Annotated in this window: 107 protein-coding genes and 1 tRNA gene (1 of these 108 running past the window's edge); 38 read left to right on the top strand and 70 right to left on the bottom strand. The window is 49.0% G+C overall.

The features are described 5' to 3' along the window. On the top strand, positions 1-1,948 hold the 3' portion of the coding sequence (locus P1P86_08665; GenBank protein MDF1575245.1) for a 2-oxoglutarate dehydrogenase E1 component. 878 nt of this gene lie to the left of the window's left edge; the window shows 1,948 of its 2,826 coding nt (coding positions 879-2,826); the start codon falls outside the window, past its left edge; the stop codon is at positions 1,946-1,948. Between the two features lies 1 nt (position 1,949). Continuing rightward, positions 1,950-3,197 carry a 2-oxoglutarate dehydrogenase complex dihydrolipoyllysine-residue succinyltransferase gene (odhB, locus tag P1P86_08660; protein MDF1575244.1) on the top strand — a complete coding sequence of 416 codons (1,248 nt, stop codon included), beginning with the start codon at positions 1,950-1,952 and terminating at the stop codon, positions 3,195-3,197. 6 nt (positions 3,198-3,203) lie between these two features. Here the strand turns inward: odhB and P1P86_08655 are convergent, their stop codons facing one another. From P1P86_08655 to P1P86_08640, 4 genes are all read right to left on the bottom strand, one after another. Then, complete coding sequence (locus P1P86_08655) at positions 3,204-3,905, bottom strand: hypothetical protein (protein ID MDF1575243.1); 702 nt, start codon at positions 3,903-3,905, stop codon at positions 3,204-3,206. Between the two features lie 64 nt (positions 3,906-3,969). After that, entirely contained in the window at positions 3,970-5,169 is a 1,200-nt protein-coding gene (locus tag P1P86_08650; GenBank protein MDF1575242.1) for a thioredoxin family protein, read from the bottom strand. Positions 5,170-5,215: 46 nt separating this feature from the next. After that, positions 5,216-6,331 (bottom strand): glycosyltransferase, encoded by a 1,116-nt coding sequence (locus P1P86_08645; protein MDF1575241.1) that lies wholly within the window; start codon positions 6,329-6,331, stop codon positions 5,216-5,218. 256 nt (positions 6,332-6,587) lie between these two features. Further along, positions 6,588-7,793 (bottom strand): IS110 family transposase, encoded by a 1,206-nt coding sequence (locus tag P1P86_08640; protein ID MDF1575240.1) that lies wholly within the window; start codon positions 7,791-7,793, stop codon positions 6,588-6,590. 151 nt (positions 7,794-7,944) lie between these two features. On the opposite strand from P1P86_08640, the gene murB reads away from it, so the two are divergent. Next, the gene (murB, locus tag P1P86_08635) at positions 7,945-8,958 is read left to right on the top strand and encodes a UDP-N-acetylmuramate dehydrogenase (GenBank protein MDF1575239.1); all 1,014 of its coding nucleotides are present in this window, start codon (positions 7,945-7,947) and stop codon (positions 8,956-8,958) included. A gap of 11 nt (positions 8,959-8,969) precedes the next feature. Here the strand turns inward: murB and mltG are convergent, their stop codons facing one another. Beyond that, positions 8,970-10,040: an endolytic transglycosylase MltG gene (gene mltG, locus P1P86_08630; protein MDF1575238.1), complete on the bottom strand. Its 1,071-nt coding sequence runs from the start codon at positions 10,038-10,040 to the stop codon at positions 8,970-8,972. A gap of 64 nt (positions 10,041-10,104) precedes the next feature. Here mltG and P1P86_08625 point away from each other — a divergent pair, with 64 nt between their 5' ends. Then, entirely contained in the window at positions 10,105-10,566 is a 462-nt protein-coding gene (locus P1P86_08625; GenBank protein ID MDF1575237.1) for a methylglyoxal synthase, read from the top strand. Positions 10,567-10,569: 3 nt separating this feature from the next. Here P1P86_08625 and P1P86_08620 read toward each other — a convergent pair whose 3' ends face one another. Next, the gene (locus tag P1P86_08620) at positions 10,570-11,763 is read right to left on the bottom strand and encodes a pyridoxal phosphate-dependent aminotransferase (protein MDF1575236.1); all 1,194 of its coding nucleotides are present in this window, start codon (positions 11,761-11,763) and stop codon (positions 10,570-10,572) included. Positions 11,764-11,872: 109 nt separating this feature from the next. On the opposite strand from P1P86_08620, the gene P1P86_08615 reads away from it, so the two are divergent. After that, positions 11,873-12,397, top strand: coding sequence for a hypothetical protein (locus P1P86_08615; protein ID MDF1575235.1), 525 nt, complete (start codon positions 11,873-11,875; stop codon positions 12,395-12,397). Positions 12,398-12,399: 2 nt separating this feature from the next. On the opposite strand, the gene htpG is transcribed toward P1P86_08615, so the two are convergent. The 6 genes from htpG to P1P86_08585 all read right to left on the bottom strand — a co-directional run bounded on the left by htpG (position 12,400) and on the right by P1P86_08585 (position 18,433). Beyond that, positions 12,400-14,451 (bottom strand): molecular chaperone HtpG, encoded by a 2,052-nt coding sequence (htpG, locus tag P1P86_08610; protein ID MDF1575234.1) that lies wholly within the window; start codon positions 14,449-14,451, stop codon positions 12,400-12,402. Between the two features lie 77 nt (positions 14,452-14,528). Further along, on the bottom strand, positions 14,529-15,356 hold the full coding sequence (locus tag P1P86_08605; protein ID MDF1575233.1) for a hypothetical protein: 828 nt from the start codon (positions 15,354-15,356) through the stop codon (positions 14,529-14,531). Positions 15,357-15,409: 53 nt separating this feature from the next. Then, a complete protein-coding gene (locus tag P1P86_08600; GenBank protein ID MDF1575232.1) occupies positions 15,410-16,597 on the bottom strand; it encodes an aspartate aminotransferase family protein in 1,188 nt (395 codons plus the stop codon). Positions 16,598-16,600: 3 nt separating this feature from the next. After that, positions 16,601-17,308, bottom strand: coding sequence for a LytTR family DNA-binding domain-containing protein (locus tag P1P86_08595; GenBank protein MDF1575231.1), 708 nt, complete (start codon positions 17,306-17,308; stop codon positions 16,601-16,603). A 98-nt stretch (positions 17,309-17,406) separates the two neighbouring features. Next, positions 17,407-18,096: an RNA methyltransferase gene (locus P1P86_08590; protein ID MDF1575230.1), complete on the bottom strand. Its 690-nt coding sequence runs from the start codon at positions 18,094-18,096 to the stop codon at positions 17,407-17,409. A 64-nt stretch (positions 18,097-18,160) separates the two neighbouring features. Beyond that, the gene (locus P1P86_08585) at positions 18,161-18,433 is read right to left on the bottom strand and encodes an HU family DNA-binding protein (protein MDF1575229.1); all 273 of its coding nucleotides are present in this window, start codon (positions 18,431-18,433) and stop codon (positions 18,161-18,163) included. A gap of 337 nt (positions 18,434-18,770) precedes the next feature. Between P1P86_08585 and P1P86_08580 the strand changes: the two genes are divergently transcribed. The 4 genes from P1P86_08580 to P1P86_08565 all read left to right on the top strand — a co-directional run bounded on the left by P1P86_08580 (position 18,771) and on the right by P1P86_08565 (position 23,310). Then, positions 18,771-18,855: transfer RNA gene (locus tag P1P86_08580), tRNA-Ser, on the top strand. Between the two features lie 383 nt (positions 18,856-19,238). Then, entirely contained in the window at positions 19,239-20,423 is a 1,185-nt protein-coding gene (locus P1P86_08575) for a S8 family serine peptidase (protein ID MDF1575228.1), read from the top strand. A 188-nt stretch (positions 20,424-20,611) separates the two neighbouring features. After that, positions 20,612-21,856, top strand: coding sequence for a serpin family protein (locus P1P86_08570; protein MDF1575227.1), 1,245 nt, complete (start codon positions 20,612-20,614; stop codon positions 21,854-21,856). A gap of 98 nt (positions 21,857-21,954) precedes the next feature. Then, positions 21,955-23,310 (top strand): alpha-L-fucosidase, encoded by a 1,356-nt coding sequence (locus P1P86_08565; protein MDF1575226.1) that lies wholly within the window; start codon positions 21,955-21,957, stop codon positions 23,308-23,310. Here the strand turns inward: P1P86_08565 and P1P86_08560 are convergent. The 4 genes from P1P86_08560 to P1P86_08545 all read right to left on the bottom strand — a co-directional run bounded on the left by P1P86_08560 (position 23,195) and on the right by P1P86_08545 (position 27,279). Further along, positions 23,195-24,433 (bottom strand): DNA alkylation repair protein, encoded by a 1,239-nt coding sequence (locus P1P86_08560; GenBank protein ID MDF1575225.1) that lies wholly within the window; start codon positions 24,431-24,433, stop codon positions 23,195-23,197. The genes P1P86_08565 and P1P86_08560 overlap by 116 nt on opposite strands. Positions 24,434-24,475: 42 nt before the next feature. Then, complete coding sequence (locus tag P1P86_08555) at positions 24,476-24,574, bottom strand: DUF4256 domain-containing protein (protein MDF1575224.1); 99 nt, start codon at positions 24,572-24,574, stop codon at positions 24,476-24,478. After that, complete coding sequence (locus tag P1P86_08550) at positions 24,552-25,037, bottom strand: DUF4256 domain-containing protein (GenBank protein ID MDF1575223.1); 486 nt, start codon at positions 25,035-25,037, stop codon at positions 24,552-24,554. The genes P1P86_08555 and P1P86_08550 overlap by 23 nt, the downstream gene beginning before the upstream one ends. A gap of 874 nt (positions 25,038-25,911) precedes the next feature. After that, positions 25,912-27,279 carry an MFS transporter gene (locus tag P1P86_08545; GenBank protein MDF1575222.1) on the bottom strand — a complete coding sequence of 456 codons (1,368 nt, stop codon included), beginning with the start codon at positions 27,277-27,279 and terminating at the stop codon, positions 25,912-25,914. Positions 27,280-27,345: 66 nt separating this feature from the next. Between P1P86_08545 and P1P86_08540 the strand changes: the two genes are divergently transcribed. Continuing rightward, positions 27,346-28,419, top strand: a complete 1,074-nt coding sequence (locus P1P86_08540) for a nitronate monooxygenase (GenBank protein MDF1575221.1) — start codon at positions 27,346-27,348, stop codon at positions 28,417-28,419. Here P1P86_08540 and P1P86_08535 read toward each other — a convergent pair. Continuing rightward, positions 28,416-29,186, bottom strand: coding sequence for an SGNH/GDSL hydrolase family protein (locus P1P86_08535; protein MDF1575220.1), 771 nt, complete (start codon positions 29,184-29,186; stop codon positions 28,416-28,418). The two genes, P1P86_08540 and P1P86_08535, sit on opposite strands and share 4 nt — an antisense overlap. 96 nt (positions 29,187-29,282) lie before the next feature. Here P1P86_08535 and P1P86_08530 point away from each other — a divergent pair, with 96 nt between their 5' ends. Next, the gene (locus tag P1P86_08530) at positions 29,283-30,257 is read left to right on the top strand and encodes an aldo/keto reductase (GenBank protein MDF1575219.1); all 975 of its coding nucleotides are present in this window, start codon (positions 29,283-29,285) and stop codon (positions 30,255-30,257) included. A 16-nt stretch (positions 30,258-30,273) separates the two neighbouring features. Here the strand turns inward: P1P86_08530 and P1P86_08525 are convergent, their stop codons facing one another. From P1P86_08525 to P1P86_08485, 9 genes are read right to left on the bottom strand one after another with little or no spacing between them, the layout of a single operon-like run. Then, the gene (locus P1P86_08525; GenBank protein MDF1575218.1) at positions 30,274-31,533 is read right to left on the bottom strand and encodes a hypothetical protein; all 1,260 of its coding nucleotides are present in this window, start codon (positions 31,531-31,533) and stop codon (positions 30,274-30,276) included. Positions 31,534-31,561: 28 nt separating this feature from the next. Then, complete coding sequence (locus tag P1P86_08520) at positions 31,562-31,759, bottom strand: hypothetical protein (GenBank protein MDF1575217.1); 198 nt, start codon at positions 31,757-31,759, stop codon at positions 31,562-31,564. A gap of 30 nt (positions 31,760-31,789) precedes the next feature. Continuing rightward, positions 31,790-32,659, bottom strand: a complete 870-nt coding sequence (locus P1P86_08515; GenBank protein ID MDF1575216.1) for an alpha/beta fold hydrolase — start codon at positions 32,657-32,659, stop codon at positions 31,790-31,792. Positions 32,660-32,673: 14 nt separating this feature from the next. Continuing rightward, a complete protein-coding gene (locus tag P1P86_08510) occupies positions 32,674-33,459 on the bottom strand; it encodes a PhzF family phenazine biosynthesis protein (GenBank protein MDF1575215.1) in 786 nt (261 codons plus the stop codon). A gap of 9 nt (positions 33,460-33,468) precedes the next feature. After that, positions 33,469-33,585, bottom strand: a complete 117-nt coding sequence (locus P1P86_08505) for a DUF1287 domain-containing protein (GenBank protein MDF1575214.1) — start codon at positions 33,583-33,585, stop codon at positions 33,469-33,471. Positions 33,586-33,627: 42 nt separating this feature from the next. Continuing rightward, positions 33,628-34,188, bottom strand: coding sequence for a rhodanese-like domain-containing protein (locus P1P86_08500; protein MDF1575213.1), 561 nt, complete (start codon positions 34,186-34,188; stop codon positions 33,628-33,630). Beyond that, a complete protein-coding gene (locus P1P86_08495; protein ID MDF1575212.1) occupies positions 34,185-34,793 on the bottom strand; it encodes a YeeE/YedE thiosulfate transporter family protein in 609 nt (202 codons plus the stop codon). The genes P1P86_08500 and P1P86_08495 overlap by 4 nt, the downstream gene beginning before the upstream one ends. Continuing rightward, complete coding sequence (locus P1P86_08490) at positions 34,784-35,305, bottom strand: YeeE/YedE thiosulfate transporter family protein (GenBank protein MDF1575211.1); 522 nt, start codon at positions 35,303-35,305, stop codon at positions 34,784-34,786. The genes P1P86_08495 and P1P86_08490 overlap by 10 nt, the downstream gene beginning before the upstream one ends. Positions 35,306-35,316: 11 nt before the next feature. After that, positions 35,317-36,252: a rhodanese-like domain-containing protein gene (locus P1P86_08485; protein ID MDF1575210.1), complete on the bottom strand. Its 936-nt coding sequence runs from the start codon at positions 36,250-36,252 to the stop codon at positions 35,317-35,319. A gap of 82 nt (positions 36,253-36,334) precedes the next feature. On the opposite strand from P1P86_08485, the gene P1P86_08480 reads away from it, so the two are divergent. Continuing rightward, positions 36,335-37,363: a 2-hydroxyacid dehydrogenase gene (locus P1P86_08480; GenBank protein MDF1575209.1), complete on the top strand. Its 1,029-nt coding sequence runs from the start codon at positions 36,335-36,337 to the stop codon at positions 37,361-37,363. On the opposite strand, the gene P1P86_08475 is transcribed toward P1P86_08480, so the two are convergent. Then, positions 37,353-37,712: a hypothetical protein gene (locus P1P86_08475; GenBank protein MDF1575208.1), complete on the bottom strand. Its 360-nt coding sequence runs from the start codon at positions 37,710-37,712 to the stop codon at positions 37,353-37,355. The two genes, P1P86_08480 and P1P86_08475, sit on opposite strands and share 11 nt — an antisense overlap. Before the next feature lie 196 nt (positions 37,713-37,908). Between P1P86_08475 and P1P86_08470 the strand changes: the two genes are divergently transcribed. Next, entirely contained in the window at positions 37,909-38,358 is a 450-nt protein-coding gene (locus tag P1P86_08470; protein ID MDF1575207.1) for a hypothetical protein, read from the top strand. Here the strand turns inward: P1P86_08470 and P1P86_08465 are convergent, their stop codons facing one another. From P1P86_08465 to purB, 3 genes are read right to left on the bottom strand one after another with little or no spacing between them, the layout of a single operon-like run. Further along, entirely contained in the window at positions 38,359-39,318 is a 960-nt protein-coding gene (locus tag P1P86_08465; GenBank protein MDF1575206.1) for a hypothetical protein, read from the bottom strand. 6 nt (positions 39,319-39,324) lie between these two features. Beyond that, entirely contained in the window at positions 39,325-41,148 is a 1,824-nt protein-coding gene (locus tag P1P86_08460) for an ABC transporter ATP-binding protein (protein MDF1575205.1), read from the bottom strand. Beyond that, a complete protein-coding gene (gene purB / locus P1P86_08455) occupies positions 41,145-42,494 on the bottom strand; it encodes an adenylosuccinate lyase (protein ID MDF1575204.1) in 1,350 nt (449 codons plus the stop codon). Before purB ends, P1P86_08460 begins: the two co-directional genes overlap by 4 nt. 69 nt (positions 42,495-42,563) lie before the next feature. On the opposite strand from purB, the gene P1P86_08450 reads away from it, so the two are divergent. The 3 genes from P1P86_08450 to P1P86_08440 are packed head-to-tail and all read left to right on the top strand — an operon-like array spanning position 42,564 to position 45,090. Then, entirely contained in the window at positions 42,564-44,024 is a 1,461-nt protein-coding gene (locus tag P1P86_08450; GenBank protein MDF1575203.1) for an NfeD family protein, read from the top strand. A gap of 6 nt (positions 44,025-44,030) precedes the next feature. Continuing rightward, on the top strand, positions 44,031-44,450 hold the full coding sequence (locus P1P86_08445) for a GNAT family N-acetyltransferase (GenBank protein ID MDF1575202.1): 420 nt from the start codon (positions 44,031-44,033) through the stop codon (positions 44,448-44,450). After that, the gene (locus tag P1P86_08440) at positions 44,440-45,090 is read left to right on the top strand and encodes a CAP domain-containing protein (protein MDF1575201.1); all 651 of its coding nucleotides are present in this window, start codon (positions 44,440-44,442) and stop codon (positions 45,088-45,090) included. The genes P1P86_08445 and P1P86_08440 overlap by 11 nt, the downstream gene beginning before the upstream one ends. Here the strand turns inward: P1P86_08440 and ccsA are convergent. Genes ccsA through P1P86_08425 form a run of 3 tightly spaced genes read right to left on the bottom strand, consistent with a single transcriptional unit; the run spans position 45,084 to position 51,918 of the window. Further along, positions 45,084-48,149, bottom strand: a complete 3,066-nt coding sequence (gene ccsA / locus P1P86_08435) for a cytochrome c biogenesis protein CcsA (GenBank protein MDF1575200.1) — start codon at positions 48,147-48,149, stop codon at positions 45,084-45,086. The two genes, P1P86_08440 and ccsA, sit on opposite strands and share 7 nt — an antisense overlap. Before the next feature lie 37 nt (positions 48,150-48,186). Beyond that, the gene (feoB, locus tag P1P86_08430; GenBank protein ID MDF1575199.1) at positions 48,187-50,658 is read right to left on the bottom strand and encodes a ferrous iron transport protein B; all 2,472 of its coding nucleotides are present in this window, start codon (positions 50,656-50,658) and stop codon (positions 48,187-48,189) included. Between the two features lie 3 nt (positions 50,659-50,661). After that, positions 50,662-51,918 carry a permease gene (locus tag P1P86_08425; GenBank protein ID MDF1575198.1) on the bottom strand — a complete coding sequence of 419 codons (1,257 nt, stop codon included), beginning with the start codon at positions 51,916-51,918 and terminating at the stop codon, positions 50,662-50,664. Between the two features lie 418 nt (positions 51,919-52,336). On the opposite strand from P1P86_08425, the gene P1P86_08420 reads away from it, so the two are divergent. Then, complete coding sequence (locus P1P86_08420; GenBank protein MDF1575197.1) at positions 52,337-53,713, top strand: tryptophanase; 1,377 nt, start codon at positions 52,337-52,339, stop codon at positions 53,711-53,713. Positions 53,714-53,732: 19 nt separating this feature from the next. Here the strand turns inward: P1P86_08420 and P1P86_08415 are convergent, their stop codons facing one another. The 12 genes from P1P86_08415 to P1P86_08360 all read right to left on the bottom strand — a co-directional run bounded on the left by P1P86_08415 (position 53,733) and on the right by P1P86_08360 (position 61,153). Next, positions 53,733-54,386 (bottom strand): cytochrome c3 family protein, encoded by a 654-nt coding sequence (locus P1P86_08415; GenBank protein MDF1575196.1) that lies wholly within the window; start codon positions 54,384-54,386, stop codon positions 53,733-53,735. A gap of 66 nt (positions 54,387-54,452) precedes the next feature. Continuing rightward, positions 54,453-55,208 (bottom strand): cytochrome c3 family protein, encoded by a 756-nt coding sequence (locus P1P86_08410; protein MDF1575195.1) that lies wholly within the window; start codon positions 55,206-55,208, stop codon positions 54,453-54,455. A 1-nt stretch (position 55,209) separates the two neighbouring features. Beyond that, entirely contained in the window at positions 55,210-56,226 is a 1,017-nt protein-coding gene (locus P1P86_08405; protein MDF1575194.1) for a 6-bladed beta-propeller, read from the bottom strand. A gap of 12 nt (positions 56,227-56,238) precedes the next feature. Further along, positions 56,239-57,114 carry a cytochrome c3 family protein gene (locus P1P86_08400; protein ID MDF1575193.1) on the bottom strand — a complete coding sequence of 292 codons (876 nt, stop codon included), beginning with the start codon at positions 57,112-57,114 and terminating at the stop codon, positions 56,239-56,241. A gap of 10 nt (positions 57,115-57,124) precedes the next feature. Beyond that, positions 57,125-58,003: a hypothetical protein gene (locus tag P1P86_08395; GenBank protein MDF1575192.1), complete on the bottom strand. Its 879-nt coding sequence runs from the start codon at positions 58,001-58,003 to the stop codon at positions 57,125-57,127. 66 nt (positions 58,004-58,069) lie between these two features. Next, positions 58,070-58,630: a hypothetical protein gene (locus P1P86_08390; GenBank protein MDF1575191.1), complete on the bottom strand. Its 561-nt coding sequence runs from the start codon at positions 58,628-58,630 to the stop codon at positions 58,070-58,072. A gap of 48 nt (positions 58,631-58,678) precedes the next feature. After that, entirely contained in the window at positions 58,679-58,969 is a 291-nt protein-coding gene (locus tag P1P86_08385; protein ID MDF1575190.1) for a hypothetical protein, read from the bottom strand. Between the two features lie 18 nt (positions 58,970-58,987). Next, positions 58,988-59,203, bottom strand: a complete 216-nt coding sequence (locus tag P1P86_08380) for a cytochrome c3 family protein (GenBank protein ID MDF1575189.1) — start codon at positions 59,201-59,203, stop codon at positions 58,988-58,990. Beyond that, positions 59,154-59,561 (bottom strand): cytochrome c3 family protein, encoded by a 408-nt coding sequence (locus P1P86_08375; GenBank protein ID MDF1575188.1) that lies wholly within the window; start codon positions 59,559-59,561, stop codon positions 59,154-59,156. The genes P1P86_08380 and P1P86_08375 overlap by 50 nt, the downstream gene beginning before the upstream one ends. Before the next feature lie 9 nt (positions 59,562-59,570). After that, positions 59,571-60,359 carry a hypothetical protein gene (locus P1P86_08370; GenBank protein MDF1575187.1) on the bottom strand — a complete coding sequence of 263 codons (789 nt, stop codon included), beginning with the start codon at positions 60,357-60,359 and terminating at the stop codon, positions 59,571-59,573. Positions 60,360-60,386: 27 nt separating this feature from the next. Beyond that, entirely contained in the window at positions 60,387-60,653 is a 267-nt protein-coding gene (locus P1P86_08365; protein ID MDF1575186.1) for a hypothetical protein, read from the bottom strand. Between the two features lie 41 nt (positions 60,654-60,694). Continuing rightward, positions 60,695-61,153 (bottom strand): cytochrome c3 family protein, encoded by a 459-nt coding sequence (locus P1P86_08360; GenBank protein ID MDF1575185.1) that lies wholly within the window; start codon positions 61,151-61,153, stop codon positions 60,695-60,697. Positions 61,154-61,552: 399 nt separating this feature from the next. Between P1P86_08360 and P1P86_08355 the strand changes: the two genes are divergently transcribed. The 5 genes from P1P86_08355 (at position 61,553) to nadD (ending at position 68,443) form a co-directional block, all read left to right on the top strand. Then, positions 61,553-62,953 carry an MATE family efflux transporter gene (locus P1P86_08355; protein MDF1575184.1) on the top strand — a complete coding sequence of 467 codons (1,401 nt, stop codon included), beginning with the start codon at positions 61,553-61,555 and terminating at the stop codon, positions 62,951-62,953. 109 nt (positions 62,954-63,062) lie between these two features. After that, a complete protein-coding gene (locus P1P86_08350; GenBank protein ID MDF1575183.1) occupies positions 63,063-66,371 on the top strand; it encodes a two-component regulator propeller domain-containing protein in 3,309 nt (1,102 codons plus the stop codon). A 58-nt stretch (positions 66,372-66,429) separates the two neighbouring features. Then, positions 66,430-67,305, top strand: a complete 876-nt coding sequence (locus tag P1P86_08345; protein ID MDF1575182.1) for a YicC family protein — start codon at positions 66,430-66,432, stop codon at positions 67,303-67,305. After that, on the top strand, positions 67,305-67,871 hold the full coding sequence (gene gmk, locus P1P86_08340) for a guanylate kinase (GenBank protein MDF1575181.1): 567 nt from the start codon (positions 67,305-67,307) through the stop codon (positions 67,869-67,871). The genes P1P86_08345 and gmk overlap by 1 nt, the downstream gene beginning before the upstream one ends. Next, positions 67,868-68,443: a nicotinate (nicotinamide) nucleotide adenylyltransferase gene (gene nadD / locus P1P86_08335; GenBank protein MDF1575180.1), complete on the top strand. Its 576-nt coding sequence runs from the start codon at positions 67,868-67,870 to the stop codon at positions 68,441-68,443. Before gmk ends, nadD begins: the two co-directional genes overlap by 4 nt. A gap of 107 nt (positions 68,444-68,550) precedes the next feature. On the opposite strand, the gene P1P86_08330 is transcribed toward nadD, so the two are convergent. The 15 genes from P1P86_08330 to P1P86_08260 all read right to left on the bottom strand — a co-directional run bounded on the left by P1P86_08330 (position 68,551) and on the right by P1P86_08260 (position 84,509). Then, positions 68,551-69,111, bottom strand: coding sequence for a 2-oxoacid:acceptor oxidoreductase family protein (locus P1P86_08330; protein MDF1575179.1), 561 nt, complete (start codon positions 69,109-69,111; stop codon positions 68,551-68,553). 15 nt (positions 69,112-69,126) lie between these two features. Then, a complete protein-coding gene (locus P1P86_08325) occupies positions 69,127-69,909 on the bottom strand; it encodes a thiamine pyrophosphate-dependent enzyme (protein MDF1575178.1) in 783 nt (260 codons plus the stop codon). After that, positions 69,910-70,980, bottom strand: coding sequence for a 3-methyl-2-oxobutanoate dehydrogenase subunit VorB (locus P1P86_08320; protein ID MDF1575177.1), 1,071 nt, complete (start codon positions 70,978-70,980; stop codon positions 69,910-69,912). It abuts the gene before it with no gap. An 11-nt stretch (positions 70,981-70,991) separates the two neighbouring features. Beyond that, a complete protein-coding gene (locus P1P86_08315) occupies positions 70,992-71,219 on the bottom strand; it encodes a 4Fe-4S binding protein (protein MDF1575176.1) in 228 nt (75 codons plus the stop codon). 106 nt (positions 71,220-71,325) lie between these two features. After that, positions 71,326-72,648 carry a pyridoxal phosphate-dependent aminotransferase gene (locus P1P86_08310; protein MDF1575175.1) on the bottom strand — a complete coding sequence of 441 codons (1,323 nt, stop codon included), beginning with the start codon at positions 72,646-72,648 and terminating at the stop codon, positions 71,326-71,328. Positions 72,649-72,652: 4 nt separating this feature from the next. Next, positions 72,653-74,713 (bottom strand): acetate--CoA ligase family protein, encoded by a 2,061-nt coding sequence (locus P1P86_08305; protein ID MDF1575174.1) that lies wholly within the window; start codon positions 74,711-74,713, stop codon positions 72,653-72,655. 264 nt (positions 74,714-74,977) lie between these two features. Then, positions 74,978-75,220, bottom strand: coding sequence for a hypothetical protein (locus P1P86_08300; protein MDF1575173.1), 243 nt, complete (start codon positions 75,218-75,220; stop codon positions 74,978-74,980). Positions 75,221-75,232: 12 nt separating this feature from the next. Beyond that, on the bottom strand, positions 75,233-76,099 hold the full coding sequence (locus tag P1P86_08295) for an FAD synthetase (protein MDF1575172.1): 867 nt from the start codon (positions 76,097-76,099) through the stop codon (positions 75,233-75,235). A 19-nt stretch (positions 76,100-76,118) separates the two neighbouring features. After that, positions 76,119-76,742: a redox-sensing transcriptional repressor Rex gene (locus P1P86_08290; protein MDF1575171.1), complete on the bottom strand. Its 624-nt coding sequence runs from the start codon at positions 76,740-76,742 to the stop codon at positions 76,119-76,121. An 89-nt stretch (positions 76,743-76,831) separates the two neighbouring features. Next, positions 76,832-77,950 (bottom strand): hybrid sensor histidine kinase/response regulator, encoded by a 1,119-nt coding sequence (locus tag P1P86_08285; GenBank protein ID MDF1575170.1) that lies wholly within the window; start codon positions 77,948-77,950, stop codon positions 76,832-76,834. Between the two features lie 4 nt (positions 77,951-77,954). After that, the gene (locus tag P1P86_08280) at positions 77,955-78,341 is read right to left on the bottom strand and encodes a response regulator (protein ID MDF1575169.1); all 387 of its coding nucleotides are present in this window, start codon (positions 78,339-78,341) and stop codon (positions 77,955-77,957) included. Positions 78,342-78,394: 53 nt separating this feature from the next. Continuing rightward, positions 78,395-80,383: a [Fe-Fe] hydrogenase large subunit C-terminal domain-containing protein gene (locus P1P86_08275; protein ID MDF1575168.1), complete on the bottom strand. Its 1,989-nt coding sequence runs from the start codon at positions 80,381-80,383 to the stop codon at positions 78,395-78,397. After that, on the bottom strand, positions 80,384-82,108 hold the full coding sequence (locus P1P86_08270) for a [Fe-Fe] hydrogenase large subunit C-terminal domain-containing protein (protein ID MDF1575167.1): 1,725 nt from the start codon (positions 82,106-82,108) through the stop codon (positions 80,384-80,386). 6 nt (positions 82,109-82,114) lie between these two features. Continuing rightward, the gene (locus tag P1P86_08265) at positions 82,115-84,046 is read right to left on the bottom strand and encodes an NADH-ubiquinone oxidoreductase-F iron-sulfur binding region domain-containing protein (protein MDF1575166.1); all 1,932 of its coding nucleotides are present in this window, start codon (positions 84,044-84,046) and stop codon (positions 82,115-82,117) included. Continuing rightward, the gene (locus P1P86_08260; GenBank protein MDF1575165.1) at positions 84,033-84,509 is read right to left on the bottom strand and encodes an NAD(P)H-dependent oxidoreductase subunit E; all 477 of its coding nucleotides are present in this window, start codon (positions 84,507-84,509) and stop codon (positions 84,033-84,035) included. Before P1P86_08260 ends, P1P86_08265 begins: the two co-directional genes overlap by 14 nt. Before the next feature lie 163 nt (positions 84,510-84,672). Here P1P86_08260 and P1P86_08255 point away from each other — a divergent pair, with 163 nt between their 5' ends. The 4 genes from P1P86_08255 to lon all read left to right on the top strand — a co-directional run bounded on the left by P1P86_08255 (position 84,673) and on the right by lon (position 90,535). Then, the gene (locus P1P86_08255; GenBank protein ID MDF1575164.1) at positions 84,673-84,927 is read left to right on the top strand and encodes a (2Fe-2S) ferredoxin domain-containing protein; all 255 of its coding nucleotides are present in this window, start codon (positions 84,673-84,675) and stop codon (positions 84,925-84,927) included. A gap of 7 nt (positions 84,928-84,934) precedes the next feature. Beyond that, positions 84,935-86,797 carry a [Fe-Fe] hydrogenase large subunit C-terminal domain-containing protein gene (locus P1P86_08250; GenBank protein MDF1575163.1) on the top strand — a complete coding sequence of 621 codons (1,863 nt, stop codon included), beginning with the start codon at positions 84,935-84,937 and terminating at the stop codon, positions 86,795-86,797. Beyond that, a complete protein-coding gene (locus P1P86_08245) occupies positions 86,794-87,978 on the top strand; it encodes a SpoIIE family protein phosphatase (protein MDF1575162.1) in 1,185 nt (394 codons plus the stop codon). Before P1P86_08250 ends, P1P86_08245 begins: the two co-directional genes overlap by 4 nt. A 145-nt stretch (positions 87,979-88,123) precedes the next feature. Then, on the top strand, positions 88,124-90,535 hold the full coding sequence (gene lon, locus P1P86_08240) for an endopeptidase La (GenBank protein ID MDF1575161.1): 2,412 nt from the start codon (positions 88,124-88,126) through the stop codon (positions 90,533-90,535). Here lon and P1P86_08235 read toward each other — a convergent pair. Together P1P86_08235 and P1P86_08230 are read right to left on the bottom strand one after the other, a co-directional pair. Further along, complete coding sequence (locus tag P1P86_08235; GenBank protein ID MDF1575160.1) at positions 90,532-90,702, bottom strand: T9SS type A sorting domain-containing protein; 171 nt, start codon at positions 90,700-90,702, stop codon at positions 90,532-90,534. The genes lon and P1P86_08235 overlap by 4 nt on opposite strands. Positions 90,703-90,843: 141 nt before the next feature. Further along, the gene (locus tag P1P86_08230) at positions 90,844-91,599 is read right to left on the bottom strand and encodes a LytTR family DNA-binding domain-containing protein (GenBank protein MDF1575159.1); all 756 of its coding nucleotides are present in this window, start codon (positions 91,597-91,599) and stop codon (positions 90,844-90,846) included. Between the two features lie 180 nt (positions 91,600-91,779). On the opposite strand from P1P86_08230, the gene coaD reads away from it, so the two are divergent. After that, a complete protein-coding gene (gene coaD / locus P1P86_08225) occupies positions 91,780-92,265 on the top strand; it encodes a pantetheine-phosphate adenylyltransferase (protein MDF1575158.1) in 486 nt (161 codons plus the stop codon). Continuing rightward, the gene (locus P1P86_08220; protein MDF1575157.1) at positions 92,265-93,698 is read left to right on the top strand and encodes a TlpA disulfide reductase family protein; all 1,434 of its coding nucleotides are present in this window, start codon (positions 92,265-92,267) and stop codon (positions 93,696-93,698) included. The genes coaD and P1P86_08220 overlap by 1 nt, the downstream gene beginning before the upstream one ends. On the opposite strand, the gene P1P86_08215 is transcribed toward P1P86_08220, so the two are convergent. Then, entirely contained in the window at positions 93,699-94,313 is a 615-nt protein-coding gene (locus tag P1P86_08215; GenBank protein ID MDF1575156.1) for an NUDIX domain-containing protein, read from the bottom strand. It abuts the gene before it with no gap. Positions 94,314-94,320: 7 nt separating this feature from the next. Between P1P86_08215 and pyrE the strand changes: the two genes are divergently transcribed. Together pyrE and P1P86_08205 are read left to right on the top strand one after the other, a co-directional pair. Continuing rightward, the gene (gene pyrE / locus P1P86_08210) at positions 94,321-94,968 is read left to right on the top strand and encodes an orotate phosphoribosyltransferase (protein ID MDF1575155.1); all 648 of its coding nucleotides are present in this window, start codon (positions 94,321-94,323) and stop codon (positions 94,966-94,968) included. 1 nt (position 94,969) lies between these two features. Further along, positions 94,970-95,380, top strand: coding sequence for a hypothetical protein (locus P1P86_08205; GenBank protein MDF1575154.1), 411 nt, complete (start codon positions 94,970-94,972; stop codon positions 95,378-95,380). Here the strand turns inward: P1P86_08205 and P1P86_08200 are convergent. Next, on the bottom strand, positions 95,377-96,123 hold the full coding sequence (locus P1P86_08200) for a biotin--[acetyl-CoA-carboxylase] ligase (GenBank protein MDF1575153.1): 747 nt from the start codon (positions 96,121-96,123) through the stop codon (positions 95,377-95,379). The genes P1P86_08205 and P1P86_08200 overlap by 4 nt on opposite strands. 76 nt (positions 96,124-96,199) lie before the next feature. Between P1P86_08200 and rsfS the strand changes: the two genes are divergently transcribed. From rsfS to P1P86_08165, 7 genes are all read left to right on the top strand, one after another. Continuing rightward, on the top strand, positions 96,200-96,592 hold the full coding sequence (gene rsfS, locus P1P86_08195; GenBank protein ID MDF1575152.1) for a ribosome silencing factor: 393 nt from the start codon (positions 96,200-96,202) through the stop codon (positions 96,590-96,592). Between the two features lie 9 nt (positions 96,593-96,601). Beyond that, positions 96,602-98,701, top strand: coding sequence for an ATP-dependent zinc metalloprotease FtsH (gene ftsH, locus P1P86_08190; GenBank protein MDF1575151.1), 2,100 nt, complete (start codon positions 96,602-96,604; stop codon positions 98,699-98,701). A gap of 2 nt (positions 98,702-98,703) precedes the next feature. Then, positions 98,704-98,910: a DUF2007 domain-containing protein gene (locus P1P86_08185; protein MDF1575150.1), complete on the top strand. Its 207-nt coding sequence runs from the start codon at positions 98,704-98,706 to the stop codon at positions 98,908-98,910. Next, on the top strand, positions 98,907-99,701 hold the full coding sequence (locus P1P86_08180; protein ID MDF1575149.1) for a phosphatidate cytidylyltransferase: 795 nt from the start codon (positions 98,907-98,909) through the stop codon (positions 99,699-99,701). The genes P1P86_08185 and P1P86_08180 overlap by 4 nt, the downstream gene beginning before the upstream one ends. Then, positions 99,698-100,351: a phosphatidylserine decarboxylase family protein gene (locus P1P86_08175; protein MDF1575148.1), complete on the top strand. Its 654-nt coding sequence runs from the start codon at positions 99,698-99,700 to the stop codon at positions 100,349-100,351. The genes P1P86_08180 and P1P86_08175 overlap by 4 nt, the downstream gene beginning before the upstream one ends. 96 nt (positions 100,352-100,447) lie before the next feature. Further along, positions 100,448-100,693: a hypothetical protein gene (locus P1P86_08170; GenBank protein ID MDF1575147.1), complete on the top strand. Its 246-nt coding sequence runs from the start codon at positions 100,448-100,450 to the stop codon at positions 100,691-100,693. A gap of 118 nt (positions 100,694-100,811) precedes the next feature. Then, complete coding sequence (locus P1P86_08165) at positions 100,812-102,020, top strand: FprA family A-type flavoprotein (protein MDF1575146.1); 1,209 nt, start codon at positions 100,812-100,814, stop codon at positions 102,018-102,020. On the opposite strand, the gene P1P86_08160 is transcribed toward P1P86_08165, so the two are convergent. The 6 genes from P1P86_08160 to P1P86_08135 form a co-directional block, all read right to left on the bottom strand. Beyond that, positions 102,021-104,732 (bottom strand): PKD domain-containing protein, encoded by a 2,712-nt coding sequence (locus P1P86_08160; GenBank protein ID MDF1575145.1) that lies wholly within the window; start codon positions 104,730-104,732, stop codon positions 102,021-102,023. Between the two features lie 29 nt (positions 104,733-104,761). Next, the gene (locus P1P86_08155; protein ID MDF1575144.1) at positions 104,762-105,961 is read right to left on the bottom strand and encodes a hypothetical protein; all 1,200 of its coding nucleotides are present in this window, start codon (positions 105,959-105,961) and stop codon (positions 104,762-104,764) included. A gap of 9 nt (positions 105,962-105,970) precedes the next feature. Further along, positions 105,971-107,098, bottom strand: a complete 1,128-nt coding sequence (locus tag P1P86_08150) for an outer membrane beta-barrel protein (GenBank protein ID MDF1575143.1) — start codon at positions 107,096-107,098, stop codon at positions 105,971-105,973. Positions 107,099-107,117: 19 nt separating this feature from the next. Next, positions 107,118-110,018 (bottom strand): hypothetical protein, encoded by a 2,901-nt coding sequence (locus tag P1P86_08145; protein MDF1575142.1) that lies wholly within the window; start codon positions 110,016-110,018, stop codon positions 107,118-107,120. Positions 110,019-110,217: 199 nt separating this feature from the next. Further along, positions 110,218-113,343: a hypothetical protein gene (locus P1P86_08140; GenBank protein MDF1575141.1), complete on the bottom strand. Its 3,126-nt coding sequence runs from the start codon at positions 113,341-113,343 to the stop codon at positions 110,218-110,220. Positions 113,344-113,513: 170 nt separating this feature from the next. After that, positions 113,514-114,629, bottom strand: coding sequence for a hypothetical protein (locus P1P86_08135; GenBank protein ID MDF1575140.1), 1,116 nt, complete (start codon positions 114,627-114,629; stop codon positions 113,514-113,516). A gap of 237 nt (positions 114,630-114,866) precedes the next feature. Between P1P86_08135 and P1P86_08130 the strand changes: the two genes are divergently transcribed. Further along, positions 114,867-115,223 carry a transposase gene (locus P1P86_08130; GenBank protein MDF1575139.1) on the top strand — a complete coding sequence of 119 codons (357 nt, stop codon included), beginning with the start codon at positions 114,867-114,869 and terminating at the stop codon, positions 115,221-115,223. The last annotated feature ends 120 nt before the right edge of the window (positions 115,224-115,343 follow it).

Raw genomic sequence — 115,343 nt, 5'->3', positions numbered from 1 at the left:
ATCGCACCTGGAATCTTCCTCCCCTGTCATTGAAGGTGTATCCAGGGCACGGATCGATCATATTTATGAAGGGGACAATCACAGGCTGGTACCCATTATCATTCATGGAGATGCCGCTATCGCAGGCCAGGGAGTAGTCTATGAAGTAGTCCAGATGTCGGAGCTGGACGGATACAAGACGGGAGGAACCATCCACCTGGTCATCAATAACCAGGTGGGATTTACCACCAATTACCTCGATGGACGCTCCAGCACCTACTGCACCGACGTTGGCAAAGTAATCAAAGCTCCAATCTGGCATGTCAATGGTGATGATGTGGAAGGATTGATCCACGTTATGCGAATGGCCATTGAATACCGGCAGCTGTTTCATTCGGATGTTTTTATCGATATACTGGCCTACCGTAAGTATGGCCATAACGAAGGAGATGAGCCTCGCTTTACACAACCTACTCTTTACGAGGCCATTGCCAGTCATCCCAACCCCAGAGATCTTTATAAGCAGGAGCTCCTCCGGCAGGGAGTGCTGAGCCATACAGATATCAGCAAGGCCGAAGCTGATTTTGACTCTCTTTTGGAAAAGCAGCTGGATGCAGCCAGAAAAGAGAAGAAAGTAAGCATTCAGCAATTTCTGGAAGCGCAATGGGAAGGACTAAGCTATGCCTCCCTGAGTGATTTTGAAGAACCTGTAGAAACAGGGGTTCCGGGTTCAACCCTGAAACGCATTGCCCGGAAATTACTCACTTTGCCCGAGGATTTGGTCTTCTTCCGGAAATCCATAAAACTGATAGAGGACCGGGCCGCCATGATCAAAGAAAACCGGGTGGATTGGGCCCTGGGGGAATTGCTGGCCTATGGTTCCCTGCTGCTGGAGAACCATCCGGTAAGAATCAGTGGTCAGGATTCGATCAGGGGGACCTTCTCTCACCGGCATGCCGGCATGGTCATGGAGGATACCACCGAAATCTATTTCCCCCTGAAGTATCTGGATGATAAGCAGGCACCCTTTCAGATTTTTAACTCCCCGTTGAATGAGTACGGGGTCCTGGGCTTTGAATACGGCTATGCGATGTCCGGCCCAAATAACCTGGTCATCTGGGAAGCCCAGTTTGGAGACTTTGTTAATGTTGCCCAGGTCATACTGGACCAGTATATTTCAAGTGCTGAAGAGAAATGGGGGGTGATGAATGGACTGGTTCTCTACCTTCCTCACGGGTTTGAAGGGCAGGGGCCCGAGCATTCCAGTGCCCGGATCGAAAGGTTTCTTAGCCTGGCTGCCGGATGTAATATGCATATTATCAACCCGACCTCTCCAGCCAACTTGTTCCATGCCCTGCGAAACCACATGAAGAAAGCGTCACGGGTCCCCCTGGTGGTTTTCACACCAAAAAGCCTGCTCCGTCATCCTCTCTGCATTTCCACACTGGATGAACTGGAACATGGAAAATTCATGCCGGTCGTTGACGATTCCGATAACGATCTGGAAGAGGTTCGTAGAGTGGTGCTGTGCAGTGGCAAAATCTACTATGATCTCCTGGCGCGAAAACAATTACTGGGAGCCAGGGATATTGCATTGATCCGCCTGGATCAGATCTTCCCCTTCCCCGATAAGGAGATTCAGAGGATTCTGAAAAAATACAAGAACAACATGCTCACCCTCTGGGTCCAGGAAGAGCCGGAGAACATGGGAGCCTGGTATTACATCCGGAATGCCTTGAAAAAAACAGAGGTGATCCCGGTGACCCGGCAGCCTTCCGGCAGTCCGGCAACCGGACTTTTCAAGCTGCATGAAATCAGTCAGAAGGAGATTATTGATAAAGTATTCCGGGAGTGTACCTGCGAACTCCTGAATGTCTACTGTGGGCTGCAATGTGTGATCGGAAGCTCACGGACCGAGATATTGAACCAACATTACTATTTCGAAAAAGAGAAACCCAAAACAAAGTAAAATGGCCCTGGAGATAAAAATACCCAGTCCCGGAGAATCCATAACAGAAGTTGACCTGACATCCTGGTTTGTGGAGGATGGTACTCTGGTTTCAAAAAACCAGGAGATTGGCGAAATTGAATCGGAAAAGGCGACCCTTCCCCTGATTGCCAGTGAGTCCGGAAAACTAAAAATCCTGGTACAGGAGGGAGAAACTGTCCGGGTAGGTGTAGTGGTTGCCTCCATTGATACCAGTGTGGAAGTTCCGGGCAAACCGGCAGAAACGCCAGTAGAAACCACGACAGAAACGTCCGTAAAAGCACCGGCGAAAGAGCCTGAAAAGACAAAAAAGCCGGATACTCCAGCTTCTGATCAGCAGCAGGTGAAAGTGACCCCGGTGGCCAAGCAAATGATGGATCAGGAAGGACTGTCGGTGGATGATATCATTCAGGGCTTAAGAAAGATCAGTGCAGGAGATGTAAAAAGGGTGATGCAGCATAGCGCCGGAGTCCATGTTCCCGGGAAAAACATGACGGCCTCCAGGGAAGAGGAGCGCAAGAAGATAAGCCAGCTCAGAAAAAAAATTTCCGAAAGACTGGTAAGTGTCAAGAATGAAACAGCGATGCTCACCACCTTCAACGAGGCTGATATGAGTGCCATCATGGCCATTCGGAAAAAATACCAGGAAACTTTTGTCCAGAAACATGGTTTGAAGCTTGGGTTCATGTCCTTTTTCGCAAAGGCAGTCACACAGGCCCTGCAACAATTTCCTGCTGTAAACTCTTACCTGGATGGAGAAGAAGTAGTCACCCCCGGCTATTGTGATATCGGTATCGCAGTTCAGACAGATAAAGGATTGATGGTTCCGGTTATCAGGAATACAGAGCTAATGAGCATGGCCCAGCTGGAACAACATATTGCCGATATGGCTGCCCGGGCCCGAAAAGCGCGACTCAGTATAGAGGAAATGAGTGGGGGTACCTTTACCATTTCCAACGGGGGCTTCTATGGATCCATGCTATCCACTCCTATCCTGAATCCACCTCAATCCGGAATCCTGGGAATGCACAATATTCTGGAAAGGCCGGTAGCCATTTATGGAAAAGTGGAAATCAGACCTATGATGTACATAGCCCTCAGTTATGACCACCGTGTCATCGACGGCAAGGATTCTGTGGGCTTCCTGAAGACTGTGAAAGAGTTGCTTGAAGAGCCGGCCCGACTGATCTTTGGCGAACAATCGCCCGAGCAGTTTCTGCTGGAGCTTTAGAAGCGGCTAATAGTATTCCAGCACACGGGTGATGGCCATCTCCGGAGTGATCTTTTCTTCCCCGTTATAGACCAGCCGGAGGGTCCAGTTCCCATGATCATCAAACTCGCTGTATTCGTATTGCTGTGTTGCAGATCTGGAACCATCGAGCTCCTGTTGGTACATTTCTACAAGCAGGTTCTTTTCGTAAATATGGTGGACAATGACCTCCCGGTTATTCACAACCTGCACCTGCCGCTCAATCCTCCCCTTTGAATCGTAGTAAGTGGATCCTTCAAAAGTGAGCCTGTCTTCCTGCCAGACTTCATAATTAATCTGATCTTCTGAAACCCTGTCCATGACTGTGCGGGAAAAAAGGACCATCCTGGAGTGTTTTGGAGTCATCTGAAACCTGGTAAAATAGGACTCTTCGACCAGTTCTCCATTCTCTCGTCTTACCGTAGAAAGGTTAGTCGTATCGCCACAATCACTCATACTCATAGCCTGTATATAGTTCCCTTCCTCGTCATACTCCACTACTCGGTAGCCATTGGCACAATCCGTACCGGCCACCCACTTCTCATTCTCATAGGTAGCATCACACTGAAACTCATTGGTCGCCTTTACCTTTCCCTTTAATCCTCTGCGATCCAAATCGTTAAGATTTCCGGCACAGGAGCTGAGAATTGCTGCCAGGAATAAGGCGGACAGGCTTGAAACTGCTTTCATAAGTGGACCGTATTAATTTAAGAACCAAAAGTAACTGTTCCCTTCCACATCACAAAATAACAGTCTACCTGTTATTGATAAAACCCATGACCTGGGCAACCATCTCCTTTTGCTCCCGGGTAGAGGCCATGGATTCAGCTTTCACAAAAGAGGACTTTGCCTCTTCCCTGTCCTGAAGAAAGAAGTGAACCATCCCCTGATAGAAAAAGTAATCAAAATGCTCCTCCAGTTCAATACACTTCGCATACCACTCAAGCTCTTTCTTCAATAAAAGTTCCGTCTGATATTGCTGATCCATGTCTGTGATCTGCGATGCGGCACTATAAAGCCACCGGTGATCATTCTTCCGATCCGTTGCAAATCGCTGATCTACATAGGCGATCAGTTCACTGGTATTGTCTGTATAGTAATAGTATTGAATGAAAGGAAGCGACCTCAGATCCCAGGCTCCGCTCTCTTTTTCCACCAATGGAGCAAGTTCGTTGGCCATCTTACTAACCAGGTCGATGCGTTCCTCCTCCACGGCTTTTACCAGGGTATTATTATAAATCTTCTCCATGGCCAGCATATAGTCCTCTTTCAGTACCTGTCTCAGTCGTTCTGCATCCGAGGCGAAACCCTCCCACCACGCATCGTCCTGATCCATGTAAAAAGCCATTACCCTGATATCATTATCCGATAGCCTGGCCTTTGATTTTATTACTTTTTCGACGTATTCAGAAGCAAGCTCTTCAGCCTTTTCCTGGTCTCCCATTTCGCGCAACACGGAAATATAGTCTGCAAATCCTTCATCCTCCAGAGAACCTTTCAGGTAGGCGGCCCTGTAAATCTTGACTTTTTTATATCCTTCATTAGCTGCCATTAATGAGCTAATCAGCTCTAAAGGAGGAGTGAACCCCACAATCTTACTTACCCGCTCACCATCATCACTGAAAATAAACATACTGGGATAGCCCTCCAGCTTCTGCTCCGAAGCATAGATACGTCCATAATCTGATTCACCATCCATCCTGACACTTACATAATGAGCATTCATATAGTCAGCCACGGAAGAGTCGGTATAGACCTCCCGGTCCATGATCTTGCAGGGACCGCACCAGGAAGCGTAAACATCTACAAATAACATCAACATCTGGTCCGATGCCTTTTTTTGCGCAGCTTTCATCTCCTCCGCTGTTCTGATTTCAGTAAACTCAACCTGCGCGTCCAGGATCCCGGGAGTAAGAAAAAGAAGCAATAAGAGGATGTTGGTTATTGTCTTCATATAATAAGGGATTTGAGACTATAACGAATATGTGTACCAATTGTTATCAGATACAACTCAAAACACCGCAATCTTTCAATAGCTCGAGGTAAACTTTCGACTCATTCTCCCAACACAGATCAGAAGCGGCAATTTGAAGCGCCTCCTTCCAGGCACCTCCGGACCTCTCTATCAGCATATACCTGATGATGGCTGCCAGTTTTTCCGGATCCCGTTCCTTGGTAGTAATCCCGATACCGTAAGAATCCACGATCCGGCTCATCTCCGGGAGTGCAGAACAGAGCACAGGTATCCCGCACTGAATATAATCGAATAACTTATTGGGAAGCGAATAACGATAACTTAATCCCAGATCCTCCTCCAGGGATATCCCGAGATCAGACTGGCAGGTTAGCAGAAGAAGATCTTCAGGCGCAACTCTTCCCCTGAATTCAACCCGGTCGCCCAGTTGCTTTTGTGCCACCCTTTGCATGAGGATATTTTCAATATCTCCAGAACCAACCACCAGAAAAAGAACATGATCCAGGTATTGCATGGCATCAATCATCAATTCCAGACCCCGTCCTACATTCAGGGAACCCTGATAAATGATTCTCTGCCTCTGCTTCCCTTTGATTTTCTGTAAGGGAGTATGTTTAAGCCTTTCCGGGACATTTCTGACCACCCTGAAGCGGGTTCCGTATAAACGCCGGTAGATGGTTGCTATGGAATAATTGACCGTAACTGCATACCTGAGCTTTGGCAGCATCATTCTCTCGATCCATTTCCAGATCGACTGGACCCTTTTCCTTTGGATCAGTTCTGGAACCTGGGTAAACAGTTCATGACTATCATAAATCAGGGGCACTCTCCGTATCCTGCTGACAATGAAATTAGCCGGCAGAGTATCCAGATCGTTGGAAACCAGAAGTTCCGGTTTCCTTGCAAGTAAGAGCGTTATTAATAACCTCAGGTTAAAAAAGGTATATAACAGAGGGCCGCCAGTAAACAGCATCCGGTATCGCCGTAATCTAAAGGGACTGTGGAGCAGATCGGGACTCTGCGGGAGTCTGCGGCCAATGCAGGTAACTTCAAATCCCTGCCCGGCCAGGAGCTTTGCCACCCGGCTGATGCGCTGATCAGTTGCCAGATCATTAATCACCGATATATAGGCCCGTTTCAAGATTATGCCTGAAAATTTAAAGATAGGAATTAGAGTGATGGCAGCGGAACAAATCATTGCTATATTTCCTCTATAAATCCATAATATGATATGCCATAGTTTTTTTTGCGTTTTGGCGAACGAATTTCCTCTGCAGGTTTGACCAGAAGCTGGTATTAACCTATGCCTGTGTGCTTAAAATTCAATTGACCTGTTTAATGTCGAGGTTGCCCACAAATACTTTTGTGAGCCTTTCCATCATAAATATAGCCGGCCTTTACGTAACTGTGTATCCGAGCTGTTCCAGTTTTTCAATTTCTTTTCTATGGTAGTTTACCTTCATTTGCAACCTTTTAGGATCATATACTGGTAAAAACTTTGGATTAAATGGCTCATCCTCACTAAGTACATGCCAGACTACGGTTAATAATTTTCTTGCAATAGCTATGAGGGCCTTTTTACGTGATTTTCTTATGCATAGCTGCTCAAACTTGGTTTTATAGAATGATCCTTTGGTCCGGGATGCCGCCCACGCACATTGTACTATAATCCTTCGAAGGTATTTATTACCGTGGGTTGTAGCTGTGCTTTTATACTTTCCGGCACTTTCATCATTCCTTGGACGTAATCCCGTCCAGCCGGTAAGTTTGCCGCTGTTTTCAAAGGCCTCCATATTCCCGCCTGTTTCTGATATAATCTGCATGGCTGCCTGTTTACCCACTCCAGGAATGCTTTGCAGTAATTCCATCTGATGGCTAAAGTGTAATTCACAGATCTCTTCCATTTTTCCTTCTAACGCCTTAGATTGCTCCGTGTATAGCTTAAATTGTTCATAGGCAAGGGCGAGAGTAAAACGGTGGTGCTCCTCAATATGACCATCCAGAGACAACCTAACCAGATCTCCTTTTGCGTTGACCGTCCTGGAATGGATGCAGCAGGCCAACTCTTCCACGGTATCTTCTCCTGCTATGGTTTTCTCAACAACCTTGAGCACACTTAATCCGCTGTTTTGGCTTACAAGAGAAGTAATTCGGATATTGCTTAGCTCCATTGCCCGCTCCATTTCCTGCGTCGAGCGGACTATTAGGGCCCTTGTTTTGACAAACTGACGACTGTAAGTACGCAGCTGACGGATGGTCTTATCCGGAACCAAGCTGCCACGCAATAGACCTTTATGAAGCAACTTGGCTATCCACTGAGCATCTTTGATATCACTCTTCCTGCCTGGCATCTGCTTGATCAGATAGGGATTCACAAGCATAAGCTCAAATCCCATCTTTTCAAGGATATTCCATACCGGGATCCAATAGATACCCGTGCTTTCAATGGCTATCCTCTTAACTCCCTCAGAATGTAAATAATTCCCCATTGTTTGAATGGGTTCGGTAAAAGTTAAATACTCCCTAACTTCTCCATACTTTTTCCCATCGTAGACGGCACAAAAAATCGTATCTTTATGCACGTCAAGGCCGCTGACTTTCATAAGCTTAAGTTTTTCTAAGTTTAACAAACAGAGACTGAGCTTCGAGCTCGTATAACAAAGGTAAAGCAGTGGCCTTGATTTTTATTTGCCTGTGTAAAATCTTACTCTGGCTGTTGATAATCTATACATGATTTTATGTATGTTTAAACCAATGATCCATATACACCACAATCAATCCCTGAAAGCGTTCAATAGTTTTGGACTGGATGCCAGGGCATCCCATTTTGCCAGGCCCCATGATATGGAGACCTTGCAGGAATTGCTGGACCATAAAGCGCCCGGCCACATTCCCCGTCTGGTCCTGGGAGAGGGAAGTAATATTCTGTTCCGGAACAATTTCGAAGGTTTGATCATACAACCCGGCATGAAAGGGATCGAATTGAAGGAAGATCATGGAGAGGAAGTGGTGGTGCGAGTAGGTGCCGCGGAGAACTGGGACCACTGGGTAGCTTCTGCCATCGAAAGGGGCTGGTATGGACTGGAAAATCTGAGTCTGATCCCCGGCTCGGTGGGCTCATCGCCTGTACAGAACATCGGTGCATACGGGGTAGAGCTCAAAGACCGGTTTGAATGGCTGGAGGCCTGGGACATGCAGCAAAACAGGCGAGTTCAACTGGATCATCAGGCCTGCCGGTTTTCTTACAGGAACAGTATTTTTAAAGGGGATACTTCAGGGAGATATATTATTACACATGTGGCTTTCAGATTGAAGCGGGAGCCCGATCTTCAACTTGAATATGGAAATGTCCATGAGGAGTTTACAAAGGCAAACGGAAGTACACCCCTGGATCTTCGTAAGGTCATAACAAGCATCAGGAATGCAAAATTACCCGACCCGGCCCGGTATGGAAATGCAGGAAGTTTTTTCAAAAATCCAATGGTCGACAGAACCATCTACAACTGCATCCGTGTGGAATATCCGGAGGTTCCCTTTTTTCCAAACAACAGAAATCAGATGAAGATCCCTGCAGGCTGGTTGATTGAGAAAGCGGGCTGGAAAGGGAAACGGATAGGGAATGTGGGTACCTGGCCCTTGCAGGCCCTGGTAATCATTAACTACGGAGGAGCCTCCGGACAGGATATTTTCGATTTTTCAGAAAAAATCGTCGAGGATGTGGATCGTATTTTTGGGGTCACCCTGGAGCGCGAAATAAATGTGATCTAGCAGCTTTCTGCCTACTTATAGATTCGTTTCCTATTCAAAGCCCTCTGGTATTCTCTGGCATTTTTCAGGTGCTGAGAGTAATCCCGGGCAAAGGCATGATAACCGCTGAAATCAGCTTTGGCACACATGTATAAATAGCGGTGCTTTTCAAAATCCAGAACCCCGTCAATGGCCGATACAGATGGAATGGAAATGGGTCCCGGCGGCAGCCCTTTGAACTTATAGGTATTGTAAGACGATTCGATCTCTTTATCCTCATTCAGGATCCGCTGCCTGGAAAAGTCACCCAGTGCATATTTCAGGGTAGGATCGGCCTGCAGGGGGATGCCCTGTTCCAGGCGGTTCAGATACAGGCCCGCCACCCGGCTGTTTTCATCATCATAGAGGGTCTCTTCATCCACTATGGATGCCAGTGTTGTCACCTCTGCCCGCGTCAGCTTCATCTTCTCTGCCTTCCGGTCACGGCCCCCTTCCCAGAACCTTTCATATTCGAGTTTCATACGATCGGCAAATTCCTCCGGCGATGTATTCCAAAAAAACTCATAGGTTTCCGGAATAAACATCGAGGAAAATGCCGCTGCATCAAACCCATATTTGGAAGGCAGTTCTTTATCCCCCAGATAGGTTGCAAGTGTTACAGAATCCAGCTCAAGGTACTGGGACACTTTTCCTGAAAGGTGATTCAAAGTACGCACATTGTTAAAGACCACCATCACCGGGTCCTGATTACCGGAACGCAGCATATTGACCAGTTCATTATTGGTAAACCCGTTAGGGATCTTGTATCTTCCAGGATTCACCTTTGTATCGTATCCCTTCTTCAGGGCCACCCACTCAAAAGATTTACTGTTTTCGATGATCCCCTGATCCTCCAAACCTGCAATCACCGCTTCAAAACTGGAACCGGAAGGAACGTAGAAGAGTTCATGTTCCGTATCCAGCATTACATTGGGAACAAAAACCCTGGAGTAGAGCTTATACACTACCAGTACCATAATCACCAGTCCCAGGAACACCACCAGCATGGAAATTCTCACTGCTTTACCCATTTGCCGGCTCCGCCTTCTTTCAAACTTAACCATAGCTTAAAATTTTGCTTTGCTTACAAATGTAACAGAATTCAGCAACAGAAGCTATCTTTGAGCTATGGATAGAGTGAAGACTGTGGCCCTTGTGGCACACGACAACCGCAAAGCCGACCTCATGGAGTGGGTCGATTACAATGCCGGTAAACTGGCTAAACATCACCTGATCTGCACAGGCACCACAGGGAGGATGGTTGAAGAAACCCTGGCTGAAAAATCGAATACTCCCCAATCACTGATAAAACTGAAATCGGGACCCCTTGGAGGTGATATGCAACTGGCTGCCCTGGTTTCTGAAGGAAAAATCGATATCCTGGTTTTCTTCTGGGATCCAATGTCTGCCCAACCCCATGATGTGGATGTAAAGGCCCTGTTAAGGATTTCCGTACTCTACAATGTCCCCACAGCCAGTAACCGGTCAACTGCTGATTTCCTCATTGATTCACCGCATTTTGAAAGCAGGTACAATAAGATCCTGAAGGATTACAGCCTGTATATCCACAGGGACCTTGACCAGTCCTGAGACCTATTTGAGCGCTGCCAGCGCTTTCTTCAGCCGCTGCATGGCCTTTTCCAGATTCTCATCCGAATTGGCATAGCTGATCCTCACACAGCCATCGGCGCCAAAGGCAGATCCGGGTACCGTGGCGATATGGCCCACCTCGAGCAGGTAAATACACAGGTCCATATCGGTCTCTATTTTCCGTCCATCCAACGATTTTCCAAGGTAAGCACTCAGGTCAGGGAAAACATAAAAAGCTCCTCCCGGAATAGCACATTTAACCCCTTCAATGCTGTTCACATGTTCCAGGATCAGGTTACGGCGCCGAAGAAAGGCATCACGCATTTCTTTCACACAGCTCTGGTCACCGGTGAGCGCCTCCAGGGAAGCACGCATGGCAATGGAGGTGGCACCGGAGGTCATCTGCCCCTGTAGCTTCACGCAGGCCTTTACCAGCCATTCGGGCCCGGCCATATACCCGATTCTCCATCCGGTCATGGCATATCCCTTGGAAACTCCATTAATAATTATACAGCGGTCTTTGATCTCTTCAAATTGTGCGATTGACTCATGACCACCAACAAAGTTGATATGCTCATATATCTCATCAGCAATGACATAAACACCGGGATGTCGGGCTATCACCGAGGCCAGGGCGGCCAGTTCCTCCCTGGTATAAACGCTCCCGGTCGGATTGGAAGGCGAACAGAGTAACAGCGCCTTGGTTTTGGGAGTAATGGCCGCTTCCAGTTGCCCGGGGGAGATCTTGAACTCATCTTCCACCGTGGTGTCCAGAAACACATTCACTCCTTCGGCAATCTTCACCTGTTCGGCATAACTGACCCAGTAAGGAGCCGGAACAATCACCTCCTCCCCTTTATCGATCAGGCACATGATCACATTGGCCAGAGAGTGCTTGGCACCTACACTAACCATGATATTGGAGGTTTTGTAATCCAGATTATTCTCCCGTTTGAATTTCTCAACGATGGCTTTCAGCAGATCGGGATAACCAGCTACAGGGGCATAGTGGTGCCAGGGACCATCGATGGCATTTTTGGCAGCCTCCCTGATATGCTCCGGAGTTATAAAATCGGGCTCCCCCACACTGAGGTTGATCACGTCGACCCCTTTTTCCTTCAATTCACGACCCTTTTGATTCATAGCAATGGTAGCTGATGGAGAAAGGGAATTGATTCTTGCTGAAAGTTGTTCCATAGGTAATACTTTTTAATGGTTGGTCAGTTAGATTTCATGGTCTAAAAGTACGCTTTTCGTTATAATTTGCATTAATATTGCATAGCTCAAGTTTCAAAAAAAAATCAACATGGAGGTAATACTTGAAATCCTTAAGTACACCATACCCGCACTGATCGTGTTTCTCACGGTGATGGTGATGCTCCGGACCTGGTCCAGGAACGAGGACCGAAGAAGAAAAAATGAATTTAATATGCACCTAAGCGATGATATCCTTCCGGTCCGTCTTCAGGCTTATGAACGCAGTATCCTTTTGCTGGAACGTATATCCCCGGAAAGCATAGTCATACGTGTAAGCCGTCCTGATTTTACTGCCCGACAGCTTCAGCAGGAACTCCTCAACAACATCACCTCTGAATTTGAACATAATATTGCCCAACAGACCTACCTGAGCAGCGAAGCATGGGAAAAAATAAAGGGCGCAAAAAACCAGGTGATAAATCTGGTCAATGAAACTGCCAAAGAGGTAAAGCCCGATGCTTCAGCCCCCACCCTGGGTAAACTGATCCTGGAACGTTTACAGGAATTAAACAACCCCCCGTCTCAGGTCGCCATTGACTTCCTGAAACAGGAGGTCAGAATGCTGTTTTTCTAAGGCTATTTAATCAATTCCACACTCCTCTTCACAAAGGCTGCAAGATCTTCACCTTTAAGCTGATTATTGGCAAGCAGGGCCAGATCTATTAATTGCTTCACTAACTTCTGACTCTTCCCGTGTTTCTTAAGCATCTCAATGCGCTTATCTTCAAGCTCGCTTAACTTTTTGTTGACCGCTTCCATCTGGTCTTTCTCACTCTGGGGAATCTCCTCCTCCTTCTTTCCTTCTTTGGCTTTTTCCAGCAATTGCTGCTCTTCCGATAAGCCACCTTTCTCGATGCGAAGCTCCTCCAGCTTTTTCCCAAGTTTCTTTTCAGTCTGCTCCACAATCTTTCCGACCAGAGGGTGATTGGCATTCACCACCAGGTTATAAGAATCAGGGAAATTACCATACATGGAGGCCTGACCGCTCATCTCCTGCATATCTTTCATACGGCGCATGAATTCACTTTGGGTAATCATCACCGGAGGGTCCCCTTCAGACAGGGATTCATAACTTACATAATAATACATTTCCTGTCCGGGAAGATGTGCCTGGAAAACCGGAGTCAGATCTGCTTCCTGGGAGGAAGTCAGCTTGGACTCCCTGGTCTCATCCTTCTCAATGAGCTTGTCCACGATCTCTGAATCGACACGTGCAAACCTGCACTCGTTCAACTTGGTTTCCAAATGGTTCAGGAAATGGGTGTCCAGCTGACCATCCATCAGCAGCACATCATATCCTTTGGCTTTTGCTGCCTCTATGTAGCTGAACTGCCCGTCCTTTTCTGTGGCATATAGATAAACAAGCGTCTTGTTCTTATCGGTCTGCTTCTCCCTGATCAAATCTTCATACTCCTTCAGCGTAAAATACTTCCCGTCTACGTTCTTCAACAGTGCAAACTTCTCTGCACGTTCATGAAACTTCTCCTCCGAAAGCATTCCATACTCAATAAATAGTTTCAGGTCATCCCATTTCTTCTCGAACTGCTCCCGGTCATTCTTAAAGATCTCTTCCAGGCGGTCGGCCACCTTTTTGGTGATATGAGATGATATCTTTTTTACATTGGAGTCGCTCTGCAGATAACTTCTGGAAACGTTCAGGGGGATGTCCGGTGAATCCAGCACCCCGTGAAGGAGGGTCAGAAACTCCGGAACAATTCCTTCCACCGAGTCGGTTACAAATACCTGGTTGCTGTAAAGCTGTATTTTGTTTTTCTGAATCTCGATGTTGTTTTTGATCCGCGGGAAATAGAGGATTCCGGTGAGGGTGAAAGGGTAGTCCACATTCAGGTGAATATTGAACAAAGGCTCGTCGCCTATGGGATACAATTTGCGGTAGAACTCGTTGTAATCCTTATCCTTCACCTCTGAAGGCAGAAGGGTCCATAGCGGTTTGGTGTCATTGATCACCCTGTCTTTGTCCAACTCCACTTCCTTACCATCTTTCCACTCCTTCTCCTTTCCAAATGCGATCTCTACGGGAAGAAACTTACAATACTTATCCAGCAACTCGTTGATCTTGTTCTCTTCCAGAAATTCCTTACTGTCTGAGTCAAGATGAAGCCTTATGGTGGTCCCCCGGTCCTTCCTGTCGTTCTCCCCAAGACTGTATTCCGGGCTTCCATCACAGCTCCATGAAACCCCTTTGGCTCCATCCTGCCAGGATAGGGTATCAATTTCAACCTTGTCTGAAACCATAAATGAGGAGTAAAAACCAAGGCCAAAATGACCGATAATGGCGTTACTGTCCTTTTTATATTTTTCCATGAAATCTTCGGCACTGGAGAAGGCTATCTGGTTTATGTACTTCTCCACCTCCTCCTTAGTCATCCCGATTCCCGCATCTGAAACGGTAAGAATTTTCTTCTTCTTATCCACATTGACCCGGATAGTGAGATCTCCGAGTTCTCCCTTAAAATCTCCCACTGAAGCCAGTGTTTTCAACTTTTGTGTGGCATCAACCGCATTTGAAATCAGTTCCCGCAGGAATATCTCATGATCAGAGTACAGGAATTTCTTAATAATGGGAAAAATGTTCTCTGTGGTAACATTGATCTTACCTTTCTGCATCGTTCAACTATTTTAGGTTTTACATTTGACCACGGAAGTGTCAAAGGCTATGCCAAGTACTTAAAACTGACGGAATGTCAGTCTGCATTCCTGGCATCGATATCAGCACGGTAGATCCAGTGCCCTTCTTCAAATTCCAGGCCGTCAAAGGAGCCGTCGGGTCCATAAAACTCAAAGTTGTTTTCATAGATGGGATGAAAGGGTGCCAGGTGATCGAAGGTAATCATTCCTATTCCCGGGTCGTAGCGAACCGATATGGCTACCTGCTTGGCGTACTCCAGAACAAGCCGATCCACGAAATCGCGGCCGTTAAAAAAAAGTGATCTGGCAAACAGGGGCTCGTTCCGCTGAATGACCATCACCTCCACACTCTTGATGGTGGAAAGCATATTGTTAAAGTCCATACCCAGAAGAGTATAGAAGGTCTTTCGTTTGTAGGTGTTTGTTAATACCTGGTAGTAGAGTTTTCCATACCAGTCGGTTTTCGACTGGTCATACTTCACCATTCCCCGCTGGGGCTTCCCGTTATCCTTCAGTTCGTAAAGCCTGATTTTTCCCTTTTTCAGTTCAATCTGAATCAGACCAAAGTAACGGTAGTGGTCCTTATCATCCTCCACATGCCAGGAAAATACCCTCATTCGTTTATCCTCGGAGCGTATGACCCCTATTTTGTCCAGACGATTCCAGGGGAAATCCAGAGAACCGGGCATGGAAAGCGCTACGGTCATCTCCAGTTTTATAGTTTCAAGAAGAAATTCTTTATCGGAAATACTATCCCCATAGAGTTGATTAAAAAGGCCCTGAAGCCGGGATTCCGCTTTTACAAGTTCCAGATAGGCCGGCTCCTGAGCATGAAGCGACAGGTGGAAAAAAAGTAAGAAAAAAGTGCCAAAAAATCTGATCATATCACTTAATGAACGAAAAAATACTCCGAACGAAAAAATACTCCGTTTTCTTGTCAGGCCAGGCCATCCAGCGTAGCCATAATTCGTTCCATGGATTCATCGGCCTCATGATCTGAGATGATCAGCGGAGGAGCTATCCGGAACGAATTGTCTGAAAACAAAAACTGATCAATGATCAGTCCATTCTCAAAAGCTCTGGAGATAAAGCGGCTCACCTGTATCTCCGAATCAAGCACTACAGCAAGAAACAATCCTCTTCCCCTAATCCGCTTGATCACAGGATGTTTCAACCCGCCCCGGTAACGCTGCTCCATCTTTAAAGCACGGGCCACCAAACCCTCTTCCTCAATTAATTTTTGAGCTGCCAGACCAGCCGCGCAGCATACAGGATGGCCACCAAAGGTGGTGATATGCCCCAGGGGTGGATCGAAGGTTAACTTACTCATTAGCTTCCTGGAAGCCACAAAAGCCCCCAAAGGCATTCCTCCTCCAAAGCTCTTCGCCAGGCATAGAATATCGGGAACAATGTCAAAATGTTCATAAGCCATGAACTTTCCGGTCCTTCCCATCCCCGTCTGAATCTCATCCAGAATCAACAAGGCACCCGACTCGTCACACTTACGCCGTAACTGGATCAGATAATCCCCGGATGGTTCAATGATCCCTGCTTCAGCCTGAATGGGCTCCACGATAACGCCGGCCACACCCTTATGAATGAACCCAAGGTCCTCCTTATGGTTGAACCGGATATGTTGGATCCCCGGCAACAGGGGCAAATAACCCGATCTCCCCTTCGCATCCCCGAGTATACTCAAGGCGCCCTGGGTTCCCCCATGGTAGGCCTTTTCAAAAGCAATAAAATCGCTTCTTCCTGTGGCCCGCTTTGCCAGCTTCATGGCCCCTTCAAGGGCTTCACTACCCGAATTTACAAAATAAACATTATCAAGACATCGGGGCAATCGCTCTGTCAGCCACTGGGCATATGCCACCTGGGGCGATTGAACAAACTCCCCGTAAACCATGGTGTGCATATAAGTCTCTGCCTGATCCTGAACTGCTTTCACCACAACCGGGTTCCCGTGCCCTACAGCAGATACGGACACCCCCGAAACCAAGTCGATATAGGCTTTGCCCTTGATATCATAAAAATAAATCCCTTCAGCTCTTTCGATCTCAAACTGAAGGGAAGATTCAGATGTCTGCGCCACGTAGCGGAAAAATAGCTGCCGCCTGGAAACCATATATTACTTAATGATCAGGTTGATATCCCTCATTAATTTCTCCTTGTAAGATTTTCCGATGGGGATGGATTTGGCACCATCCTCCACTTTAATAATCACCGAGTTATCTTCTATAACATTGATGCAACTGGTATTTACAATATAAGAACGATGAACGCGGGTAAATTTATTGGTCGGCAGTTTCTGCTCAATGGCCTTCATAGTGAAGTGAATGGTATACTTATCAGAGAAGGTATTGAAAATTACATAATTTTCCAGGGCTTCAACCCAAAGAATATCATCGTACTTCAACTTGACCAGAGTCGCATTCTTTTTTATGAAGATTTCATCTTTACCAATCTGTTCGGCTGTCATCTGCTCAAAGCGCTTAAAAGCTTTGGAAACAGCCCTGTAGAAACGGCCATAATCCACCGGCTTAAGCAAATAATCGGTTACATCATACTCATAAGAATCAACCGCATACTTCCCTTTTGAGGATACAATAATGATCTGTGGAGGATTTTTCAGGGTATTAAGAAGCTCAATTCCAGTCATTTCAGGCATCTCAATATCCAGGAAGATCAAATGGATATCATCATGTTTCTTAAGAAGGTTGATCCCTTCGACCGGATCCCCGCTGGAAGACACTAACTCCAATCCATCGGTTTTCTGGATAAACTCCTCAATAATCCGCCTGGAAAGCGTATCATCATCTATTATCATGCAATTCATCACCATAGTGTTTTGTCAAACAAAGGATAAGGCTTATCTAAGGAAATCCTCTGTTAATCAAAGATAACTAAAGTATGGAAATCCAATGCACCGGGAGCCTAAAAATAGGGGCGATATTCTTTAATGAACTTATTCTCAATCTGTTTTGACATCTTAATACTTGTGCGTAACCATTTAAGCAACAAGTGGTTTCGTTCCTTTTCATCCAGACGCCATGATAGTGATGATAATTCCAGGCGTTTCCTGAGTGAATAAAGGATAATGGCAGCGGAAACCGAGATATTATAACTCTCAGTAAATCCAACCATGGGAATCTGAATATACTCGTCAGCAAGTTCCAGCGCCCGTTCTGTTAGTCCGTTCAGTTCAGTCCCGAACATCAGGGCCGCCTTGCCCCTCTCCAGGTCAAAGTCCTCAGGAGTGCTTCCCTCTTTGTAGGGAGATGTGGCCACAATGCGGTATCCATTCTTCCGTAATGAATCAATACTTTTGCAAATATTGTCCCTTCCTTCCCTGTAATAGTGCAGAGTGAGCCACTGCTCCGAGCCAAGGGCCACATCCCGGTTGATCTCATACTCATTATTCTCCTCCACTATATGTACATCCTGGATTCCATTACAATCGCAGGTACGCAGCACTGCCGAAGCATTATGCGACTGGTAGATATCCTCAATCAATACAGTGAGGTAACGCGTACGATCTCCCAAAACCTGTTTAAAAAGGGAAAGCCTCTTTTCAGTGATACATCCCGAAAGATGCTCTATCAGGTCCAGTTCCAGTTGGTCCATAATTCAAAATTATGTAAAAAAAAAGGGAGCGAAACGCTCCCTATTTAATGCAGTTCAAATATTTTTACTTGACAGCGTCACTGAGCTCACTTCCAGCTTTGAACTTCACAACTTTCTTGGCAGCAATTTTAATCTCTGCTCCTGTTTGCGGATTACGGCCGGTCCTCGCACCTCTTTCAGAAACTGAAAAAGATCCAAATCCAACAAGTGCAACACGGGTACCTTTCTTCAATGCATCAGTAGTAGTAGTGATAAAAGCATCAAGAGCCCTTTTGGCATCTGCCTTAGTCAGATTAGACTCAGAAGCAACAGCATCTATTAATTCTGCTTTGTTCATAATAAATGAAATTTAAGGGTTAGTAAAATGTTTTCTTAACTTTTCTAGCCAAATTCTATACAAATATAATTTTTTCTGATACCCCACCAAGAATCCCCTGCAAAAAAATCGCTGAAATGTGTATAAATACTGAGATTCCCCCACTATTCCAGGCATAAATACGGCCATTTTCGCCGTTTTCTTTTTGCAGAATATTTCTTCTGCAAGGTCCGCCAATACTCACTTTTGTCAAAGTCAACTTAAAATATACAAATTTTCCTCTTTACACATCCCCTTTCCAGCCATAATCTTCTGCTTTTTCAGCTCCAAAAAGCAAAATTTTACTAATTTCGCGCCCGGAGGAATGGCAGAGTGGTCGAATGCGGCGGTCTTGAAAACCGTTGTACCGTAAGGTACCGGGGGTTCGAATCCCTCTTCCTCCGCAAAGATTCGAAAAACCCGTTTGCACAGCAAGCGGGTTTTTTATTTGTAGCTTCCCGAGCCAGGCTTGCCTGAGCGAGGAGAAGGTGCAAATAAAAACCAAAGATGCACAAAGTGCATTTTGCGTTTTTCGAATCTGTGCAGGTCTCCCCCAATGGGATCATGAGCGAAGCGAGTAATCCCCTCTTATCCTCTCAGGGATCAGGAGCAGCAAGGCTGCGAGTAATCCCCTCTTATCCTCTCAGGGATCAGGAGCAGCAAGGCTGCGAGTAATCCTCCCGATGAAAGATTTCCCGGATCCAAATAAATATGCACAATGCATGGCTTTCCCTGTAATTATAATTACTTTACAGGTACTATTTATTAAACCTAAAACCCAATCAAAATGAAAAGAATCTTACTGTTTGTGGCCATTCTTGCCCTATTGGTGTATTCCTGCGAAAAGGATCCTGGCATTGAACCAGGGCTAATAGACAATGAGAGCGAAACAAGCTTTGCCGATGATGTGATTCCCGGAGTTTACATTGTTCAACTCGATGGAGCCATCTCCTCACTTAAATCAACCCTTGCAGATGAAACTGCCCGTAAGGCCCTGGTCTCAGAGGAAGCATCCCGCATTCTTCAACGAACCGGAGTTGATGGAAAGTCTCCGAATAGAATTTACGGATCCGCTTTCAAAGGCTTTTCCGTATCTCTGAGTGAGGAAGAGGCATCAGCCCTGAAAAAGCAGGAGGGAGTGAAAGGTGTCTGGGAGGACCGGATCGTTACCCTCAAAAAACCCGGAACTGTACCTACGGATCCACCTGCCCAATCGGTACCTTATGGAATTACCAGGGTTGGCAGCATCACCTATACAGGAAGCCATGTGGCCTGGATCATTGATACGGGAATCGATCTGGATCATCCCGATCTGAACGTGGACGCCTTAAAATCCAAAACATTTGTGATCAGAACCACTAGCCCGGAGGACGATAACGGACATGGATCCCACTGTGCTGGTATTGTTGCCGCCATTGATAATGAGATAGGTGTGGTTGGAGTTGCTGCCGGTGCCACAGTGGTCGCGGTGAAGGTACTCAACCGCAGGGGATCAGGAACCATGACCGATATCATAGCAGGAGTGGACTACGTGGCCGCCAATGCCCAGCCAGGTGATGTAGCCAACTTAAGCCTTGGGGGCAGTGTTTATGATCCCATTGATGAAGCTGTAATAAACCTGGGAGCTTCAGGCGTATTTGTAGCACTTGCTGCCGGAAATGAAAGTGATGATGCCAACAATCATTCTCCTGCCCGCGCTAACGGAACCAACCTTTATACCGTTTCGGCCATGGATATCAACGATAACTTTGCATATTTCTCTAACTATGGAAATCCGCCAATAGATTATTGCGCCCCGGGTGTAAGTGTCTTATCCACCTACAAAAGTGGAGGTTATGCCACCATGAGCGGGACCTCCATGGCTGCCCCCCATGTATGTGGATTATTACTGGCGACCGGTGGAAACCTGTCAAGTGACGGATATGTGAATAGTGATCCGGATGGAGAACCCGATCCCATAGCACATAATTAACTATTTCGTGACATCCCGAAGAAGAGGCTGTCTCTACAGGGGCAGCCTCTTTTGCGTTATTCTAATCAGTGCAGGACCCCCTCTCTGGGATCAGGAGCATCAAGGCTGCGAGTAATCCCCGATTAACCCTGTTAACACCCAACCTTCTTTGCTAAATTTGCATCCTACAGTCACAAACCGACGAACCCATGAAAAAGTCCAGTCTGTTTCCGATCCTCCCGATCATTGCTGCCTGCCTCACTTTCTCCTGCGAGAAAACAGATCCGGTGGAAAAAGAAATTCCAAAAATAACCCTGCATAAAAAAGCCGCAGAAATTATCCAGGCAGATAATGCTTTTGGCTTTGAACTATTCAAAGAGCTTTGTCAACTGGCAGAAGGACAAAACCTGATGATCTCGCCTCTGAGTGTCTCTTACGCACTCGGGATGACCTACAACGGAGCAGAGGGAGCCACCCTCCAGGCATTTAATGAGGTATTGCATTTCAGCGGACTGTCGACCGAAGAGGTCAACGAAAACTACAAAGACCTGATGGATCAGCTGCTGGTCCTGGACGACCAGGTGGAATTCGCCCTGGCCAACAGCATCTGGTACCGGCAGGGCTTCCAGGTATTTCCCGGATTTATCGCGGTCAACCGGGACTACTTTGATGCGGTCGTGGAAGAGGTCGATTTCACAGATCCTGCAACAGTTGATATCATTAACCAGTGGATCGAAGATAAAACCAACAACAAAATACAGGACATGCTGGACGAGATCCCTGATTACGCCGTCATGTACCTGATCAATGCCATCTATTTTAATGCCACCTGGAAATATGAGTTCGAAAAAACGGAAACCCGGGAAGGGGAATTCACTCTCTCTGATCTGTCCCCCCACCAGGTCGATTACATGCATGTGGAAGGAAATTTTCAATATATCAGCAATAACGATTTCACAGCCGTTGAATTGCCTTATGGAGACAGCGCTTTCAGCATGCTGGTAATGCTTCCCTCTGATGGAAAAAACGTGGATGAGCTGACAGGACTCCTGGATATTGGAAAATGGAACGACTGGTTCGAAAGCTCCCTGTACACCGGAGTTCACGTGGAACTCCCCAAATTCAAGTATGAATTTAAAGAACTACTCAACATCCCTTTGAAAAACCTGGGGCTGGGTATTGCCTTTTCTGACACGGCCGACTTTTCCAAAATAACCAGCTCCATGCAGATCTTTATTTCCAGGGTCATTCATCAGACTTTTATTGATGTGCAGGAGGAGGGCACCGAGGCCGCCGCAGCCACCATCGTTGAGATGAGAAATCTAAGCACCCAGGGAGGCGGATCCCCCATCTATTTCAAAGCGGACCGGCCCTTTCTTTACCTGATTAAAGAAAACTCCACCGGGGCCATCGTTTTTATGGGGAAGGTTGAAAAGCCTGAATACCAGGAGTGATCTGCGGCCAGCTGCAGCCAGATCAGGTTCCTTCCCGGGAGTGAGGGGAAAACTCTTAAAGTTCGTATATTTAGTTTCTGAACCTAAGTCCTGCACCAATGAGAAAAATCTTTCTTGCAATTCTGGCCACTGCTTTCCTGATGGCCTGTAACACACCACCCAAACCTGCCGGTACAGAGGCAGCAGAACCAAACGCTCAGCCCGATAAAATGGAATGGTGGAGAGATGCCCGCTTCGGCATGTTCATCCACTGGGGCCTATATTCCATCCCAGCAGGCGAGTTCAATGGCAAGCGTACACCGGCCAGGAATGCGGAATGGATCATGCACCACCTGCAGATTCCCATTGCTGAGTACGAGAAGTTAGCCCCACAGTTTAATCCCGTGAAGTTCGATGCGGAGCAGTGGGTCGGTATAGCCAAAGATGCAGGAATGAAGTACATCGTGATCACCTCCAAGCACCACGATGGGTTTTGCCTCTGGGATTCCGAGGTCAGCGATTACGACATTATGGACTCCACTCCCTTTGGACGGGATATCCTGGAAGAGCTTGCGGAAGCCTGCGAGAAACAGGGCATCACCCTGGGCTTTTACCATTCCATCATGGACTGGCACCATCCCCAGGCCCAGGCTATCTGGGAACCCGATTACAATAAATGGCGCGGAGATTCGGTGGGCAACCCGGAGTTCCCCCGGTATTACGAAAACTACCTCAAACCGCAGGTGAAGGAACTGATGGAGAAGTACCCCACCAGGATCATGTGGTTTGATGGTGAATGGGTGCCGGCCTATACTACAGAGATGGGCAAGGACCTCTACAAGTTTATCACGGATATGGATCCGGAGATGATTGTAAACAACCGGGTAGATAAGGGCCGCCAGGGCATGGCAGGCATGAATGCCGAGGGCGATTTTGCCGGAGATTTCGGCACTCCCGAGCAGGAAATTCCTGATACAGGGATCGAAGGGGAGGACTGGGAATCATGCATGACCATGAACGATACCTGGGGCTTTAAACATTTTGATCACAACTGGAAGTCCGATACCATGCTTATCCGCAACCTGGTGGACATAGCCTCCAAGGGGGGCAACTTCCTGCTGAATGTGGGACCAACAGCAGATGGACTGATCCCCGCTCCCAGTGTGGAAAGGCTTTTGTCTGTAGGTCAGTGGCTGAATATGAACGGGGAAGCAATTTACGGAAGCCAGGCCAGTCCTTTCAGCAAGCCGGATTGGGGCCGTTATACGAGTAAGGGGGAGTCGGTTTATGCCGTGGTGTTCGACTGGCCGGCTGACGGGAAACTATGGTTGGAAAACGGTGGTCGAAGCTTCACCAAGGCTACCCTGCTGGATGGGAAAATGGAGCTGGAGATGAAACCGAAAGATGGCGGCATGCTCCTGAGCCTGCCAGCCAAAGCCCCGGATGAGATCGCATCAGTGATCCTGCTGGAATAAGGATGAATCCCAACTTTGCATTTTGCCGGCACTCGGAGCCCGAATAGAGATCAACGATCCCTTCTGCCTTCCCGACCCCGTTTACTACAATGGTGAATAGATGCTTTCCGGGATAATGCTTCCTGGTCGACATATCCTCAAAGGAATACTTCCTGGTAATGGGGTAGCTCCCGGCTTCAAAGTCAGCCTCCTTAATCTGAAATATCTTGCGCGAGGTCTTCCCATTGGCTTTGACATAATCCACTCCATATTCCAGCCTCACCCGTTGGATTCCCGGATCTCTAAGCTTAATCTCAAAGGAAAACTTCAATGCGGCGCCAATGGAAATTGATTGTGGATCGAATGATAAATTCTCTACAATTATTTCCCCGGGATCGGAAAAACCAAAAAGCATTAAAGCCCGCTTGTTCCCCTCCTTCAGCAGGGTACGGCAGGCTCTTTTCACGATCCAATCCGTGTGCTTATGATGGCCGTACCACCTTTCACAAACATCCAGCACCTTATCCGGATGGTCCTTGGAGATATCGTTCAGATTATTGGCCACGCTCTTTCGCACATATTCCTCCGGGTCCTCCTTCAATATTTCCAATATCTGGAAGATGGGAGCCGGATCCTTTTTAAACATGGGCAATGCCTTGGCCCACGGAAGACGGGGGCGACAACCCTCACTGGCCAACCGGCGCAGGTGAAGGTTTTTTTCCCTGGCCAATTCCTCCAGATAAGGCATGGTTCTTTCCGGATCCTTCAGCAGGAAAGGACGAACAGCGAATTCCGAACTGCACAAACCTGTAAATAAAGCCAGAGCAGGAAGCGATAATTCCCAATGATCCAATCCTTTCATTTCCACAAAATCCGGGAAGACCAGGGCATTAAATCCCCCGAACCGGGGAGCAATTTCAGTCAGTATGGCCAGGGCTTCCCGGTAATCCACGGGCAATGTTTCTGCCAGACAGCTGGTAACATGATGCATCTTCTGCTTCAGCTCCTGGCTTCCCCAATCATCCGCATAAACCAGGCTGTTGAACTCAGCCATATCAAATCCGGGATAGACTTCCTTAATGGCCTCTCCCAGTTCCTTAATGAATTCATTTGAAAAAAACAGATCTTTCAGTCTTTCTGTCATTAGTCTCCGTTGTTTTTAGTCCTTCTTTGCGAAAGCCAAAACTCAGACCCTGAGCGAGCCCCGGAATCCCCTGGCGGCATAGTAGGATTCGGCTCCGTTATGATACCTGAAAACCGTATTATAACGACGATCGCAAAAGATAGCACCCCCCCTGTTTTCTGATATCAGCGGGCGTTTTCACCCAGCTCGATGTTTTCAAATCGAAGTTTCCAAGTTTCTGCAGCTCCCTGTATTCTTCCTCCGTAAGAACCTCAACGCCCATGGCCTCAGCCATTCCCATAGCGGAATCTTTAGGTTTGAATTCTTTAATTGACTCCAGCGCCCTGTCGTCATAACAGACACTTCTCCTTCCCCTGGGACTCTCCGCTGAACAATCATAAAAAATGTATTCGCCCGTCGCATTATCCTGACCGACGACATCCGGTTCACCGCCGGTCCGTTCCATTTCATTCAGCGACCAGAGCTTCTCAGCATTTGCTTCCATCCTCGTCTGGACTTTTGTCCATCCAAGATTCTCTTGGCGGTTCCTGTTCTTCTCAAAACGATCCTTTAAAATGCCGAGCAGTGCTCCCTTCTGTTCAGGCGATAAATTCCTTTTATTCATATTCATGAGCTTTATTACTGACGGCCGAAAAACCAGGATATGTGCGTGCAATCGGCACAAATGAAACAGGTGGCACTTCTGTTGGCCCAGTCAAGGTTGAAAAACGAGGCTACGGCAGTGTTCAGCTGAACCCGCCTGCTCCAGAACAAGGTATTTTGGTAAACCGGACATTTCAAATCATATCCCCTGACCTTTAGGGTTTGCGGATCAGATCTATTTATTGGTTGCATGGAATGAATGGAATTAAGTGTGAATCTGTTTTATTCTGTAATCGATGTACTGTTACTGTATGCTTTCAGCATATCTAGTTTCTCCTGTAATGAAATGCAGATTGCTGTTTTCTTATTCTCAGAAGAAAAGTTACTTAGGATAATCTCCGCTTCTTCAATAGGAAAACCAAAGAAATTCCTGGCTAGCAAATATGGGGATATTGGGGAATCAGGATTATTCCTAACATATTCTATTTGCTTCCTTAGGTTTGCATTATTAGCGGCTTCCATTGCTTCCTCAAGTTCAGACTTTTGTGTACTGTCTGAACCAGCAATTTCCTGAAGTGTTTCCTCTCTGTACTTAATGAATTCTTCTCTTGGGAATCTAACAGCTTATTATAGAAAGTAGCAGCAGTAATGCAATTGAACTTTTCATGTGAGTGAGGTATTAGGCAGGATATCTCAGATATCAGTTTTATGATCCTTATCAAGCATTATTATATTTTTCCCAGCAGCGGAACGGTGGACCTAAGCTGGCGTACTTCAACAGCTTCGCCCCCTGACTTACATAAAGGAAAGCTCTATGTTTGAAAGGCCTAAGAAATTTACTAAGAAATGTCTTGGAATACAAGTTGCCCTTGAACGGCCTGACATGGTTTCCCGTTTTATCCCGGCACGCCAGGATTATCAGCTTTAAAGGCCAGGGCTACCACCAGGATGGAGATCCCGAAACAGATCCAGGCCACCAGGTCATAGCTGCCGCTAATATCCATGGATACGCTGAACATGTAGGGGCCCAGGGCGGAGCCGATGACGGTCCAGCTCAGGGAAAATCCAGAAATTGCCCCCAGATGTTTCAGGCCATAGAAGCGGGGCCAGGTAACCCCGATCAGGACCGTATAGAGGCCCCAGACCACTCCATTCCCGGCGATGATCATCCAGTAAGCCAGAGGAGTGCCTCCCAGCAAGGTCAGGCCCACCATGGAGAGGGTCATACCCAGACCAAAAAGTATCAGGATAAACTTCAGGCGTATATAGTCACTGGCGTAGCTCCCCAGGAATTGGACCCCTACGGCAATCAGCGAGGTTGGGATAAAGATGCCCAGCCCCATCTCCCGGGTAAGGCCGGAGGCTTCGAAGACGGAAACCACGTGGAAGGTGAGCCCGCTGATATAGAGTGCAGAAAGAGAAAGACCCAGGGTAAAGACCCAGAATGCCAGGGTCTTCCTGGCTTCTTTAAGGGTAAAATCATGATCCGGCAAACTGGGAGGCATTCGCCTTCCTTTGTCCGGTTTCAGCCTCCCGTCAGCTTCACATCCGCAGTCTTTTGGATTATCCCGGAAGATTAGAAGAACGAACAGGGCAAAGGCAATTCCTACCAGCAGAGCCAGGAAGATCCAGGCCCCCCGCCATTCCAGCCGGAGGATCACCTGGTCTAGGATCTTTGGAGCCACGGAGAACCCCAGCGCCGAGAAGATCCCCAGCACCGCGTTGGCCAGTCCCCGCCTCCGGTTGAACCATTTCATCACCATGTTCCGGGAAACCATGGTGAGCAGTCCCTGCCCGAAAAAACGGATGCCCCAGAATCCAAAGGCCAGCAGAATAAAAGTGATCAATGCGGGAGAAAGCCAGCCGGCTTCCGCCATGGATGCTGCCAGCCGGTCGACGCGGGTCAGGTAGATCAACATCACTCCCAGCATCACTCCGGCTACAAATGCCATCACCCTCGCCCCGTACCGGTCATACAGCTTGCCGGCCCGGGTAATCATCAGTCCCGAACCCAAAGTCCCCACCAGATAGGCCAGACTCAAATGATTACGGTTAATCTGCAGGTCAGAAAGCAGGCTTTCGGTGAATACCGATACTCCCATGGTCTGACCGGGAATGCTCATGAGGATCCCGAAGGTCCCGGCAGCCAGGATGACCCAGCCATAAAAGAAAGGAAACTTTGAAACGGGGAAGGGTTTGTTGCAGTTAGGCTTCATCCCACAAAGATAGGAGCCTTTTGCGAAACCATCCCTAAGTATGCTCATTCATCCCTATAATCTATAAAGGTGGATTATATGGATTACTTTTGACAACTCATCAAGGCTATAAGCATGAAAGCGCTGAAAATTGGAGAGTTGGAAATTAAGGTCCCCATCATACAAGGGGGGATGGGTATTGGCATATCCCTGTCGAAGCTTGCCTCGGCCGTCGCCAATATGGGTGGCATCGGGATTATTTCCACCGTGGGAATTGGTCAGACCGGATTACCGAGCAAGCTGGGCTGGAAGAAGGGGAACATCGAAGGGGTCCGGAGGGAAATCCGGAAAGCACGTACCCTGACCTCCGGGGTACTGGGAGTAAATATCATGTCGGTACTGACCGATTTTTCAGACATGGTGAAAACCTCCATCGAAGAAGGAATCGATATCATCTTTTCCGGAGCGGGACTTCCGCTGGATCTCCCCTCCTACCTGACCAAGGGAAGCAAAACAAAGCTGGTTCCCATTGTCTCCTCGGGAAGGGCGGCCAATATCATTGCACAAAAATGGCAACAGAATTACAATTACCTGCCGGATGCATTCGTGGTTGAGGGTCCGAAGGCGGGAGGACACCTGGGCTTTAAGGCCAATGCCCTGGAAGAAGTTGGGAATACCCTGGAAAACCTGGTGGCAGAAGTGGTCAAGGTAGCCGGGGAGATCAAGGAAAAATTCAACAAAGAGATCCCGGTGATCGCCGCAGGAGGCATCTTCAACGGGAAAGATATCCTGGAAATCATGAAAAAGGGGGCCAGCGCCGTTCAGCTGGGCACCCGTTTTGTGGCCACGGAAGAGTGTGACGCCTCAGAAGAATTCAAGCAGGCTGTTGTAGAAGCAAAAGAAGAGGATATTCAGATCATCAAAAGCCCGGTGGGCATGCCCGGCCGGTCGATTTTCAACCGCTTTTTGCAGGAAGCCGGCGATGGACAAAGAAGGCCCGCGGTCTGCCAGCACAACTGCATCCGCTCCTGCAATCCCAAAACGACCCTCTACTGCATTTCAGACGCTCTTGTGAATGCATTCAGGGGAAATCTGAAAGATGGCTTTGCTTTTGTCGGAGCCAATGCCGGAAGAATTCATCGCATCTCCACGGTAAAAGAGGTTTTCGACGAACTCCAGCAGGAGTACAACGAGGCTGCTAAGTCTTAAACCAGCGCTTCCAGCCAGGTGTTTGCCATCAGCTGGGCCCCGGCCATGGAGGGGTGTACCCCGTCGGCTGCCCAGTAGGCCGGGTCGGCTACTTCGATGGCACTGTCAAAGGCCTCCTGGAAGGGCACCCATACCGCTCCGAACTCGTCCGCGATCTTTTTCGCAATGGCCTGGTAGGTGCTGAAGGGCTCCACCCAGGATTCGTCCACCGCACTGGTCCCGGTCAGGATAAAGGGCTGACAGATGACCAGTTTCAGACCGGGAAGGGCTTCCCTGGTCCGCGTCAGCAGCTTCCTGAAGTCGTTCTTGTAGATTTCCGGAGTGCCGTCGTAGTTCCCGTTCCGGAAATGCCAGTAATCGTTCACCCCGATCAGGATGCTCAGTACATCCGGTTTCAGATCCAGGCAGTCCCTGTCCCAGCGTTCGGCCAGCTGGTACACCTTGTTCCCGCTGATCCCCCGGTTATAGATGCTCAGCCGGCTGGCCGGCATCTCTGCCAGCAGCCAGGAAGCGATATGGCTGGCATATCCCCCACCGAAGGACCCTGCATGATTGGGCAGTTCCTGTTCCCGGCTTCTTCCCGCGTCGGTGATGGAGTCGCCCTGGAACAGCACCACGTCCCCCTCCGAGAAAAAATCATGTACGTTCACCCTATCTGCGTGTGTTACACAGGATTTAGCCAGGAAAGGCAGACCTGCCACGGCGGCAGCACCCATACCCGCGCTCTTAAAAAAGGTTCTTCTGGAATAAGGCCTGGATTGTTTCATGCTTTCGGATTCTTATGGTTGAGAGAGACTAAAGATAATAAAAACCTTTTTGCAGAATTCTGCCGATTGCTGTAGTTTTAAATAAAATTTCAGCAAATGAAAAAACGCGTATTTGGAAAAACAGGTCCTGAGATCTCGGAGATCGGATTCGGAGCATGGGCCATCGGCGGCAGCTGGGGAGCACAGTCGGAGGAAGATTCCCTGGAAGGCCTGGCAACCGCCCTGGACCGGGGAGTCAATTTCATCGACACCGCAGCAGGCTACGGGGATGGAAAATCGGAACGGATTATTGGCAAGTTCCTGAAATCCAGGCCGGAAAAGGTGTACGTCTGCACGAAAACCCCGCCGGCCCCGGGAAAATGGCCCCCGTCGCCCTACTGCAAGATTGAGGAACGCTATTCAGAAAAGTATTTGCGCGAAAATGTGGAGCAGCGACTGAACAACCTGCAGACCGAGAGCCTGGATGTGCTCTTGCTGCACACCTGGACCCGGGCCTGGAATGATAAGCCGGTGGCTCTGAAAACCCTGCATAAGATGAAGGCTGAAGGTCTGATCAAACAGGTGGGTATTTCAACGCCGGAACATGATCAGAACTGCGTCATACAGCTTATGCGGGAGGGCATGGTGGATGTCCTGCAGGTGATCTACAATATTTTTGAGCAGGAACCGGCGGCCCAGCTTTTTCCGGTAGCGATAGAAACAGGAACCGGAATAATTGTGCGGGTTGCTTTCGATGAAGGCGTGTTGACAGGAAAATATACGGGCAAGGAAAGCTTTGGTGCGGACGACTTCCGGAGCAACTACTTTGCCGGCGATCGTCTGGAGCGGGGCGTGCACAGAACCGAGAAGATTAAAAAAGAATTTAAGGACAGTGGCTACTCCATGCCCGAACTGGCACTTAAATTTGCCCTGTCTCACGAGGCCGTATCCACGGTGATCCCGGGAATCCGGAACAAACAACAGGCCATCATGAATACTGCTGTGTCGGACCTGCCCGATCTGTCCGAAGAGATCCTGGTCCGGCTGCGGGAACACAGCTGGAACCGCGGTTTCTGGTACGGAGGGAAATAAACGATCAAACCCGGCCCTAATAGACCGGCATGACCTTCAAACGGTTCCGGATCAGCTCCCCGGGGGTGAGGGGAATCCCTTTATAGAGTAACTCGTTGCTTCCTATATAGACCGGCTCAGTCTGCCTTTGTAAGGGATCCTCCAGCCATTGCAGAAAACGGCCGGCATCCCCGCGGTCCATGAATTGCAACTGGTATTCCCTGTCCGTTCCGGTCCGGAATTTCAGGGTCTTCTTTTCTCCCAGGTCGCTTCCAATGCAGTAGAGCCGAGGCAGATAATCTTTCTTCAGAAACAGAGGAACCCGTTTACGGATGCTGCCCTGGTAATACTCGACCCCATCGTCCCACTCGGCGAAGGTCTTCCATCCCGACTGCACATGCCGGTAGATATACTCCATGGAGAGCTCCGCAAACAGAGTGTCCGGCGCATCCTCCATGGCCGGAACCAACACATCCACAAATTTCAGAGCAAGCACCTTTTCCCTCCCTGCAGCTTCTCCGCTATCCACAAATACCGGAACCACAATCAGTTCCGGAAAACCGGCAAAGGCAAGGGATACATCGGCAATAACATTCCCGGTCAGATCAAGCTCCCGGGTACCCTCCGATTCGATCACAGCTTTATGATCACTGATGCTTCCATTCAGTTTCAGATAACGCTTGCTGACCACCTGCTTCTCATTCCTGCCCAGAGCAGCCTCTGATCCCACGTCCAGGCTTGCAGGACTGCCTTCCACTGACAAATCCAGGTTCCGGGAGAAACTGACATCTGCAATATCAATCTCCCCGTACTCGGTGGAGTAGCGGTTCCATTCCAAAAACCTCAGGCCGTAATCCTCCGGAATCTCCAAACTAAGCCTGAGATATTCGATCCGGTCGGCCGGAGAGAACCTTTCTCCGGCATCATTCAATTTGGCGTAGTCACGGCTCTTACTAATAGTAAACACCATTCGAAGATCTTTCCGTGTGTAATCCTCCACCGGAAACATAGCGGACCCGTATGTGCCGGCCATGGCACTCATGAACTGCTCATTATCCGGGTATCTTTCATCCAGTATCTGTACCAGACGTGCCTGGGCATTGGCGCTCAGCGACCACAGGTTTTTTTCCTGGATCGCGGCGGGTTCAGCGGACAAGCTGGCATTAAACAGCTCCACATCCGCCAGATGGTTATCCATCCCTTTAAACTCAGCCGTTCTGAACCGTTTTACCGAGGTGCATCCACTTACAGCTATTAAAAATATGGCTCCTGTTATAAGGAGAGCAGGCTTTTTCATTCCGGCATATTTTATATGAAAGGAAAGTTTAATCCCTGAATACCATGGCTACGATTGGGTCCTCGGGGTGTTCTATACAGAGGATCTCCACCTCTTTCACGAACTCCTCCGGATGACATTCCAGGTGCGGGGTACAGTCGAACGACATTCCATCCTCGTAAATATCCTCCTCATTTCGATCGACGCACCGGGGAGCACCCAGATTACGTACAATCAGATAATACATAGCTCACAATTTAATATGTAATTTATTCAATTACAAATCTTTGTTCGCATAGAGCCGTGCCTGGCACCACTCCAGGACAGCGGTAAAAACCTCCTTCCGGTTCAACTCGTTGAAGCTCTCATGATAATTATCGGGGTACTCCAGAACCGTCACCAATCCCTTCTCTATCTTCGAAAGCAGTTTTCTGGTCACCTCCGGATTAATCAGCCTGTCTGCCCCGGGTAAAATAACCAGCAGGGGATGTTTCCATTGGTCCATATGTCCCGGAACCCACTCCTGGGCCTTTAAAAACTCGGCTCCCAGGCGGGCCGACATACGTGTCGCCTGGATCCCGTCTTTTTCATCTTCACGCATCCGTTTGTATTCGGCTTCATCCCGGGTCACATGTAACCTGAGATTCTCAATGGGAACGGCCATTTTCGGGGCTGCCACAGACAGGAATTTTGCGACCGCGATCAGGAATCCGGAGGTCCGGACGCTGTTTTCATAGCCCGGGGCGGACATAATAAATCCTTTTACAGCAGGGTCTCCCTGAAAGCGTCTGATGCCAAAGTGGGTAAGCATCAACCCACCCATGGAATGCCCCATGATAAATACGGGAAGCCCCTTGTAATTCTCTTTTACCCAGTCGAGCATCAGCTGCAGATCATCCAGGTAGCGGTCGAAGCGGGAAACATGTGCTTTCCTCTTCCGGTCATGTCCCTGCTGGTCGGGCGCCACCAGGGCATAACCCTGCTCTTTCATAAAGAGGCCCGGGTTTTTATAGTTCCCACCATGGTCCATAAGTCCGTGCAGGGTCAGAAAAACGGCCCGGGGGCCGGCAGGTTCCCAGATATGCACGTCGCGCAGTATACCGTCGCTGCAGTGCAGTTTTTCGATGCGGTCCTCAGAAAATCTCATGTGCCGTATTTCTTTTAAATGTCTATTTGTCCGATCATATAGGTCACCGCGTGCCCGGAGATCTCAATCCGGTCCCCCCGGTCTTCACAAATCAGCTCTCCTCCACGGGCCGACAGCTGCCGTGCCGTCAGCTTCTTCTTACCCAGCACCTTCGACCAGTACGGAGTCAGGGTCGTATGAGCCGAACCGGTCACGGGGTCTTCATGGATACCGGTCTGGGGGGCGAAAAAACGGGATACAAAATCCACTTCATTCCCGGGGGCGGTCACAATCACACCCCTACCCCCAACCTGGGCCAGAAGACCAAAATCCGGCTCCATGTTTCGAATCTCGGACTCGCTGGCAAATAAAAACATAAAGTCGGTTTTCCCACGGAAAGCTTTCAGGGGAGGTTTCATCAGGGCTGTGGCTATCAGCCCGGGAATAAGCATTTCTTCGATCCGGTCAGCAGGGAAATCGAGGGTAAGCAGGTCCCCTTTCTGTTTCACAGTCAGTCTCCCGCTGTGAATGGACTCAAAACAGATCCGCCCGCCGGGTTGATCCAGGTGGTTAAACAGGACATGGGCCGTAGCCAGGGTGGCGTGGCCGCACAGCTCCACCTCCATTTCGGGGGTGAACCAGCGAATCTCGTAGCATTCCCCTGCCGGTACGGCAAAAGCAGTCTCCGAAAGGTTGTTTTCATTGGCAATTAGCTGCATCTTAGCCTCCTCCGGCCATTGATCCAGGATGCATACCGCTGCCGGATTTCCCTTGAATTTTTCCTGCGTAAATGCATCAACCTGGAAAATGCTTTGTTTCATCTTGTCCATTTATTTGCCATTATAAATATAGTGACCAATGATCCGATAATCAAACAGGCAGTCCTCAAGTACCTGGCCGTTTCCTATGTTATGCACCATCAGGGGACGTAATCCGTCGGGTGACATCCGCTTATTGTAAACAGACGTTTCATCCCGGGTAGATAAAGATCAGCACCCTTCCCGGTAACGGCTTTCCCGCACTTCTATATTTAACAGCTGGGTATTCTGCGCTTTCCCGCCAAAAAAGCCGCTTCTTCTCAAAACATGCTCCAGCAGATCGCTGTTCCTCACATGAAAGGTCTGGAAGTCCGGAAACAGGACCAGAGAATGCCAGGCATCCATTCCACCCTTCAAAACATACACCTTTCCCGGAAGTTCTCTGGCCAGCTCGTACGGGCCGTTTTCCTCATCCTCCCCATATACAATGATTATACCGGCTCCCTGTCCCTTCTCCCTTCCCTTACCGGGATCAAACCACAGGGCCCTTGGAATATGGTAGTGTTCATAGTCTTTCTTTGCTCGGGTATCCAAAAGCTTGATACCGTCCTCTTTGCTGTACAGGAGGTCTGCCAGGTGGTGGGCGGAAATAAAGCCCAGCCGTTTTCCCTCCAAGCGCTCCTTATGAAATTTCCAATCCGGGTAAAGCCCGTTTTTGCCTGCATGATAGGTGAAGGCGGCGCTTATTCCTGCAAGGATGGCGAGGATGGCAAGCAGGTGGTTGATCTTCATGATTTCCCGGAGCTAATTTTATGAAACCCATTCTCCACCCTTCCGGCCAGCCAGAAAGCGATAACAGCAATAACAACAATCAGGAAGGTAAGTAAGCCGTACTCCATATGGAACAGCTCATACAGGGAGATATCTCCCAAAGAGGAAAAAGAAAGAGCTCCTTTCAGAAAAGATTCTGTCTCTGCAAAGAGAATTAACCCGGTAAACATCCCTGCAAAAACAGCCAGGCCATCCAGTTTACCAGTGAAGACAGCCACGCAGGAGGTACCCGGACACAGTCCCGACAGCACAAAGCCAAATCCAAAAATCAAACCACCCACCACCTGGGGCCACAGGTAGGTCCCGTTGATATAGATCTGGGTAATATCCAGAATTCCGAAGTAACTGAGCCAGTAAATGCCCAGCATGGCGGTTACGATTGCCGAGAACAGCACCTTGAACATCGCCATATCGGTAAAATAAAATTGCTGAACCAGCTTGCGGGCATTTCCGAAACCTGCCTTTTCCAGGAACATTCCGAAGGCAATCCCCGTTAAGAGCGCAAAGAGGAGAAGCAGTCCCTCCGGAACCTGGTAAGAAAATTGAAGAGGTGCCATCAGTTCCATGCTTTTTTCATTAACCAGGCAATGGAGTAACCACCTATAAAAACCGAAATCATAAACAGCCAGGCCCCCGGACTTAAAACGGAGCCCCCGCTGAGAGCCAGTCCGCTCGTGCAGCCACGCGTAAACTTGGCAGCAACAGCCATCAGCATTCCGCCCGAAAAGGCAAAGATAAGCCTGGTCAGATTTGAAATACGGGGGCCTTTGATCACTTCGAATCTGAAACGCCGAGATACAATCCCCGAGAGAAGTCCTCCAATACAAACACCGGCGATTTCTATGACCACCCAATCTTTCAGCGGATGGTCCACACCAGCCAGGTAAGTTGAATAGGCCGTTTTCGAAAGAGCATAGTCAGGGGCGATGGCATGCACCAGGGAAGCCAAAATCCCATTGAATGCCCCAATGGCACCAAGTCCCCTTCCGGTAACTACAAACGAGAGGATGATCAGCAGGCCAATGCCCGTTCCCACCAGGTAGGGGTTCCAGTAGGGGCGCGATTCTCTATTCTTCATAAGCATAAAGTTTATTCCGTGTCACCCGGAGGAGTCACCGGCCCGGTCAAGGGCAGTTCCAGCTGCTTCCACTCCTCCCAGGATCCATCATATAGCCTAACATTATAACCCATATGTCTGGCTGCCAGATAACTAACCGATGCACGCACCCCCGATCCACAATAAACAACATTCACCTTTCCCGGATCCATTCCCGCCTCCCGGAACAAGTCCTTCAACGCTGCATCGGATTTGAAAAAATAATCATAATCGTCTCTGAGAAGTGACTGATAAGGCAGGGAATAGGCCCCTTCCACATGGCCGCCTTCGGCAGGCTCCTCCTGTGAACCCGGAGTCCCGTAATACTCTTCGCCGGTTCTTACATCGACCACCACCATATCGGGGCTCCATCGCCCTCTGTCAAGCTCTTCAGCTTCGATAAGCACCTGACCGGATTCCGCTTTGCTCAGTGTACCATATGAAAACTGTGTTTTAACACCGGTGGTCTCCCTGGCTTCCTCCTCCCAGGCCGGCAGTCCGCCGTTCAGGAAAAAAGTCCGCTCTCCGAGTCCCACCCCATCCAGAGCGGCAAAGACCCGGGCCGTGCGCGAAAGGAGCCTCGATGATTCATGGTAGAGAACTATTCTGGAATTATCGTCCACACCCACGCTCCTCAGCAGCTTCAGGATGCTGTCTGCCGAAGGCATCTCATTGCGAACCAAATCCGTATTCACCGTGAAACTGGCAGGATCGATGAACCTGGCACCGGGTATATGAAGCGAATCAAAGAACTCAGCTGATCCTGAATGAAGAAGCACCACATCTGGATTATCTATATGATCCTGAAGCCATTGGGTGGATACCAGGATTCCGGGAATCCCCGGCTCCTTCTCCTCCGAACATCCCGGACATATTAATGCCGCCGGTATGACCAGCAAAACAAAGAGGCATTTCCACAAGTTGTACATGGCTCCAGATTTAGCCACTAAAATATGAAATAAATGACGGCGGGAGCACAGAGGGAGCACAAAACAGAATTTACTTTGTTATATGTCCATGAGAATAGCACTTTTCAGCACCACCTCCTATGATAAGGAGTACTTTGATGAAGCAAACAAAAGATTCCATTTCGATATCACTCATTTTGAGGCCAGGCTGAGAAAGCGTACTGCCCACCTGGCCGCCGGATTCAATGCAGTCATCGTCTTTGTAAACGACGTACTTGACAGAGAAACCATTGGCATCCTGAAGGAGCATGGTGTATCCCTAATAGCTCTGAGATGTGCCGGTTTTAACAATGTGGACCTGACTGCAGCAATCGATGCAGAAATAAAGGTGGTCCGGGTTCCTGCTTACTCTCCTGAGGCTGTGGCTGAGCATGCCCTGGCCCTGATTCTGACCCTGAACCGAAAAACCCATAAAGCCTATAACCGTGTCCGGGAAGGGAATTTTTCTCTGGAGCGGCTTACCGGGTTTAATCTGTCCGGCAAAACAGTTGGAGTTATCGGAACAGGAAAAATTGGGGCAGCATTTTCCTCCATCATGTCCGGCATGGGCTGCCGGGTATTGGCCTTTGACACCTATCCGAACGAAGCTCTGATACTGTCAGGGCTGGAATATGTGAGCCTGGAACAACTTCTATATCAGTCAGATATCATTTCTCTTCATTGTCCGCTTACTCCGGAAACCACCCACCTGATAGATCAAAAAACCCTAAGCATGATGAAGCCTGGTGTAATGCTGATAAACACCAGCCGGGGGGCGCTGGTTAATACCAACGATGCCATTACTTTTCTTAAAAACCGCCACCTGGGTTATCTGGGTATCGATGTATATGAACAGGAGGAGAAGCTGTTTTTCAGGGACCGGTCTGAACAGATCCTGCAGGACGACGAGATTGCACGTTTAATGTCTTTCCCCAATGTGTTGATCACGGCACATCAGGCTTTTCTGACCAGCGAAGCTCTGGAACAAATTGCTGCCACTACCCTGGAAAACCTGAAATCTTTCATCAGAAACGAGGAGTTGGTTAACGAAGTGAAGCCGACAGCAAATCATAATTCAGTCCCTAATGACTAATCCACAGCATGGCGGCATCCATCGTGGAGAAAGGCTTGATCTGCAAAGATCTAACCCTCTGCCCCAGGATGATGGTATTGGTCACCATGGGGGTATCCATCACCATTGCAATTTTCAGATTCTGTAATTGGTCCAGGTGTTCTTTAAAAAACTCCACCAGAGCATTCAGGTTGTTATCTTCATGTTTAACCCTGGCATCAAGAAAACTGGTCAGGATACCTTTGTAATTTTTCAGGTTGGGATAACTTGCAAACAGTATGTTCCATGATTCCATCAGATCCTCGAAAATGACTTCACCGGATACCTGACGAATTATTACACCATCCTGCTCAAGAATTTTAATTTCCATTCCGGGGTGTTATTAGAGTATAGTTGAAATTCCGCTTTTAAATTATCAAAATAGAAGCGTAGATCCGTTATGTTTTGCTCCATAATTGACAGAAGGACAAAAAGAGAAGACCAATGTAAGGAATATCACATCTGAATTCCTTCTGTTGTTGGTAAAAGAAAATCGGGTATATTTACCCTCCTAATCTCTCTCTCACATGAAAAAATATCTCTATATAATGCTGATCTTTTGCCTCTCCATCCTGATTGTATCATGCAAGCAGGGGAAGGAGCAGACGCAACAAAGTGTTGGGGAAGAGATGCCCGGCATGGTGAAAAAAAAGCGAGAGGACGGCACCCTGTCGAGCATGAACCCTGTGGATGAAAATGGCTACGTGCATGGAGTAAAAGTCAATTTTTACGAGGACGGCTTAACGGTCCATTCCAAGATCACTTATGAGCATGGGCGAAAACACGGGCCTGCCATATGGTTCTTCAAAAGTGGAAAGATCTTCGAACATACCACCTATTACCAGAACCGAAAGAACGGCATTACCAAACGCTACTACGAAACAGGTGAACTTTACGAGGAAGTAACTTATGATACAGGCGAAGAACTTTCCGGGAAAAAGACCTATGACAAAGAGGGCAATCTGATTAAAAAATAGCTACTTCTTTAACAGAATGTAGTTGGCAAATTCTCCGAGGCGTCCACCCCCCAAAAGATTCTTTTCGATCCAGGTAATCAGGCGGTATTTTAATTTGTCATGCTTGGCCCTGAACGGATTCAGGCTCCGGGTGGGACCGGTAAAACGGAGTTGATCCTTCCAGTCAAAACCCTCCATCCATGATTTCATAACAGCAGGATGAGTACCCTCATACCTGGTATATCCGGACAAGTTCCCATAATCAAAAACACGATCAAAATGGTGAGCGGCCTCCATCTCCGCCACACCCTCTTTGCCACGGTGATTGATACTGAAGGCTTTGATTTTGTTTTGCATAAGCCTGGGCGGGCGTACCCAGCCATAGTGAAAAATTTCAGCATCCACAGTGGCAACCTGGAGTTTATAGGTTCCTGCCTGCTGCCTGTAATTTATTCCGTCGAAGCCGGGAATTTTACGGAAGGACTGGGCAGACTCCCAGGAATGGATATCCGGGTGGTTTCTGACGATCCGGATCTCCCTCCGGTACCAGCAATGACCATCCTGCAAATGCTCATAGTCACCCCAGAAATGGCGGTAGCGGAAAAGCAGTCCATCCACCTCATGGTCATCAAGAAGCTCTTCACAACGCTGCCGGATAGGCTCCAGATCCTGTTCATGCACGACCTCGTCCGATTGCAGGTAAAACAGCCAGTCACCCGTGCACATTTTCATGGCCAGATCGGTCTGATGAGCATGTTCCATGCCGCGGGGATATTTTTCTATGTCCCAGACGGTATCCACAATTCGGATCTTTTTACTTCCAATGGCCTCTATCTCGGCTCTTGTGAAATCATCTTCGTCTGAATCGCCCAGGGCCACCACAAATTCATCCACCAACGGCAAAATCGACTCCACGGATTGCCGCATGGGATAATATAGTTTCAGGGCATTTTTGCCCATTGTAAATCCACTGATCTTCATAGGAGCTTAAAACATTTGCATGGAATGTAGTTTTCTATATAGGCCCTTCTTATTACTGATCAGTTCTTCATGATTGCCCCGCTCCACAATCTCTCCTTCGTCAATCACGAGAATCAGATCGGCATGTTTGATCGTGGAGAGTCTGTGTGCAATAACAAAGGATGTTCTCTTTTGCATCAGTTTAATAATGGCATCCTGCACCAGTCGCTCCGACTCTGTATCCAGGGCAGAGGTGGCTTCATCCAGGATCAATATGGGCGGATTGGCCAGTACCGCACGGGCAATACTGATTCGCTGTTTCTGTCCACCACTCAATTTGCCGCCCCCCTCACCTACTCCGGCTTCGTATCCCTCCTCATTATCCATGATAAAGTCGTGAGCATTAGCTACTTTTGCAGCATTTACAATCTGCTCCATATCTGCCCCTTCACTTTTTCCAAATGCTATATTGTTCCTGAAGGTGTCGTTGAAAAGGATCGATTGCTGACTCACCATACCCATCAGTGAGCGAAGGGATTTCAGGCTGAAATCCTGGATGGGCACTCCATCGATAAATATCTGCCCTTCGCTGGTGTCCATAAACCTGGGGAGCAGATCCACCATGGTCGATTTTCCTGATCCGGACTTACCCACCAGGGCCACTGTCTGACCTTTCCTGATGGTAAAGGAGATATCCTTCAGTACATACTCCTTATCATATTTGAAGGAGACATTCCTGAATTCTATGGATTCCAGAAAACCATCGGCTTCCACAGCATCAGGTTTTTCAACGATTTTATCATCTGCCAGAAGGAGCTGATCCACCCGGTCGACCGATGCCATTCCCTTCTGTACATTAATCCAGGCGGTGGAGATGGTTTTAGCCGGTGGGATAATCTGGGAGAAGATCATCAGGAAAAGAATGAGGCTCTCTCCAGTCATTTTATCGTTTCCTCCAAGTACCAGAGACCCCCCATATGCGAGAATCACCATCAGGGCAATGGTGGCCAAAAGTTCGCTGATGGGACTGGCCAGGTATCTCCGGCGAACCACCTTCCGGATGAGCAGTGAAAACCGGTTGTTTACGCTTAGAAAGCGCTCCTCCATCTGCTCCTCGGCATTAAATGCCTTTACGATCCTTAAGCCTCCCAGGGTCTCCTCGAGCAGGGCCAGCAATTCGCCGAGACGCTGTTGTCCCCTGAAGGTGGTCTTCCTGAGGCTTTTCCCTATACGCCCGATCAGGATGCCTGTCAGCGGAAGCACCAGGGCTGCAAAAAGTGTCAGATTGATACTGATGGAAAAAAGAATCACCAGGTAAATAATGATGGTAATGGGATCCCTGAAAAGCATCTGCAGAGAACTTAGTATCGACGCCTCGATCTCCTGAACATCGTTGGAAATCCTTGCGATCACATCTCCCTTTCTTGCTTCGGTATAATAGGAGAGCGGGAGCTTCAGCACCTTCCTGTATATATCATTTCGTATATCCCTCACCAGAAAGGCCCGGATGGGTGCCAGCATAAAATTGGCTGCAAAAATAAATCCGTTTTTCAGCAGACTGAAAAGCACCACCATCAAACTAACCAGAATCAGGGCCCCGGCCTCCTCATGTGCCAGCATAATTTTCCCAATGTAGTAATTCAGAGTATGCATCAGGTACTCGGTGCTGAGATGAAACTCCATGGGCTCGGTCACCAGGGGCTGATTACTGAAGAGCACCCTCAGGAAGGGAATCACCATCGCAAATGAGAAAAGGGCAAAGAAAGCCCCCAGGATGTTATACAGAACATTCTGCAGTACATACCATTTATACGGAACCAGGTAATTCAGTAACCTGAAAAATCTTTTCATATCTGCAATCCGGTATAATTCCAGGGAGCAATTTGGTAAAGCTCTTCTTTCACCTCCTGGCTGATACTCAGGTTTTCAATAAACTTATGAATGGTTTCGGCGGTCACAGCCTGATTGGTACGTGTGAGTTCCAGCAGTGCTTCATAGGGCTTGGGATACTCCTCCCTCCTCAGGATCGACTGGACCGCCTCGGCTACAACGGCCCAGTTCTTTTCCAGATCGGCACGGATGGCCGTCTCATTCACGATCAGTTTCCCCAGACCTTTAATCATCGATTGCATGGCAATCAGGGTATGCCCGAGAGGCACTCCCAGGTTTCGAAGCACGGTGGAATCGCTAAGATCGCGCTGTAATCTGGACACCGGTAGCTTGGCCGCCAGAAATGAAAAAATGGCATTGGCCATGCCCAGGTTGCCCTCCGCATTCTCAAAATCAATGGGATTCACCTTATGGGGCATGGCCGAGGATCCAATCTCACCCGCTTTGATCTTCTGCTTGAAATAGTCCATCGAAATATAGGTCCATAAATCCCTGGAAAGGTCCAGCAGAATGGTATTGATCCGCTCAAAAGCATGGAACATGGCTGCCAGGTTATCGTAATGATCAATCTGGGTCGTGGGCCAGGACCGCTTCAATCCCAGCACTTCGCCCACAAATTGCTCTCCGAACCGGAACCAGTCTATCTCCGGGTAAGTAACCTTATGAGCATTCATATTCCCTGTGGCTCCCCCAAACTTGGCAGGTACCGGAATCTCCTTCAGCTGCTCCAGCTGAACATCGAGCCGCTCGATAAAAACACGGATTTCCTTACCCAGCCTGGTGGGAGAGGCCGGTTGTCCATGGGTTCTTGCCAGCATGGGAATCTCGTCCCATTCGGTGGCCAGTTTCTCCAGCTCCATGGTCAGCTGATCCAGCATGGGATAGTAGCTGCTCTGCATGGCATCTTTCAAAGAGAGAGGAGTAGCTGTGTTATTGATGTCCTGCGAGGTAAGTCCGAAATGGATAAATTCCTTAAAGCGGCCGTATCCCTGTTGTTCAAATTTCTCTTTTAAAAAATACTCTACAGCCTTTACATCATGGTTGGTAAGCTTTTCAATCTCTTTCACTTTCTCTGCATCCTCCATGGAAAAACCGGTATAGATGGTCCTCAGTCCCTCCTGCTGATCCGGACTTAGCTCAGATAAGCGCGGAATACCCGCTTTACATAAGGCAATAAAATATTCCACTTCAACCATCACCCGGTATCTGATCAGGCCAAACTCCGAAAAATAGGCGGAAAGCTCTTCTGTTTTTAACCTGTAGCGGCCATCCACCGGTGAGATTGCTGTAAGTTTGTTTAATTCCATCCGAATCGGTTTTGTTCCCGCAAATTTAGCAGAAAATATTCTTACTTTTGAAGTTATATACAGTTCATTATGAAGCAAGCCACATATACTGTTCTCGCTGCCTTACTGCTTATTGTACTTTCCGGCCAGGTAAGGGCACCAGACACAGTGAGCAGTGATTCCGGACCTGAGGCCGGAAATCCTCTTCCCGATTCTGCCTCCGGACCGAAAACCCTGGTCTACACCTTTGCCATAAAAGAAAACATTGCCGCTCCTGCCTGGCGTATTACCCGGGAAGCTTTTGAAGAGGCTCTTTCCCTGAATGCCGATGTGGTCATTCTTCATCTGAACACTTACGGGGGTGAAGTAAGCGCTGCTGACTCGATCCGTACAAAAATTCTTAATGCGCCCATGCCTGTCCATGTTTTTATTGATGACAATGCCGCTTCGGCCGGTGCCCTGATCGCCATCGCATGCGACAGCATCTACATGCAGCCGGGAGGAAAGATTGGAGCCGCCACCGTGGTCAATCAGACCGGGGAACAGGTACCCGATAAATACCAGTCCTACATGAGGGCCACCATGAGAGCCACAGCAGAAGCGCACGGGCAAGACACCCTTATCACCGGTACAGATACCCTGTTTATCTGGCATCGCAATCCGGCCATAGCCGAAGCGATGGTGGATCCCAGACTCTATGTGGAGGGGATCAGTGATACCGGTCAGGTCCTGACCTTTACTGCATCCGAGGCTATCACTCACGGATATTGCGAAGGAACTGCCACCTCCATCGAGGAGGTGATCTCCAAAATCGGAATCGGGGAGTATGAACTCCGATCCTATAATCCTTCCGGTTTGGATAAAGTGATTGGTCTGTTGATCAATCCTCTGGTAAGCGGTATTCTGATTATGATCATCATCGGGGGCATCTATTTTGAACTGCAGTCGCCTGGAATTGGATTCGCCCTGGGGGCGGCCATTGTAGCAGCACTGCTCTATTTTGCCCCGCTCTACCTGGAAGGACTGGTCGAAAACTGGGAACTGCTTCTTTTCATTGTGGGAATAATCCTGATCATGGTTGAGATATTTGCCATCCCCGGCTTTGGGGTGGCAGGTGTTGCGGGGATCATTGCAGTCATTACCGGTCTCACTCTTAGCCTGGTTGATAACGTTGTGTTCGAGGATCCCGAGTTTACGGGCGAAGGCCTGGGAATTTTAATGAAATCCCTCAGCCTGGTGCTTGTGGCAGTGCTGATGGGGGTCATTTTGTCCCTGTGGGCAACCAGAAAATTGCTGACCACCACCGCTTTCGGAAACCTGTCTCTGAAAAGTGAACAACGCACCGAGGAAGGATTTATCGGGGTGGAAACCGAACAGCAAAGCCTGATCGGAGAGACGGGAGCAGCCCATACGGTTTTAAGGCCCTCCGGGAAGGTTATGATAAATGATAAACTCTATGACGCCAAATCTGAGTATGGATTTATTGAAAAAGGTGCTCCCATTAAGGTCATCCGGTATGAGACCGGTCAGGTTTATGTGGTAAAAGCCTGATTTCAAATGATCATCCGTGATTACAAACCCCCTGATTTTCCGAAGGTAGATGCCCTCTGGAAAGAGACGGGTATTTATACGGCAGAACGCGGGGATACCCCGGATTCGATCCTTCGATGTAATGCCCAGGGTGGAAGATTCCTGGTTTTGGAGGAAGAGCTGAACAACAGGATTTTCGGCACCTCCTGGCTTACCTGGGACGGAAGACGGGTCCAGCTTCATCATTTTGCGATTCTGCCCTCTAAACAGGGCTTAGGTTATGGCCGAATGCTGGCCCTGGAATCACTTGCCTTTGCCCGGGAAAAAAACTCCCCCGTGAAGCTGGAGGTTCACCGGGATAATATCCCGGCCATACGTCTGTACCTGAGCCTGGGATTTAAAGTATTCGACGACTATGAAGTATATATGCTCCAGCATGATACCTAGGACGATCCTCATATGCTTCCTGTTCCTCCCGCTACCCATGCTTGGACAGTCCGGTCCATGGTCGGCCTGGGAAGCGGGTCTGGTCCGTTCACTGAATAGTGCCGGGGAAAGTGACTACCTCAACGAAGAGGAAAAGAAAGTGATCCTGTTTATGAATATGGCCAGGCATGACGGGCCCCTTTTTGCCCAAACCTTCCTCCAGAGCTACCTTCAGGAAAAGAGTCTGGATAACAGCAGCTATATCAGATCACTACAAAGAGATTTGAAAAAAACCAAGGGACTGGCTCCACTGATGCCGCAGGAAGATTTAACAGCAGTGGCTCAGGGTCACGCACAAAGTTCCGGAGAAAAAGGAACTACCGGTCACAGTGGTTTTAAAAAGCGCTTTGAACCTTTGCTTGGAAATCCATATACCCATGTGGGTGAAAACTGCTCCTATGGATATGAACAGGCCATCGATATTGTAATTTCCCTGCTGATCGATGAGGGCATTAAAAGCCTGGGGCACCGGAACAATATGTTGTCCCGCGACTTCAACTCCATTGGAGTGGCCTTCAGGCCCCATCGCAAATACCGGATCAATTGCGTGATGGACTTTGGTTCCACATCCGCCGGCAGCATGAATGAGGTGCCCTACTGATCCCTTGCTTCATCCGGGGACTTCTCTGGCAACAGCTTTTGCTGCTTTCTGAAGGCAAACACCGACAGTCCCACAAGCATAAGCAGTATCAGGTAGGTCCACAGGGGTATTGTAAAGGAGGAACCACTGGCATAGGAGTGCATTCCTCCCAGGAAGTAGTTCACCCCGAAATAAGTCATCATTACGGAACTGTAAGAGATGAAGGACGCCAGGTTAAAGGCAAAGCTTCCCCTGAGTCCGGGAATCCGGTGCATATGCGTCACAAAAGCATACACCAGCACCGTAATCAGGGCCCAGGTCTCCTTGGGGTCCCATCCCCAGTATCGTCCCCATGATTCGTTGGCCCATACCCCTCCCAGGAAAACCCCGGCAGTCATAAAATAGAGACCCACAATCAAGGTCAGGTGGTTCACATGGGTCACCTGCTGAATCACCTCTTCAAGCCTGGTTTTATTGGAGGGAGAAAGCGAAGCGTACAATGCAACATTCAGCAAGCCCATGATAGAAGCCAAACCCAGGAAGCCATACCCGGCCATAATCACAGCCACGTGGATGGTAAGCCATACAGACTTAAGGACAGGCACCAGATTCGTTATTTCCGGATTCATATTACTCATTCCTGCTACCAGTAAGGAGAGAGCCGCCAGTATGGCGGTAAGTGCCAGCGCATATCCGGATCGTTTTACAAAGATCAATCCGGCCAGCAAAGTTACCCAGGCCACAAAGATCATCGATTCATAACCGTTACTCATGGGGGCATGACCGCTGATATACCATCTGAGCCCCAGGGCCACGGTATGTGCCACCAGTGCCACTGACAAATGGATCACTCCCACCTTGAAGAGGAATTTATATAGCTTGCGCGGTCTGAAAACCAACAGAAAGGCCAGCACCATCATAATGACCCCGAAGAGAGCGTAAAATCTTGCCAGAAGCGGAAAGATATTGATCCGGTTGTAAATGAGCTCCATCTTCTTTTTGGATTCGGGGGGGAGAATTTCAGAGGAAAGCTGGCTCTCACCAAGCTGGTCCACATAGAACCCGGCAGCTGTATAATCCCCTTGCTGCAAGGCACTTAGGTAGCGGAAAAAGACATTGGACATGGTATCCTCTTTTTGAGTCATCTGTCCCATCATCGCCTCGCTAAGCGATGCCCACCGGTGATTCTCAGCTCCCTCATCAGGGAATATGCGGATCAGTCCTCCCGACTGCACCAGGTAGAAAGCGTTCAGACGATCGTCCAGTTTAATAAGCTCCCGGTCCAACTCTGTCTGCATGGGTACCTGCTTGGCATATGCCTCATTCACCAGGTTAGAGAGCAGATAACTTCCTGTGGAATCCATCATATCCTTAAAACTTACCATTTCTCCCCTGTAACCAGTCAGGCGATGCAGCTCCGGATGTTTTATCTCGAACAGCTCTTTATTCTGCCAGACATCCGGATAGAGAATCATTCCCAGAAGTACCTGATCGGCGCTGTAGCTCTGATAATGGCTGTGTTTGGTAATCTTCCTGACCACCTCATTGGAGAGGGTATTCATGGGTTCAAAACGGCCCCCTTTGTCCTGAACCCAAAGATAGCCAAAGTCCTGGGCCACATCCCTGGGCGGAACCTCCTGAGAAAACAGCGACAGACTTCCGCCCAGAAGCAAAAGAACCATAACCAGGACCTTTGCTGCAGGAGCAGATTTCCTGGCGATCATGGAGAAGCGTGTTCCGGGAACAAAAAGAGCCACTACCATTCCGGCTATCAAAACCAGATAACCCAGGTAGGTGATGAGGGTACCCGCCCTGTCCCTGTTCACCGAAAGAATCGTTCCCTGCTCATCGTTGTCATAGGAAGCCTGATAGAATCGGTAGCCCCTGTGCTTTAATACATTATTCATAAATATCCTCCGTTCTTCCTGGATTCCCATCTCCTGGTCAAGCAATACCACATCGCTGGCAAAGGACGATGGACTGTTGGAACCGGGGTAACGTTCCACCTCAAAATTTTTCAGGAAGAGCGAAAATGGCACTTTGATCTCTCTGGATCCATAAGTGACCGTATAGTTAAGATCACCCATGCTTCCGCTGACCGGCTGTCCTGCCAGCCTGGCCAGTCCCGGTACGTAAAGCTCGCCTGTCATCCCCCTGTAACTGATCTCCAGGCGGACGGCTCCCAGATGTGAACCCCTCTGACCAGCAGGAGCTCTTACAATCTGCTTCCTGGCAGAAGGCATATAACTCTGAAGTGCCAAACGCATATTCGCCATCGCGTAGAGGGTATTCTCCCTCACAGGTACTTCCTGCCCGGGAGCATACTCTTCACCTCCGGCGCCACCCATCTGCATGACCGAAACAGCAAAGGGTGCCGTCATCCATATCATATCGCCCCTGGAATAAAAATTAACCATGGCCGATGTATCGGCCCTGTTAAAACCAATGGTCATTCCGTTTACCTCCTGTGTGGACCCCGATGGGATCCCGATGGTGGTCTGCCGGTCACTTACCAGCATCAGCTGCATATAAGGTTCTCCCCCCGGAGAGGATATATACTGCTCAATCGCACTGCTCAGGTATTCTGTGGATCTGATCGTGACCTTTTCTCCACCCACACGGGTGCTCATCCGGTAATCTTTCGGGGTCAGTTCGGTCAGCATCACCTCTCTGGCATGCTCGGAGCGCTCCCCCCTGGCTTCCAGTAAGACATTTATATAGGCATTGTTACTCAGCATGACATCAGATGCAGAATTTTCCCGGATATGCATATTGCCCTCATAACTGATAAAGCGGGTTACAGAGGCTCCCAGCAGGATCAGGATAAATGCCAGGTGAAACAACAGAACGACGATCTTCTTTCGTCTGAAGAATTTCTGCTTTACCATGACCCCTACCAGGTTGATTCCGATCAGGAGCATCAACAGCTCAAACCAGTGCGTCCCATATATCACGGCCCATGCCGTTTGTGTGCCATAGGCACTCTCAACAAAGGTGGCCAGTGCCAGAACAACTATCAGGGATATCACCAGGACAGCCATAAATGGCATAGAAACGAGAAAGGATAGCTTTTTTAACATAGTGTTACACATTTAATAGGGGGCGCAATATAATAAATCATCCCAGTTGGAACAAACTGCCCAGCTGGTATACTGCAAAACTGGCCGTCCAGGCGATGGCCGTCGTATAAAACAGGACAAAAGCAGCCCACTTCCAGCTTCCCGATTCCCTTCCTACCGTGGCGATAACCGCGACACAGGGCAGATAAAAAAGCACAAACAGGAGAAAAGAGATGCTGGCCAGAGGAGTAAACACCCTGCTTCCTGCTTTAGGACCTTCACTGTACACCTCCTTGCTGATCCTGTCCTGCAGGGAGGCCGTCCCTTCCTCCCCACCGGGATCAGCCTGGTAGAGTACACCCATGGTGCTTACCACAATCTCCTTGGCAGCAAAACCTGTGACCAGACTGATGCCCATCTTCCAGTCAAAGCCCAAAGGCCTGATAAGGGGTTCTACGGCCATACCAATCCTTCCGATATAGGAGTTTTGCTGTCGCTCCGATTCCATTTGCCTGGTCAAAAGCATAATTTGTGAGGCGGATTGCCCGGAACCAGCCTGTTTCTCAAGGTTTATAAGATGCTCATAATCCCTTGAATACTCCACCCCCCTGGGAAAATACCCCAGCACCCAGATCACCAGGGATGCCACCAGGATCACTCCACCCATCTTTTTCAGATAATGTGAGCCCTTTCTCCACATATGGCGCATGATCACGCGGATCCCGGGGTTCCTGTACATGGGCAGCTCCATGACAAAAGGGGCCTCGCTATTCTTAAAAAGTGTCTTCTTAAAAAGGATGGACATCAGCATGGAAAATACAACCCCGAGGATGTAAAGCATAAAAATTACATTCCCTGCTTTTGCAGGAAAAATGGCTCCGGCCACCAGCACATAGACCGGAAGCCGGGCACTGCACGACATAAAGGGTATGATCAGCATGGTCAGCAGACGATCGTTCCGGTCCTCCAGCGTTCTGGTAGCCATGATGGCAGGCACATTGCAGCCAAAGCCCATGATCAGCGGTATAAAGGACTTCCCGTGAAGGCCAAACAAATGCATCACCTTATCCATAATAAAAGCGGTACGGGCCATATAGCCCGTATCCTCCATCAGCGAGATAAAGAAAAACAGAATGAGGATATTGGGAAGAAAGACAATGACGCCTCCCACACCCCCGATAACCCCGTCAACCAGCATATCCCGGAAGATCCCCTCTGCCATATTTGTGCGGATAAGCTGACCCAGCAGATCCACGCCCTGTTCGATCCAGCCCATGGGATAGTTCCCCAAGGTAAAGGTGGCATGGAACATGATCCAGAGAAAACCCAGAAAAATGGGCAGGCCCAGGTACTTATGAGTGAGTACGCGATCGATTCGCTGAGAACGCGAAAAGCCCGGATCGTTCCCGCTTCTCTTCATGGTCTCCTTCAGAGCTCCGGCCACAAAGCCATAGCGGGCGTCTGTGATCAGAGTTTCGGTATCGTCCCTGAAAAGTCTGCTGATCCTTTCATTCTCCTCCCTGGCTGTTGCCTGTATCTCCAGAAAATTTTCCGCACCTGAGATCAGAAAGGTGCAATTGTCATCCTGTTCCAGCAGTTTCAGGGCAATGAACCGGGATGAGTAGTGATCTGTGAGGGAGGGTGTGAGACGAATCAGCTCCTGTAGTTTTTGCACCGATTGTTCGATCTCCTCCCCGTAATGGATATGGATATGCCTGATATCAGGATCCTGGTTTTCAAAAACACGAATGACATGATTCAACAACCTGAAAATTCCTTTGCCCCGTGTACTTATTGTTGGCACAACCCTTATGCCCAGAAGCTTACTCAATAATCCAAGGTCGATTCTATCCTTTTTCTCCAACAAATCATCATACATATTCAGTGCCACTACCACGGTAACATCCATGTCGATCAGCTGACTGGTGAGGTAGAGATTCCGCTCCAGGTTATTGGCATCGACCACATTGACCACCACATCGGGCTTGTTTTTCAGGATATGCTCCCTGACAAAGCGCTCTTCACTGGAGTAATCGGAAAGAGAGTAGGTGCCCGGAAGATCGGTCATGCGAAAGGTATAGCCCCTGTGGTTGAACAGAGCCTCCTTCGAACCGACAGTGACCCCTGAATAGTTTCCCACATGTTCCCTGGAACGGGAGACCCGGTTAAACAAAGTGGTCTTACCGCAATTGGGATTCCCCACCAGGGCCACATCAATGATTTTCCCGGGCCTGGGCATCAACGGTCCCCTCTGAAAAACATCGGAAATCATTCCCGCCCTGCCCGGTGATATCGTCTGGTAGTCGCTCTCCAAAATAACTTCCACCAGGCTGGCTTCGCTTCTGCGCAGCGATACATTACTGTCCAGTATTCTGTATTCTACCGGATCCTTCAGAGGCGCCGACTTTAAGACAGTAATGTTTTTCCCGCGGATAAAACCCATCTCTGTCAGGCGTTTACGAAAAGCGCCACGACCCCTGATCCTGGCAATGGTTGCAGATTCGCCCGTATGTAAATCATTCAGAGTCATCTCCTAAAGCTTGCCCACAAACCTGTAACCCAGCTTTTCAATGGTCTCCCTGATTTGATTCTCTGACACAGAGCCGGCCTGAATGCTCACCTGATTATTGATCCGGTCGGCCACTACCTCCGAGATACCCTTCAGACTCTTCAATCCGTTTTCAACGCTTGCCTTACAGTGATCACAGGTCATCCCTTCTACCCGGTATTGTAGTATATCATGTTTCATACGATTTGTTTTTTCCCGGTCTCTTCTCCGCTCCATTCGGGAGGAGAGCAGTTTCATTAAATATCCGTTCAGAATCAAAAGCACAAGAAGGGCCGATGAGGCCCATTTGAACCATCCGGTTCCGTGTTCATGAGCCACCGATGCAATGGCACCGGTAAACCACTCCCTGGGCAGAAGTTCGTTGACCAGGATCCCGAAAAAAAGCGCCCCGCCGATGATGCTGCCCAGGTATACCCAGAGAGCTCTTTTCCCGAGCGAGTTACCTATCACTGCCATGGTGGCGATATTGGTGGCCGGACCTGCCATAAGCAGGACCAGTGCAGCTCCGGGAGCCAGCCCCTTCATCAGCAGAACCGCTGCAATGGGAATAGAACCCGTGGCACAAATATAGAGCGGTACCGAAGCTGCGATCATCAGGAGCATGGCCAGGTATTCGCTGGAAATGGTATTTGTGAAAAAATCATTGGGAATTAATACTGCCAGCAAGGCAGCAAGCAGTATACCGATCAGCAGCCACTTGGAGATATCCTGTATCAGTTCGACAAATCCATACCTGAAAAGTTCGCGGACCGATCTCTCATATTTCTCTTCACTTTTGCTTCCGCGTTCAATCTCCTCCACAGCATTTCTGTCCACTGCATTTCCCAGCACTCCTCCTAAAAGCCCTGTAAAAAGAGCAACTATCGGCCTGATTATAGCCAGCGGGAGTCCGAGCAGGGAGTAGGTGGCCAGAATGGAATCCACTCCGGTCTGGGGTGTGGAGATTAAAAAAGAAATGGTAGGTCCCCTGGCGGCTCCATTCTTGTAGAACCCGATCCCGGCAGGAAGTACCCCGCAGGAACAAAGGGGCATGGGGACCCCAAGCAGGGATGCATTGAATACCGATCTGAAATTACTCTGACCCATATACCTGGTAATCAAGTGCCTTGGAAATAATACCCGGAGTATTCCGGCAAATAAGAATCCCAGTAGAAGGTAGGGTGACATCTCATTCACCAGCCCTACCAGCTCACTTACATATGTCCCGGCAATCTTAAGCACATGCATCTACTTTGAGACTAGTATAACAAACAAATCTGTATAAGGATCACTGATTTGCAAAAATAGAACAGAATTGCTTGCGCCTGATCCCCATAATTGGGTATTTTATCTGAAACGGGGGGGGCAGAAATAGATCTTATACACAGCTTTTTGCAGGATGAAAGAAGCTGAAGAAGAGATCAGGGCAAGCTAAATGCCCAAGAACATCCTTCTCTTCCATCTTAATTGGCCGCATCGGCTTATCTTTGTACCTGGTATGAATATTTATATGGATATCACTTCCAAACGCCTGTTCCTCAATATCAAACAACGGGACAAATTTTAGCGTCCGGCGCTTGCCAGACAGCCCCTGCCGGCACGAGGCTATCCCCCGTTTTTCCAACTCAGCATTTATAGTTCATTTCCAATACGATATCTCATGTTACCATACGCAGAACCCTATAAAATAAAAATGGTCGAACCCATGCATCCCAGCACCAGGGCGGAGCGGGAAGAGTGGCTCCGGGAGGCACATTATAACCTGTTTAACCTGAAGAGCACACAGGTATTTATCGACCTGCTGACCGACTCCGGAACCGGGGCCATGAGCCAGGAGCAGTGGTCCGCCCTGATGAGCGGTGACGAAGCCTATGCCGGAAGCCGGTCCTTTGATCGGATGAAGGAGGTAATCACCTCTCTGACAGGCTTCCCCTACGTTCTTCCCACCCATCAGGGACGAGCCGCTGAAAATGTGCTCTTTTCGGTGCTGGTGAAGGAGGGACAAGTGGTACCGGGTAATGCACATTTCGATACAACCAAGGGACATATTGAGTTTAGAAAGGCCCGCGCCTTTGACTGTACCATCGATGAGGCCGGAGACACCCGGAAGTACCACCCTTTTAAAGGAAACCTCGATTTAAGTAAACTTGAAAATTTGATTCAGGTCTACGGGAAGGAGCGGATTCCGCTGATAATTGTTACAGTCACCTGCAACTCCACAGGAGGCCAGCCCGTGAGTATGGAGAATCTGAAGGCAGTGCGCAATTTTGCCGATCAATACGGGATCCCCGTAGTCTTTGATGCGGCCAGGTTTGCAGAAAATGCCTGGTTCATCAAGACCAGGGAGAAAGGCTACAAGGATCATTCGATCAGGGACATCATCCGGGAGATGTTCTCCTGTGCCGATGGAATGACCATGAGCAGCAAGAAAGACGGAATTGTGAATATGGGCGGATTCATTGCTCTCAGGAGCAGGGACCTCTTCCGGGAAGCATCCACCTTTAATATCATGTTTGAAGGATTCATCACCTACGGGGGCATGTCGGGAAGGGATATGGCCGCCCTGGCTCAGGGGCTGGAAGAGGCCTCCACCTATAGCTACCTGGAAAGCAGGATCACCCAGGTCCACTACCTGGGTGAGCTGCTCAGGAAAGCAGGAGTTCCCGTGCAGGAACCATTTGGGGGACATGCCATTTTTGTCGATGCCGCCCGCTTTCTGCCTGGGGTGCCCAGGGAAGAGTTTATCGCACAAACACTGGCGGCAGAACTATATCTGGAATCGGGAGTCAGGGCCGTGGAAATCGGGACCCTCCTGGCCGACCGGGATCCGGAAACCCGTGAGAACCGGTATCCCAGGTTAGAACTGCTGCGCTTAACCATCCCCCGGAGGGTGTATACCAGGAACCATATGGATTATGTGGCCGCTGCACTGATCAACATTCATAAACGCAAAGAGCAGATCCACTCGGGGTACAAGATCACTTATGAGGCCCCGATTATGCGTCATTTTACCGTGGAGCTTGAAAAAATCACCTAAAATCCACCCGGTACCGGAGTTAATACTCAAAGGCAAATCCCATGTGATTCTGACCATGACAATTCAGGTAGCAACGGCCTGAGAACACGCCCAGGCTCTCGAATTGCAGCAAACCATTATTGGCAGGTGAGACCATGCTCCTGTCGAAGTTGATCAGATGGGCATGGTTGGTGCTGTTGCCCTGGTTATGACTGATTCCGTGCGGATCATGACAGGCATGGCAATCCGTACAGTAGATCATGCTTGATTCGCTAAGAGGAGCAATCAGACTGGGGACATTGGGATTGGCCCCTGCCGAAGTAAGTGCGTGATGCGAGGGATTGGCCGGATCAAACTCCAGTATCACATTATTCTGCTCAATCAGCCGGGTGGTCAGACTGGTCGGTTTGGCCGGACTGTCGGCATGGCAACGGTAACAAAGCTCATAAGCATACTGAATGGGATCCACCGGGTTCCCGCTCTGATCCACCCCGGAGATCCCGGTGAGAAATCCATTGGCGGCCGGGGCCAGGGCAGGTGTATTGCTTACAGCATGCGGATTATGGCAATCCTCGCACTCCACATGCATGGAAAGCACCAGCGGATCCTCTGCAGCATCATGCTCCAGGTTGTATGCATACACATTATGCAGGTAGGGCTTGGTCAGCTGGGCCAGGATGTTGGTGGACGACACATTCCCATTGTGACAGGGAAGACAGTTATTCTCTTCGGCGAGTTCATTCAGGAGCCGCTGGCTGTTTCATGCATTGTGCGGAATATGACAGCTCTCGCATGCATTTTCGGCCACCGTCTGATAAGTGGTATGTGGCCAGGGATCGGTCCCGTTTCCGTTCCAGGCAGCCGTAGAATTGGAATGGGATGAAAAAGACCAGAAATTACGGTTATGACAGCTAAAGCACAGCTCCGAAAACTGCTTGGTCAGCACCAGGAAATCATTGGTCAGGTTCCTGTGGGGATCGTGGCAGGAGGTACACTGCATGCGGCCACTGAACAGAGCAACAGGAGGTACAAGAGCCGCGGGGTCCTTTAACTGTCCGTCGGCTGCCGCCAGTCCGGTCGTATAATCAAAGGAGATCGGATGATCATCGGCCAGATCGGTGGAAATATTTGAAGTCCCCGGAGGGAGGGTGCTGATTCCTCCCGAAAAGCCAATATCGCCTGTCCGGCTCAATACCTGTCCGAGTGCGGTGGTGCCATCATGACAGCTGAGACAGAGAATGGAAGCACCATCGGGCTGACCCGGCACAGCCTCAGCGGTGGAACTGTGATAAAGTGTGTAGGTATATCCCCGGTCATCCTTGTTCCAGAGCGGACTGGCCGGCAGGCTGTGGTGCGGAGTATGACAGAAAATGCAGATTTCCGATTCCGATACGGCCCGCACATCCCCAGGACCCGATACGGAGAGGTTATGAACCGTGGTAACAATGGACTGGGCTCCGGCTAAGGCAGGGATCAGGACCAGGAGGAGCAGTGCTATGGCTGGGAATTGTCTCATCTCAATTTTCTTTTTCCAGTTGAAAAACCTGGACCCTGGCATTGTAGGTGTCAGCTACAAAAATATGGTCCTTTTCATCGATATAAAGGCCTGCAGGCATCCAGAACTCACCCGGACCCTGCCCCTGGCTTCCGAAACTGTAGAGGAATTGTCCCTGACTATCAAAAATCTGAACTGCGTGAAAAAGTGCATCGGCCACGTAAATGTTTCCCTTTGAATCCGTTGCGATTCCTTTGGGCCGGGCCATATACCCCGTAGCATCGCCCGATTCTCCAAAAGACCCAAGACAGGCCCCCTCCTGGTTCAGAATCTGAATGCGATCATTCATTGAATCAACAACGTAAATCCGGCCCTCCTGATCGATCCATAAAAAGGTCGGAAAATTGTACTGACCGGGACCTGTACCCCTTCCCCCGATCTTCTCAATCAATTTCCCCTCACTGCTGATCCTGGTGAGCTGATGTTCCCCGGTCTCCACCACCCAGACCTCTCCGTTGCTTCTGTTACAGGCTATTCCGGTTGGCTGATCCAGGGGGATGGAATCTCCGAAAATCATCAACTGGCCTTCGGAAATGCGCAACACCCTGTTTAGTCTGGAATCGGTGAGAAGCAAGTCTCCGCCAGGCATCCGGCAGATCCCCACCAGGGAAGGGTATTCCAGCTCAGCTCGCCTGAGGGGCCGGATCCAGGCTCCCTGACCACCGGCCACCTGAAACACTCCCCCTGCTCCCTGGTCGAGAATCCAGAACTGCTCCTGATCTACAGCCACCACATTAAAGGGCTTCATCAGATCCTGCGGCTTCTGCCCGAATACAATCCTGGATAGCCGGTCGCCAAAGCTGGTCCTTTTTTCTCCCCTTTCCCCGGGGTACTCCCCGATCCATTTCACACGGTATTCTTCTGCGGACTGAGCCTTTAAGGGAAGTACGAACAGAAGGAGCAGCATAAGCATCATGCCCGTCCGGACAGCCCTTTCATACTCTTTTACCCGCTCATTACATGGCCCTCTATATCTCATTCTCTCCATCGCTTACCTCTGGTATGACAGTTTTCCGTGACATCCGGGAAGACAGGATCCCCCCTGCTCATCAGGAATAAAATTCATCTGCATCTCCCAGGACCCAAAGACAATTTGCTCCTCCACCAGAAAGGGCCGGGGCGATCCGTGAATGTTATGACACATCCGGCAGTTCCTTCCTTTGTTCCCGTTTATATGAAGCCTGTGAAGATTCTTCTTCCCATTCCTGAACCCGGTGCCCCATTCAGTCTCCCCGGCTTCCAGAAGGTCGGTATCATGGCAAAGAAAACAGAGCCCGAAATTCTCAGTAAGTGCCGGCAGGTAGTCCTCCTCCGGATACAGGTCCACCAGCAGGGACCGGAAGCCGGAGCCATGGGCCTGGTGACAGGACATGCACCCTCCGCCCGGGATGGCCGAATGTGCCGTCATTTTCCCCTTGACAAGCCGGCCGATATTTGCTGTTTCCGTAGAGTCGGACCTGTATTCCCGGTTGTGAAAGGAGAGGCACAGATCCGGATCCCCGGCAAGCAAAAGGGAAGACTCCGATGAACCGTGGGCATCGTGACATCCCAGACAGTTGCCATCTTCAACGGGTTTATGAGCAAAACTTACTGGTCCGTTCTCCTCATGACAGTAAAAACAGAGCACGGGTATCTGGTCCATCAATCGAAATCCAGCGCTGTCTTCTGAAGGATGGGATGCGCCGGTGGATTCGTGACAGTTATTGCAGGCATCCCCGGCCGGATAGTGCATGATCTCCTGCTCCACCAGATCCGAATGGCACTCCCTGCACTCTGAGAAGGGCTCCTGCCCCGTATCCGGGGTGGCCGATCTGCTGAAGGGAACCGTCAGAACGATCAGGATATCTACTATCAGCCATTGTATCATAAGCACACTGTTAAAATCTTCTGGTTAATTGTACATACGCTCCATTAAAGGCAAACTCACTGTTCATATAAAGCCGTCTGTACATCTCCAGTCCAAGCCTGAGCTGAAGTTTGTTAAAGGCGGATTGAAATTCGACCCTGGAGGTAAGCAGATCCAGATCGATATGTGACCCGCGCTGATTCAGGTATCCCGACTCCAGGCTGACTCTCATGCCTGGCCTGATCCGGTACACCATCTTCCCGGAAAGATTGGCGTAGCACTGATCCACCTCATCTGCAATCATATTGTAATCCCGGATATTTCCATTTAGTGTAAGCAACAGTCTGGACCTGAGATTCCAGTTCACATCCATATAATATCGCCTCATCCGGTAAGGGATGATATTGCTGTTGAACAGGTCGGCCTCCACACCGGCCCTGGCAAATCCCAGATCCAGACGAACTCCATACAAATGTTGACGGAAGTAGTTCAGGGTGAGCAGGTCACCCTGATCCACCCTGGGATAGTCCTGGATGGAATACTGGTAATAAAGCTCTAACAAGCTGTTGAACAAGAGGACACTTGCACTAAAATAATTGTTGTTGGCCCCATAAGAGTAGGAACCTGGTTGCTGATAGCTGTAATCGATATAGACCGCAGCCCCGTTGGGTATCAAGCCGCCCGGAACTCGCTGGATCTCCGTAAAGCTGCCCCGCTTAATCAGGATATAATCAAAATTAAGCTGGTAGATCATGAATCCGTTCGCGTCCCTGACAACGACCGACAGATCCTGCACATAGGGCTTCTTCAAAAGTGTCACCTCCCCGTCGGAAATGCTCTGTTCTTCCCGGATCACCTGGAGCATCCCCGGCATTCCCTCCGTTGAATGCTCATGCCGGGTGTACTTCATGTAGAGCCTGGTGGTCAGGCTCTGGAACAGTTTATGCTGCAGGGAGGCCCGGGTTCTTTTCTGGTTTCAGGTTTGTACCGGATCCTTTAGCCCGTAAAGATTAAAACTGGTCCTCAGTTTCAAATGACGGGGCAACTGCATGGAAAGACCTTCCAGAAGCTCCACACGCCTGAAACTGGTGGTCCCTTCCTGATCGTACCATGTAAACCGGGAATTCAGATTATACTTCCTGGCTGCATCAAAAAAGAGGCTGTTATTGAATGCCAAACGATCGATTTGATGCACGGTCCGGTGAAGCTCTGCATAACGGTAAATATAATTCTGATGAGAATAGAGCAATTCGGTACGATCCCTTGCTCCGAAAGACCTGGAAGTCCTGGCCTCCATATTCTGCTGGTCCATGTTAAAGGTCCGCCCGGACTGTATCTCTTCCTGACTCCACATCTGATCCCTGTATGTCAAACTTATAGGCAGGAAGCTGTTATGGAGGGAAAGGATCCCTCCCCATTGCCGGTTGTTGGATCTGACATTGGTAAGTAGCTCGCGGTTGTAATAGCTCTGATCGAAATTATAAAAGCCCTGCAGGCTCACCGCTTTGTTATTAAAGAGAGTGGTCTTCAGGTCCACCTTCTTCAGGGTCCTTACTTCCGACCGGTCGGGAACAGTAATGTACTTTTAATCCCTTAACTCCGGGCTGTAGGCAGCATTCAGATCAATCAGAAATATATCCTTGTCCCAGAGGTAGCTGCTGGTATTCAGCTTCAGTCCGCTCAGGAGGTAGGTACTTCTCTGGTCCTCGGTAATCTCATTGAATGAGCTTACCAGCTGCCTGTACTGCCCCTTCAGATCCAGCTCCCCCGAAATATTCCTGAGGTACCAGATACCTGCTGAGCGCTGTGCCTGTGCGAACGAGCAGATCGGATTAAGCAAGGCTGCAAGAAGCAATATGGTTCTGAATCGGTTCACCCTTTTATGGTCTGCTGGCTATTGAAAAATATAGTTATCTTCTCCCCCGTGCGGATTATGGCAATCGGTACAAAGCATGCCCTCAATCCCTTCATGCATCTCGTTTCGCATGACACTACCAGCCTTATGGCAATAGAAACAGAGCTTTTCACCGGTAAACCTGAGCAGCATCTCATTCCCCGAGCTATGGGGATCGTGACAGGCGGTGCAGTACCCCCCCGGCAACCGGTCCATGCAGGTAGTTAAATTGTCCGGTCAGATCTTCGTGACAGATATAGCAAAGTGCAGGCTGGGGTTCTGTCATGCTTCCCAGCGAGCTCTTATTATGACAGGAGGCGCATTCCCGCTCTCCATAAGGATAGTGGATGAACAGCTCCGCTTCATCCGGAGCCCTTTGACCGGAGGCCATCAAAGTTGAATCGGGGTCTGCGATTCCTGGATCTGCAGAGGCCACAGAGATGGTGTCTGCATCCGGAACCCCATCAAAGAAAAAGTGCAACAGACTTTTTCCCGCATAGGGGGAACACTGACTTAAAAAGATCATTCCCATCCCTAAAAGCAGCCTTATGCATATGTTTCGCAGGCACTTCATGGACGGCTTTTAAGGATAAGCTGGTTTCTGTTCCACAAAACCATACACATTGACTTTAGCAGGACCATACTGGTTCGTAACATAAATCAGGTATTTCAGCACGAAACTATCATCAACATAAGGTTCGAAAAAGGAGAGGTTCTCATAACTGATCTCAACAGCAGCAGGCAGCCACATGGCTCCGGCTCCTTTGTAAGCACCACCAAAATGCATCAACAAATCTCCCCCGGCATTAAACAGCTGTACATTTTCGAATGCAGCGTCCACTAAATAGAGGTTCTCCTCCCGGTCCTGAGCAATACCCTTGGGCCTGGTAAAGCGTCCGGGTCCGTTCCCATAACCACCTACCACACCCAGGTATTCCCCCCCGAGGGTATAGGATTTTACATTGAAATCGCCGAAATCCGAAATATAGAGCCTGTCGTTCAGGATGGCCATATTTGTGGCCTGCCTGATAAATCCCTCCTCCTCCGGTCCCAGATCCGGTCTGCGGTCGATCAATTTAAAATCATCGCTTCCGTAGAGACAGACCGAGTGGTCCCGGACATTGGCCACCCAGATGATCCCCTGGTGAACACCCACATCCGTGGGCCTGAATCCTTCCGCTTCCCCAAAAGCATGCACGAACTGCTGATTCCCGTCAAACACGACAATTTGCCCACGGTTGGCATCGGCCACATAAAGATAGCCCCGTTCATCCACACAACAGTTGATGGGCAGTTTCAACTGACCCTTGCCACCCGGGATGAAATACTCGAAGCTCCCCTTTTCCAGATCCAGCACCTCCAGTCCGCCCAAACCGGTATCACAGATATAAACTTTCTCCTAATGAACGGTGATTCCATAGGGTTTGATCATATTGAGCGGGGGCTCCTCACCAAACAAAAACCTTTGAAATGCTCCCTGATCCCCCTCCAGATCATCAGAAGAGCTGAAGTAGGTCAGAAACTGTATCCGGGTGGTATCGGGGGGTGGCGGAAAAATGACCAGGGATCCTGGAGAAGGGGACTTTGCCACCTGTGAATTACAGGCAAAGAGCAGGCAGGTGAAGCAAATTATTCCAATGGAAACAAAGGGCAGAGGTCTGTTCATGGGTGATGAACTTATTACGGATTAGACTGAAACCGGCTGCACTATTTGTTATGGCAGGTCAGGCAGAGTTCGCTGTTCACATTGGACATCTTCAACAGGTGCATGACCCCGTACCTGTTATGAACATCGTGGCACGAGGCGCACTCCATCCTGCTACTGAAAAGCATATCGTTATCGATGGTGCTCCCCAGCCCGCTGTTGGTGGTTGTACGAGGGAAAAGACCTCCGTCACCGGAGGCCAGCGCATCGGTATAATCAAAAGAGATGGGATGTTCTGTGCTCAGATCATTGCCGGCCACCCCCCCGATCCGCGATGAAGGATCGATATAGTTGGTGCCGGAACTGACCCCACCGAAATTCTCCAGTGCCACGGTCCCGTCATGGCAGCTTAGGCAGAGGCGTGAGCTTGCCCCTGGATCGATAATGGTGGTTCCTCCATCAAATGTGGGTGAATCATAGAGGGTATAACCGGCCAGCACCGTGGTTTCATGGTGCCACAAGGGAGCGCTGGCGACTGGAAGTGATTGGTGGGTAGTGTGACAAACGCCACATCCGCGGTTAGAGCCAGGGGCCTACGATTCGCTTGAGAAATCGTGTGCAGTTCCTGCAATCTGGGCAATTCCGCCCTGCATGAGTCCAAAAGTGAACAACATGGCAGTGAACATCCGGAAATTTTTCATGATAAGAAATAGCTTTTGTTGTTTGACAGGTGCATGAAAGAAAATAATTACACAGGTTAAGAAAATTTCCTGTGAAATAAAAAAATATCTCCTATAACATCAACGACCATCCTCCCCGACGCACTCTTTTCAGGCGGATCCTCTTACAGATTCCAGGTCACCTGCAGGCCATTATGTTAGCTGAAATAAATTAACGAACTTAGGCGGCTGAATTTTATCATGAAAGATTTAACCGAAGGCAGCGTAGGAAAAAACATATTGCGTTTCGCCATGCCAATGCTGGTAGGGCATATGTTTCAGCAGCTTTATACCTTTGTAGATCAGATCATTGTAGGCAGATTCCTGGGGAAAGAGGCACTGGCAGCGGTAGGTGCTTCCTTCCCGGTCATCTTCACCCTGATCGCTCTGATCATCGGGATTGCAACCGGTGGGACCATTGTGATCTCCCAGTTTTATGGCGCCAAAAACTTTACCAAAGTCAAACGTGCCATTGATACCATTTTTATTGTCATGGGTGTTTTTGCCGTGATCATGACCGTCATCGGGATCTCCTTTTCAGAACAGATTTTCCGTCTGATCAAGCTCCCCGAGGAGCTTTTGCCCATGGCCAACACCTACTTAACTATTTACGTATCCGGACTGGTGGTCTTTTTCGGCTATAACGGGGTGGCGGCCATCCTGAGGGGACTGGGCGATTCCATTACTCCCCTCTATTTCCTGGTTCTTTCCACCATTCTCAATATCGGACTGGACCTGCTGTTTATTGTGAAACTTGGCTGGGGCATCGAGGGTGCGGCTTTTGCTACCCTGATTGCCCAGGGGACTGCCTTTATGGTGGCCGTATTCTATCTCAACAGGAACCATGAACTGATCAGATTTAACCTCAGGGAGTTCTCCTTTGACTGGGATATCTTTAAACAGAGTCTGCGCATTGGCCTGCCCACAGGGGTACAGCAGGCATTTGTGGCTCTGGGAATGATGGCGCTTATGCGAATTGTCAACGGATTTGGAACAGATGTGGTTGCAGGTTATACGGCTGCCGGCCGGCTCGACAGTCTGGCGGTCATCCCCTCCATGGTTTTTTCTCATGCCCTGGCAACTTTCGTGGGACAAAATATCGGGGCCGGAAAAATAGACCGGGTGAAAAAGGGACTGGCCCGCACCCTGCTGATGTCATCGGCCACGGCCCTGGTAATCACAATTCTGGTAATTATTTTCAAGTATCCGCTTATGAACCTGTTTACCCGCGATCAGGCGGTGATCGACATCGGGGGCAGGTACCTGACCATTGTCACCTCCTTCTACCTTTTGTTTACAGGGATGTTTACCTATGGAGGGGTAATGCGGGGGGCCGGGGATACTCTGATTCCCATGTTCCTGACCATTTTCTCTCTGTGGATCATACGGATTCCGGCCGCCGTGTTCCTCAGCCAGGAGAGCATACAGATATTCGGACTGAGCATAAAAGGGGCCGGACTGGGAGCTACGGGAATCTGGTGGTCCATTCCCAGCGGGTGGGGAATCGGATTGCTGCTGTCTGTCATCTACTACCGGACGGGCCGCTGGAAAACCAGGACGGTTGTCAAAGCCAAAGTGGAACCAGCTACCATTACCCGTTAAGAACAGATAACATATTTTAACCCTTTTTCATTGATTTACCCGGGGTGATTGGGTAACTTGGATCGATATTTGTACGTCCTATTTGAACTAACGCTACCACGTTTCCAGGATGACCAGGTACTTACTGCTTTTAATCGGACTGCTGCTCTGCTCCGCCGGACTGGCCGCACAGGATGACTATCTCCCCTTTAAGCGGATTACCATCAACGATGGCCTCTCCCTGAGTTCGGTCTACCATATATACCAGGACTCCAAAGGATTTATGTGGTTTGGGACCGAGGACGGCCTGAATAAATATGATGGCCAGAACATCACGGTGTACGGAGCACATACCGATCAGCACAATCTGCTGGCAGATAAATGGATTGAACTCATCTTCGAAGATAAATCGGGAGTCATCTGGCTCGGCTCCAAAAGCGGACTTACCAGGTACAATCCGCGTACAGGTATGTTTACCGCCCTGAAGCACGACCCGAAAAACATCTCCAGCCTCTCAAACGACACCATCACCGCCATTGAGGCAGACCTTAGAAATGAAATATGGGTGGGAACTTTCCGGGGACTGAACCATGTGGACCGGTTCTCCAGAGAAGTTCAGAGAGTCGTACCGGACGACCAGGAGCTGGTTGGGCTAAGCAGCCGGATCAGCGGATTTCTGAACGATAAATCGGGCCGTTTCTGGATTTCCACCTATAAGGGGCTCTACAGTTACGACAGGAAATCAGGATTATTTTTCAGTGAAAACAGGGATGGCCCGATCGATACCAGCACCTCCATTTACGATATGGCACTGAGAGACGAGACTCTCTGGCTCGGGACCGACAGGGGGCTGGTGAAGCTTGACCTGTCGCCCGACCGCCGGAGTCAGTTGATCGCACTGAATTTTGCCGGGGAAAATGCCAGGATCACCAGGGTCCTTCCGGACTATCTGGGCCAGGTATGGATACTTACCGGGGAGGGACTTTACTGCTACCGGAAAGAAGAGGACGACCTGCAACTTTTTCTCTCAACAGGAGGAAGCACTCACTCGCTGGCCACGGACCCCAGGGAATCACTGCTGGAAGACCTCACCGGAGATATCTGGTTCGGAACCTTTGGAAATGGTGTTTTCTGGATCGATCCGGAAAACTTCAGTTACCGGCATTATATGCATAATCCTGCTGATCCGGAAAGTCTCTCGGATAATTCCATCAATTGTGTTTTCCAGGATCGTTCCGGGGCCACCTGGTTTGGGACCTTTGGTGCCGGCATCTCTGTAATGAATCCCCATTCAAACAGGTTTACCCTGTTCAAAAACAACCCCTTTAATCCAAACAGCCTGGCCAGTTCATTTATCTGGACCATATGTGAAGCTTCGGACAGCACCCTGTGGATGGGCACAAATGCTCATGGGATCTCCTGCTACGATCAGCGCCGGGGGACCTACACACATTACGATCACAATCCACTTGAACCCGGCTCACTGGCTCACTCCTCCATCCGGAAAATCTACCAGGACAGCAGGGGCCGAATCTGGATCGGGACCGACGGAGGCGGACTAAATCTGTTCCATCCGGATAAGCGGTCTTTTACGCACTTCAGACATGATCCCGGCAATCCGGCTTCCCTGTCACACAATTCAGTCCGGGCAGTGTTTGAGGACCGGGAGGGAAGAATCTGGGTAGGCACACGCAACGGACTGAACCTCCTGCTGGAGGATCAAAAGAGTTTCAGGCGATACCTGACCGCCGCAGCCCAGGAAACAGGCCCCCCGCATAACTTCATTTACTCCGCCATTCACCAGGATAAAAATGACAAACTCTGGGTGGGAACCTACGGAGGCGGCCTCTGCAGGCTGAATCCGGAAGATGGCAGCTGCATCAGCTATTTTTACGATCCCGAAGATCCCAACAGTATTTCGGATAATATTGTCTTTTCTATTTATGAAGACCCTCAGGAGAGGTTCTGGATAGGGACCAACAGCGGACTGAATATGTTCTATCCGGCCACGGGAACCTTCCGACGTTTTGGGGTGAACGAGGGACTGGCCAATGAGGTGATATACGGAGTGCTTCCGGATAACAACAACTGCATCTGGCTAAGCACCAATCTGGGGATCTGCCGCTTCGATCTGGAGACTTTTGAAGTCAGGAACTTTGATATGAACGATGGCCTGCAGAGCAACGAATTTAATGGAGGCTCCTTCTACAGGGGACCCAGCGGGAAACTATATTTCGGAGGGGTATATGGCATGAATATCGTCGACCCCGAGACCCTGGAACCGGTCACGAATGTCCCGGAGTTCACCCTTACCAGCCTGGAAGTGCTTGGGAAAGAAGTACGAATCGGAGGGATTGATTTGGAAGAGGAGTTTGAGGGTCAGCCGGAACGTATAGTAGAATCCGATGGAAATTTCTACAGCAGTGAAAATGTGAGCTACATGGAGGAGATTGTTCTGGATTACCGGCATCGCTTCTTCTCTGTCGAATTTGCGGCCCTCAACAACCTGCAAACAGGCGATCTGCACTACAGCTATATCATGGAAAATCTTGATACGGACTGGAACAATGCCGGCTCCAGGAACTATGTTTCCTATACCAACATGAAAGCAGGCAATTATCTGCTGAAGGTGGTGGCCGAGAACACGGATGGATACCGGAGTGATCCGCCTCTGCAGCTTAGTATTCTTATCACTCCACCCATCTGGTTATCCTGGTGGTTTATCCTGCTGGAGATACTGGTCTCTGTATCCATCGCGGTTTGGATCTATATTTACCTGTTGAAGTCGCGGACCAACCGCCTGCTGAAGCATCAGAATCAGCAGATCAGCGAGCTGATGGTAGAAAGTTTTGACGATACGGAAAGAGAGGACCATAAAGCTGGATTTATGAAGATAAACCAGTCTGTAAAACATCTGCTCGACCTGCTGGAAAACCTCCTGACCTGGTCCAGATCGCAAAGGGGAAGAATCAAGTACGATCCGGTAAAGTTTAACCTGAGCTCCCTGGTTCAGGAGAATATCAACCTGCACCGGCTGCTGGCCGAGAAAAAGGGAATCATGTTACATGCATCTGAACAGGATGAAGTTTACGCTTACGGGGACCGGGACATGATCAACAGTGTAATACGCAACCTGGTTACCAATGCAGTCAAATTTACCAACAGAGATAAAAAGGTCGAGATCCAGCTGAAGCCCCGGAAGGAGGAGATCGAAGTGTCCATTGTGGATGAAGGGATCGGGATCAGCCCGGAACAGATGGAGAAATTGTTCCGGATAGATGAGAAATTCAAATCCACCGGGACGGCCGGGGAAAAAGGTACAGGACTCGGACTGATCATTTGCAGGGAATTCGTGGAAAAAAACGGGGGCGAGATAAAAGTTGAAAGCTCGCCCGGAAAGGGCTCGGTTTTCAGCTTTACAGTACCCATGGCCAACTGAACGTTGCCAAAGCAATCTGAATACTGTAAATTTGCACCTAACTTTATCTGAAAAAACCATGATCAGATCCATGACCGGCTACGGGAAAGCCGAATGCCTGCTGGCCGACAAAAAGCTGACCGTCGAAATTAAATCTCTCAACAGCAAGCAACTGGATACCAGCACCCGCCTGCCTTCCCTCTATAAGCAAAAGGAACTGGAGATCCGGCAACTGATCGCTTCCGAACTGGAAAGAGGCAAGGTGGAGTGTTCTTTCCACTACGAACTTTCGAGTGAAGCTGTTCCCTCCATTATTAATGAGCCGGTGGTGAAAGCCTATTACGGGCAACTCTACAGGATCTCCGGAGAGCTGGGGCTGCAGGCTTCCCTGGAGCTGCTGAGTACCGTCATGAAAATGCCCGATACCATCCGGACCGAAAAACTGGAATTGGAAGAGAACGAGTGGACCCGGGTTAAGGAGACCCTCCTGGAGGCCCTGCAGTTTGTCAATATGTTCAGGAAGCAGGAAGGGGCTTCCCTGGATGGGGATTTGCGTTTTCGGGTGGAAAGCATCCTCGGGAAACTGGCTCAGGTGGACCAATATGAGGGAGAGCGTATCGACCTGGTGAGAGAGCGTATCGGGAAGCATCTGGACGAACTGGGTATGAAGGACAGCATAGATGAGAACCGCTTTGAGCAGGAACTTATTTATTACATAGAAAAGCTGGATATCTCCGAAGAAAAAGTCAGGCTGGCCAACCATTGCAGGTATTTCCTGGAGACCCTGGAAGATCAGAGCCCTGCAGGGAAAAAGCTGGGGTTCATATCCCAGGAAATGGGCAGGGAGATCAATACACTGGGCTCCAAGGCCAACCACAAGGAACTTCAGAAAATAGTGGTAGAGATGAAAGATGAACTGGAGCGAATCAAGGAGCAGGTCCTTAACGTATTGTAATGGAAGGGAAATTACTCATTTTCAGCGCACCTTCCGGTGCCGGTAAATCCACCATCGTTCATCACCTGATGAAACTGGAGCTGGGACTGGAATTCAGTATCTCAGCCACTTCCCGCAAGCCCAGGAAAGGGGAGCTAGATGGCCGGGAGTACTATTTTATTTCTCCCGGAGAGTTTCGAAAAAAGATCCGGGAAAATGCCTTTGTCGAATGGGAGGAGGTGTACCCCGATCAGTTTTACGGGACCCTGTACAGCGAAGTGGAGCGAATCTGGAACGGGGGCTGCCATGCCATTTTTGATATCGATGTGGTGGGCGGACTGAATCTGAAAAATAAGTATGGTAAGAGAGCCTGCGCCATCTTTATCCAGGCTCCCTCCATGGAGATCCTGGAACAACGGCTGCGTTCCAGGGCGACAGACGATGAAAGTTCCCTGCAAAAGAGGCTTGGAAAAGCCCTTTTTGAGATGGAACAAGCTGCTCGCTTCGACTACATACTGGTTAATGATGCCCTGGAGACCGCTCTGGCGGAAGCTGAAAGAATCGTTAAAGAATTCCTGGCCCAATGATCACCGGACTCTATTTTGGCTCCTTTAATCCCATCCATATCGGCCACCTGGCCATAGCCAACTTTATGGTCGAGTACAGCGACGTAGAGCAACTATGGTTCGTCGTAAGTCCGCAGAATCCCCTGAAAGCGAAAAAGAGCCTGCTTCCCGATTACCATCGTCTTGAGATGGTCCGGCTGGCCATAGAGGAGGATGAGCGTTTCAGGGCCTCCGATATTGAGTTCAAGCTTCCTACCCCCTCCTATACCATAGATACCCTGACCTACCTGGAAGAGAAATATCCGGGCAGGGAATTTCAGCTGGTGATGGGAGCCGATGGTCTGCGGACCTTTCATAAATGGAAACATGCCGGCCTGATCGTTGAGAAGTACCACCGTCTGATCTACCCCCGGCCGGGGACCGATGCGGAGTTGTTAACCGGTCTTCCCAACGCCACCCTGGTAAAGGCCCCCGCCATGGAAATCTCCTCCAGTCTGATTCGCCGGGCCATTAAAGAGGGGAAAGATGTGCGCCACCTGGTACCGGCCAAAGCCTATACCTATATGCGCGAGATGCATTTTTATGAGAAATAGACCCGGGAAATCCCTCGCAGTATATTAGTTGATGAATGGATTGATGGATGATACTATCCTTTGCGCAACTCATTTGATAGTATCAATACATGTTCCACAGAAAACCCTTATCCCGCAGAACTTAGCTTGGCTTCCCGCACGATCTCCATTCCCCGCTGTATTGCCTTCTCATTCTGAGGGATCAGGTGATGGTGCCGTTCGGGAAGTGATTTACGCAGACCCTGAATCACATGCTCAAAATCCACCACCGGATTCACCTTGATGTAGGCCCCCAGAACCACCATATTAAAAGTGATCGGGGATTTCAGTCGGACTGCCTCTTCGGTGGCTTCCACCTGAAAGATACGGATATCGTCCCGTTGGGGATGGCGGGTAATCCCGTTGGGATCATAGAGCATCAGGCCTCCCGGTTTCACCATGGATTCAAATTTATCCATCGATTGCTGATTCAGCAGGATCGCGGTGTCATAACTTTGCAGTACCGGAGAGCTGACCCGGTCATCGCTCAGTATCACCGTAACATTTGCGGTTCCTCCGCGCATTTCAGGGCCGTAGGACGGCATCCAGCTGACCTCCTGGTCCTGCATGATCCCGGAGTAGGCCAGGATCTTACCCATGGAGAGGACTCCCTGTCCCCCGAAACCTGCAATAATGATCTCTTCCGTCATATCTCTAACTATTAGCTATGTACCCTGAACCAACTTCCCGTCCACCTTAATGTCTCCCATGGGATAGAACGGAAACATATGTTCCTCCATCCAGGTATTGGAATCATTCGGAGTCATTTTCCATCCCGAATTACAATTGGACACAAATTCGACAAATGCGAGCCCCTTATTTTCCTTCTGTAGCTCCAGGGCCTTGCGGATTGCCTTTTTTGCTTTGCGCACGGGACCGGGTTTATGAACCGACTGCCGGGTTACATAATAGGTCCCTTCCAGCCGGGCAACCAGTTCTGTAATCTTATAGGGCGGACCCATGGTCTCATTGTTCCTGCCATAGGGAGAGGTGGATGATTTCATCCCCTCCAGGGTGGTGGGCGCCATTTGTCCCCCGGTCATTCCGTATATTCCATTATTTACAAAGAATATACTAATGTTTTCGCCACGGTTACAGGCATGGATGGTCTCCGCGGTTCCGATGGCTGCCAGGTCACCATCTCCCTGATAGGTAAAGACATATTTATCGGGCCAGAGCCGTTTGATGCCCGTAGCCAGTGCAGGCGCTCTTCCATGTGCCGCCTGTGAGCAATCAATATCCATGAAATCGTAGGCAAGCACTGAACATCCTACCGGGGCAATCCCGATGGTATCTTCCTGAATACCCATCTCCTCCACCACCTCCATAATAAGACGGTGGATGGTTCCATGACCACAACCCGGACAATACGAAAGGGTTGCATCGGTCATCAGGGGAGTACGTTTATAAACCAGGTTCTCCGGTCTGGTGATCTCTTTCAGTTCCATCTAGTATCCTCCTATGTATTTCTCTTCCAATTCGTTTAAAACATCATCCGGCGAATGAATTTTGCCACCCACCATTCCGTAGTGAGTCACCGGAACCTTGCCGTTCACAGCCAGTTTCACATCCTCCACCATCTGACCTGAACTCAACTCAACAGCCATCATCCCCTTCACCCTTCTGGCCATCTTTGCCAGTTCTTCGCTTGGAAAAGGAAACAGGGTCTGCGGGCGCAGCAAACCAACCTTCTTACCTCTGCTCCTGGCCAGCTCCACCACTTTCTGACAGATCCGGGCGCTGGAGCCATAGGCTACCAGGAGAAAATCGGCATCCTCACAGGCAATTTTTTCAAACATGACATCCTGCTCCATGGCTTTATACTTCGCCTGCAGCTTCAGGTTATGTTCGTATTGCAGATCCGGATCCAGGTTCAGAGAAGTGATAATGTTTCTCTCCCTGTCTTTGGTTTTTCCCGTGATCACCCAGGACTGATCAAATTCCTTAAGCCTTTCTTTCTGGGGGGGGAGTTCCACCTTCTCCATCATCTGGCCAATAAGTCCGTCCGAAAGGATCAGGGCAGGGTTCCGGTACTTGAAAGCCAGTTCAAAGGCCAGGTCCACAAAATCGGCCATCTCCTGAACCGAGGCCGGTGCCAGAACAATCAGTCTGTAATCGCCATGGCCTCCGCCCTTGGTCGATTGGAAATAATCGGCCTGTGAAGGTTGTATGGTTCCCAGTCCAGGTCCTCCCCGTACCACATTCACAATCAGGCAGGGAAGTTCCGCCCCTGCAATATAAGAGATCCCCTCCTGCATCAGGCTGATACCCGGACTTGAAGAGGAGGTCATAACCTTTTTACCTGTTCCGGCTGCTCCGTAAACCATATTGATGGAAGCAACCTCGCTTTCGGCCTGTAAAACCACCATGCCGGTTCGTTCTTCCGGCTTCTGGAGCATCAGGTACTCCATAACCTCGGATTGGGGGGTGATCGGGTATCCAAAATAACCGTCCACTCCGGCCCTGATGGCCGCCTCGGCGATGGCTTCATTTCCCTTCATTAAAACCAGTTCCTTCATACTGCTTGACTTTATTGCTGTTTAACCCGGTATACAGTAATCGCTCCATCGGGGCACACCACCGCACAATTGGTACAACCCGTACAATTCTCGGGGTTTTTCATATAGGCATAGTGGTATCCTTTTCCGTTCACCTCTTCAGCCATGCCAATGGTATCGGTCGGGCAATTTACCAAACAAACCTGACAGCCTTTACATCTCTCCACATCGACCATTATGGCTCCTTTTGCTTTTGCCATGTTAAGCTATTTTAAAGTACAAGACCAAATGTAACAATTCTCAAACACCTTCTTAACTGTTCTTGGACAGGTTTGACCCGATGCTTTTATTTTGGGATAAACTTGTCTATTCCGGGATGGAGTGGTCCTCCTGAAACCGCTTCAGACGCTGCTCCAGCACCGGAAACTGATCCCTCCGGACCTGAGACACGCAGGCCCTTAATCCTTCCGTCCTGGTGCTGCCTGTGATCGCCAGAGAGATGGCGCTGATCCCGTAATAGAGCAGCTCATGCACCAGCCGGAAGCCATCAAATCCCATGTAGGATATGGTGAAATAGAATCCGTCGGCAATGGGTTCATCCAAATCCATATCATAGACAATTTTAAATCCATACTTCAGGAACAGGGCCTTCATGATCTTTGCCTTCTCGCCATACTCCCTGACTTCACTGATGTAATTGTAGCTGCCATCATTGACCGCTTTAAATATGGCTGCCAGGGCATATTGAGCCGTGTGTGAAGCCCCTGCCGATAAGGCGTAAAGCGCTCCATAGATCATGGCATGACCAAATTTATCGGAGGAGTAGTATCGCCTCAGGTCGGGGTATTTCCGGTCAAATAATCCGGGAGACATGACGATCACACCAATTCGCTGACCGGCATAACTAAAGGCTTTTGAACTGGATATCAAAAGCAAGTAGTTGTCCGTATATTTGGCAACCGAAGGCTGATAAGGGGGTACCCCCGGAGTGGAAAAATCCTTCCTGAAATCCATGCCAAAATAAGCCAGGTCCTCAATAACGGTCACATCATGTTTTTTGGATATCTCACCAATGATCCTTAATTCCTCATCGCTCAGGCAGATCCAGGAGGGATTGTTAGGATTTGAATAGAGGATGGAAGAGTAGTGACCCCTTTCAATCTCCTCCTCCATTTTCTGTCTCAGTTTCCGGCCCCTGAAATCATACAGATCGAAGGATCCAAACTCGTGACCCAGCACCAGGCACTGCTGTTTCTGCACAGGAAATCCCGGATCCAGAAAGAGCGTTCCTGTCCGGTGCCTATCGGAACGGTTCACCACCATGAATGCGGCCATGCTACCCATCATGGACCCCACGGTCGGGACACAGTGTTTCGGTTCGACGTCCACATCCATAAATAACTTCACAAACCTGGCTGCCTCGGCTTTCAGGGGAGGAATGCCTTCAATATTGGGATATTTGGAGGCGACCCCCTGCCGCAGAGCGATCATTTCCGCCTCGGTACCCACAAAGGTGGGATCCAGACCGGGGACTCCCATCTCCATCCGGATAAACTCCTCCCCCGTGATCCCTTCAATATCATTGACAATTTTAACCAGCTCCCTGATGGTGGCCCTCCCGGCCGGGTAGATCCCAAAGGCATCAATCACCTCATTAACAACTTCTGACGGTATCGGTGTCGATTTCATAGATCTAAGGTTTTTCTATACGTATTCTTGAATCCACCACCACAAGCTGATCTTCCTTTGCCATCAAGGGATTCAGATCAAGTTCCGCAATCCGACGGTTTTCACTCAGCACCACGGAGAGCCTGACCAGTATCTCCTCAAAAACAGGGAGACTGATCCCCGCCTGTCCCCGCATTCCTTCCAGCATCTTAAAGCCTTTCAGGGAGCGGATCATCCGGCCCGCCTCTGCCTTCGATAAAGGAGCAAGTCCGGATGCCATATCCTTCAGCACTTCCACGTAGATACCCCCCAGGCCACACAGTATGATATGACCAAAACCCGGCTCATATTTTGCCCCTACAAACAGCTCAATCCCTTCCAGCATGGGCTGCAGCAGTACTCCGGTGGCTCCATCTATCTTCATCATTTGCTGAAAATGCTCCATCAGGTCGATATCGTTATCTACTCCCAGGGCCACACCCCCAACATCAGATTTATGAACCGGGCCGACTACCTTCATTACAAGGGGATAAGCCATTTGATGAGCCAGGCGATACAAGTTAGCTTCATCGCCGGCCAGCTCTTCACGTACCCTGGAGATACCGGCAGCATCCAGTATCTTCTGAATGATCCCAGGGGCCAGGTAACCCTCCCCGTATTGGTCGAGCAGCTCCCTGATACCTTTCAGGTCGATCCCCTCCGGAACGGAAATCTCTCCGGCAGGGAGGTCCGTTCCGTACACCAGGGTCAGAGCCCTGCCCAGCTGCACCTCGTCGGGAAAATTGATGGTGCCGTGTGCCAGGAAGGCTTCCACCTCCCTGGCTGCCGTGGTGAGAGAGGGCAGAACCGGGTAAATGGGTTTGCTGCACTGCTGCATCTTCTCATAAAGCAGGTCATATACGTCAAAGACCGGGGCCAGTCCGGGAGTGCCAAAGATGACCACGATGCCATCAATCTCCTTGAAGGAGTGTTCACAATAATCGATGCATATACCCAGCTGTCCGGCGTTGCCGGTGGCAAGCATATCAATGGGATTAGAAGCCGATGAACCCGGAAAAAGATGGGTGAGCAATTTCTCCACTTGGGGTCCTTCCAGCCTGGGTACATCCATATTTCCCTTGGCCAGCTGATCGGTGAGCATAACGGCCGGTCCGCCTGCATGGGTAATAATGGCCAGATTCTTCCCCTGCATTGGCGGATGCAACATGACCGAAGCCACCGTAGTCAGCTCCTCCCTGCCATAGCAGCGTACTATGCCTGCTTTGCGAAAAAGCGCATCAACCGCCATATCGGAAGATGCCATGGCTCCCGTATGTGAAGATGCGGCCCTGCTTCCCGCTTCGGTGGTTCCGGCCTTGATGGCCGCAATCTGACAGCCTTTCTCCCTGAGGGAAACCGCATGCCTGAGCAGAAGGCCCGGGTCCCTGATGGTCTCAAAATAGAGCATCTTTACCCGGGAAGAATGCTCTTTACTGTATGTCAGATCCAGGTACTGCAATACATCCTCCACTCCGAGCTGGGCGGAGTTTCCCACCGAAAACATATGGTTAAACCGGAGCCCTTTCTGCAGGCCCGACTCCATAATAAAAACAGCGGTGGCCCCGCTTCCGGAGATAAAATCACATCCTCGCGGATCCTGTTTGGGCACGGGCAGGGTAAAGACTCCCTGGTAGGCCGGGGTCATCACCCCAATGCAGTTAGGCCCGATCAGGGCAGCATCATGCTTTCTGCAAATCTCAACGATCTCCTTTTCAATGGCAGCACCTTCGCTATTCTCTTCACTGAATCCGGCCGATACAATAACAAAAGCACGGGTTCCCTTACTCTCAGCAAGTTCCCTGACAACAGCCGGACAAAGTTTGGCCGGAAGCGCCAGGAAAGCCAGATCGGCAGGAGGCATCTCCCTGATCTGCCTGTAGGAAGGCAGTCCCTGGATCTCATCTTCTTTGGGGTTCAGAGAAAAAAGCTGCCCACTGAATGTTCCGCTACGTATATTATGGAAGAGTTTACCTCCCGGCTTGGAGATGTTATTGGAGGCTCCGACAACGACAATACTTTCAGGATTAATAAGTTGGCGATTAATCATTCGAATCGGTTTAACAGATTCAAAGATAACAAAGCAGATTTGTGTGATCGCCGCATCGGGAGTGTCTTAGAACACTGCCTAATAACAGGAATAAAAAAATAAGGCAAGTTGCTTTTCTTCCTAAAACCCTCAAAAGATTCGCAACTTGCCTTGCACCCCAACAATTACTTTTCAAATATATAAACCAATGAGTTGATGATTTGTTTTTAGCGAAAGCCGTTTTAACAAAAAGGGGCTGTTTTTTAACATTTGATACTGCCTTTTTCAACCGGCCAGTATAGATTTGACTTTGACCCCCGGCAATCTGCCAAGTTTGCCGGTAAGCGATCCTATCAGGTCTGTATTCCCTTCAATAACCAGTGAGATCACGCTGGTAGAGCGGTCCCTGAGCGGGATTCCCTGCCGGCCCAGGATCAGATCGGCATGCTCGGATATAATGGCATTGATCCGGTGAATATCCCCCCCCTGTCCGATCAGTATGATAACCGCTCCGATTCGCTTTTCCATAAAACGAAGATACTAATAAATGAGCTCCCCTGCAGCAAACAGCAAAGCGGAAAAGTCGGGATCTTCCGAAGCGGCAAGTCTTAGATGGAAACGCACCCTCCCCTCAGCCCTTAGAGGATCATGATCCGCTTCAAGCGGAAAGAGAAGGATGGACCTGTTCCCAATATACACCAGGGCCTTTTTATACTGTCCTTTGCAAAGGTACGAGGCAGCATATGCCCCTTCCGGGGGGATCAGTTTCACTGGGTCACTCACGGGAATCCGGTAACAGGGCTGCCCGGGCACCGCCTCATGCTCCGGAAGCGGTTCCAGGCTTGCCTGTATCATATAGTGATGCTCCAGATAGGCATTGGCCCGCTGGATATTTCCCTCCTCCAGGGCCTTCCGGATTTTGGTGCTGCTGACGGCCTCATGCTGGATTTCCTGTTCCGGAATCTCCTCCACCCGGAAACCAAATCTCTTCCGGGCCCTGTACAGGGATTTAAAGCTCCCCTCCTTATTGTGGCCGAAGTAATGGTTAAATCCGACAACGATGGTATGGGCGTGCAGGAAACCCACCAGGTAGTGTTCCACAAAATCATCGGAACTGGTACGTGCAAAATCATTGGTAAACTCCATAATGATCAGAAAATCCAGCCCCGCTTCCTCCAGGAGGAGGATCTTCTCAGATCTGGAATTTATCAGCTTCAGATCCTTCCCGGCCGAATCCGGATAGAGCACCATGCGGGGATGCGGATGGAAGGTGATGAGCACCGAGGAGCCCTGCACCTCCCGGGCCAGGGCATTCAACCGCCTGATAATGGCCCGGTGCCCCACATGTACCCCGTCGAATGAACCCACCGTGACTACCGGTGAAGGGATCACCGGCAAATTTTCCATGGAGTTATGCACCTGCATCTTAATTCCGGGAACTCTTCACAAAATAGGCTACTTTCTCGAGGGAGGTAATCATATCATACTCATCCAGGTACACTTGCGGCGGCACATTCAGGGGGACGGTGGTAAAATTCATCAGGCCCTTAATGCCGGCATCCACCAGCTGGGCAGTCACTTCTGCAGCCGAATCGGCCGGTACCGTCATGATAGCTATGGAAATATTCTGGCTTTGTACAAGCTCTTTCAGCCTGCTGAGCGGATAGCATTTCACCCCTGAAATCACCCGGTCTATCTTATTGGCATCCACATCGAAGGTAGCAATGATATTCAGCTTGGAACGCTTCCCAATAAAGTAAGTGGTAACAGCCCGCCCCAGATTTCCTATCCCAATCACAGCCACATTGAGGCCACTCTCCGAATCCAGAATGTCTCCGATAACATCTACCAGCTCTCTGACATCATAACCTTTTCGTTGCATGCTGGTATAACCGATAAACATAATATCCCGGCGCACCTGTACCGCTGTATTGTGATGCAGTTCGGCAAGTTCATGCGAAAATATATGTGTCTTTCCCTCCTCCAGGCATTGAAGCAGGGATCTGCGATATTCACTCAAACGTTCAACAGTACGCTCAGGTAAGGACATAGATCACTAATTGGGCTGATACAATACTACAAAATATTGTTAATTTAATCACAATTTCAGATCAACAATTCTAATGATACCCGTCAGTCTCAGGTAAGAGGCAGAATAACACGGAATTCGCTTCCCTGGTCGGGAATGCTGCTTACCTGAATATGCCCCCCGTACAGTTGAGCAATTTTGCTCACAATAGAGAGGCCCAGACCCGAGCCGGGAATTCCCCTGGTACGGCTGTTTTTAATGCGGACAAACTCTTTGAATAACCGGGAAACCTCCTCCTCGCTCATTCCGATGCCCGTATCCTTAACCTGGATGACTACTGCCTGTTCCTTTTTATAAACCTGCACCTTGACTTCACCCCCGTCATGGTTATATTTAACCGCATTGGACAGCAGATTATTAAACATAATATCCAGGTCCGAGGGATCCGCATCGTAAAAGACCTCATCCCCGAAACAGCTGACCTTGATATTCCGTTGGATAACCATGGGGTTGATCGTGGCAATGGCCAGCTCTGCGCGTTCCCTGAGGTCTACCTGTTCAACTTTTTCCTCTTTCTTTTCCATCCTGATTTTGGTAAAGTCGAGTAGATCCATGATCAGCGAGCGCATCCCGTCCACACGTTGAAGGGAGCGGTCCAGAACCGTTTTATAAGCACTCATATCCTCACCCAGTTCACGCTCCTTCATCATTTGAAGGTAGCCCTCAAGGGCATTCAGGGGCGACTTGAGCTCATGACTCAATACGGAGAGAAACTGATAGCGGATCTTCTTCCCCTCCTCCTTCATATTGCTGGTAATCTTCTTGAGGAAATACTGCTTGGTGATCAGGTCGATACTGGACTTCAGCTCTGCGGGGGTAAAAGGTTTGGGAATAAAATCCCTGGCCCCGTCATTCGTAGCTTTAGCCGCAATCTCCATGGAGGCATAAGAAGTGATCATGGCCACGACGACATCCAGATTTCTCTGCTTGATGATTTCAAGGACTTCCATACCATCCATGCCTGGCAGCTTATTATCCAGCAAAATAATTTCCGGGGTCACCACTTCAAGCATGGTAAGCGCCTCCTCGCCGCTGGCCACCTCCCTGCATTCAAACTGATAGTCTTCATCCATAAAAGGGAAACTCACACGGTGCCCTTCCAGGATCCTTTTTATACCCGAGCGTATTCCAGGTTCATCGTCAACCACCAGGACAGTTAAAGTTTCCATAGGATTAATCCAGGTATTTTTGGATCAGCAATCTTAACTGTTCCATTCTGAAGCCCTTCTCCAGGTAATGATCTGCTTTGATCCAGGACCTGCTGCCGGGACTGTTGATATCAAAACTGATGCCGCGTTCAGCAGCCACCGCCGTAGAGATAATCACCGGCACATCTGGCCGGCACTTTTTTATCCGGTAGGAAAGTATAAACCCGCTGTCTTCCTCCTCCATCATCAGATCGAGTATGGCCAGGTCGGGGCACCCGCTTTCCAGATAGCGTTCAGCTTCGACCCGCGATTCCACCGCTACAACCTCATACCCCCAGAGTTCCAGATGATGTTTCACCTGAAAAATCACATCCGGATCATCGTCTGCCAGTAAAATGGTTTTCTTTCTCATCTCATATTTCTTAAATCTTCACTTCCCAAGGTAACAAATTCCTGCCAGGCAGGCTAGCTTAAAAGCTTACGTGGAATCTTAACCGTAAATTCGGTGCCAGTGGCCCCTTTTTCAGGGTTTACATTGGATTTTACATCAATTTGTCCCCGGTGCATCTTAACAATCCCGTAGGTGGTTGCCAGTCCAAGTCCGGTCCCTTTCCCAATTCCCTTGGTCGTGTAGAAGGGCTCAAATACCTTTTCCATATCTCCGGGTGAGATGCCGGCACCCTCATCCCGGATGCTGATAATTACCCAGTCGTGGCTATCAGAGAGGCTTACAGCAAGGGCCCCGCCGTTGGGCATGGCCTCTATCCCGTTTTTCAGCAGATTGCTGATCACCTGAACCATCTGCTCCCTGTCCAGATCTGCATAAGGATTGGAGAGATGGTTGTTCAGGCAATAGCTAATATTTTCAGGGAAAATCAGGGAGTCTGTGCTCATTCTTATCAACTCCAGCAGGTCGGTGGTGCTGTAGAGAACCTGATTCTTTCTGGCAAAATTCAGTAAGCCGCCCACAATGTCTTTACATCTTCCGGCCTGCTCCACAATTAACTCCAGGTCCTCCTTCAGCTGCTGATCCCTGGCGCACTCTTCGAGCAGCAGGTTGCTGTACATGATTACAACTCCCAGCGGGTTGTTTAATTCATGCGCAATCCCCGCGGAAAGCTGCCCCATGTGTGCCAGCTTCTCGCTCTGCCGGAGCGCCTGTTCCACAGAAAGCAGCTTATGCTTGGAATCGGCCAGTTTATGGATGGTCTGGTGCAGGGTGTCAATGGAATAGGGAAGACACATCTCCACCTCGGCCAGTCCCTGGGTGATCGCCCTGGCATGGCTCAGGCAGGTATCATACCCGCAGGCACCACAATCCAGATGGTCCTGCTGAGAAAACTTTCCCATCTGAAGAAGTACTTTATCGATCTCATCTTCCGGCCCAGCCTTGATCCGCTGATCGTCTGTTTTAAAGGAACGGCTAAGATCCGGGCGGCAGCCTTCGGCCCTCACCCCTTCACTCTCTGTCTGTGCCTGATCCAGTCTCCCGAAGAGATGGTTAAGCACCAGGCTTCTCCGGACAAACTTCTTCCCGCGGGGACTGGTACCCGGACCCATGATACATCCCTCACAGCAGAGAAGTTCCAGCTGCATGGAATCCAGCTTTCCCGAAGCATACTCCCTGATCGCTTCCTGGAAGTGAACCCTGCCTTCTGCTACAATAACCCGTTGGTCCACATGGTTACCCTCCAGGTTCATGGCTTGAAGTAAGCCCCGACTTACGGGAAAGCCAGCGCCTTTCATGGCCAGGGGCGGTGTAAAGCTTGCAGGTTCCACATTGGAAGCACGGACCCGCATGGAGGTAAACATACTACGCAGTTCGGCAAAAGTAAGTACCTCATCCACTTCGTCCGATTCCCCTTTCTTTGCCACGCAGGGCCCTATGAAAACCATCTTTGCCTGGCTATGCAGTACCTGCCTGATATAGCGAACCGTGGCCACCATGGGAGATACCACCGGGATAAGCGAGCCTGTGAGATCGGGATGGTATTTTTCAATAAAAGAGACAATGGCCGGACAGTCTGAATTAATATATCCCTTACCGGGATTCTCATTGATCAGCTTTTCATAAGCTTCTGCCACCAGATCGGCTCCCATACCCACCTCAAACAACTGTGTGAACCCCAGCTTTTTTATCATGCCTGCAAAAAGAGCTAAATCCGGAATTTCCTCAAACTCGGCCACATAACTTGGCGCCACAAGGGCAACCACCTCTGAATCACCCTGCAGGAGAGCCTCCACCCGGTCGATAGAGCGCTCATATACCTTTGCTCCCTGGGAGCAGACTATGGTACAGTTCCCGCAAGCAATGCAGCGTTCTGCCACCACCTCGGCCTGACCGTCCACGATCCGGATGGCCTTTACCGGGCATTCCCTGACACAGGTATAACATACCCTGCACAAATCCTTAACGGTATAAACCAGACCCCTCTTATGCAACTTCTGTTCCATCTATAGCAATACCTCCCTCTTTGTAAAGAGTGTATAGAGCAGATCCCTGCTTTTTTCGCCTCCGGGTTCGCCCAGAAGATCCTGGTAAATATCTTGAACAACCTGGTTATCGTGCGCCGAATGCAAGGGGCTTCCGTTATCCAGGTCATAGATGGCCCTGGACCTGGCACGAAGCAGCTTTTCATCTGCCGGGATGGCCTGTCCGCCTCCGTTGATACATCCATCCGGACAGGCCATTACCTCGAGCAAATCCAGTTCCCTCTTCCCCTTTTTTAGCTCTTCCATCAGTGCAACAGCATTTTTCAGACCACTGACGGTGGCAACCCTTATCTCAGATAAGCCGGCTTTCACCGTCATTTCGCGAAAAGATTTATGTACCCTGAATCGATGTAGTTTCGAAGGAAGCATTTCACTGCCCGTGCTCTGAGTATAAATGGTCCGGACCGTGGCTTCTGTTTCACCTCCCGACACAGCGCATAGTTTACCTGCAGAACTGGAAAGACAGAATGGTGCATCAGGCAGTCCGGGCTCCAGCTGTTCCAGCTCCAGTCCACTGAGTTTAATCATTCTGAGCAGTTCGCGGGTAGTCAGGACCAGGTCAATCACAGGTTTTCCGGAGCGGGTCATCTCCACCCTCCGTGCCTCTGTCTTGGCCGCTGTGCAAGAAGAAATAAGCACCGATACAATCTCTTTGTCATCCTCTATACCGGTCCTGGCAAACCACTCCCTGATCAGCGTGCCGCATATTTGCTGGGGCGATTTCAGGGGAGAAAGAAAGGGGATTAATTCCGGATAATACTGTTCGACATAATGTATCCATGCGGGACAGGAGCTGGTAATCAACGGAAAGGCCTGTGGCTTTTTTTTACGTTCCTGGTAAATCCTGGCCTGTTCCAGGATCATCAGATCGGCCCCGAAGGAGCTTTCAAATACCAGATCAAACCCATAGCGGCGCAAGACGGTGTTGATGATAGCGCTCATATCGGTACCGGGCTTATAACCAAGCCTTTCTGCCAGGGAGACGGCCACGGCAGCACTGTACTGTGCCACCACCAGTTTGCCGGGGGCATGTATATGAGTTTCCAGTTCGGGGAATTGAATATGTTCGATCAGGGCCCCGGTGGGACAGGCGTTCAGACACTGTCCGCAGGATGTGCAATTAGAGTAGTTCAGGGGCCTGCCAAGGGTGGTGGATATCCTCATTTCATTCCCCCGGTGGGCAAAGTCCAGAGTTGAGGTGCTCATAATTTCCTCACAGATTCTGACACAGCGCCCGCATAAAATACATTTTGAAGGATCATGGATGATGGCAGGACTTGATTTGTCGATCTTATAGAGGCTTCTCTTTCCGGGTATACGTCTCTCCCTGATATTCAAATCTTCCGAAAGGGACTGCAGCTCGCAGGAACCATTGCGTTCGCAATACAGGCAGTCGTCCGGATGGTTGGATAGCAAGAGCTCTACGTTGGTCATCCTGGCCCTCAGAACCCTGGGAGAATGGGTCATTATTTTCATGGGCTCTTCGATGGGATAGGAGCAGGAGGGTACCAGCTTTTCTCTTCCTTCCACCTCAACCACGCACATTCGGCAGGCCCCGGAAGGACTCAGTCCCTTCACACTGCAGATGGTAGGGACATGCATGCCATGTCGATTCAGGGCAGAAAGGATGGTCTCCCCCTTCTCCGCTTCTATATTCCTTCCGTTTACAACAAGTGTAATTCCCATCACTCCTTATTTATAGTAGACCGCTGAAAACTTGCAAACATCATAGCAGATTCCGCATCCAATGCATTTCTCCTGAACAATAAAATAGGGGTGCCTCGCCGTACCAATGATTGCATCAGCCGGACATTTTTTGGCACAAACCGTACATCCGGTGCAAAGGTCCACATCAATGTACCAGGTTCGTAACTCAGTACATGTGTTCGAGGGACAGCGCCTTTCGAAGATATGCTCCTCATATTCGTGCCTGAAATATTTCAGCGTACTGACCACAGGGTTCGGCGCATTCTGACCCAGACCACAAAGGGAGGTATCCTTCATCACCTCAGCCAGACTCTCCAGCTGCATCACCCCCTTGAATCTTTCCAGGGTGGTAGAGCCCTCCTCATCTGCCGGCTTCCGGGTAATACTGGCAAGGATTTCTGCCATTCTCCTGGTTCCTTCCCTGCAGGGTATGCACTTTCCGCAGCTCTGCTTATTCAGGTAGTACATGAAAAACCTGACTGTATTCACCACGCAGGTCCTGTCGTCCATCACCAGAACCCCTCCGGAGCCCATGATCAGTCCTTTCTCCTTCAAAGCCTCATAACTTACCGGAAGATCCATCAGATCGAGGGGAACCATACATCCCGAAGGTCCGCCTAAATGCAGTGCTTTCAGTTCCCTGCCCCTTCCTGCCCCTCCAATAATCTTGTTTATGATCGTATCGAAGGAGGTTCCCATGGGGACCTCCACCAAACCGGACAGCGCCACACGTCCCGAGATACTGAATATTTTTGTCCCGGGACTCTCTTCCGTACCTATGCTCCTGAACCACTCCGGACCCTTCCTGATGATCCCGGGCAGGTTGGAAAGGGTCTCCACATTATTAACCACGGTGGGTCGTCCCAGATAGCCGGAGGTAGTGGGATAAGGCGGTTTGGAAGATGGCATTCCCCTCTTGCCTTCCAGGCTGGCTATCAGGGCAGTCTCCTCTCCGCAAACAAAAGCCCCCGGACCCTTACGCAGGGAGATCTGCAAGTTGTACCCGCTGTCCAGAATATTGTCACCCAGCAGCCCGATTTCTCTCAACTCCTTGATTGCATTGTTAATGCGCCTGATGGCATCTTTATATTCGCTGCGGATGTAGATATAAGCTCTGTTGGAACCAATGGCATATGCCGCGATAGAAATACCCTCAAGCAGTTGAAATGGATTACCCTCCATAAGCGTGCGGTCCATAAAGGCCCCGGGATCACTCTCTTCGGCATTACAGATCAGATATTTCTGATCCGAAGGGGTACGGAAGGCTGCTTTCCATTTTTCACCGGTCGAAAAACCTCCCCCCGACCGGCCCCTCAGGCCACTGGCAGTCACCAGTTCACAAACCTCACTGAAGGTATAACTGCGAATGGTCCTTATAAATGCCCCGTATCCCCCACCGGCCATATACTCCTCCAGAGAGAAGGGATCGATGATGCCGCAGGACTCCATAACAATACGGTTCTGCAGGGCAAAAAACGGAAGATCCGCCAGGGCCGGGACATTTTCCCAGGGCTCCTGCCCTTCCCTAAGCAGCTGGCCAATGACATTCCCGTCAGGGACTACCTGGTGAAAAAGGTCATCCAGCAGAGAGGGGACCCTTCCCTCCGTGATCCTGCTGAAGAAAATCCGGGTACGTCCCGGGATCTGTACGGAAACCACCGGATCTTCCGAACTCAGTCCTATGCTTCCGGTTTCGGTCAGATCAAGCTCAATGGAACGATCAGCTGCATAGCTTTCAACGGCCTTCCAGGTAAGAAGCGACCCTGCAACAATCCCGGATGTGGAGCTGTTCACCATTACCAGTGGCCTGGAAATCTCTGTTTTTCTGAGTTCGTCCGACCGCTTCAATTCATCGGGATTCAACCCGGAACGATCACTCCGGGCCAGCTTTAACAATAAAGCTTTATCTTTCCGCATCTTCCCTGTATTGTTTAATGATCTCCCGAACCTCCTTTACCGAGATTCCCGAAAAGTATGTTCCATTCACAGACATCACCGGCGACTGACCGCATGCCCCTATACAGGATTGTACTTCCAGGCTGAACAAGCCATCGCGTGTGGTCTCCCCGTCACCGATCTCCAGCAGCTTGGTGATTTCATTTAACAAGTCCCCGGCGCCACCCATATGGCAGGAGGTGCCATTACAAAGCACTACATGATAGAATCCCCTGGGGGAGAAAGAGAATTGGTTATAGAAAGTGGCCAGGCCATAGACTTTGCTGGTGGGTAGCGAGAGATGGGCGCCTATTTTCGCGACAGCCTCCTCGGAAATAAAACCAAACTCATCCTGAACAGCCTGTAGCAGTGGAATCAGTGCATTTCTCTTTATCTGCGGGAACTGATGCAGGATCTTTTCTATTCGTGCTGCTTGATCAGCCATAAAATTGGATCATACTTCATATTATATCACAGAATTACTGTGATATTCACAGAACGATCAAAGATATTGATTATGTTTGTTATTCGGCAAACAGTAATCAATTTGAACAGATTATAAATTACTTCAGCTGAACTGATTTTGTTAACTTTAATGCTCAATGGCCATGACACTTTTGAAAAAGGAGATAAAAATATGCCTGGGCAGCTCCTGTTTCAGCCGCGGAAACAAGAAAACTCTCCAGGTGGTTCAGAAATACCTGAAAGACCATCAGCTGGAAAGAGAGGTCATCCTGAAAGGTAATCACTGTTTCAGCGACTGTAACAAAGGGCCTGTACTGAAGATTGGATCGCGGCTGTACGAGGAAGTGAGCGATGAAAATGTTCTGGCTATCCTGGAAAGCGAATTTGGAGAGATGTAAACATACTATGACAGAACCACTCCTGAAAATCAACAGCGAAACATGCATCGCATGTTATGCCTGCGTAAGAGCCTGCCCGGTGAAAGCGATCCGGGTACAGAGCGAACGCATCAAACCCGGGATCATCCCTGAAAGATGTATTGGCTGCGGAAGCTGTGTGGCAGTCTGCGGACCGGGAGCCATTGAAATCAGAGATTCAAAAAAGGAGTTGATCCAGATTCTGGAAAGTGGAAAAGAGGTGGCTGCACTTGTGGACCCCTCCATTGCAGGCGAGTTTCCGGATATCACCGACTACAGGAAATTTGTGACCATGCTGCGTGCACTGGGCTTTGAATATATTCAAGAGGTTGCCTTTGGGGCAGACCTGGTGGCCAGGGCCTACAAAGAGCTCTTCGATAAGAGCAAGGGGAAGTATTATATCATGTCAAACGATCCGGTAACGGTCTCTTTTGTTGAAAAATACAGTCCCGGGCTTGTTCCCAACCTGGCGCCCATCGACCCCCCGAATGCGGCTACAGCCAGGGTGGTACGGAAAATTGCCGGTAAAGAGGTACTGCTGGTATATATCAGTCCCTTAATTGCCAGTAAAGACGAGATCAGGCGCTTCGACGGGGATGGCCGCATCGATCTGGCCATAACCTTTGTAGAACTCAGGGAGCTTTTTAAGGAGGCCAATATCCATGAAACAGATCTGGAATACAGCGATTTTGACCCCCCACTGGGCTATAAGGGATCCTTCTTTCCTGTGGCCAACGGGATCATCCAGGCAGCCGGTATCGAGGAGGAACTTCACCTGACTCCGGTAATCACCGTGGAGGGCGATGGGATGATCGATGCCATTAAAGAATTCGAAGAGAATATCGGAACCATCAAACACCATTTCAACCTGTTCTATAAGGAGTTCCTCATGGGAAGGGGTACAAGCGCCGGGGGAAAAAGGTTCCTGCGGCAGAGCCAGCTCTTCAAATATGTGGAAAAACGTTTAAAGACTCTGGACAGCTATGAATGGGAGGCCAGCATTACTGAGTTTGCATCCCTGGATATGACGCGCACATTCAAAGCGGACGACCAGTCCCTTCCCCTTCCATCAGAAAGCAAACTGAATCAGATCCTGGAAGAGATCGGCCAGGCAAATCCTTCCGCAGTAGGTTGCGGTGGCTGCGGATATGCAAGCTGCACCGACTTTGCCATCGCGATTGCGCAGGGACTGGCCATTCAGGAGATGTGTAACACCTATGCTTCGCATAACAGACAGAATCATATCCAGTCCCTGAAAATAAGCAATGAGAAGCTGGCTCAGGCCCAGGAGGCACTCAAGCAATCGGAGAGACTGGCTCAAAAAGAGAAGGGGGCAGCCAGAGAAGCTTCTGAGATTGTCCGCCGCATGCTGCATAAACTGCCCTCCATGGTGGTTATCTGTGACATGAACCTGAAGATTATCCAGACCAATGACAGTTTTATCACTATGCTGGGAGAGGAGGCCAGGGAGATCAATGAAGTAGTGCCCGGACTTGCCGGAGCAGATTTAAAAACCCTTCTCCCCTTTAATTTCTACAATCTCTTCACTTATGTACTGAAACACAATGAATCCATCACCAACCGGGATATTCGACACGATGGCAAGATTCTGAATGTTAGTGTATTTGTTATTGAAAAAAATAAGATTGTTGGTGCGGTAATCCGTGATATGTCAGCCCCCGAAGTACAAAAAGAGGAGGTAGTCAAAAGACTCAACGAAGTCATCGACAAAAATCTGAGCCTGGCACAACAAATCGGCTTTATCCTGGGGGAGGGCACTTCGGAGGCTGAAAGGATGCTTAACTCGATTATTGAATCGTATAATCTGAAGCAGGACCTGAAAAACCGATGAGCGGCAAATTCTATATGGAGGTCGCCTGCGATCAACGCAATTATGGCAAGGAACGTATTTGCGGGGATGTTTTTCTCAGTCGAAAGGTAAAAGAGGAGAACCGAACCATTGTGGTACTTTCCGATGGGATGGGACACGGGGTGAAGGCCAATGTACTGGCTACCCTTACTGCCACGATGGCCGTGAATTTCACCATTGAACATAAGGAAGTGGAGAGGATCGCCGAGATCATCATGAATACCCTGCCGGTATGCAGTGAGCGTCAAATGAGCTATTCCACATTCACTATCGTGGATATTGAACACGACGGACAGATTAATATCCTGGAGTTTGATAATCCCCAGACCATCATCCTGAGAGACAACAAGCCCTTTGATCCTGCCTGGAGGAGCATAACCCTTGACAGTGAAAAGAACAGAGGCAAAGAACTTCTGTCCTGCAGCTTTGAACCCAAAAAAGAGGACCGGATCATCTTCTGCAGTGATGGCATTGCTCAGTCAGGAATGGGCTCCGACCAGTTTCCCCTGGGTTGGGGCAGAGAGCTTATGCAGGAGTACGCCATAAAACTGGTTCAGAACAGTCCGAAAATATCCGCCTTGAAACTGGCATCAAAAATGGTGAACATGGCTCACCGAAACGATGGATACAGTTCCAGGGACGATACCAGTTGTGCCAGTATCTACTTTCGGAAACCGCGAAAGCTGATGATTGTTACCGGTCCGCCCTATGAAGAAGAAAACGATAAAGAACTGGGAAATACCATCAGGGGATTCAAAGGAAAAAAAGTGATTTGCGGAGCCACAACGGCCGATATCATTGCCCGCGAACTGAACCTGGAAATCGAAGACAGCCTGGTATTTGAAGATCCGGAACTGCCTCCTGTCTCCCATATGGACGGAATGGACCTGGTGACCGAAGGAATACTGACCATTACCAAGGTTACGCGAATACTCAAAGATTTCTCACCCTCCTACGCCCTTGGCAAGGGTCCGGCCGACCGGATTGTCAAACTGGTTCAACAGAGTGATGAGATACATTTCATCGTAGGGACCAGGGTAAATATTGCACACCAGGATCCAAATCTTCCTATCGACCTGGAGATCAGGAGAACCGTGGTGAAACGCATGGCACGCCTGCTGGAAGAAAAATTCCTGAAGGAAGTAAATATCAAATATATATAAAACGCTTTCGGGGCTTTTTAAACAAATACCCCGTTCCGGGTGTATTATTTCTTGGCACGCTTATTGACCTTAGAGAGGGGCCGGTGTGTAAATCCGCGGGCTGACAATTTGACTGCATAACGATTGAAAAAGTAGAGAGAAGCTGATGATCCCGATAGACGAAGAGACTGAATATATTCCATTGCTGTCCCAGGAAGAGGAAGAGGACCTCAAAAAAGTGAACATTCCCGATGTATTGCCTATTCTCCCCCTGCGTAATACCGTACTGTTTCCGGGCGTGGTGATCCCGATTACCGTAGGCAGGTATAAATCCCTGAAACTGGTTCATGAGGTTTATAAAAAAAATAAAATACTGGGAGCCGTAGCTCAGAGGGATGGGTCCGTGGAAGATCCTGAATTGGAAGATTTTTACAAAATCGGAACCGTGGCTCAGATCCTGAAGATCCTGGAGATGCCAGATGGGTCCACTTCAGTAATTATCCAGGGGAGGAAACGGTTTACGATAAATGATCTGCTTACTGAGAAACCTTATCATGTGGCAAGGATCACCCCTCTGGAGGATGACAAGGATGAACCTGCAGGAGAAGACAAAGCAGTGGCGGCTGCTCTGAAAGAGCTCGCAATAAAAATTATAAAACTCTCCTCCAATATCCCTACTGAAGCAACTTTTGCCGTAAAAAACATTGAAAGCCCATCTTTTCTGGTCAACTTTCTGGCTTCCAACAGTGAGCTCTCCCTGAAACAGAAACAGGAACTGCTGGAAACCAACAGTGTCTCTAAACGGGGATTTACCCTGCTGGAGAGTCTGTCTAAGGAGGTTCAGATGCTGGAACTGAAAAATGATATCCAGACCAAGGTGAAAAATGACCTGGATCAACAACAAAGAGAATTCCTGTTGCATCAGCAAATGAAAACCATCCAGGATGAGCTGGGAGGCTCGCCACAGGACCAGGAAGTGCTTGAATTCAGAGAAAAGGGGGAAAAGAAAAAATGGAGCAAGGAGGTGGCTGCTTCTTTCGAAAAAGAGCTGGACAAGCTGCTCAGGCTAAACCCGGCCACCGGTGAGTTTTCGGTCCAGGTCAACTACATCCAGACCCTGGTGGAGCTGCCGTGGAACGAGTACACCAAAGATAACTTCAATCTCAAACGCGCCAGCCGGATCCTGGATAAGGACCATTTCGGATTGGAGAAAGTGAAGGACAGGATCCTGGAACACCTGGCCGTGCTTAAACTGAAAGGAGACCTGAAATCCCCGATTCTTTGCCTGGTAGGCCCTCCGGGAGTTGGAAAGACCTCCCTTGGTAAGTCCATTGCGGAAGCGCTGAACCGGAAATATGTCAGAATGTCACTGGGCGGACTTCACGATGAGGCTGAAATCAGAGGCCACAGGAAAACATATATTGGAGCTATGCCCGGGAGAGTGATTCAGAATCTGAAAAAAGTTAAAACCTCCAACCCGGTATTTGTACTGGATGAAATTGATAAAGTAGGAAGGGGCGCCCAGGGAAATCCCGAATCTGCACTTTTAGAAGTTCTTGATCCTGAACAGAATAAATCTTTTCACGATAATTTCCTGGAACTTGATTTTGATCTTTCTAAGGTCATGTTTATAGCCACTGCCAATACCACAGCCGGAATTAATCCTGCCCTGCTGGACCGGATGGAGATCATTGATCTCTCCGGTTATATTGTGGAGGAGAAAATTCAGATTGCGAAAAGGCACCTGATACCGGACCAGATAGAAAATCACGGTCTGACACGAAAGCAGCTCTCCATATCAGCTCCTGTTCTGGAAAAGATCATTGAAGGATATACCCGTGAATCGGGCGTCAGACAATTGGACAAGCAAATTGCCAAGCTGGTACGGGTCTATGCCAGGCACATTGCTTTTGAAGAAAGTTACGACCCCAGGCTCTCGCTGGAGAAGGTCACTGAGATTCTGGGACCCCCCAGATATATCAAGGATAAATATGATGGAAACAAGCATGCAGGTGTGGTAACCGGACTGGCCTGGACCTCAACCGGCGGAGAAATCCTGTTTGTGGAAACATCCCTGAGCCAGGGAGAAGGCAAACTCACGCTGACCGGTAACCTGGGCGATGTCATGAAAGAATCAGCAGTTCTGGCACTTGAATACCTGAAGTCCCATGCTGCGAAATACTCCATTGATCCGTCCATCTTTAAAAAATATAATGTACACGTGCATGTTCCCGAAGGAGCGATTCCCAAGGATGGCCCCTCTGCGGGAGTAGCCATGGTAACCTCCATTACCTCGGCATTCACCCAGAGAAAAGTGAGGGAGAATTGTGCCATGACCGGGGAAATCACACTGAGGGGAAAGGTGCTGCCTGTGGGGGGTATCAAGGAAAAGATCCTGGCAGCAAAAAGAGCAGGCATCACCGAAATAGCCATCTCGGTTGAGAACAGAAAAGATGTCGAGGAGATTAATGAAATCTACCGCAAAGGGCTTAATTTCAAATTTGTCAATGAGATTTCCGGTTTAATGGATTTTGTTCTGCTTCCCGAACAGGTGGATCAACCCATGCAGCTTACTTAGCAGATCAATAGTTTGGCCATTTCAGTACCATGCTGCTTTTCAATTTTCACGAAATATACTCCGCATGGTAATCCTTTACCTTCCAGGTCAGAAATGGTAAAATTATCTTTATCCTCGGCTCTCAGTTTGAATACAGGCATGCCTTCCAGGTTAAATACTTCTACCATAGTGCATTTAGGTTTAGGGTTAAAGTGTTACTTTCAATGGTCTAAATTAGAGTGTGAAAGAACCAAAGCAAAGAGATTGCGAACTTATTGTATGAACCCTGCCTCCTGTGATCTGAACCCGGTGATTTCCCGGATAAAGACTTATCTGGAAAAGGTCGATTCCAACAACCTGATTTTCTGAGCCGGAATTTTTATCGAACAGCTATTTCCAGAATATTCAAGAATGCAATTGCTGCTTTTACGCTGTACCCTGGCAAGGAATCTCAGATTTAACAGGTACGAGCGGCTTGCGCGGAAAAAATTATTCCCTTCGAGTGCTTCCTCAATCGCTCCCAGGTTCTGGGTTATAACTTCAAAACTTTCATTGGCCAGCTGAATGCGGGTATAGTTTCCTTCTGCCTTACAATAGACAATCTGCGAAGGATCAATCAGGCTGTAACCTGAACGGGTGTTCAGTTTGATTTTGGCCGGACCGGTACTGCGCAGGGATTCTACCAGCTTCTGAAAGTCCTGTTCCTGAATCTGACTCTTTGTTTCCCGAAAACGATCAATAGCACTCTCGAGCTCCTCCTGATAAACCGGTTTCAGAATATAATCAAAAACCGAGTTTCGGATGGCCTGAATCGCATAGTGCTCATAAGCAGTAACAAATATAATTCCCGGTTCGACTCCTGCACGATGAACCTGTTCAATAAAATGAAAACCATCTTTTTCAGGCATTTGAATATCGAGAAGAACCAGATGTGGCTGCTCTTTGTGCACCAGTTTTAAAGCCTCATCCACATCTCCGGCAGTACCAACTACCCTGATTCCCCTCTTTCCCGCAAGCATGTAGCTGAGTAATTCCCGGGCCTCCGGTTCATCATCAACAAGCAATATTTTTAATACCTCGGCCATTTATTAAAGGAGATTCCTGCCTATTAAAGGGCCCAAGTTATAAAAATCCGACAAGGACAAAAAACAGGATCAAGCAGAGTGAATATGAAACTCCTTGCAGCAGGATGTATGGCGGGAACAGCAAGCCGGGAATTGAGCTAGACCTGAGTACCCGCAAAAAAATCAAGTAAATCACTACCTTTGAATAAAAAGAAGATGGAAAAAATTGCTGTCTTTCCCGGATCATTTGATCCTTTTACCGTTGGTCACGAAAACATTGTACTTCGTGGACTAAGCATCTTCGATATCATTATTGTTGCCATCGGGATTCACTCCACCAAACAGCCGCTTCTGAAGATTGAGGCCAGGGTGGAGATGGTCAGCCAGATCTTCAGTGGCAATGAGCGGGTACGTGCCGGCTTTTTCGAAGGACTGACAGTCGATTACTGCAAAAAAGTTCATGCTACGCATATGCTCAGGGGCATCCGGACAGCGGCCGACTTCGAATATGAACGGGCTATTGCCCAGATCAATAAACGGATGTTGCCTTCCGTGGAATCCGTTTTCCTGCTGACCACACCTGAACACACTCCTATTAATTCAACCATCATCCGGGATATCATCCGAAACGGAGGCGACGCCTCTCAGTTTCTTCCTCAGGGTGTAGATATCAAGGAGTATCTCTGATGCTTAGCCGTTCTCTCACTTTCCTTCTCTTATTCCTGGCTTGTGAATTTACTCTGGGCCAGTCGGCCTCCATTCATGCCGTCTCGCCTGATTATTCGGGTCAAACCATCCATACCACCATTGCCTGGAATCCTTTTATGACGATACCAATCTTTTCCAGCAGCACGGTGTGCAGTGAAGAGGGTGCATTCAGTCAGCTCATACCCCTGGAAGAACCCCGGGTGGTACAATTCGAAACAGGGCTCTATCAGGCCTATCTTTACATGGAGCCCGGATACCACTATGAGGTGCAGTTTCCAGCCTATAAAGAGAAGGATTGGGATGAACGTATCTCTCCATTTTATCAATCAGTGGCTCTGCCTCTGACTGTCCTGTCACGGACCTCACTCATAAGCCGCGAACGCGTGGAGGGAATCAGGGATGTAAACCATTCCATCGCTCTCTTTGATTCGCTGTTTGTCGGTTCCAACCAGAAGATTATTTCTCAGCGGAAGCTGGGAATACCGCGAAACAGCGATTCGCTTATCCACCAGCTGGAAATTCAGTTTGCCAATGACAGCTCCAGGTTTTTTGCAGATTACCGGCGCTTCAGATACGGGGCCCTGAAATTAAATGAAGGAAAGACCGGGCTGGTCGAACTATGCCATAATTACCTGGGGCCCGCTGTCATGGAATGGCATCCCGGATTTATTGAGCTATTCCGTGCCCTGTTTAAGAATTTCATATACTACTATTCCGGGACCCCCGAAGGTCATGAATTCCGGAATCTGGTGAACCGGAACCAGGATTACCGAAGAGCAAGGGAGCTGGTTCTGCAGCACCCTGCCATATGGAGTGATACCCTTGCGGAAATGGTCCTGCTCCAGGAGTTCTCCGAACTGTTTTACCAGGGTGAGTATCACAAAGAAGCGATCCTGATTATGCTGGACTCCATGGCTCATGATCCCCTGACTCCTCAATTTGGGGTCTATGCCATGCAGCTAAAAGAAAAGTTATCCAGTCTTGTAACCGGCAACGCCCCTCCGAAAATAAGTCTGGAGGACCTGGCCGGAGAATCATGGACCCTGGATGACTTTAAAGGGAAATACACCTATCTGTTCTTTGGTACAACCGATCACTACGGCTGTATGATGGAATATCCCTTCTTACAGTCCTTCCTCAGCAAACATGCATCGTACCTGAATGTGGTTACCATCATGGTATCTGAGGAGCGCCATAAACTGGAAGACTTTATGACCAGGAACGGTTACAGCTGGACAGTCCTGCACTATGAAGGACAGCCAGAGGTGCTGGACGAATACATGGTCAGAGCGTATCCAACAGCCTATCTCTTAGACCGGAACGGAAAGCTGCTCCTGTCTCCTGCCCCATTACCATCGGAAGGATTTGAGCAACAACTATTTCGAATTATGCGTTCACGGAGTGAGATCTGATCAGAGCAGGTTTTTCGCATAGAGTACATCCAGGATACTGCCATAGCTGTTTTCCCTGATAAACCCGGTATTCCCAGGGCTTACCCATCGATAATCTGTGATTCCCTCCTTCGATTGCAACAGCGGTTCAGAATCCCCGCCATAGCTCATCTCAAACCACTTGGTCTTTTTCAGTACCCTTTCTCCTTTCAGCGTATAAGTATGATAGGTAGAAATCAATGGATCAAGCACTTCAATGCCGTAAAGGCCGGTCTCCTCCACGACCTCCCTCTTTGCTGCCTGTTGAAAGTCCTCGCCCTGCTCAAGCTTTCCCTTGGGCAGATCCCAGACCCCGTTTCGACAAATCACCAGGAACTCACCTTGTTTATTGAACACGATACCCCCTCCGGCCTCGATCACTTTGAAACATGCCTTGAACTCCTCGAAAACCATCAGGATATCATCATGCAGGATGTACAGGTTGTTTATCTGGGTCAGAGAAATAAAAAAACCGACCAGTTCACTTAACTCTGAATAACTGCTGTACTTATAAAAGAGGCCTTTATGCTTTAAAAAAGCCCTGGAGAAATCATCTCCAAAATATACCGTCCTATCGTTGAAAAAAACTTTATACATTTGCTGAATGGCAGAAAGAGATCGACATGTAGCAGCTTTACTGTTGCAAAGTAAAGCAATAATCCTTGAACCCGCAAAACCCTTTACCTGGGCATCGGGATGGCTATCTCCCATCTATTGTGATAACCGGGTGACCCTCTCCTACCCGGAAATCAGAAACTTTGTGAAAGAGGCTTTCCGGACCAGTATACAGGACCATTTTGAAAGCCCGGATCTTATTGCCGGAGTGGCCACAGGAGCCATCGCCCAGGGGGCCCTGGTGGCAGATATCATGAATCTGCCTTTTGTTTATGTAAGGCCATCTGCCAAGGAACACGGCCGGCAAAACATGATCGAAGGGCGCATGCGGCCCGGGCAAAAGGTGGTCGTGGTGGAAGATCTTATAAGTACCGGGGGAAGTTCGCTCAAAGCGGTAGAAGCCCTGAGGCAGGCCGGGGCCAAGGTGCTGGGAATGGTGGCCATTTTCTCTTATGGATTTGAGTTGGCCATTGACAATTTTAAAAAGGCCAATGTGGAGCTGCATACCCTTACCAACTATCATATACTGATAGAAACAGCTCTGGCTTCGGGCGATATTCAAAAGGAGCAGGTAGAGATGTTACAGCAATGGAGAAAGAATCCTTCCTCCTGGAAAAGAGCTAAGAAAGAGAGCTAATATGAAAATAGAGAGTAGAATCGGGAAATCGACCTGCACGGATCAGCAAATCTATGCCTTTATCAGTAATTTTCACAATTTCAAGGAACTGCTGCCTGCCGATAAGGTATCCGCTTGGGAAGCTTCGGAGGAAAAGTGCAGCTTTCAGGTGGATCCCCTGGGTCGCACCGGGCTGATCATTGTGGAAAAGGATCCCTTTAAGCTGGTTAAAATGATCTCAGATCCGGAGTTCTCCACCTATCAGTTCCGCATTTGGATTCAGTTAAAAAAGGTTTCTGAGGAGGACACCAGGATAAAAATCACCATGGAACCAAAGGTCAATAAAATGCTGATGACCATGGTCAGGGTACCCTTGAAAAAACTTGCAGACGGACTGATTGACAAAATGGAAACATACGATTTTACAAGCTAATCACGATCCAGGTTCAGCTCAAAAATGATGGCACCGTGTCCGAAGGTCCGGATCTTTCCTCCGCTTTCAACCATCAGTTCTCCAAAATCGTTGACCCCCCTGATGATCCCCTCGAAACGATCTTCCCCGGATCTGAACACCGAAGGGGTACCCGCCAAAAACAGCCTCTCCGTATACTCCTTTTCAAGCCGGGCCGTAAAACCCTCCTTTAATGCATGGTACCGGTCCATTAAACGGTCCTCTACAAGCGCTCCTGTTCCGGCTACTTCTACCCGCTTACCGGTCTCCAGGCGCAGCGAGGTAGCCGGAACAGGAAATTCCGGAAATACGCTTTGATTCAGATTCAGACCTATACCTATAACCGAATGGGAGAGTTTCCCGCCTAAAATGCCATGTTCAATTAATATTCCAGCAATCTTTCCCTTTCTGGTTAGAATATCGTTGGGCCATTTGATCACGGCATCAACCCCCAGGGTCTCCAGCACATCACAGAGGGCCAGGGAGGCGACTCTGGATATATGAAACTGCCACTGTGCTGACAAAAATGCAGGAAAGAGCAGCAAGCTCATCAACAGGTTTTCGCCCCGTTCGCTTTGCCAGCTGTGCTCCCCCAATCCCCTCCCACCTTCCTGGTAATCAGCAGAAACGATGGTTCCTTCTTCGAGGGGCATATTTCTGATAGCTTCCAAAATGAAGGTATTGGTCGATGCAACACTGTCATGTTTGATCCAACGGCTTTTCATGGTACAATTTTTGACAAAGTAACTACTGCAAACAACAATTTAGCAAGAATTATGTAAACGGCTAAATTGATTACCTTTGTCAGCAAAAAGCCGGATGGAGCAAAGCGATGAATTACATGTGGAGAAGAAGAGGGAGTTGATACTCAATGCCATCATGGAAAAAAAAGGACATCAAATTGTTTCCATCGATCTTTCTGAAGTTGAAAACTCTATTTGCGACTGCTTTATCATATGTCACGGAGAATCGCATACGCAGGTGGGGGCCATCGTGGATTCTATCGAAAAGAAACTGAAAGAGGAGGCTAAAATCAGGGCTCATCATGTGGAAGGGCTCCAAAACAGCCAGTGGGTCCTTATGGACTACTTTGATATCCTGGTCCACGTTTTCCAGGAAGAATACAGATCATTCTTCAAGCTGGAGGAGTTGTGGGCAGATGGAAAAGTAACACGGGTGACGGAAAAAAGTTAAAAGAAGATTATGGCAGATAAAAAGAGTAATCCCGGAAATTTCCCGGGAGGCAACCTGGGTAACAGGCCGGGAAACAGTCCGGGAAACAGTCCCGGAGGCCCCGGAAAGCCCAAATTTAATTCATACTGGTTCATAGGGATCATTCTTCTGGCTATGATCGGTCTCCAGTTCCTGGGTTCCGGCAACAATTTAAAAGAGATTGATTCCAACCGCTTTTTCCAGGTACTGAAACAGGGGGATGTGGAGAAGATTGTCATTGTCAACAAAGAGAAGGTCGAGATCTATATCAAAGCGGAAAGGCTCAGCGACCCTCGTTACGATGATGTCAGATCCAACAAGTCAAACTCGATGCTAGGACAGCCTGTGCCTCAATACTACTTCACCATTATCAGCCAGGATGTATTTATGGAAGACCTGAACAGGGTCATGAACGAATTACCTGCCGAGGATCGCCCCGCCTATACCACTCTCACGCGCAGAAATTATATGGGTGAAATCATGCTGTGGGTAATCCCCTTCCTTCTGATTATGGGTATCTGGATTTACATGCTCCGCCGGATGGGCGGAGGAGGAGGTGCCGGTGGCGGAAATATTTTCAGCGTGGGAAAATCTAAAGCCCAGATATTTGATAAGGAGACAAGTGTAAAAGTTGATTTTCATGATGTTGCCGGCCTGGAAGAGGCCAAGGTAGAGATCCGGGAGATCGTGGAGTTTTTGAAGAATCCAAAAAAATATACGGAGCTTGGTGGAAAAATTCCCAAAGGCGCCCTGCTCGTAGGACCTCCGGGAACCGGAAAAACTCTGCTGGCCAAAGCAGTGGCCGGTGAGGCCAGTGTTCCGTTCTTTTCCATGTCGGGTTCCGATTTTGTGGAGATGTTCGTGGGAGTAGGAGCATCGAGGGTCAGAGACCTCTTCAAACAAGCCAAAGAAAAAGCCCCGTGCATCGTATTTATAGATGAGATTGATGCTGTGGGCCGCGCACGGGGAAGAAATCCTAATTTTGGCTCCAATGATGAGCGGGAAAACACATTGAACCAGCTACTTACAGAGATGGATGGCTTTGGGAGCAACAGCGGGGTCATTATCCTGGCCGCAACCAACAGGGCCGATGTGCTTGATAAGGCGCTGCTCAGGGCAGGACGATTCGACCGTCAGATACATGTTGAGCTACCCGATCTGAATGAACGCAGAGCCATATTTGAGGTACATGTTAAGCCCATCAAAGTGGATAAATCGGTGGATGTGTATTTTCTGGCCAAACAGACCCCCGGATTCTCGGGGGCAGATATTGCCAATGTTTGTAATGAATCGGCACTGATTGCTGCACGAAAAGATAAAAAGGCCGTAGACAAGCAGGATTTCCTGGATGCAGTGGACCGGATCATCGGTGGCCTGGAAAAGAAGAATAAAATAATCAAAGAGGAGGAGAAGAGAACCATTGCCTGGCATGAAGCCGGACACGCAACCATAAGCTGGCTTCTCGAACATGCCAATCCTCTTGTAAAGGTTACCATAATTCCCAGAGGAAGGGCCCTTGGAGCAGCCTGGTATTTGCCCGAAGAAAGGCAGATCACCACTACCGAGCAAATGCTGGATGAGATGTGCGCCACTCTTGGAGGAAGAGCTTCCGAGGCTCTGACCTTTTCCCGCATATCTACGGGTGCCCTCAATGATCTGGAACGAGTCACCAAGCAGGCCTATGCCATGATCTCGTATTTTGGCATGAGCGAGAAAATTGGAAACCGCAGTTTTTATGATTCAAGTGGACAGCAGGAATACTCATTTAATAAACCCTACAGTGAGAAGACGGCTGAAACCATTGATGAAGAGGTAAAAATCCTGATAGATAATCAATACCAGAGGGCCCTTTCCATTCTGCGAAAAAATAAGAAAGGCTTGCAGCAACTGGCAGAAATTTTACTGGAAAAAGAGGTGATCTTCAGCGACGACCTGGAACAAATTTTCGGGAAACGTCCCTGGATACGGCATGAAGAGCCTCCCAAGAAAAAAGAGGAGCTTCCAAAAAAGAAGAAGGAACTAGCTAAGAAGCCGGAAGAGAAGGAGAATGAGGCAGTAAAAAAGGATGACAGCGAATCTGAAAAGGCTTAGAAATGGAGGCCAGCATGGTTCATATCTTCTCCTCGGGTCAGCCCTACAAAGCGGAGTTGGTCAGGCAGATGCTGGCAGACCATAACATCCAGGCTTTTCTGGTAAACAAACAGGATTCTGCATATAAAATCGGAGTGGTTGAGCTCTATGTGAATCGCGACGACGTGATCAGGGCCAAGAAGCTAATCCAGGAATTTGACTACAATTGAAAGAACTGCTATTACGAATTCTCACCGGAGTCATCCTGATCGCCCTGATGGCTGGCTCCATTCTGCTTGGACCGGTCACGTTTTCCTCGGTCCTCCTGCTTGTTTATCTCCTCGGGGTAAAAGAGCTTTTCGGACTTCTTCATAAAAGAGGCCTGTCGGTCAGTTGGTTCCGGGCAATCCCCGGAGCTCTGCTAATAATCATCGTCTACAGCGTATTTCAATACCAGCTCAGCCTGCTCTGGCTCATTCTGCCTCCGGCCCTATGGCTGTTAACTGCCCTCCGGGGAGGGATTACCCTGTCCGGCACACTGGCTTTCCTCTGGCTGGCCATTCCTATTTCGAGTTTTTCGGCACTAGGGTGGATGGAGAAGGAGCCCGGATTTCAATATGATCTGCCGCTCTTTCTGATTGCCATGGTTTGGATCAATGACACCTTTGCCTATGTTGCCGGATCCCTGCTGGGCCGTCATAAAATGACCCCGGTGCTCTCCCCGGGAAAAACCTGGGAGGGATTTACAGGGGGTGCGCTTATTACCCTTTTGAGCGGATGGCTCATCTGGCACTTTACGGGTCTATCATCTCTCTGGGCCTGGCTTGGAATCGCTTTGCTGGTAAGCACTCTTGGTCTGGCCGGAGACCTTTTTGAATCGGGACTGAAAAGGACTGTGAAAGTGAAAAATGCCGGAGGCTTGTTACCTGGACACGGGGGGATTCTTGACCGCTTCGATTCTCTTTTGTTTGTGGCTCCCGGGGCTTTAATCCTGATCATTCTTTTCAAACTTATACAATGATCAGGATACACCGCGAAGGAAGATGGCTTGTTTCTATCACCATCCTGGTACTGCTGGCACTGCTTAGCCTAACGGCCCTCTATCTCCCTGACCAGCTAAACTACCTGAGCGTTGTTATCTCATTGATTGTGCTAATTCTGATTCTCCGCTTTTTCCGTGTTCCTTCCAGAAGGCCTTATATGGATGAACGTACCATCACCGCTCCCGCTGATGGAAAAGTTGTGGTTATCGAAAAGATGGAACAGGATGAGTATCTGAATGGTTTTTGTACGCAGGTTTCCATTTTCATGAGCATTCATGATGTGCACATCAATTACTTTCCTGTAAGCGGAAATATTTCCTATCAAAAATACCACCCCGGGCGCTACCTGGTGGCCAGACATCCAAAATCATCCACATTAAACGAAAGAAGCTCGGTAGGTATTGTAAGTCCTTACGGGCGGATCCTGGTCCGGCAGGTGGCTGGTTATGTAGCCCGCAGGATCCGCTGCTACGCCACTGAAGGAGAGCTTGCCAGCCAGGGAAGTGAGATGGGCTTTATCAAGTTTGGCTCCCGGCTGGACCTGTTTCTGCCCCTGGATGCCCAGATCCAGGTGAAAACGGGTCAGCGGGTTACCGGTGGTGTCACTCCAATTGCCACCTTCAAATAAAAGAGCTGGAACTCTTTTTTAACATTGTCTTAACAACATCTCCTTCGTTCATCCTCTATATTGCACTCCAGAAACCGATTTAAAAATTTATAGATTATGAAAAAGACATTAGCCATTTTAGCACTTGCACTTTTTATTGGTGGCATAGCAGCTCCAGCCATAGCTTCTAACAATAGCAACCTTATTCTGATTTCTCTTCAGGATGAAGATCCCAAGAAAAAAGCTAAGACTGAGAAATCTGCGGAAGCAACTAAAAGTGCTGATTGCTCCTCTGAAACAAAATCGGCAGGCAGCGACGCAAAAAAATCAGAAAGCACGAAAAAATCAGATTGCTCCAAATAATGGATGTGATCTCCACGATCTAAGGTCCGTTACATTCAGATTGTGAGTTTTCAGTAGCTGTTCCGTTCCGGCGGAACAGCTTTTTTTATCTATATTTGCAGCCTAAACGGAGCATTTAATGGATAATACAAAAATTCTGCAGCTAAGTGAGAATGTGAACTGGATTGGTGTTCTGGATCAGGACATTGTTACCTTCGACATCGTCATGGAAACCAAATTCGGAACCACCTACAATTCCTACTTTATTGAGGCAGAAAAAAAAGCACTCATTGATACAGTCAAGGAAAAATACTGGCCGGAATTTAAGAATAAACTGCTTTCCCTAACTGATCCTGCAGAGATCAAATACATTGTATGCAATCATACTGAACCCGACCATTCCGGCTCCCTGATACACCTCCTCGATCTGGCCCCTGAGGCTATCGTGGTGGGAAGCGGACAAGCACTGACCTACCTGGGCGAAATGTTGAACCGCCCGTTTAATGCCCTGAAAGTGAAAGATGGAGATGTGATTGATCTGGGCAATAAGAAGCTCCGGGTCATTGGTGCACCCAACCTGCACTGGCCCGACACCATATACACCTACCTGGAAGAAGATGGCTTGCTCTTCACCTGTGACTCCTTCGGAGCTCACTTTGCTCACGAACAAATGTTTGATGACCTGGTGGGAGACTATAACGATGCCTTTGATTACTACTTTGATGTGATCCTGAAACCCTATAGCAAGTTTATGCTGAAAGCCATTGAGAAAATAAAACTGCTTCCGGTGGATATGATCTGTCCGGGCCATGGCCCCATCCTCCGGTCCGGCTGGAAAGAGAGGATAGACCGTTCATTCAGGCTTGCCAGCAAATACCTGGAAGAATCCAATAAAAGCAACCGGGTACTGGTTGCCTATATATCAGCCTACGGATATACCGGGGAGATGGCAAAGCTGGTGGTCTCCGGGCTGAAGACAGCAGAAAATATCGAGGTCGACCTCGTTGATATTGAAAATATCCTCCTGGGAGATCTGGAGGAACATGTGGTAAAAGCTCATGCGATCATCGTAGGTTCGCCAACCATAAACCAGAACACCCTGTTGCCCGTTTACAAGCTTTTCTCAGTAATTAATCCCATACGCGATAAAGGCAAATATGCTGCTGTTTTTGGTTCATTTGGATGGAGCGGGGAAGCAGTTAAACTGATCGAGGACCATCTGAAAAACCTGAAATTGAAAGTTGTGGGCGAAGGCCAGACCGCAAGGTTTCTTCCCAGCAGTCAGGAAGCTGACAAACTGGTCCATTTTGGGAAGGAGTTTGCAAATGCTCTTCTTCAGGAGCAGTAATCAGTGTACATGCACCAGCTTCCCCTGTCCTGACAGGGCCCCGGATTCGATCCAGCGCAACAGGTATATGCCTGGAGCAAGGTCCTTGAACTCCAGTTTATAAATGGAATACCCGGGAGAAAGCACAGTCGTCATCACCGTTCTTCCCTGGAGGTCAGCAATCTGTAACTGACCTTCCTGACCTATCTCCCTCCCGAAATTAACATATGCAAATCCATTTGCCGGATTTGGATATACAGCAAGCTTCTCCTCAGCTATCTCTCTGTTTTCCAATCCGGTTGCCGGGTCATACTCCAGCCGGGCCGACTGAAGGATCAGATTCTGGTCCCTGTCCGTGACAAAGGCCACCAGGACCAGGTCTTCCACGTCCTCCACAAAGGAAGGATAGTCCCAGCTGAAATCCTGGCTTTTCGAAACACCACTTCCCCATTCATTACCAAGTAACTTACCACTGGCCGATGGAAGGATATCGAGCACGACATTCCGGAAGGAGGTGGTCTGGTTGGCGCCGGAATAGGCAGTGACCAGCTTTTCAAGGACTACCACATAAAGCTGAACATTGGAGTCAAAAGTATTCGATTTACAGCTGACATCTACACTGCCTGACAGACGGTTCCACTGAAACTCTGCCGTCAGCTCCATATCAAAGGGTGAGATATCCAGTGAGGATGCCTTCAGGACCTCTCCGGTAGGTTGTTCAGATGGATCTGAGAAATCGTAGCGATTTTCCGGTTCAGAGCCCCCGTTTAACACCGCATAGGGAACCGATGGAACACCATAGTTGAAGGATCGGACCGAAGGAGGGACCGGGTTGTTCATATTCATGGGGTCGTAACCCGGATAATCCATGTGGTACTGAAGATCGATGACCAGGTTTGCATGGTCCTCTGCAAACTGTTCCACGACAATATCAGCGGCAATGGCCTCACTGGAGGAAGAATTGGTAAAATGTTCCAGGATGGAGTTTCTGTTCTGTTCCCCCAGGTAGAAATTATCAAATGCAAAACCCTGATTTCCCATCGATAGCCTGCCTCCTGTGCCAAGCGCTATGCGGAATTTTACATAGGGCACATCGGCAAGAACATCCATCGCATAGCCTGCACGCACCCAATCTTCATCGGGTTCAAAACTTAGAAGACTCCATCCGATGCTGCTTCCGCCGGGTTCGTTGAATATTCCGTAACTATTAAACCAGTTGATCCCTCCATCCACAACACCCAGGTTTTTCCATCCCTCACTCACCTGGTACTGGTATTGCATAACCGCACCATCTGTACCCGGCACAAAACTCTTCATGATATCCAGCTGTACCAGCGGGATGGAGAGTGCCGAAAGGTCAAAACAGGGGCTCTCGATCCAGGAGTTCTCCAAATAAGCGGCAACGGCAGGTAAGCCCGTATACCAGGCCAGATCTCCGGCTACCGGATTAAACCCGGAGAAATCAGGCTCACCAAGTATCCAGCTCTCCAGGTCATCCTCTGAATCAATAAGCCAGTCTGCAGGCCCGTCATCAAAGGTTTCCAGGTAGCCTTCGGTGCCCAGGGTATAAATGGGTTTCAGGGAAATAGTCTTTGTAACAGAACCCGAACAACCCAGATTATTTTCTACATCCAGGCTTATCCGGTACTCATTCAGAGAGGTAAAGGGAAAACGAATGGTGTCGTCCGGGTTCGTACTGGCAATCTGCCCCAGTACTCCGCCACTGGTGGTCCTGAAGGTCCAGAGTAAATCATTAATGGTGGCAAAGGGGGATTCTGAACGATCCAGGAATGAGGTATGCTCCCCCCGGATAAAACAATCTGTGATCCAGGTAAAATCCACAATGGGTTGATCCGAAAAGACCACATTCCGGGTCCGGTTGGCTATACAGCCATCATAAGTCTCTGCCGACAAAGTGACACTCCAGGTACCGGGCCTGGGATAAAAATGATCCGGATTTTCCTCATTGCTGTTATTATCAGGCCCGCTATCGGGATCTCCAAAATTCCAGCCCCAGCTTTCCACCGCATATTTACCTGAGCTTGTGTTATCAAACTGAATGAGGCCTCCGGTAGATGGAATGCAGGAAGAAGTTGCAGAGAAAGTGAGTTCAGGAACAAAGCTGTTGTAAATAGAGATGCTGCTTAGAACGCTGCATCCCAGTGAGGAGTTATATAAAAGGCTGATCTGTATCCATCCTTCCGATACCTGCGAGCTGGCCGGATTGTAGAAGTAACCTGTACTCTGGTTCCCGGAGACACCCGGCCCTGAGAAAGTGTAAGTGGCACCCGGATCAGACAGACTCGGTACAGGAACAAGCGGATAGGGGGAATCATTTTTACAGACCCGCTCCGGCAAACTCTGAATCTCAATATTGTCCAGGAGTGTCACCGTAAAATTACTGGAGACACTCATGGTCACCTCTCCAAGCAGATAAGAATACCGGACACGGTATTCTCCATCCAGTCCAACAGGATCGAGAACAGCCATATCGTCGGTCAGATCCGTATCGCTTATATGTCCCGAAACAGGGCTTCCGCCGCTAGTAAAGAGAGCAAAAGTGCCTGGAATACCATCCGGATTAGTACCAATAAACTGATAGCTGCCTGCAATTTCACATATCAGGTCAGTAAGCACTCCATTCCGTTCCAGATGAACGCTTGTCTGAGCCCAGATCAAGCCATTTGTCATGAACAGCATCAGTGACAACGGAAGGAACAACAAGTCCCTCATCTGGTTTAATTTCTTTTTTTCATGTGCCATTATATATCACCCGTTGCACTGGTTTTCAATAGAGAGATATTACTGCCCCCTCCATAATTATTGGTGCCCAGCAGAACAAACCCACCATCCTTGGTAAGTTCAATATCCCGGCCTGTCTGGGTCCCGGAGGATCCGTAGGAAACTCCCTCTTCTGCCTGGTAGGAGGAGGAGAAAAACTGCAGCAGGATTTCGCTGTTGTTCCCTATCTGCCTGGTCCCGGCAATGGCTAGCTTCCCGGAGGCTGTCTCAACCAGCCTCTGCCCTTTATAGTCCGTGCCTGGCGCTGAAATGCTTGCAAGAAGTGATGAATTTGTTATTAGCAGACCATTGGTCTCAATCCCATAAAGCACCAGTTCACTATGTCCTGTTCCGTTCTCCCGGTTTCCCAGGACAAGAAATTCCTCAGGGCCCTCTTCGATAATACACATGCCGTACTCATTAAAATCACCTGAGATGTTTTTAGCTATCGGACTCAGTTCATCATCGAAGCTCAGGATCTGTATCCCTGTTCCAGCACTGTTCTTTTTGTCATAGGTACAGACACAGAGATAGAATTCTCCGGTATTCAACAGGAAGGAAGCAGCGGAATTCTCGGCATAAGGATTGCTGTAGTTCAAGCCCAGCCTGATGGAATCACCCTCTTCAGTAAGCCCCATAATCAGAATATCCGATTTCCCTTCATGAATTTTGTGCCCTGCCAGCAGATATCCCGAGCTGATCCTTTTTACGGAATGATCCACCAGTTCATCATCAGCCGATCCATAACTTCTTTGCCAGATCTCGTCCCCGGTAGCTGAGGCTCTAACCAAAAAAACATCCTTCTGCACTTCCTCTGAACCCGCCACCGGACGCTCCACGAATCCGGTAATAAAAAAACCATCTGATCCATTCTCAAGTGCGATCAGGGACGTGCCTCCGGTCTCCAGCCCCTCCTCAACAAAATACTTTGGAAAACCGCTTCGAACATTGCCATAGGAATCGGTGACGATCAGGATCATTCTTTTTCCAAATGTTGGACTCGATTCGGTGCCGCAGATGGCGTATCCGCCATCTGCCAGCACTTCCACATCTCCCGCCTGATCGACCAGGTAGTTCCCGTAAAACTTGATGAAACTATCAGCCTGCTCCGGTGAGATCTCCCTTTCACAGGAGAGGAGAAGAGCTGTCAGCAGTATGAAAATGAAGCTGTATTTAAGCATATCTTATTTCTATTCCTTTGTAAGATCCCAACAAATCCCTGCCCATATGGATAGCTGAAAAACCCGGAAATCGCTATCCACATGATAAAGCACCCAGGTAAGGTCGTTGTCTGGATAACGGTAAGTGTCCCGGTTCGACCGAAAGATATCAGAGCTTAAGCTTGCCTCCGCGTAAATAAAGGCCTTATTCAGCGGTATCCTGACACCACCGCCAAGCAATAAATTCAGACTGAAGGGCTTTCTGGATTCCGTAATTTCTACTCTTTCTACAGACAGATCATCCCGGGTACTTTCAAAAGTTCTGGTACCCTTGCCCGAAGCAAGCAAAAGGAAGCCAGGTTCCGCCCCCCCCCTGAGATAATAGCATATCCTCATATCTTCAGGGTTAAACTTATAGATCACCGAAAGAGGCATTAACAGCTGGTGTTGTGCCTCCTCATAGCGGTAGGAGGTGAAAGACATGGGGGTAGCTGAATAACTGAAGCGGGACAGGCTGTAAAGCAAACCCACAGAGGCTTCCAGTTTGGGCTTAAGAATCAGGTTGCCAGTTGCTCCAAGCTGTAAACCAGGCAACAATCCAAAATGACTTTCATCACCGGCCGGATTTCCAACACTGAATCCCTCCGCAGTCATCGGCAGGCTCATTGGAATTCCAAAAGTGAATCCCACCGAATTCCCATAACCTGCCCCTTTGGTGATGACTCTGCGCTTCAGGAGCCCTTTGTCAGCATTATCTTCTTCGGAGAGTTCAGCATCCCCCGGAACAACATCCGGATCAATCCCCTGTGCTCTCAAATGAGAGTCCAGCAGAAAAACAAATCCCTGGGAATCTGAATTCGCGGCCCTGTAGTCAGGGAATTCAAGCACGAAATGGTCCATCAGACTGTCAGCTTCATCAGAAAGATAATCAAACAGATAGGAGTTGATGACGAGTTTGTAGGCCTCTTTTTTTGCTTCACCGCTGAGACCGTTGGTTCGAATACATTCCAGTAATAACTCGGGAACCAGTTCCACCATTCCGGCCTCATAAGCCTCTCTGCCATCCTCAAGCAGGTAGATACAATCGACCAGATCCTGTGCCATGATCGTATGCAGACCCAGAATCAGCAAGAAGAAAATGACTATCCTTTTTGGCATATCCATATTCGTATTAATCTCATCTCGGACAGGTCTCTTCATAAGGCATATCTATCCCAAAAAACCGGTTCCACTCCTCCCGGGTCAGATTTCTGCCAAGCAAGGAACAAAAGCCTTCTGCCATCTGCTCAGGTTTTGAGGGCCTGCCAACCATCCGGGGATAGGCAACGCTTCCGCTGTAAAAGTAACTGCCGTTCCGGTTAAAGCACAGAGAGAGAATAAACCCATTATTTTCCGTAAATACCACAGGCGGAACATCCCAATCGGAAGCGTTCCACATATATACATTCCCGTCATGTGAAGCGGCCACCAACAGGCTGCCATCGGGACTGAATTCCAGAGCGGATATCCTGGCGCCTGGTCCGAACAGGTTGGCCAGGTTCCTCCTGCCATCACCGGATAAAACCTTTACCGAACCATCCAGCATTCCGGCAGCCAGGAAGCGCTCTCCCGGACTGTAGGACAGTGCTCTGACCTGATTGCGTCCAAAACTATTGACCTGCTCCAGAGTAGTTGTATCTCTTACATCCATGGTATAGAGCCGGCCCGTGGCTGTTGCAAAAGCCGCCGTGGAACCACTCCCTGAAGTGACCAGTGCAAGGGGCCTGGTACTTAATGTCACCAGCGTGGAAGGGGTGAAACTGCTGTAATCCCACTTCAGTATTTTATTGCTGGTCCCGGCAGATAAAAAACTACCGCTGCGTCCCAGGTTTTCAATAAAAAGAACCACGTACCCCTGCTCTATATTCGTGTGAATCAGTTCGCCCCGGTTATCCAATTCAATAAACAACAATCCTCCCCCATTGGTGCCAACTGCGGCAATCCGCTCATCAGGGCTTATTCCCAGGCATTCATTGTTGTATCCCGTCCCGGCCAGGTTGATCTGTGCTGCCCGGTTAGCGATATTCCCCGATAGTATTTTAATATCTCCATCACTACTTGCTGCCAGAATGCTTCCGGATCGGTTTAGCCACTCCATGGCCTTAATGGAATTTCGCAGATTCGGATAAATGTTATAAGCCGGTGAAATCAGTTTCTTCATGGATTCGTACAGACCTTTGTAAATATCCGGGTCAAAGGAATCCCCGCTATGTCTTTTGTTCAGCAGGTAGGCCTGATAGGCAACCAGACCCTGGAGATCGGGGTTTCTGGTAAGGCTGACACTCTGGTAAGCGGCATCTTTAGCGATGGATATGATGAGTTCCCCCATCCTGTCTGCTGCGGATGCCGGTTCCGTTTCCTCCTCCATGATCACCCCGGCGTTCTCCCCGGCGGTCTCTCCGGAGGTCTCTCCGGTCTCGGCCTGCCCACCAGGGATCTCCCGGGGACCGGCAGGAACTATAACAATCTCCGTGCCAGGCTCTTCAGAGTGTGTCCGGATGCCGTCCTGCTCATTCACCCGGTCCGGGCCCTGATCCTCCCTCGGTCCCGGGCCCTCCTCTCCGGTTTCACGGATATCATCCATAACAGGGCCCTGCTCTCCCTGGGATATGGAGGGGGATTGCTCCATCACAACCCGGACCTGCTGATCGGTTTCAGCAGGCCTTTTCTGAGAAATATAAACCATCAGGGCAATTGCTGTCGCAAGCACCAAACTACCGGCAATGATGGAACGGTTCAGAATATGCTTCCTGCGTTTAAGGATGATTTTTCGCTTTTCGTTCCAGAGATACTCTTCTTCACTGGTATTCAGGAACACCATGGCCCTTTCATAGGCGGGATCAAACTGAATCCCCCATGCGGGGTTTGGTTTCTGTTCTCTCTCCCAGTCAATCGCCTTCTGCAATTCATCAGCAACCAGCAGAGCCCCCATATCGCGCTGATAGGACGCTGATGCCTGAGAAAGATACAGATACATCCTGATGGATTCATCCTCCTCCTCCACCCATTGGTGAAGTCTGTCCCATATATTTATCAGGGATTCATGCGGCAGCTCAATCCTGGTTTCGGAGGACATGGTCTCCGATAACTTGTTGCTGAGAAAAGGGTGCCCTGCCTTTTCAAAAATGTCCACTACCTCCAGAATGCGATCCACGCTGCACTTAGCGATCCGGGCAATACTGCCAAGGCTTGTCCTCCGGCTGAAGACCTCCTGCCTGCCCGTTTTATAGGCGATGGTCTTAAATATCCTTTCACAAATCTCTTTCTGGTAGAATTCCATTGAATGGTATATATTCTCCAGATCCCTGCTCAGTCCGCCACGAATGGTACCTCCGGCCTGGTAGTCATCCAGTGTCAGAGGCTGGTCGGCCTTGCCACGTTTTTTCCATTGCACCCAGGTTTGCTTCAAAGCATTCTGCAGCAGGGGAAGCTGAGGTTCCACATCTTCCAGTTCGTTCAGCAGATAATCCTCGAAGCCACTCTCCGCCTCTATGGACGCCACATGGAGCGGCTCCAGAATAGCCTCTTTCAGGTTATCCCGGCTCATTCGGGGAAGCAGGTATTTGCTTTTGTTCAGATGCTCGGTCAACCCTCTGAAACTGGAACAATAATCCAGAAATTCGGATCTGATCGAGAGCATCAGAAAGATTCTGGGTTCCTCCTCATCCACCATTCTCATCAGGTGATTGATGAACTGCTGTGCATCCGGACTTTTTCCGCTTCTTCTTTTTTTACCTATAGAAGGCCAGGTAAAAAGCTCTTCGAACTGATCCACCACAAGAAGATAATGGTAATTACCCAGGTCTTTCTCAATGAGAAAATTACCCAGACTTTGCGAATCATTGAGAAAAGAGTGTACGTCTGACTCTGATATCTTCCTGGAAAAAATCTTTTGAACTCCCCTGATCAGGCTCTCCATGGGTCGTTTCCCGGGCCTGATATAAATGGGAACCCACTCCTCTTTCATATCGGAAAGAAGCACCGGTATTATTCCTGACTGTATCAGAGAGGTCTTTCCCGAGGCAGAGGCACCAACCATGGCCACAAATCTTTTTTTGAGAAGAACTTTGAGCACCTGTGACACAGGCTCATCCCTGCCAAAAAAGAATTGATCTTCGGCTGAAAAAAAAGGCCGACTGCCCGGAAAAGGATTTCTCTGTAACACCCCGGTATTTATCATGGAGGGTTCACCCATAAACTAGTTTCAATAATCGCTTCGCCAATTCCTGAAACAACTTCTAAGAAGTCTGGTTCAGGAAACTACAAAAAATATGCAACAGACTTCTTTCGTCAAACAAAAGTTCAACAAAATCCTTTCGATCTATCAGAAAGGCCTCGCATGCTCCTATGGTACCAAGATAACGAATCTGCTCCAAAATTTCGGGCTGATGAGCCGCAATTATTGCAATTCCATTTGAAAGGGTGGTAAATTCTTCCGCAGATACCGATCTGGCAAGAATTACAGAGTCTGTACCGGCAGACCACTCATCCGTAAATGGTCTTGCTATGGAGACAAGTTTAAATAAAGAATTAACTCCAACATGGAGGAATAAGGTCCAGGATGTCAGTCTCATCGTAGTATCCAGGTACCAGCGGACCATGTCTTCGTGGCCCGGAAAACTATTATCAGGAAAATCCAGCCTTTCGGTCAGCAGGTCATATTGTTCCGGATTATTTTTGCGTAACAGCCAGGCTGCAATCTCCCTGATCCTCGGATTGGGATGAAATCCCTGAGCGATGATTTGTTGTTCATCAAAAAACCGGGGCTCATTTCCCATCCTCTCAAGTACACTTATTTTAATGAAATCGCCTATCTGAGCCCCGCTGCGGTTCAGAATTCGCTTCAGTAACATATCCACCGGGAAAACATCAATGGGATATAGGTCCTTCAACTTGTCCAGCTTCTCCCTCACTGATACATCATGGAAATAGGAAACCAGAACCGTTTTCAGGGGCTCCCGTACCAGCAATTCCAGTAACTCGATGGCCATCTGACGATCATCAGACTGCCTGTCCAGCAAACTGATTTTAATTCTGCGCACCGAGCTTCGGTCATAAATCATAGTAAGCAGCATCAGGATCAATTCGTTGAGCTCCCAAAGCTCCAGATCAATCACCCGGGACAGACAACCTCCGGGATCATCGGTTCGAACAGAAATTCTGGCAGCCATGATCCAGGTCCCCGCCTGGATCATCCGTAATATGGCATTCTGAATCTGTGCCTCCTGGATAACTGTCGCCTCAAAATTATTGGTATACAAGCCCTGCACAACAGAATGAAATATTTCGCGGTGCTGATACTCCAGCTTCTGCAGCAAGAGTTGTATGGCTCGCTTTCCGCCAATAGCCGAAACAACAGAAACAATGCGGGTTTGCATACGAATATCCGCTTCCGGCTTGTAAAAGGCCATTTCCAGTTCATCCAGAACATTCTCGCCCTGTTTCACCAGTGTGGACCAGGCGGTCTTATAGTGCAGCGGATCGATGAGCAAATCAATTATTTTATCAGCATTTCCCCCCAGGTCAAGCCAGCCGGCTGCAGAAATTGCTACCCCCCGGGTATCCGGGTCCCTGTCCCTGAAAAGGGAAATGACCTCGGGCAGATGCTTTTGATCCTTTGACTCAGCCACGTAATAAAGGGCCGCCATAAGCTCATGGCTCTCCCCTGACCGAAATACCTCACCTATGGAGTTATCAGGCTGACTCTCTACTTTATTGAATTTATTAAGACGCTCCCTGATAAAAGCTTCCTGCAGTCCCAGCTTTGATTTCAGCTTGCGTTTTTTCAGTTGCCTGATCCGCTCCTTTATATCCGGTTCTCTTTCATTTACAAACATTTGACTTATAGTAATATCGGTCAGGCCTGGAGATGATTTTGAAATATGATCCCAGATCACCCTGCGCACCATGGCATTGGCATGGGACAGTAAAGCGAGCTGACGCTCTCTGGATACAAAATGAAAAAAATAAGGGTTGAATTCTATCAGTTCCAGGGAGAAGCGGGAGTTTCCCACATCGTATTGTCCAATCTGCGCCAGACTCTGTTCATAGGGGTCCGTGATTCGTTCCGATTCAAGATTAAGCTTCAGCAACCTGCGATAACTTCTGTAGAGCGACAAACCCACCAAAAACCAGGTCAGCAACAGGACAAATAAAATGTAGGTCACATGGTATAACTCTACGAAACGAAGCATCACAAACAGGGAGAGAAATAGTCCGGCTGTGAACACTCCAATCTGACTGAAAACCCCTTCAATACCCGACTGAACATTCTCTCTCTCTCTTCGGTCGAGGGAATGGTAAATCAGGTTCATGGAAGGATTCTCCAGGGCTACCTTCATAGAGCGGCTGAAAAGATAGGAAAATACAATCAGGAGGAAGTAAGAGGCAAAATGCCCGGTACTGCTTCCATAACCATAACTTTCCCCGAATATAGCAGCAGGAATTGTCAGGAAGAGCAATAAGACTGGCATTAGCGACAGGGTCATCCTGATCCCGGATTTGCTTTTGATCCAGTTGAACAGGAACCGCTTCATGAACCAGGCCAGTAACACACCGACCCCAAAGAATAACCCCAGGAACTCAAGTAGTTGGATCCCTCCGAAAAAACGGTCCTGGGCCACAGACAAAAATTGATAGTAGAGCAATACAGATATGGCCACCCCGATAATCACAAAAGTTGCCATCAGGGCCGTATACCTGTGGGAGAACAACCTGATGGGCCCTGCACTGCCGCTCTTGTTTCTGTAAATTCCGCCCTGTTGCCCCGGACGTGACAACAGGTACATCTGGGCCCCGCTGGCAATAACCAGGCTTCCCATGCCCGCGTAAAGAATCTGATAAATCCTGATTCCCGCGGAGACCAGAACAGGAGTGGCAAAAAGGGAGATAGCCATTCCCCCCACCAGGGTTGCTTCGATCAGTCCGCTTAACTGCTTCCCCCTGCTGGAAGAGAGCCTTCCTTTGACCGTGGTCCAGAATCCCAGTAGTGTAATCAGGATGAGAGGCCCGGCAAATACAAAGGTGGCAAAATCAAAGTAATCCCTTTCTATCAGATGAAGCCCCCCCAGTAAAACTGCACTTGCAATAAGTACCACCACCAGGTTCAGGATACCAAAGGCACGCAATTTGAGCTGCTTGCTGAAATATCCGTAAATGGCCGCGATTAAAACTCCTGCCAGACCAGATGCCATCAGTGCAAAAGGGACACGTTCAGCACCATAAGCTTCCACAAATACGGTATTTGCTTCCAGCTCCAGTACCCCTACGAAAATCCCTGTACAAAAGGCCTGTATGAGCAATGCGGCAATCATGGGCCGGTCGCCCTGGGCAATTTGCAATAATTTACCTAAGCGGGTCCACATACGGTATACAATTAAGCGAATAAATAAATACCATGGCATATAAGAAATGAACAGCCTGCTCCAGGATTTTTCGGTAACAAAGAAGGGCCTTTACAAAAGTAAGAGGCCGCACCTTTCGATACAGCCTCCTGTGACCCTGACAAGGAAAGGGCTTTGGATATCTGGAGTCCCTAATTAAAGTTTATCTCCAGGTTTGCGATAGTCTTGGGATTATATGGTGAAAGATCGACAATACGCTCCATCAATGGGAGGAACTGCTCTCCAGGAGCTTCCCCTCCCTGAATGAAACCATGGCTGTTGAAAAAACCGGGGGCTTCGGTATTGGTCAGCCAGGCATTAAGAATCTCTTCACTGGCATGGGGCCAAATGTTTTTGACCTCATTGTAAAGAACATTATAAATGGAAAACTCTTCCAGCAAGATATCACGTCCCTCTGCATCCAGGCTACTCAGTGGCAGACCAAGCTCAGCAACTGCGGCATCATCCACTTTCGATCCGGAAGCTGCAAAAGCCCAGTTATAACCCACCTTTTCCGTCAGGAATTTGGCATTGGGGTGACTGGAATTCCCGTAGACATCCACAAAGTCGCCATTCTGTCCCACAAACATCTTCATACCGTCCATGGCAAAGGGTGCCAGCAGAGGATCGATGGAAGGCATACCGGCAATGGAGACAATCATATGATGCTCATAACCAAGTTCACCTGCCCCGCTGTAATCGATCCGGAACATGGTCCTGGCCATCTCTCTTTCCAGAGTACGATCCAGGTTATATGGCTTGATAATGCTGATGCCTTCTTTGGGATTTTTGTTCCAGAAGATCTGCATGCCTTTCCCGCCATCAGCTTCACCTTCCGATTCTGCATCACTTATGGTAAGTCCGTACTCCCAGGTGCGTCCGTCAAATTCGGGACCTTCAACCACCACCAGGTTCTTAATACGGCCATCATCCTCACTCTCATAAGTGACCGTCTTAACCTGGTCAATATTGTACCTGCGAATACCGTAGATCATATGCCTCACCATGCGGGCAGCATGATCGCCGGTGTGAATAAAAAACCTCAGATGGCCGTAGATCTCTCTTCCCTTCAGAGTGTCCACCACAGGGGCCCCTTTCAAAGCAGATAGATCCTCCAGCAGTGCATCAGGTATTTCCACGGTGAGCTGCCCGGGAAGAATACTGTTTTCATCCTCCGTTCCGGGGCCGTTGAATGTGTTTTCACAGGCAGTGATAAAAAGCGCCCCTGCCAGAAGAACTGCAAACGAATAAAAAGATAACTTTTTCATGATCTCAGATTTTAATGAAAATTTATAATTGGGTTTTGTGTTCCCTTTTACTGTCACCTGTTACACACCCGAAACACCCTTTTACCCCCATCTGGTTCTGGATTATTTTCATTTTCTTTGTAAAAAACCTATTATAGGAAGGTAACAAGCGTTTTCACAGGACTTTGCCCGCCAGGATATTTTATGATGGTCTAAAAAAACTGGACAGAAAATTAATAACTTTAAAATTTCTGTCATATGAGAAAGTCAAGAAGAACATTTACGGCTGATTTTAAGGCCAAGGTTGCTATTGAAGCAATAAAGGAGACTAAGACAATATCTGAACTCGCACAGCTTTATCAGGTACATCCGAATTTAATCACGCAATGGAAGAAAGATTTTTTAACCAATGCAGGAAAGGTATTCAGCTCGGCCATGGATGAGTCTACTGAGGTCAAGAAGCTTAAGAAGGAAAATGAGGATTTGATTCATCAGATAGGACAACTATCGGTAGATCTTAACTGGTTAAAAAAAAGGTTCTATGATCCCACTGGATACCCGCCGGCAGATGGTCGAACGAGAAGAAGGAGCAATGAGTATATGCTATCAATGTGAACTTTTGGGTATTCCCAGAAGCTCGCTCTATTATACGCCAACGAAAGCCAGCAACAAAGACCTTCAGATCATGGAAGAGTTGGATAGGCTTTACCTTGAAGATCCTACACGAGGAACTAG

The sequence above is a fragment of the Bacteroidales bacterium genome (assembly GCA_029210725.1).
GTDB lineage: Bacteria > Bacteroidota > Bacteroidia > Bacteroidales.
The sequence above is the reverse complement of the archived record's forward strand: the minus strand, read 5'-3'. Positions and strand labels throughout refer to the sequence as shown.

Coding starts and splice junctions, on each gene's coding strand:
- P1P86_08320 (MDF1575177.1), bottom strand. CDS start 70,980: ATGAAGGAACTGGTTTTAATGAAGGGAAATGAAGCCATCGCCGAGGCG.
- mltG (MDF1575238.1), bottom strand. CDS start 10,040: ATGGTTAAGTTTGAAAGAAGGCGGAGCCGGCAAATGGGTAAAGCAGTG.
- purB (MDF1575204.1), bottom strand. CDS start 42,494: ATGGAATTAAACAAACTTACAGCAATCTCACCGGTGGATGGCCGCTAC.
- P1P86_08525 (MDF1575218.1), bottom strand. CDS start 31,533: ATGAAAAAGCCTGCTCTCCTTATAACAGGAGCCATATTTTTAATAGCT.
- P1P86_08355 (MDF1575184.1), top strand. CDS start 61,553: ATGAAAGATTTAACCGAAGGCAGCGTAGGAAAAAACATATTGCGTTTC.
- P1P86_08600 (MDF1575232.1), bottom strand. CDS start 16,597: ATGGTTTCCAGGCGGCAGCTATTTTTCCGCTACGTGGCGCAGACATCT.
- lon (MDF1575161.1), top strand. CDS start 88,124: ATGATCCCGATAGACGAAGAGACTGAATATATTCCATTGCTGTCCCAG.
- P1P86_08490 (MDF1575211.1), bottom strand. CDS start 35,305: ATGAAGAATAGAGAATCGCGCCCCTACTGGAACCCCTACCTGGTGGGA.
- P1P86_08250 (MDF1575163.1), top strand. CDS start 84,935: ATGACAGAACCACTCCTGAAAATCAACAGCGAAACATGCATCGCATGT.
- P1P86_08315 (MDF1575176.1), bottom strand. CDS start 71,219: ATGGCAAAAGCAAAAGGAGCCATAATGGTCGATGTGGAGAGATGTAAA.
- P1P86_08325 (MDF1575178.1), bottom strand. CDS start 69,909: ATGGAACTGAAAGAGATCACCAGACCGGAGAACCTGGTTTATAAACGT.
- ftsH (MDF1575151.1), top strand. CDS start 96,602: ATGGCAGATAAAAAGAGTAATCCCGGAAATTTCCCGGGAGGCAACCTG.
- P1P86_08620 (MDF1575236.1), bottom strand. CDS start 11,763: ATGGAACAACTTTCAGCAAGAATCAATTCCCTTTCTCCATCAGCTACC.
- P1P86_08255 (MDF1575164.1), top strand. CDS start 84,673: ATGACACTTTTGAAAAAGGAGATAAAAATATGCCTGGGCAGCTCCTGT.
- P1P86_08160 (MDF1575145.1), bottom strand. CDS start 104,732: ATGAGGGACTTGTTGTTCCTTCCGTTGTCACTGATGCTGTTCATGACA.
- P1P86_08310 (MDF1575175.1), bottom strand. CDS start 72,648: ATGAAATCGACACCGATACCGTCAGAAGTTGTTAATGAGGTGATTGAT.
- gmk (MDF1575181.1), top strand. CDS start 67,305: ATGGAAGGGAAATTACTCATTTTCAGCGCACCTTCCGGTGCCGGTAAA.
- P1P86_08495 (MDF1575212.1), bottom strand. CDS start 34,793: ATGGAACTGATGGCACCTCTTCAATTTTCTTACCAGGTTCCGGAGGGA.
- P1P86_08175 (MDF1575148.1), top strand. CDS start 99,698: ATGATCAGGATACACCGCGAAGGAAGATGGCTTGTTTCTATCACCATC.
- P1P86_08380 (MDF1575189.1), bottom strand. CDS start 59,203: ATGGACCGGTTGCCGGGGGGGTACTGCACCGCCTGTCACGATCCCCAT.
- P1P86_08575 (MDF1575228.1), top strand. CDS start 19,239: ATGAAAAGAATCTTACTGTTTGTGGCCATTCTTGCCCTATTGGTGTAT.
- P1P86_08545 (MDF1575222.1), bottom strand. CDS start 27,279: ATGAGCATACTTAGGGATGGTTTCGCAAAAGGCTCCTATCTTTGTGGG.
- P1P86_08155 (MDF1575144.1), bottom strand. CDS start 105,961: ATGCTTAAATACAGCTTCATTTTCATACTGCTGACAGCTCTTCTCCTC.
- P1P86_08485 (MDF1575210.1), bottom strand. CDS start 36,252: ATGTACAACTTGTGGAAATGCCTCTTTGTTTTGCTGGTCATACCGGCG.
- P1P86_08590 (MDF1575230.1), bottom strand. CDS start 18,096: ATGGACCAACTGGAACTGGACCTGATAGAGCATCTTTCGGGATGTATC.
- murB (MDF1575239.1), top strand. CDS start 7,945: ATGATCCATATACACCACAATCAATCCCTGAAAGCGTTCAATAGTTTT.
- P1P86_08625 (MDF1575237.1), top strand. CDS start 10,105: ATGGATAGAGTGAAGACTGTGGCCCTTGTGGCACACGACAACCGCAAA.
- P1P86_08540 (MDF1575221.1), top strand. CDS start 27,346: ATGAAAGCGCTGAAAATTGGAGAGTTGGAAATTAAGGTCCCCATCATA.
- P1P86_08260 (MDF1575165.1), bottom strand. CDS start 84,509: ATGGCTGATCAAGCAGCACGAATAGAAAAGATCCTGCATCAGTTCCCG.
- P1P86_08460 (MDF1575205.1), bottom strand. CDS start 41,148: ATGAAAAGATTTTTCAGGTTACTGAATTACCTGGTTCCGTATAAATGG.
- P1P86_08605 (MDF1575233.1), bottom strand. CDS start 15,356: ATGATCAGATTTTTTGGCACTTTTTTCTTACTTTTTTTCCACCTGTCG.
- P1P86_08220 (MDF1575157.1), top strand. CDS start 92,265: ATGCTTAGCCGTTCTCTCACTTTCCTTCTCTTATTCCTGGCTTGTGAA.
- P1P86_08560 (MDF1575225.1), bottom strand. CDS start 24,433: ATGACAGAAAGACTGAAAGATCTGTTTTTTTCAAATGAATTCATTAAG.
- P1P86_08170 (MDF1575147.1), top strand. CDS start 100,448: ATGAAAAAGACATTAGCCATTTTAGCACTTGCACTTTTTATTGGTGGC.
- P1P86_08285 (MDF1575170.1), bottom strand. CDS start 77,950: ATGGAAACTTTAACTGTCCTGGTGGTTGACGATGAACCTGGAATACGC.
- P1P86_08375 (MDF1575188.1), bottom strand. CDS start 59,561: ATGAAGTGCCTGCGAAACATATGCATAAGGCTGCTTTTAGGGATGGGA.
- P1P86_08570 (MDF1575227.1), top strand. CDS start 20,612: ATGAAAAAGTCCAGTCTGTTTCCGATCCTCCCGATCATTGCTGCCTGC.
- P1P86_08650 (MDF1575242.1), bottom strand. CDS start 5,169: ATGAAGACAATAACCAACATCCTCTTATTGCTTCTTTTTCTTACTCCC.
- P1P86_08515 (MDF1575216.1), bottom strand. CDS start 32,659: ATGAGATTTTCTGAGGACCGCATCGAAAAACTGCACTGCAGCGACGGT.
- P1P86_08655 (MDF1575243.1), bottom strand. CDS start 3,905: ATGAAAGCAGTTTCAAGCCTGTCCGCCTTATTCCTGGCAGCAATTCTC.
- P1P86_08135 (MDF1575140.1), bottom strand. CDS start 114,629: ATGAAAAAGTTATCTTTTTATTCGTTTGCAGTTCTTCTGGCAGGGGCG.
- P1P86_08365 (MDF1575186.1), bottom strand. CDS start 60,653: ATGAACAGACCTCTGCCCTTTGTTTCCATTGGAATAATTTGCTTCACC.
- P1P86_08520 (MDF1575217.1), bottom strand. CDS start 31,759: ATGTATTATCTGATTGTACGTAATCTGGGTGCTCCCCGGTGCGTCGAT.
- P1P86_08535 (MDF1575220.1), bottom strand. CDS start 29,186: ATGAAACAATCCAGGCCTTATTCCAGAAGAACCTTTTTTAAGAGCGCG.
- P1P86_08470 (MDF1575207.1), top strand. CDS start 37,909: ATGAAAAAATATCTCTATATAATGCTGATCTTTTGCCTCTCCATCCTG.
- odhB (MDF1575244.1), top strand. CDS start 1,950: ATGGCCCTGGAGATAAAAATACCCAGTCCCGGAGAATCCATAACAGAA.
- P1P86_08205 (MDF1575154.1), top strand. CDS start 94,970: ATGAAAATAGAGAGTAGAATCGGGAAATCGACCTGCACGGATCAGCAA.
- P1P86_08530 (MDF1575219.1), top strand. CDS start 29,283: ATGAAAAAACGCGTATTTGGAAAAACAGGTCCTGAGATCTCGGAGATC.
- P1P86_08265 (MDF1575166.1), bottom strand. CDS start 84,046: ATGCGGAAAGATAAAGCTTTATTGTTAAAGCTGGCCCGGAGTGATCGT.
- P1P86_08145 (MDF1575142.1), bottom strand. CDS start 110,018: ATGGTTGGTGCCTCTGCCTCGGGAAAGACCTCTCTGATACAGTCAGGA.
- P1P86_08420 (MDF1575197.1), top strand. CDS start 52,337: ATGTTACCATACGCAGAACCCTATAAAATAAAAATGGTCGAACCCATG.
- P1P86_08445 (MDF1575202.1), top strand. CDS start 44,031: ATGATCATCCGTGATTACAAACCCCCTGATTTTCCGAAGGTAGATGCC.
- P1P86_08300 (MDF1575173.1), bottom strand. CDS start 75,220: ATGGAAAAGCGAATCGGAGCGGTTATCATACTGATCGGACAGGGGGGG.
- P1P86_08640 (MDF1575240.1), bottom strand. CDS start 7,793: ATGAAAGTCAGCGGCCTTGACGTGCATAAAGATACGATTTTTTGTGCC.
- P1P86_08440 (MDF1575201.1), top strand. CDS start 44,440: ATGATACCTAGGACGATCCTCATATGCTTCCTGTTCCTCCCGCTACCC.
- P1P86_08595 (MDF1575231.1), bottom strand. CDS start 17,308: ATGAATTGCATGATAATAGATGATGATACGCTTTCCAGGCGGATTATT.
- P1P86_08585 (MDF1575229.1), bottom strand. CDS start 18,433: ATGAACAAAGCAGAATTAATAGATGCTGTTGCTTCTGAGTCTAATCTG.
- P1P86_08330 (MDF1575179.1), bottom strand. CDS start 69,111: ATGACGGAAGAGATCATTATTGCAGGTTTCGGGGGACAGGGAGTCCTC.
- P1P86_08295 (MDF1575172.1), bottom strand. CDS start 76,099: ATGGAAAATTTGCCGGTGATCCCTTCACCGGTAGTCACGGTGGGTTCA.
- P1P86_08410 (MDF1575195.1), bottom strand. CDS start 55,208: ATGAGACAATTCCCAGCCATAGCACTGCTCCTCCTGGTCCTGATCCCT.
- P1P86_08465 (MDF1575206.1), bottom strand. CDS start 39,318: ATGAAGATCAGTGGATTTACAATGGGCAAAAATGCCCTGAAACTATAT.
- P1P86_08500 (MDF1575213.1), bottom strand. CDS start 34,188: ATGAAGATCAACCACCTGCTTGCCATCCTCGCCATCCTTGCAGGAATA.
- P1P86_08140 (MDF1575141.1), bottom strand. CDS start 113,343: ATGTGGACCCGCTTAGGTAAATTATTGCAAATTGCCCAGGGCGACCGG.
- P1P86_08510 (MDF1575215.1), bottom strand. CDS start 33,459: ATGAAACAAAGCATTTTCCAGGTTGATGCATTTACGCAGGAAAAATTC.
- P1P86_08350 (MDF1575183.1), top strand. CDS start 63,063: ATGACCAGGTACTTACTGCTTTTAATCGGACTGCTGCTCTGCTCCGCC.
- P1P86_08245 (MDF1575162.1), top strand. CDS start 86,794: ATGAGCGGCAAATTCTATATGGAGGTCGCCTGCGATCAACGCAATTAT.
- P1P86_08290 (MDF1575171.1), bottom strand. CDS start 76,742: ATGTCCTTACCTGAGCGTACTGTTGAACGTTTGAGTGAATATCGCAGA.
- P1P86_08480 (MDF1575209.1), top strand. CDS start 36,335: ATGTCCATGAGAATAGCACTTTTCAGCACCACCTCCTATGATAAGGAG.
- P1P86_08275 (MDF1575168.1), bottom strand. CDS start 80,383: ATGGAACAGAAGTTGCATAAGAGGGGTCTGGTTTATACCGTTAAGGAT.
- P1P86_08235 (MDF1575160.1), bottom strand. CDS start 90,702: ATGGTAGAAGTATTTAACCTGGAAGGCATGCCTGTATTCAAACTGAGA.
- P1P86_08400 (MDF1575193.1), bottom strand. CDS start 57,114: ATGATACAATGGCTGATAGTAGATATCCTGATCGTTCTGACGGTTCCC.
- P1P86_08130 (MDF1575139.1), top strand. CDS start 114,867: ATGAGAAAGTCAAGAAGAACATTTACGGCTGATTTTAAGGCCAAGGTT.
- htpG (MDF1575234.1), bottom strand. CDS start 14,451: ATGCAGAAAGGTAAGATCAATGTTACCACAGAGAACATTTTTCCCATT.
- P1P86_08305 (MDF1575174.1), bottom strand. CDS start 74,713: ATGATTAATCGCCAACTTATTAATCCTGAAAGTATTGTCGTTGTCGGA.
- nadD (MDF1575180.1), top strand. CDS start 67,868: ATGATCACCGGACTCTATTTTGGCTCCTTTAATCCCATCCATATCGGC.
- P1P86_08405 (MDF1575194.1), bottom strand. CDS start 56,226: ATGAGATATAGAGGGCCATGTAATGAGCGGGTAAAAGAGTATGAAAGG.
- P1P86_08215 (MDF1575156.1), bottom strand. CDS start 94,313: ATGTATAAAGTTTTTTTCAACGATAGGACGGTATATTTTGGAGATGAT.
- P1P86_08505 (MDF1575214.1), bottom strand. CDS start 33,585: ATGTCACCCGACGGATTACGTCCCCTGATGGTGCATAACATAGGAAAC.
- feoB (MDF1575199.1), bottom strand. CDS start 50,658: ATGACTCTGAATGATTTACATACGGGCGAATCTGCAACCATTGCCAGG.
- P1P86_08550 (MDF1575223.1), bottom strand. CDS start 25,037: ATGAATAAAAGGAATTTATCGCCTGAACAGAAGGGAGCACTGCTCGGC.
- ccsA (MDF1575200.1), bottom strand. CDS start 48,149: ATGTTAAAAAAGCTATCCTTTCTCGTTTCTATGCCATTTATGGCTGTC.
- P1P86_08475 (MDF1575208.1), bottom strand. CDS start 37,712: ATGGAAATTAAAATTCTTGAGCAGGATGGTGTAATAATTCGTCAGGTA.
- P1P86_08150 (MDF1575143.1), bottom strand. CDS start 107,098: ATGCCAAAAAGGATAGTCATTTTCTTCTTGCTGATTCTGGGTCTGCAT.
- P1P86_08230 (MDF1575159.1), bottom strand. CDS start 91,599: ATGGCCGAGGTATTAAAAATATTGCTTGTTGATGATGAACCGGAGGCC.
- P1P86_08345 (MDF1575182.1), top strand. CDS start 66,430: ATGATCAGATCCATGACCGGCTACGGGAAAGCCGAATGCCTGCTGGCC.
- P1P86_08615 (MDF1575235.1), top strand. CDS start 11,873: ATGGAGGTAATACTTGAAATCCTTAAGTACACCATACCCGCACTGATC.
- P1P86_08200 (MDF1575153.1), bottom strand. CDS start 96,123: ATGAAAAGCCGTTGGATCAAACATGACAGTGTTGCATCGACCAATACC.
- P1P86_08165 (MDF1575146.1), top strand. CDS start 100,812: ATGGATAATACAAAAATTCTGCAGCTAAGTGAGAATGTGAACTGGATT.
- P1P86_08395 (MDF1575192.1), bottom strand. CDS start 58,003: ATGAAGTACACCCGGCATGAGCATTCAACGGAGGGAATGCCGGGGATG.
- P1P86_08565 (MDF1575226.1), top strand. CDS start 21,955: ATGAGAAAAATCTTTCTTGCAATTCTGGCCACTGCTTTCCTGATGGCC.
- P1P86_08185 (MDF1575150.1), top strand. CDS start 98,704: ATGGAGGCCAGCATGGTTCATATCTTCTCCTCGGGTCAGCCCTACAAA.
- pyrE (MDF1575155.1), top strand. CDS start 94,321: ATGGCAGAAAGAGATCGACATGTAGCAGCTTTACTGTTGCAAAGTAAA.
- P1P86_08280 (MDF1575169.1), bottom strand. CDS start 78,341: ATGAGAAAGAAAACCATTTTACTGGCAGACGATGATCCGGATGTGATT.
- P1P86_08270 (MDF1575167.1), bottom strand. CDS start 82,108: ATGGGAATTACACTTGTTGTAAACGGAAGGAATATAGAAGCGGAGAAG.
- P1P86_08450 (MDF1575203.1), top strand. CDS start 42,564: ATGAAGCAAGCCACATATACTGTTCTCGCTGCCTTACTGCTTATTGTA.